At 60.4% G+C, this 115343-nt stretch carries 90 protein-coding genes, 3 tRNA genes and 4 pseudogenes (2 of these 97 only partly in view); 46 read left to right on the top strand and 51 right to left on the bottom strand.

Going from position 1 to position 115343, the window contains the following annotated elements; genetic code table 11:
• The 6 genes from cydB to ACP2YP_RS25005 form a co-directional block, all read right to left on the bottom strand.
• A protein-coding gene (gene cydB, locus ACP2YP_RS25030) for a cytochrome d ubiquinol oxidase subunit II (protein ID WP_426418948.1) crosses the window boundary here: on the bottom strand, positions 1 to 315 show its start. 672 nt of this gene lie to the left of the window's left edge; the window shows 315 of its 987 coding nt (coding positions 1–315); its start codon is at positions 313 to 315; the stop codon falls past the left edge of the window.
• A gap of 2 nt (positions 316 to 317) precedes the next feature.
• Complete coding sequence (locus ACP2YP_RS25025) at positions 318 to 1730, bottom strand: cytochrome ubiquinol oxidase subunit I (protein ID WP_426418947.1); 1413 nt, start codon at positions 1728 to 1730, stop codon at positions 318 to 320.
• Positions 1731 to 1744: 14 nt separating this feature from the next.
• A complete protein-coding gene (gene poxB, locus ACP2YP_RS25020) occupies positions 1745 to 3478 on the bottom strand; it encodes a ubiquinone-dependent pyruvate dehydrogenase (protein WP_426418946.1) in 1734 nt (577 codons plus the stop codon).
• A 371-nt stretch (positions 3479 to 3849) separates the two neighbouring features.
• Positions 3850 to 4476 carry a response regulator transcription factor gene (locus tag ACP2YP_RS25015; RefSeq protein WP_426426265.1) on the bottom strand — a complete coding sequence of 209 codons (627 nt, stop codon included), beginning with the start codon at positions 4474 to 4476 and terminating at the stop codon, positions 3850 to 3852.
• A 710-nt stretch (positions 4477 to 5186) separates the two neighbouring features.
• On the bottom strand, positions 5187 to 5582 hold the full coding sequence (locus tag ACP2YP_RS25010) for a hypothetical protein (protein ID WP_426418945.1): 396 nt from the start codon (positions 5580 to 5582) through the stop codon (positions 5187 to 5189).
• Between the two features lie 5 nt (positions 5583 to 5587).
• The gene (locus tag ACP2YP_RS25005) at positions 5588 to 5809 is read right to left on the bottom strand and encodes a hypothetical protein (RefSeq protein WP_426418944.1); all 222 of its coding nucleotides are present in this window, start codon (positions 5807 to 5809) and stop codon (positions 5588 to 5590) included.
• A gap of 494 nt (positions 5810 to 6303) precedes the next feature.
• Between ACP2YP_RS25005 and ACP2YP_RS25000 the strand changes: the two genes are divergently transcribed.
• Complete coding sequence (locus ACP2YP_RS25000; RefSeq protein ID WP_426418943.1) at positions 6304 to 6459, top strand: hypothetical protein; 156 nt, start codon at positions 6304 to 6306, stop codon at positions 6457 to 6459.
• A 408-nt stretch (positions 6460 to 6867) separates the two neighbouring features.
• Entirely contained in the window at positions 6868 to 7128 is a 261-nt protein-coding gene (locus tag ACP2YP_RS24995) for a hypothetical protein (RefSeq protein WP_426418942.1), read from the top strand.
• A 26-nt stretch (positions 7129 to 7154) separates the two neighbouring features.
• On the opposite strand, the gene ACP2YP_RS24990 is transcribed toward ACP2YP_RS24995, so the two are convergent.
• The 5 genes from ACP2YP_RS24990 to ACP2YP_RS24970 form a co-directional block, all read right to left on the bottom strand.
• The gene (locus ACP2YP_RS24990) at positions 7155 to 12668 is read right to left on the bottom strand and encodes a trifunctional serine/threonine-protein kinase/ATP-binding protein/sensor histidine kinase (RefSeq protein ID WP_426426264.1); all 5514 of its coding nucleotides are present in this window, start codon (positions 12666 to 12668) and stop codon (positions 7155 to 7157) included.
• A gap of 257 nt (positions 12669 to 12925) precedes the next feature.
• On the bottom strand, positions 12926 to 18418 hold the full coding sequence (locus ACP2YP_RS24985; RefSeq protein ID WP_426426263.1) for a trifunctional serine/threonine-protein kinase/ATP-binding protein/sensor histidine kinase: 5493 nt from the start codon (positions 18416 to 18418) through the stop codon (positions 12926 to 12928).
• Positions 18419 to 18966: 548 nt separating this feature from the next.
• Complete coding sequence (locus ACP2YP_RS24980) at positions 18967 to 19674, bottom strand: PepSY domain-containing protein (protein ID WP_426418941.1); 708 nt, start codon at positions 19672 to 19674, stop codon at positions 18967 to 18969.
• Between the two features lie 23 nt (positions 19675 to 19697).
• Entirely contained in the window at positions 19698 to 22820 is a 3123-nt protein-coding gene (locus tag ACP2YP_RS24975) for an efflux RND transporter permease subunit (protein ID WP_426418940.1), read from the bottom strand.
• Between the two features lie 5 nt (positions 22821 to 22825).
• Positions 22826 to 24088: an efflux RND transporter periplasmic adaptor subunit gene (locus ACP2YP_RS24970; RefSeq protein ID WP_426418939.1), complete on the bottom strand. Its 1263-nt coding sequence runs from the start codon at positions 24086 to 24088 to the stop codon at positions 22826 to 22828.
• Positions 24089 to 24792: 704 nt separating this feature from the next.
• On the opposite strand from ACP2YP_RS24970, the gene ACP2YP_RS24965 reads away from it, so the two are divergent.
• Genes ACP2YP_RS24965 through ACP2YP_RS24955 form a run of 3 tightly spaced genes read left to right on the top strand, consistent with a single transcriptional unit; the run spans position 24793 to position 28013 of the window.
• Positions 24793 to 26868, top strand: coding sequence for an FUSC family protein (locus tag ACP2YP_RS24965; RefSeq protein ID WP_426418938.1), 2076 nt, complete (start codon positions 24793 to 24795; stop codon positions 26866 to 26868).
• A gap of 1 nt (position 26869) precedes the next feature.
• A complete protein-coding gene (locus ACP2YP_RS24960) occupies positions 26870 to 27073 on the top strand; it encodes a DUF1656 domain-containing protein (RefSeq protein WP_426418937.1) in 204 nt (67 codons plus the stop codon).
• 13 nt (positions 27074 to 27086) lie between these two features.
• Positions 27087 to 28013, top strand: coding sequence for an efflux RND transporter periplasmic adaptor subunit (locus ACP2YP_RS24955; RefSeq protein ID WP_426418936.1), 927 nt, complete (start codon positions 27087 to 27089; stop codon positions 28011 to 28013).
• Between the two features lie 1032 nt (positions 28014 to 29045).
• Here ACP2YP_RS24955 and ACP2YP_RS24950 read toward each other — a convergent pair.
• Complete coding sequence (locus ACP2YP_RS24950) at positions 29046 to 29852, bottom strand: hypothetical protein (RefSeq protein ID WP_426418935.1); 807 nt, start codon at positions 29850 to 29852, stop codon at positions 29046 to 29048.
• Positions 29853 to 30929: 1077 nt separating this feature from the next.
• Positions 30930 to 31343: a hypothetical protein gene (locus tag ACP2YP_RS24945; protein ID WP_426418934.1), complete on the bottom strand. Its 414-nt coding sequence runs from the start codon at positions 31341 to 31343 to the stop codon at positions 30930 to 30932.
• A 576-nt stretch (positions 31344 to 31919) separates the two neighbouring features.
• Between ACP2YP_RS24945 and ACP2YP_RS24940 the strand changes: the two genes are divergently transcribed.
• A complete protein-coding gene (locus ACP2YP_RS24940) occupies positions 31920 to 32150 on the top strand; it encodes a hypothetical protein (protein ID WP_426418933.1) in 231 nt (76 codons plus the stop codon).
• A 277-nt stretch (positions 32151 to 32427) separates the two neighbouring features.
• Entirely contained in the window at positions 32428 to 32694 is a 267-nt protein-coding gene (locus tag ACP2YP_RS24935) for a hypothetical protein (RefSeq protein WP_426418932.1), read from the top strand.
• A 95-nt stretch (positions 32695 to 32789) separates the two neighbouring features.
• Here the strand turns inward: ACP2YP_RS24935 and ACP2YP_RS24930 are convergent, their stop codons facing one another.
• The 8 genes from ACP2YP_RS24930 to ACP2YP_RS24895 form a co-directional block, all read right to left on the bottom strand.
• Entirely contained in the window at positions 32790 to 32951 is a 162-nt protein-coding gene (locus ACP2YP_RS24930; RefSeq protein ID WP_426418931.1) for a BA14K family protein, read from the bottom strand.
• Between the two features lie 464 nt (positions 32952 to 33415).
• Entirely contained in the window at positions 33416 to 34372 is a 957-nt protein-coding gene (mbfA, locus tag ACP2YP_RS24925) for an iron exporter MbfA (RefSeq protein WP_426418930.1), read from the bottom strand.
• A gap of 82 nt (positions 34373 to 34454) precedes the next feature.
• Positions 34455 to 35198 carry an MIP/aquaporin family protein gene (locus ACP2YP_RS24920; RefSeq protein ID WP_426418929.1) on the bottom strand — a complete coding sequence of 248 codons (744 nt, stop codon included), beginning with the start codon at positions 35196 to 35198 and terminating at the stop codon, positions 34455 to 34457.
• Between the two features lie 107 nt (positions 35199 to 35305).
• The gene (locus ACP2YP_RS24915) at positions 35306 to 36769 is read right to left on the bottom strand and encodes a catalase (protein ID WP_426418928.1); all 1464 of its coding nucleotides are present in this window, start codon (positions 36767 to 36769) and stop codon (positions 35306 to 35308) included.
• Positions 36770 to 37004: 235 nt separating this feature from the next.
• Positions 37005 to 38234, bottom strand: a complete 1230-nt coding sequence (gene hemA / locus ACP2YP_RS24910) for a 5-aminolevulinate synthase (RefSeq protein ID WP_426418927.1) — start codon at positions 38232 to 38234, stop codon at positions 37005 to 37007.
• 68 nt (positions 38235 to 38302) lie between these two features.
• Positions 38303 to 39271, bottom strand: coding sequence for an RNA polymerase sigma factor RpoH (gene rpoH, locus ACP2YP_RS24905; RefSeq protein ID WP_426418926.1), 969 nt, complete (start codon positions 39269 to 39271; stop codon positions 38303 to 38305).
• A 161-nt stretch (positions 39272 to 39432) separates the two neighbouring features.
• Positions 39433 to 42537: an efflux RND transporter permease subunit gene (locus ACP2YP_RS24900; protein ID WP_426418925.1), complete on the bottom strand. Its 3105-nt coding sequence runs from the start codon at positions 42535 to 42537 to the stop codon at positions 39433 to 39435.
• Positions 42534 to 43715 (bottom strand): efflux RND transporter periplasmic adaptor subunit, encoded by a 1182-nt coding sequence (locus tag ACP2YP_RS24895; protein ID WP_426418924.1) that lies wholly within the window; start codon positions 43713 to 43715, stop codon positions 42534 to 42536. The genes ACP2YP_RS24900 and ACP2YP_RS24895 overlap by 4 nt, the downstream gene beginning before the upstream one ends.
• 48 nt (positions 43716 to 43763) lie before the next feature.
• Here ACP2YP_RS24895 and ACP2YP_RS24890 point away from each other — a divergent pair, with 48 nt between their 5' ends.
• Entirely contained in the window at positions 43764 to 44126 is a 363-nt protein-coding gene (locus ACP2YP_RS24890; protein WP_426418923.1) for a hypothetical protein, read from the top strand.
• Positions 44127 to 44860: 734 nt separating this feature from the next.
• Positions 44861 to 47158, top strand: a complete 2298-nt coding sequence (locus tag ACP2YP_RS24885; protein WP_426418922.1) for an FdhF/YdeP family oxidoreductase — start codon at positions 44861 to 44863, stop codon at positions 47156 to 47158.
• Between the two features lie 125 nt (positions 47159 to 47283).
• On the opposite strand, the gene ACP2YP_RS24880 is transcribed toward ACP2YP_RS24885, so the two are convergent.
• Complete coding sequence (locus ACP2YP_RS24880; RefSeq protein ID WP_426418921.1) at positions 47284 to 47751, bottom strand: hypothetical protein; 468 nt, start codon at positions 47749 to 47751, stop codon at positions 47284 to 47286.
• Between the two features lie 315 nt (positions 47752 to 48066).
• On the opposite strand from ACP2YP_RS24880, the gene fdhD reads away from it, so the two are divergent.
• Together fdhD and ACP2YP_RS24870 are read left to right on the top strand one after the other, a co-directional pair.
• The gene (fdhD, locus tag ACP2YP_RS24875) at positions 48067 to 48897 is read left to right on the top strand and encodes a formate dehydrogenase accessory sulfurtransferase FdhD (protein WP_426426262.1); all 831 of its coding nucleotides are present in this window, start codon (positions 48067 to 48069) and stop codon (positions 48895 to 48897) included.
• Positions 48898 to 50046: 1149 nt separating this feature from the next.
• Positions 50047 to 50307, top strand: a complete 261-nt coding sequence (locus tag ACP2YP_RS24870; protein WP_426418920.1) for a hypothetical protein — start codon at positions 50047 to 50049, stop codon at positions 50305 to 50307.
• Here the strand turns inward: ACP2YP_RS24870 and ACP2YP_RS24865 are convergent.
• The 8 genes from ACP2YP_RS24865 to ACP2YP_RS24830 all read right to left on the bottom strand — a co-directional run bounded on the left by ACP2YP_RS24865 (position 50252) and on the right by ACP2YP_RS24830 (position 59964).
• Positions 50252 to 51202, bottom strand: a complete 951-nt coding sequence (locus ACP2YP_RS24865; RefSeq protein WP_426418919.1) for an IS630 family transposase — start codon at positions 51200 to 51202, stop codon at positions 50252 to 50254. The genes ACP2YP_RS24870 and ACP2YP_RS24865 overlap by 56 nt on opposite strands.
• 666 nt (positions 51203 to 51868) lie before the next feature.
• A complete protein-coding gene (locus ACP2YP_RS24860) occupies positions 51869 to 53227 on the bottom strand; it encodes a PQQ-dependent sugar dehydrogenase (RefSeq protein ID WP_426418918.1) in 1359 nt (452 codons plus the stop codon).
• Entirely contained in the window at positions 53227 to 53700 is a 474-nt protein-coding gene (locus ACP2YP_RS24855) for a DUF2231 domain-containing protein (RefSeq protein WP_426418917.1), read from the bottom strand. The genes ACP2YP_RS24860 and ACP2YP_RS24855 overlap by 1 nt, the downstream gene beginning before the upstream one ends.
• Positions 53701 to 54005: 305 nt before the next feature.
• Positions 54006 to 54884: an NAD(P)-dependent oxidoreductase gene (locus tag ACP2YP_RS24850; protein WP_426418916.1), complete on the bottom strand. Its 879-nt coding sequence runs from the start codon at positions 54882 to 54884 to the stop codon at positions 54006 to 54008.
• Positions 54885 to 54905: 21 nt separating this feature from the next.
• On the bottom strand, positions 54906 to 55463 hold the full coding sequence (locus tag ACP2YP_RS24845; protein WP_426418915.1) for an NADPH-dependent FMN reductase: 558 nt from the start codon (positions 55461 to 55463) through the stop codon (positions 54906 to 54908).
• A 684-nt stretch (positions 55464 to 56147) separates the two neighbouring features.
• Positions 56148 to 57194 (bottom strand): aldo/keto reductase, encoded by a 1047-nt coding sequence (locus ACP2YP_RS24840; RefSeq protein WP_426418914.1) that lies wholly within the window; start codon positions 57192 to 57194, stop codon positions 56148 to 56150.
• Between the two features lie 62 nt (positions 57195 to 57256).
• Positions 57257 to 59512: a molybdopterin cofactor-binding domain-containing protein gene (locus ACP2YP_RS24835; RefSeq protein WP_426426260.1), complete on the bottom strand. Its 2256-nt coding sequence runs from the start codon at positions 59510 to 59512 to the stop codon at positions 57257 to 57259.
• Complete coding sequence (locus ACP2YP_RS24830; protein ID WP_426426259.1) at positions 59512 to 59964, bottom strand: (2Fe-2S)-binding protein; 453 nt, start codon at positions 59962 to 59964, stop codon at positions 59512 to 59514. Before ACP2YP_RS24830 ends, ACP2YP_RS24835 begins: the two co-directional genes overlap by 1 nt.
• A 256-nt stretch (positions 59965 to 60220) precedes the next feature.
• Here ACP2YP_RS24830 and ACP2YP_RS24825 point away from each other — a divergent pair, with 256 nt between their 5' ends.
• Positions 60221 to 61678, top strand: coding sequence for a cytochrome-c peroxidase (locus ACP2YP_RS24825; protein ID WP_426418913.1), 1458 nt, complete (start codon positions 60221 to 60223; stop codon positions 61676 to 61678).
• Positions 61679 to 61734: 56 nt separating this feature from the next.
• Here ACP2YP_RS24825 and ACP2YP_RS24820 read toward each other — a convergent pair whose 3' ends face one another.
• Both ACP2YP_RS24820 and ACP2YP_RS24815 read right to left on the bottom strand, forming a co-directional pair.
• On the bottom strand, positions 61735 to 62226 hold the full coding sequence (locus ACP2YP_RS24820; protein ID WP_426418912.1) for a GlcG/HbpS family heme-binding protein: 492 nt from the start codon (positions 62224 to 62226) through the stop codon (positions 61735 to 61737).
• A 6-nt stretch (positions 62227 to 62232) separates the two neighbouring features.
• Entirely contained in the window at positions 62233 to 62610 is a 378-nt protein-coding gene (locus ACP2YP_RS24815; protein ID WP_426418911.1) for a c-type cytochrome, read from the bottom strand.
• Positions 62611 to 62952: 342 nt separating this feature from the next.
• On the opposite strand from ACP2YP_RS24815, the gene ACP2YP_RS24810 reads away from it, so the two are divergent.
• On the top strand, positions 62953 to 63414 hold the full coding sequence (locus tag ACP2YP_RS24810; RefSeq protein ID WP_426426258.1) for a (2Fe-2S)-binding protein: 462 nt from the start codon (positions 62953 to 62955) through the stop codon (positions 63412 to 63414).
• A 9-nt stretch (positions 63415 to 63423) separates the two neighbouring features.
• A complete protein-coding gene (locus ACP2YP_RS24805) occupies positions 63424 to 65625 on the top strand; it encodes a molybdopterin cofactor-binding domain-containing protein (protein ID WP_426418910.1) in 2202 nt (733 codons plus the stop codon).
• A 477-nt stretch (positions 65626 to 66102) separates the two neighbouring features.
• On the opposite strand, the gene ACP2YP_RS24800 is transcribed toward ACP2YP_RS24805, so the two are convergent.
• Positions 66103 to 66312: a hypothetical protein gene (locus tag ACP2YP_RS24800; protein WP_426418909.1), complete on the bottom strand. Its 210-nt coding sequence runs from the start codon at positions 66310 to 66312 to the stop codon at positions 66103 to 66105.
• Complete coding sequence (locus tag ACP2YP_RS24795; RefSeq protein WP_426418908.1) at positions 66309 to 66509, bottom strand: hypothetical protein; 201 nt, start codon at positions 66507 to 66509, stop codon at positions 66309 to 66311. The genes ACP2YP_RS24800 and ACP2YP_RS24795 overlap by 4 nt, the downstream gene beginning before the upstream one ends.
• Positions 66510 to 67252: 743 nt before the next feature.
• Here ACP2YP_RS24795 and ACP2YP_RS24790 point away from each other — a divergent pair.
• The gene (locus ACP2YP_RS24790) at positions 67253 to 68311 is read left to right on the top strand and encodes a helix-turn-helix transcriptional regulator (protein ID WP_426418907.1); all 1059 of its coding nucleotides are present in this window, start codon (positions 67253 to 67255) and stop codon (positions 68309 to 68311) included.
• A 47-nt stretch (positions 68312 to 68358) separates the two neighbouring features.
• Here the strand turns inward: ACP2YP_RS24790 and ACP2YP_RS24785 are convergent, their stop codons facing one another.
• Positions 68359 to 70506 carry a PAS domain S-box protein gene (locus tag ACP2YP_RS24785; protein WP_426418906.1) on the bottom strand — a complete coding sequence of 716 codons (2148 nt, stop codon included), beginning with the start codon at positions 70504 to 70506 and terminating at the stop codon, positions 68359 to 68361.
• Positions 70507 to 70764: 258 nt separating this feature from the next.
• Between ACP2YP_RS24785 and ACP2YP_RS24780 the strand changes: the two genes are divergently transcribed.
• Entirely contained in the window at positions 70765 to 71430 is a 666-nt protein-coding gene (locus ACP2YP_RS24780) for a response regulator transcription factor (protein ID WP_426426256.1), read from the top strand.
• A 117-nt stretch (positions 71431 to 71547) separates the two neighbouring features.
• On the top strand, positions 71548 to 71940 hold the full coding sequence (locus ACP2YP_RS24775) for a response regulator transcription factor (RefSeq protein WP_426418905.1): 393 nt from the start codon (positions 71548 to 71550) through the stop codon (positions 71938 to 71940).
• Positions 71941 to 72153: 213 nt separating this feature from the next.
• On the opposite strand, the gene ACP2YP_RS24770 is transcribed toward ACP2YP_RS24775, so the two are convergent.
• A complete protein-coding gene (locus ACP2YP_RS24770; RefSeq protein WP_426418904.1) occupies positions 72154 to 72357 on the bottom strand; it encodes a hypothetical protein in 204 nt (67 codons plus the stop codon).
• 552 nt (positions 72358 to 72909) lie between these two features.
• Between ACP2YP_RS24770 and ACP2YP_RS24765 the strand changes: the two genes are divergently transcribed.
• Together ACP2YP_RS24765 and ACP2YP_RS24760 are read left to right on the top strand one after the other, a co-directional pair.
• Entirely contained in the window at positions 72910 to 74025 is a 1116-nt protein-coding gene (locus tag ACP2YP_RS24765; RefSeq protein WP_426418903.1) for a class I SAM-dependent methyltransferase, read from the top strand.
• Between the two features lie 1669 nt (positions 74026 to 75694).
• Positions 75695 to 78097 (top strand): membrane-bound PQQ-dependent dehydrogenase, glucose/quinate/shikimate family, encoded by a 2403-nt coding sequence (locus ACP2YP_RS24760; protein WP_426418902.1) that lies wholly within the window; start codon positions 75695 to 75697, stop codon positions 78095 to 78097.
• Positions 78098 to 78463: 366 nt separating this feature from the next.
• Here the strand turns inward: ACP2YP_RS24760 and ACP2YP_RS24755 are convergent.
• Positions 78464 to 78574, bottom strand: a pseudogene (locus ACP2YP_RS24755) (IS21-like element helper ATPase IstB); the annotation flags it as partial.
• A 371-nt stretch (positions 78575 to 78945) separates the two neighbouring features.
• Between ACP2YP_RS24755 and ACP2YP_RS24750 the strand changes: the two are divergent.
• Positions 78946 to 79125: pseudogene (locus tag ACP2YP_RS24750) on the top strand (hypothetical protein); the annotation flags it as partial.
• Between the two features lie 679 nt (positions 79126 to 79804).
• Here ACP2YP_RS24750 and ACP2YP_RS24745 read toward each other — a convergent pair.
• A complete protein-coding gene (locus ACP2YP_RS24745) occupies positions 79805 to 80782 on the bottom strand; it encodes an aldo/keto reductase (protein WP_426426254.1) in 978 nt (325 codons plus the stop codon).
• On the opposite strand from ACP2YP_RS24745, the gene ACP2YP_RS24740 reads away from it, so the two are divergent.
• Positions 80782 to 80955 carry a hypothetical protein gene (locus ACP2YP_RS24740; protein ID WP_426426474.1) on the top strand — a complete coding sequence of 58 codons (174 nt, stop codon included), beginning with the start codon at positions 80782 to 80784 and terminating at the stop codon, positions 80953 to 80955. The two genes, ACP2YP_RS24745 and ACP2YP_RS24740, sit on opposite strands and share 1 nt — an antisense overlap.
• Positions 80956 to 81025: 70 nt before the next feature.
• Here the strand turns inward: ACP2YP_RS24740 and ACP2YP_RS24735 are convergent, their stop codons facing one another.
• The 3 genes from ACP2YP_RS24735 to ACP2YP_RS24725 form a co-directional block, all read right to left on the bottom strand.
• Positions 81026 to 81472 (bottom strand): hypothetical protein, encoded by a 447-nt coding sequence (locus tag ACP2YP_RS24735; RefSeq protein ID WP_426418901.1) that lies wholly within the window; start codon positions 81470 to 81472, stop codon positions 81026 to 81028.
• Positions 81473 to 82320: 848 nt separating this feature from the next.
• Positions 82321 to 82395: transfer RNA gene (locus ACP2YP_RS24730), tRNA-Thr, on the bottom strand.
• A 167-nt stretch (positions 82396 to 82562) separates the two neighbouring features.
• Entirely contained in the window at positions 82563 to 83003 is a 441-nt protein-coding gene (locus tag ACP2YP_RS24725) for a hypothetical protein (RefSeq protein WP_426418900.1), read from the bottom strand.
• Positions 83004 to 83310: 307 nt separating this feature from the next.
• Here ACP2YP_RS24725 and ACP2YP_RS24720 point away from each other — a divergent pair, with 307 nt between their 5' ends.
• Both ACP2YP_RS24720 and ACP2YP_RS24715 read left to right on the top strand, forming a co-directional pair.
• Entirely contained in the window at positions 83311 to 83796 is a 486-nt protein-coding gene (locus ACP2YP_RS24720; protein WP_426418899.1) for a hypothetical protein, read from the top strand.
• A 44-nt stretch (positions 83797 to 83840) separates the two neighbouring features.
• Positions 83841 to 84359: a hypothetical protein gene (locus tag ACP2YP_RS24715; RefSeq protein WP_426418898.1), complete on the top strand. Its 519-nt coding sequence runs from the start codon at positions 83841 to 83843 to the stop codon at positions 84357 to 84359.
• 155 nt (positions 84360 to 84514) lie between these two features.
• Here ACP2YP_RS24715 and rlmB read toward each other — a convergent pair whose 3' ends face one another.
• Positions 84515 to 85345 (bottom strand): 23S rRNA (guanosine(2251)-2'-O)-methyltransferase RlmB, encoded by an 831-nt coding sequence (gene rlmB, locus ACP2YP_RS24710; protein ID WP_426418897.1) that lies wholly within the window; start codon positions 85343 to 85345, stop codon positions 84515 to 84517.
• A gap of 207 nt (positions 85346 to 85552) precedes the next feature.
• On the opposite strand from rlmB, the gene ACP2YP_RS24705 reads away from it, so the two are divergent.
• Positions 85553 to 85638: transfer RNA gene (locus ACP2YP_RS24705), tRNA-Tyr, on the top strand.
• 111 nt (positions 85639 to 85749) lie between these two features.
• Here ACP2YP_RS24705 and ACP2YP_RS24700 read toward each other — a convergent pair.
• Positions 85750 to 86781: an LLM class flavin-dependent oxidoreductase gene (locus tag ACP2YP_RS24700; RefSeq protein ID WP_426418896.1), complete on the bottom strand. Its 1032-nt coding sequence runs from the start codon at positions 86779 to 86781 to the stop codon at positions 85750 to 85752.
• 96 nt (positions 86782 to 86877) lie between these two features.
• Positions 86878 to 88935, bottom strand: a complete 2058-nt coding sequence (locus ACP2YP_RS24695) for an ATP-dependent helicase (RefSeq protein ID WP_426418895.1) — start codon at positions 88933 to 88935, stop codon at positions 86878 to 86880.
• A gap of 127 nt (positions 88936 to 89062) precedes the next feature.
• Between ACP2YP_RS24695 and ACP2YP_RS24690 the strand changes: the two genes are divergently transcribed.
• Complete coding sequence (locus ACP2YP_RS24690; protein WP_426418894.1) at positions 89063 to 89653, top strand: TMEM175 family protein; 591 nt, start codon at positions 89063 to 89065, stop codon at positions 89651 to 89653.
• Between the two features lie 15 nt (positions 89654 to 89668).
• Here the strand turns inward: ACP2YP_RS24690 and ACP2YP_RS24685 are convergent, their stop codons facing one another.
• Entirely contained in the window at positions 89669 to 90055 is a 387-nt protein-coding gene (locus tag ACP2YP_RS24685) for a YciI family protein (protein WP_354083779.1), read from the bottom strand.
• Between the two features lie 511 nt (positions 90056 to 90566).
• Between ACP2YP_RS24685 and ACP2YP_RS24680 the strand changes: the two genes are divergently transcribed.
• Positions 90567 to 90640: transfer RNA gene (locus ACP2YP_RS24680), tRNA-Gly, on the top strand.
• Positions 90641 to 90776: 136 nt separating this feature from the next.
• Here the strand turns inward: ACP2YP_RS24680 and ACP2YP_RS24675 are convergent.
• The 3 genes from ACP2YP_RS24675 to ACP2YP_RS24665 form a co-directional block, all read right to left on the bottom strand.
• Positions 90777 to 91163: a hypothetical protein gene (locus tag ACP2YP_RS24675; protein ID WP_426418893.1), complete on the bottom strand. Its 387-nt coding sequence runs from the start codon at positions 91161 to 91163 to the stop codon at positions 90777 to 90779.
• 571 nt (positions 91164 to 91734) lie between these two features.
• Positions 91735 to 92226, bottom strand: coding sequence for an SRPBCC family protein (locus ACP2YP_RS24670; RefSeq protein ID WP_426418892.1), 492 nt, complete (start codon positions 92224 to 92226; stop codon positions 91735 to 91737).
• On the bottom strand, positions 92219 to 92560 hold the full coding sequence (locus ACP2YP_RS24665; RefSeq protein WP_426418891.1) for an ArsR/SmtB family transcription factor: 342 nt from the start codon (positions 92558 to 92560) through the stop codon (positions 92219 to 92221). Before ACP2YP_RS24665 ends, ACP2YP_RS24670 begins: the two co-directional genes overlap by 8 nt.
• Before the next feature lie 109 nt (positions 92561 to 92669).
• Between ACP2YP_RS24665 and ACP2YP_RS24660 the strand changes: the two genes are divergently transcribed.
• Positions 92670 to 93311, top strand: a complete 642-nt coding sequence (locus ACP2YP_RS24660) for a dihydrofolate reductase family protein (protein ID WP_426418890.1) — start codon at positions 92670 to 92672, stop codon at positions 93309 to 93311.
• Between the two features lie 444 nt (positions 93312 to 93755).
• Here the strand turns inward: ACP2YP_RS24660 and ACP2YP_RS24655 are convergent, their stop codons facing one another.
• Complete coding sequence (locus ACP2YP_RS24655; protein ID WP_426418889.1) at positions 93756 to 94397, bottom strand: CGNR zinc finger domain-containing protein; 642 nt, start codon at positions 94395 to 94397, stop codon at positions 93756 to 93758.
• 25 nt (positions 94398 to 94422) lie between these two features.
• Here ACP2YP_RS24655 and ACP2YP_RS24650 point away from each other — a divergent pair, with 25 nt between their 5' ends.
• The 3 genes and pseudogenes from ACP2YP_RS24650 to ACP2YP_RS24640 form a co-directional block, all read left to right on the top strand.
• Positions 94423 to 95148, top strand: coding sequence for an AzlC family ABC transporter permease (locus ACP2YP_RS24650; protein ID WP_426418888.1), 726 nt, complete (start codon positions 94423 to 94425; stop codon positions 95146 to 95148).
• Complete coding sequence (locus ACP2YP_RS24645; RefSeq protein WP_426418887.1) at positions 95141 to 95446, top strand: AzlD domain-containing protein; 306 nt, start codon at positions 95141 to 95143, stop codon at positions 95444 to 95446. Before ACP2YP_RS24650 ends, ACP2YP_RS24645 begins: the two co-directional genes overlap by 8 nt.
• Before the next feature lie 136 nt (positions 95447 to 95582).
• Positions 95583 to 95771: pseudogene (locus tag ACP2YP_RS24640) on the top strand (hypothetical protein); the annotation flags it as partial.
• 577 nt (positions 95772 to 96348) lie between these two features.
• Here the strand turns inward: ACP2YP_RS24640 and ACP2YP_RS24635 are convergent.
• Positions 96349 to 99153 carry a hypothetical protein gene (locus ACP2YP_RS24635; RefSeq protein ID WP_426418886.1) on the bottom strand — a complete coding sequence of 935 codons (2805 nt, stop codon included), beginning with the start codon at positions 99151 to 99153 and terminating at the stop codon, positions 96349 to 96351.
• A gap of 443 nt (positions 99154 to 99596) precedes the next feature.
• Between ACP2YP_RS24635 and ACP2YP_RS24630 the strand changes: the two are divergent.
• A pseudogene (locus ACP2YP_RS24630) lies at positions 99597 to 99953 on the top strand (adenylate/guanylate cyclase domain-containing protein); the annotation flags it as partial.
• A gap of 72 nt (positions 99954 to 100025) precedes the next feature.
• Positions 100026 to 101414 carry a hypothetical protein gene (locus ACP2YP_RS24625; protein ID WP_426426473.1) on the top strand — a complete coding sequence of 463 codons (1389 nt, stop codon included), beginning with the start codon at positions 100026 to 100028 and terminating at the stop codon, positions 101412 to 101414.
• Positions 101415 to 101506: 92 nt separating this feature from the next.
• On the opposite strand, the gene ACP2YP_RS24620 is transcribed toward ACP2YP_RS24625, so the two are convergent.
• Entirely contained in the window at positions 101507 to 101971 is a 465-nt protein-coding gene (locus ACP2YP_RS24620; RefSeq protein ID WP_426418885.1) for a YHS domain-containing (seleno)protein, read from the bottom strand.
• A 348-nt stretch (positions 101972 to 102319) separates the two neighbouring features.
• Here ACP2YP_RS24620 and xylB point away from each other — a divergent pair, with 348 nt between their 5' ends.
• The 14 genes from xylB to ACP2YP_RS24550 form a co-directional block, all read left to right on the top strand.
• The gene (gene xylB / locus ACP2YP_RS24615; protein WP_426418884.1) at positions 102320 to 103765 is read left to right on the top strand and encodes a xylulokinase; all 1446 of its coding nucleotides are present in this window, start codon (positions 102320 to 102322) and stop codon (positions 103763 to 103765) included.
• Positions 103766 to 103890: 125 nt separating this feature from the next.
• Positions 103891 to 105414 (top strand): sugar ABC transporter ATP-binding protein, encoded by a 1524-nt coding sequence (locus ACP2YP_RS24610; protein ID WP_426418883.1) that lies wholly within the window; start codon positions 103891 to 103893, stop codon positions 105412 to 105414.
• Entirely contained in the window at positions 105407 to 106447 is a 1041-nt protein-coding gene (locus ACP2YP_RS24605) for an ABC transporter permease subunit (protein WP_426418882.1), read from the top strand. Before ACP2YP_RS24610 ends, ACP2YP_RS24605 begins: the two co-directional genes overlap by 8 nt.
• A gap of 120 nt (positions 106448 to 106567) precedes the next feature.
• Positions 106568 to 107515: an ABC transporter substrate-binding protein gene (locus ACP2YP_RS24600; protein ID WP_426418881.1), complete on the top strand. Its 948-nt coding sequence runs from the start codon at positions 106568 to 106570 to the stop codon at positions 107513 to 107515.
• 176 nt (positions 107516 to 107691) lie between these two features.
• On the top strand, positions 107692 to 108762 hold the full coding sequence (gene gmd, locus ACP2YP_RS24595) for a GDP-mannose 4,6-dehydratase (RefSeq protein ID WP_426426253.1): 1071 nt from the start codon (positions 107692 to 107694) through the stop codon (positions 108760 to 108762).
• Positions 108743 to 109699, top strand: a complete 957-nt coding sequence (gene fcl, locus ACP2YP_RS24590; protein WP_426418880.1) for a GDP-L-fucose synthase — start codon at positions 108743 to 108745, stop codon at positions 109697 to 109699. Before gmd ends, fcl begins: the two co-directional genes overlap by 20 nt.
• A gap of 126 nt (positions 109700 to 109825) precedes the next feature.
• Positions 109826 to 110218, top strand: coding sequence for a DUF2231 domain-containing protein (locus ACP2YP_RS24585; RefSeq protein WP_426426252.1), 393 nt, complete (start codon positions 109826 to 109828; stop codon positions 110216 to 110218).
• Positions 110215 to 111549, top strand: a complete 1335-nt coding sequence (locus ACP2YP_RS24580) for a PQQ-dependent sugar dehydrogenase (RefSeq protein WP_426418879.1) — start codon at positions 110215 to 110217, stop codon at positions 111547 to 111549. The genes ACP2YP_RS24585 and ACP2YP_RS24580 overlap by 4 nt, the downstream gene beginning before the upstream one ends.
• A 10-nt stretch (positions 111550 to 111559) precedes the next feature.
• On the top strand, positions 111560 to 111763 hold the full coding sequence (locus tag ACP2YP_RS24575) for a hypothetical protein (RefSeq protein ID WP_426418878.1): 204 nt from the start codon (positions 111560 to 111562) through the stop codon (positions 111761 to 111763).
• 349 nt (positions 111764 to 112112) lie between these two features.
• Positions 112113 to 112808, top strand: a complete 696-nt coding sequence (locus tag ACP2YP_RS24570; protein ID WP_426426250.1) for a glutathione S-transferase family protein — start codon at positions 112113 to 112115, stop codon at positions 112806 to 112808.
• 30 nt (positions 112809 to 112838) lie between these two features.
• Positions 112839 to 113507 carry a peroxiredoxin-like family protein gene (locus tag ACP2YP_RS24565; RefSeq protein ID WP_426418877.1) on the top strand — a complete coding sequence of 223 codons (669 nt, stop codon included), beginning with the start codon at positions 112839 to 112841 and terminating at the stop codon, positions 113505 to 113507.
• Positions 113508 to 113569: 62 nt separating this feature from the next.
• Entirely contained in the window at positions 113570 to 114454 is an 885-nt protein-coding gene (locus ACP2YP_RS24560) for a haloalkane dehalogenase (RefSeq protein ID WP_426418876.1), read from the top strand.
• 17 nt (positions 114455 to 114471) lie between these two features.
• The gene (locus ACP2YP_RS24555) at positions 114472 to 115062 is read left to right on the top strand and encodes a TetR/AcrR family transcriptional regulator (RefSeq protein WP_426418875.1); all 591 of its coding nucleotides are present in this window, start codon (positions 114472 to 114474) and stop codon (positions 115060 to 115062) included.
• Positions 115063 to 115247: 185 nt separating this feature from the next.
• Positions 115248 to 115343: the beginning of an MFS transporter gene (locus tag ACP2YP_RS24550; protein ID WP_426418874.1), read on the top strand. Its footprint extends 1110 nt past the window's final position; only the first 96 of its 1206 coding nucleotides appear in the window; its start codon is at positions 115248 to 115250; the stop codon falls past the right edge of the window.

Below are 115343 nucleotides of genomic sequence, written 5' to 3'. Positions count from 1 at the left end.
CCGCTCGGCTTTGGTGCGAACCTCGAACGCCACGCCGCGCAGAATCAAGCCGGACACCATCAATAGGACCGGGAGATAGAACGCCGACATCAGAACAGAATAGACAGCCGGAAAAGCTCCCCAGAGGATGACGGCCGTTACGATCAGCCAGGTCTCGTTGCCGTCCCAAACCGGCGCTACCGTGCTCATCATGGCGTATCGTCGCGGCTCATTCGCTGCAACGCCGAAAAGCATGCCGACCCCCAGGTCGAAACCGTCCAGTAACACGTAGAGAAGAATGCTAACGGCAAGCAACGTCACCCAGAACATGATCATGGCTATTCTCCAGCCGGAAGGTGAAGGACGCCAGCCGTGTCCAGCTCATCGTCGACAGACAAGGGCGGGCTAGGGATCGTCCCAGAGGGCGGCAGAGTGCCGAATCCGACCGGACCTGCCCGCAGCAGCCGATAGATGTAGTAAATGCCAAAGGCGAAGATGAAGGTATAGAGCGCGCAAAAGATGATGAGGGAGGTCAACGCCACGGGGGTCGTCAAGAAGGGCGTTATTGCGTCTGCGGTTCTCACCACGCCGTAGACTACCCACGGCTGGCGCCCCACCTCGGCCGTGAACCAGCCGGTCAGAGTAGCGATGAAGGGCAGCGGAAAGCTGAGAAACGTAGCCCACAGCAGCGTCCGGTTTCGCGCCAGATGCTCTTTCCGGCTCAGATACGTTCCGATCCAGGCCACAGCCAACATGAGCAGCCCGCAGCCGACCATGATCCGAAAGGTGAAGAAAGGAATAAGCACCGGCGGGCGATCCTGGGCCTGAAAGCTGGTCAGTCCGACCTCCTTGGAATCGAAGCTCATGCTGCCGATCAAGCTGCCGAGAATCGGAATGGAGATTGCATATTTGTTGCTCTCAGTTGCTTCGTCGGGCAGCGCAATCAGCACCTCGCTTGCCGGCTGCTCGTCATGCCAGCGACCTTCGAGGGCTGCAAACTTCGCGGGCTGGTGTTGGTGGACGTAGTCACCGTTAAGGTGACCAAAGAAGAGCTGGACCGGCACGAGCACCGCTGCCAGATACAGGCCCATGCGAAGCATGACCTTCGCCTCGGCGAAAAACGTACCACGCAACAAATACCAGGCACCGGTCGCAGCAACGCAGAACGCCCCGGTCAGGTAAGCTGCAAGCAGCATGTGCGGAAAACGCGACCACACTACCGAATTGAAGATGATCTTGGTCCAATCGTTCGGGACGAACATGCCGTTCTCGACGACATAACCGACCGGCACCTGCATCCAACTGTTGTTGATCATGATCCAGAACGCCGACAACGTGGTGCCGAGGGCGACCATCGCAGTCGAAAACAGGTAAAACCAAGGGGCGACTTTTGGTCGGCCGAGCAACAGCACGCCGAGGAAGCCCGCCTCCAGGCAAAAAGCCGTGAATGTCTCGTACGAGAGAAGCACCCCCTGAATCGGTCCCGTCATCCGTGAAAAGTCACTCCAGTTGGTGCCTATCTCGAAGCCCAGTACGATTCCCGAGACAACGCCGAAACCGAACGCCACAGCGAAAATCTTGACCCAGAACTCGAAGAGCGTGCGGTACACCGGGCGCCCCGTCGCGAGATGCAGGGCTTCGAGCACGGTGAGCCAGGCCGCGAGGCCGATCGTGAAAGATGGAAAGATGATATGAAAAGAAACGGTGAACGCGAATTGTAGCCGCGAGAGAAGGAGTGCGGTGATGTCCATGATGCGATCCGCCGTTAGCGCCAGAGGTTGGTCTTTGCCAGGTCGACGACTTCGTCGGTCCGCCCATTCATGATCGCCTTCAGCATGTAAAGGGAGAAACCCTTCGCCATCTCGACGTTGACGGAGGGCGGCATGGCGAGCTCCGTGCGGCTGACAACCGCGTCTATAAGAACAGGGCCGTCATGGGCAAAGGCAGCGGTGATGCCTTCTTCCACCTTGGCTGGGTCCTCAATCCGGATGCCGCGAATACCAACCGCCTCAGCCATTGCTGCGAAATTCGGATTGTTGAGCTCCGTCCCGAAATTGAGGATGCCTGTTGACTTCTGCTCAAGCTCGATAAAGCCGAGTGCGCCGTTGTTGAAGACGACCACCTTCGCTGGGAGACGGTGCTGCACTAGGGTGAGCAAATCCCCCATTAGCATTGTGAAGCCACCATCACCGGAGAGAGAGACCACTTGCCGGCCGGGAAACGCAGCTTGTGCGCCAATCGCCTGTGGCATCGCATTGGCCATGGAGCCGTGCCAGAACGAGCCGATCAGCCGCCGTCTACCGTTCATCGCCAGGTAGCGGGCCGCCCAGACGGTTGGAAGACCGACATCACAGGTGAAGACCGCATCATCGGCGGCGAGATCGCTGATCGCCTTAGCGATCTGCTGCGGATGAATCAGGGCTTTGCCACCTGCATGCGCGAGGTCGTCGAGACCTTTTCGCGCCTTGCGATAATGGGCACGTGCCAGGTCGAGACGAGTACCATCTCGCTTCTCCTCCAGGCTCGGCAGAAGGGCATCGAGAGTCGCGCGCACGTCACCAATTACCGCGAGATCAATCGGTGCGCGGCGCCCGATGGATTCCGCCCTCAGATCAACTTGGGCGATACGCACGCCCGGACCGCGGGGATAGAACTGCCGATAGGGAAAATCGGTCCCGAGCATGAGCAGTACGTCGCAATCGAGCATTGCGTAATAGCCTGATGAAAACCCGATGAGGCCGGTCATGCCGACGTCGAATGGATTTTCCCACTCGACATGTTCCTTGCCCCTAAGTGTGTGAACGATTGGCGCCTTAAGGCGCTCGGAGAGCGCCACGATTTGATCGTGCGCGCCTTGGCAACCGGAGCCACACAGCATGGTGACGCGGCTCTCGCCGTTCAGCAGTGCGGCCAATCCATCCAAGGCCTCTTTCGCTGCCGGAACCGCGGGGAGAGCGGGGAGGAGGTTCGCCGGCCGTGCGTCAGATGCTGCTTCGGCTGGCTGCAACGCCACGTCCCCCGGCATGACGACAACGGAAACACCACGGTTCGTAACGGCTTGACGGATTGCGAGCTCGAGAGTGCGCTGAATCTGATTAGCGCCTGAAATAAACTCGCAATAGTGACTGCATTCCTTGAACAGCTGCTCCGGATGAGTCTCTTGAAAATATCCGGAGCCGATCTCGCTGGAAGGGATCTGCGCGGCTATCGCGAGTACCGGGACGCGGGAGCGATGACAGTCGAACAAGCCATTGATGAGATGCAGATTGCCAGGCCCACAGCTCCCGGCACAGACGGCAAGGTCACCCGTGACGTGGGCGTCTGCGCCGGCCGCAAAGGCTGCGACCTCCTCATGCCTGACATGGATCCATTCGATCTTCCCCTGGCGGCGAACGGCGTCTGTCAACCCGTTCAGGCTATCCCCGACGATGCCGTAGATTCGTTTCACTCCGGCCGCGACGAGGATCTCTGCGAATTGTTGCGCCACTGTTCTGGTCATGCGTTCCTCACAAAGAAGCCATAGCTGTTGACACCACGGATTGATCAGGCAGGAGCTTCTGTCGTCGGTGTTGGCGGACATAGCGTGCCACGACCCAAAACATCGGCGTTTTGGTCGGCTTGCTCCATTGCCCGTGTGGATTGTCAGGGCATCTTAACGGACTAGAGGGACTTAGATTCCTAAGGGGCACGCTTCGGAAGCGAGTCCAAGGTGCCGCACGACGCGCTGCATGCGCCGATCGGTAAAGTGCAGGTTTCAAACTGCCGCTTCGATCGACAAGACCAGGCAGCCTCTACCTTCGGGGTGGATAGCAAAATGGTTCGTATCGCCTTATGCGGGTCGAATTCACCGGCGCCCGAGCGGGCAGTCACTTATGTCTTCGCTGATAAGAGGTCCAGTTTGTCTGCGATCCGGCCAAGTTCTGGGAGAGAGCGCACATTCATCTTGCGCATCAGATTACTGCGATGGAAGTTCACAGCCGGTTCAGAAATGCCAATAGCGTGCGCAATCCGCTTGCTGAGGAGGCCCTGTGCGACGAGGACCATAATCTCTCGCTCCCGTCCGCTGAGCGATTCGAAGCGGGTCCTTAGCATTCTCAAGGCCCTTTCATTCTCGCGCCGAGCACGATCGCGGGTGAGCCCGAGGTGGATCGCGTCGAGCAGGTCTTGGCCATGGTAGGGCTTGGTCAGGAACTCAATAGCACCGCACTTCATCGCCTGCACGGCCATCGGGACGTCGCCATGCGAAGTTATGAAGATGGTAGGAATGTGGACATCCGCGGCCCTGAGCTCTCGTTGAAGATCCAGACCGCTTTGCCCCGGCAATCTCACATCGAGGACCATGCAGGATGGACCGTTCGGCCGTTCCGATCCGAGGAATTCGGGACCGGACGCAAATAGCCAAACGTCCAAGCCGACAGATCGCACGAGCCGTTCAACGGAGCCTCTAACGGCCGGGTCGTCCTCGACGACCAAAACAGTTGGATTTGATTCCGACATAGACTGAGGTCGCGCAAGGATCCCTGCAGCAGCGTCTATGACCGAGGTCATCGGGACTATATCCATGCGGCTTAACCCTATTCAGGGCAAACGAGGTTGGCGCGAGTTTCCCGAATGATAGGGGCGAAAAGGACGATGAGAACTATACTCTCGTATCGAACGGCAGCGTTCGTGGGGTTAGTCGCGCGAGGCCCTGCCAAAGGGCCGTGGCCTAAAGGGATCCGTACGTTACCCCCGTGAGTTGAGCTCGAGGCGTTTGACACCGGAATTCGGCGAAGCGGCAAGCTTGCCAATACAGCGTTTGATTTCGGCAAGGCAATCTGAATGCGGCGCACTGAGACACTATTGTTGCCACTCAGTCACTTCGCGAATCGGTCCGCCGATCTCCGACTAATCTCGCCGCACGCCGCTCCTTTGCGGCGGTCAAGACTGCGACCAACGACCGCGCTGGCGCGCTATCCGTCGCTCACGACGCCTCCTCCATCTTCTTGCGCTTTGACTGGTATCGCCAATAAGCAACAAGACAACTCAATAAGAGGAGTTTGCAGAGAAAATTCAATGCAGAACCTCCTTCGTCCTCAGTCCTATGACGCCTCTCCATCACTCTGGACTTGCAGGTCTCCAAAGCGGAACGCCAGCGCGATGTCCGGCCCGCGCTAAAGGTGGCTGATCCGAAGTGATGTTCTCCATCTTGAAGAGGATTCATAGGTTCATCGCGATCGGAACGCCTGAGATCGATTTGCCACCGCGAGCGCGCGGCGCTCGTCGGTTTCGAGGGCGATTTTCTGAGATAGCATGACGTCTCCCGCGACCAGAGATCCTTCTGGTACGAAGCACCATCTGTAGACAGGCCGATCGGTATGATCGAGTTCCACGATATTCATCAGCTTGCCCTGGTAAATCCGGTAGACAGTCCCGCTATCGCTACCGACAACGTCGAAATGGCTATGACGCTTGAAAGACTTGAGCTGTTCCGGGGAAAGCCAATCGCTCAACAGCTTTAAGCCTCTCGCATTGTTTCCGGAATGAGATGCCGCTTCCACTCGCGCCATGATGACGAGGCCCACGAAAGCCAGAGTAATCAGCAGCAGGCTTTGCAGGTCCACATCCATCATCCGCCGACGAGACGCGGAATAAACAATGTTTCCTCCGCGGAGGGATCGAAACAACGAATAAGGCGTTGCTGGCCGGGGGCGGTGCGCACCGCCGCTATGAACCCCACACCTGTTAACTCCATAAAACGTCTCTCGGCCTCATCGACGGCAGCGTGATCATGAGCGTCGAATGTATGCCGGGTGTCGCCGGTTTGATTCATAACGATCTGGACTGCCATCCGAAATCTCCATCATTTTTATCAAGTTGAGCTAAGCTGCGAGAGACGAGCGTTCTGGCTGAGCCATCATCCGGAAATCAGCCAGCCACTGCGAAAACTTACGCGCTTGGGTCACCCCGCTCTATTGTACGTGCGCATCGTCGCTACATCTTAACGGATCGGTGCAGCTTAGTTCCCATAGTGCGGCGGCCTGGCGGCTTCCAGCTGGCGGCGGCCTTGCCGTACCATGTTTGGGAGGTGAGCCGCGGCGAGTTCTCGTTCCCGTGCGAGTGCCGAACTCGCCGACAACGGGGAGACGATCGGATGAAAGAACTAGAACTCAACCTTTGTATAGTTCTTCCGATGATTTCGATATCGGCTTTCTACCCGCGTACAATTGAGCCATTGATCGCAATCCTTAGTCTCCCTTCCAAAGCCGCACTTCATGCCCGACCAGAGTGCGACCGGAGATATCCGATCGGGACAGGTCGGAGTGGCGGCGACGGAGAACTAAAATGGCAAACCACGCGGAGGCTGCCCCAGTTCAACTTGCGGTACAACGGATGGATGATTTACGGCGCAAGCTTTTGGCGGAAGGTTGGCTTGAGACGGCAGCCGGTGTTTTAGAACGTCGCGACATTCTTGGTGTGAAGAAAAAGAAAGATGAGTGAGGAAGTAGCCCAGCATTCTGAGCTGTCTCCTTGCCTGTTTAGCGGAACGCGGTCCTTGGCTTAAAAAGCGGGACGCATTAGGAGGCACCACATGCAATTTATTTTGGTAAATGGCAGGTCTCCCCGAGCGCAGCCTGTCTGTACGTTATGCAGCAAGCCGATCGGGGAGGACTACCTGCGAGAAATCGCGACTCGCCTCTCCTATTGTAGTCATGAGTGTTATGTCGATCACTGCACAAACGCCGTACTTGCGCTGGAGAAGCGGGCGAGGGCGTCGTGAGCAGCCGCACTGTGCACTCTTTAAGGGAAAGTGACAACAAACGGACTGATCGGACTTAGCCGGTCGTTCAAAGTCCGGCCCGACGGATACGTAACACCGCAACTTCAACTGCAATCGAGAGACACGTCATGCGCGCTAAGAGAATATCAGCCCTCCTCAAGCCGGCCGAGCTTGTCGGACTCGCCAGCCATGCAACCATGGGCGTTGCTCTGGGTATTCTGTTCGCGTTGATCTTGATCATCACTCCAGTGTTCGGCGTGAGCGCACTGATAGCCCTTGGCTCAAACCCACACGACAGCATGCTTACATTCGTCAGCACTTGTGCGCTGATGTTTGGCATAGGTGCGGCACTGACCGCCATTGCGTTCAAGATGACGGAAGGCAGCTGACCACAACGGAGCACGCTCCGTGCCCCTCAGTAGGCGTTTGGCTTTGGGCCCTCGTTGATGACCGACGGAACTGTAAACTGAAATACGGCGCCTTTAGGTTCGTTCGCACTCGCCCATAAGCGTCCGCCATGCGCTTCGATGATCGATCGGCAGATCGACAGCCCAAGCCCCATCCCGCTCGGTTTGGTCGTGTAGAAGGATTCGAAGACCCGCTCGAGAGCCTCCGGCGCCAATCCCGGACCCGAATCTCGCACCATCGCGAGCACTCCTGACTCAACCGTTTCGGTGCGGATCAGCAATTCTCGCGGCCCATCATCGACGCTGCTCATGGCCTGGATCGCGTTGATGATCAAATTCAAGATGACCTGTTGCAGTTGGACGCGATCTCCTTGAACGATCGGCAAGCCATCCGCCAGCTCCGTCTGCACAGAGATGCCGTTGTTCGACGCTTCGCCCCAGGTTAGCTCATTCACTTCCTGGATCAGGCTGTTAAGCTCCAAGCGGTCCCGCCGGGGCGGCGCTCTCTTGCTGAGGTCGCGGATGCGGCCAATCACTTCGCCCGCTCGCTGTCCATCTCTCACGATGTCGTCGAGGATCTGCCTGACTTCGTTCAGATCGACCGCCTCAGGGCCAAGAAACCGCGAGCCAGCTTGTGCGTTGGTCACGGTCGCGGCGATGGGCTGGTTCACCTCGTGGGCGATCGAGGCCGAGATATGCCCCATGGTTGCCATGCGGTTGGCGTGCTCGAGCTCCATCTGCATCTCGCGATGTCGCCGTTCACTCTCGCGTGCTCCTGCTTCGGCCTGCTTGCGCTCGGTTAGATCGAGCACAAAGGCGACACCCTGGTTCTCCGATCCCTCGAACAGCGCCGGGCCAACCAGCACCGGGACACGGCTGCCGTCCTTCCGGAAGAACTCCTTCTCGTAAGGTTGCAGCCGCCCTGTCATCTTAAGCTCTGGCACCCATTGTTGGGCGTCGCGGTCGAGCCATTCCGGTGGCGTCAGTTCCGTCCAACGCAAGCGGCCTGATCCGAGATCTTCACGGTCGCGTTCCACCATCCGAAGAAATGCGTCGTTGGCCTCAAGAATGCGACCTTCCAAATCAAAGATGGCGATCCCGATAATGTTAGCATCAACCAGACGCCGGATCTTAGCCTCGCGTTGTTCGAGATCGCGGTACAAACGGGTGTTCTCGAGCGAGATCGCCGCCTGCGCGGCGACAAGCTTCAGCACCGCGATCCGGGCCGGAGCAAAGGCCCGCGGCGTGAGGTTGTTCTCGAGATAGAGGGCGCCGATCAGCTTGGCCTGATTGATCAAGGGCAGGCAGAAAATGGAACGCGCCTGGCGCTGACGGATGTAAGGGTCCGCAGCAAACGAAGGCTGGGTCGCGGCATCGTCGAGAATGACACTGTCCCGGGTGCGTAGAACGTAATGAAGGATTGACTCCGGCACAACCGCCCCGGTCACGGGTGCATCGCGAACTTCCACGATGAGCGTTTCGCCGGAAGTTCTGGCTTCCGCTGCGATCCGCGGCTCGGCCGCTCGCGACAGGATCAACAAGCCGCGTTCGGCGCCCGCCTGCGTGATCGCGGTACGCATGAGCGTGTCGAGCATTTTCTCCAGCACGATCTCGCCCGAGACCGCTTCCGACACCCTGATTACGGTCACGAGGTCGAGGCTTTCGACCGGCGTCGCAATCGTGGTCGTCGGACCTGGCACTACCAATTCCTGCCTGAGCTGCGGATACATCTCCTCGAGTTGCCGCACCTTGCCATCGGCTCCCCAACGCAAGTAGCATGCGCGAGCGCTGCGCAAGTAGGTGTCCGCGATGACTCCGAATTCGTGAGCCGCGTAGAACCGCGCGGCCAGCTCGTTGGCAAGTGCCTCGTTGTGCACAAATCCGTTTTCGCGTGCCGAACGGACAGCCTGTTCATAAAGGCGCATCGCATCGAAATTGCGGCCTTCGATCCGAGCAATTTCTGCGCCCACCAGCGCAGCACGGTTCTCGAAATTCTCGGGGCAGTGCTCCGCCCAGAGCTGGAGCTGGTTTAGATGCATAACCACAGCATCCATGTGCTGCGGCCGCTCGCCGGACGGCGCGCTATCGTACCAGGCAGCTCGGGCCAGCGCGCCATAAAAATGATATTCAGCTTCCTCAAAGTGCGAAGTTGCGTTCCAAAGGAGCTGTCGTGCTTTCGCTGCGACATCGACCGCCGTTGCGTAGTCGCCGCCGAAAAAGCGGGCCTGTAGCTTTCGGATCCAATACCAGCATTCGACCAGCACCAGCCCCGGATTGCTCGAAAGATGCCGTTCCATACCAGGCTCATTGAGCGGCCCATTGTCAAGGCAACCGAATGTTGGAGTCAAGCCACGCAGCATTCGAGTCAGGGCGAGTTGCGCTGTAACGCCATCAATAACGAGACCGAAGCGCGCCTTCTCGACGAAGGCGAGGCCCTGTTCGGCTTCGCATTGGACCTCAGAGAGTGACTCCCCGGCGAAGAGAAGGTCCGAGTTTCGATTCAGGCACGTGTAGGCAGCCCAGGTGAGGTCTCCGATCTTGTTGGCCGCTTCGAAGGCGTGGCGCATTAGATCATGGCAAGCCCGCACGTGTTTCGTCCAGCGCACGATGAAAATTGCGAAACATTCATAGGTGCTTGCCTCGAACCGCTTTAACCCGCGTCGTTCGACGAGTTCGTAGCCGAGTTTGCCGAATCGGAATCCGGCCTGATAGTCGCCAAAACGGGGTCCCGCGATCCTGGCCAGCAGGACGTAGGCTAGACACGAGGCATGGCCGTTGCCACTCTCGAGGCTGAGAGTGACGGCCTTGCAGATAGCAAGGGAAATCAAGTTGTCGTCAGTAAACGAGGCCGGCGACATCAGCTTGTTCAGAACCTCGACAGTTCCTAGGGACGTCGCGTCCTTCATCAGCGGCAGCTCGATGACGTCCTCGATTGACCTCCTTCCAAGCAGCGACCAGATGCGCTCATATTCGCGGCGCACTTCCTCGTCCTTCGGATGAGCGGACCACTCTATTCCTGTGTGCCGCAAGTACTCGAGACAAACGGCGACCGCGCGGCCAATCTCCCCGAGCGTCGTACAGACATCCACGTGCAGACAGGCAGCCATTGCTTGTTCGACCGTCGTTGTGGCACGCTTTGACAGCGCAGCCACTCGCTCATCAGCGTCCGATACCTTGCCGGTCAAGAATTCGCATTCCGCCCGGTTCAGCTCCAGCGCAAAGACCAGGTCATGCCGGCTCTCCCAGCACTCCCTACTCAACAGCGATGCACCAGCATTGAGATAAGTCAGTGCCGAGGCGTAGGCTGTGGACGCCTTGGCGCGCTTGCCTGCGAGCAGGTTGAGTTGAGCAAGTTGATCGCGTTCCTCCTGCTCCGTGATCAACGCCGCGCCGCGGTTGAGCTGATTGACGATTTCGAAGACAGACTCCTCCAGTTGAACGGCGGATGTCTGTGCCAGGAGCAGTCTGCCTATCCGAAGATGGACCTCAGCGCGAAGCGTTTCCTGTATCAGCGAATAAGCGGCCTCTTGCACCCGGTCGTGAATAAATTTGTAAGCGTCTTCCAGCCGCTCTACCAGTTCCATTCGGACCGCGGTCCGCAAAGCCTCGTCAACTTGCGCCCTCGGCTTGCCGAGAACAACCGAAAGCATGGTGATAGCAGCAACGTTGCCAAGGCAGGCGAGCTGCTGCAATGCCTGCTGGGTTTCATCCGGCAGCCGGATCACTTTTCCAACCATTAGGTCCACCACATTGTCGGTGTAACCCTTGGCATGGATGCGATCGAGATCCCAAGACCAGCACGCCGCGTCGTGATCGAAGCGAAGCAAGTCCTCGTCGGTGAGCGCGTAGAGAAACTGAGTCATGAAGAACGGATTGCCGGCTGTCTTCTCATTCACCAGCTGCGCCAGCGGAGCCGCGTAGGCCGGATCGCAACGAAGCGCATCGGAGATCAGCTGCACGAGATCGTCTCGGGCGAGTGGCGCGAGGTGGATCTCCTGCACCCGCGCTCCGAGTTGGCGGATCGCGTCGAGCTTGCGTGCCAACGGATGAACGGCATCGACCTCGTTGTCGCGGTAAGCACCAATCAGCATGAGATGCTTCATTTCCGACCGGGTCAGCAGATCCTCCAGCAGATCGAACGTAGCCGCGTCAAGCCACTGCAAATCGTCCAGGAAGAGGGCCAGCGGATGTTCTGGTCGGGCAAATACGCTGATGAATCGGCTGAACACGAGCTGGAAACGACTTTGCGCCTGATGCGGCTCGAGCTCCGGGACTGGAGGCGGGTCACCAATGATGAGCTTCAGTTCGGGAATAAGGTCGGTCATCAGCCGTGCATTTGGCTCGAGCGCCTCCAGAAACGCGGCGCGCCAAGTCGCGAGCTCGGTGTCGCTCTTGGCAAGAAGCGGCCGCACCAGGCTCTGAAAAGCCTGCACAAGGGTCGAATAGGGGATGTCGCGTTTATACTGGTCGAACTTGCCGGAGGCGAATAGCCCGCGCGGCGGCACCAGCACCTTGTGCAGTTCGTTGACGACCGAGGATTTGCCGATGCCGGAATAGCCGGAGACAAGCACCAGTTCCGGCGCGCCACCTTCGACAATACGGTCGAAAACAGTAAGCAGGGTCTCGACCTCGCGCGCTCTCCCGTAGAGCTTCTCCGGGATCAGCAGCCGGTCGGGAACATCGTGTCGGCCGAGCGTGAAGTCATCGATGCGGTGCGGAGCCTCCCATGCGGCAAGGCAGCGACGGAGATCGCTCTCAACTCCCGTCGCGGTCTGGTAGCGCTCCTCGGCCGTTTTGGCGAGCAGCTTCATGATGATCGCCGAGACCGGGGCCGGGATATTGTCGAGGCGCTCGCTGGGGGGCAGCGGCTGCCGCGCTATATGGCAGTGGATCCATTCCATCGGATCGGAGGCCATAAAGGGCAGCGAGCCCGTGAGCATCTGGTAGAACGTGATTCCGAGCGAGTAGAGATCGCTGCGGGAGTCCATCGAGCGATTCATCCGCCCAGTCTGTTCAGGTGCCATATAGGCCAGCGTGCCTGCGATGGTTTCGGGCGACTCGAGCGCTTGGCGCTCACGTAGCAGTCGCGAGGCGATGCCAAACCCCGTAAGCCGCACCTGTCCGTCCGTGCAGTTGACCAATATATGGTCGGGCTTCAGGTCCTTGTGGACGAGGCCGCGGCGGTGGGCCTTCCCCAAAGCCCCGGCAATACCGATAGCGAGGCGCAAGAAGCCCCCCACATCCATCGGTGCTCCGAGTAGCCGAACCAGCGGCTCGCCGCCGGTGTCCTCGAGCAGCAGCATAGTCTGACCGCGTTCGCGCACCAGCTCCAATGGCCGCACCGCCCAGGCATCATCCAACTCATCCTTCAAGTCATGATAATGAGTGAACCGACTGAGGATGGCGGGTGACGGATGCTCCCCAGCCGGCAGCACAGCCAGCACGGACCTGCCGTCGCCATTGCCATCCGGGCGCCATCCTCGGCAGAACACGCGTTCGCCGTCCTGCCACAAGACTTGCAGGCTCTCATCCTTGAGGCTGAACCGCGAGGCGGGGATCATCTGCGGCACTCCGCCACCGACAGAGACATTCGGTCCCGATCGCCGCTACAGCGGTGATGTGCACCGCTGTGATTGTGCCGTTTAATGTTAGCCATCGCAAGGACCGACGAGCCTATAAGTTATTAGGCTCGGTTGCGCCCTCCCATTGTCATCTTCGAAAGCCGGTTGACAAACGTGGCAGCCGGTTCCCACCAAACGGAGCTGGGTCGCCCGAAGAGTCATGAATTGCCTTCTTTCGGCAAGGTGAACTGAAACACGGCGCCTTTAGGTTCGTTCGCACTCGCCCATAAGCGTCCGCCATGCGCTTCGATGATCGATCGGCAGATCGACAGCCCAAGTCCCATTCCGCTGGGCTTGGTCGTGTAGAAGGATTCGAAGACCTGCTCGAGAGCCTCCGGCGCCAATCCCGGACCCGAATCTCGCACCATCGCGAGCACTCCTGACTCAACCGTTTCGGTGCGGATCAGCAATTCTCGCGGCCCATCATCGACGCTGCTCATGGCCTGGATCGCGTTGATGATCAAATTCAAGATGACCTGTTGCAGTTGGACGCGATCTCCTTGAACGATCGGCAAGCCATCCGCCAGCTCCGTCTGCACAGAGATGCCGTTGTTCGACGCTTCGCCCCAGGTTAGCTCATTCACTTCCTGGATGAGGCTGTTAAGCTCCAAGCGGTCCCGCCGGGGCGGCGCTCTCTTGCTGAGGTCGCGGATGCGGCCAATCACTTCGCCCGCTCGCTGTCCATCTCTCACGATGTCGTCGAGGATCTGCCTGACTTCGTTCAGATCGACCGCCTCAGGGCCAAGAAACCGCAAGCCGGCTTGTGCGTTGGTCACGGTCGCGGCGATGGGCTGGTTCACCTCGTGGGCGATCGAGGCCGAGATATGCCCCATGGTTGCCACGCGATTGGCGTGCTCGAGCTCCATCTGCATCTCGCGATGTCGCCGTTCACTCTCGCGTGCTTCTGCTTCGGCCTGCTTGCGCTCGGTTAGATCGAGCACGAAGGCGACACCCTGGTTCTCCGATCCCTCGAACAGCGCCGGGCCAACCAGCACCGGGACACGGCTGCCGTCCTTCCGGAACAACTCCTTCTCGTAAGGTTGCAGCCGCCCTGTCATCTTAATCTCCGGCACCAATTGTTGGGCGTCGCGGTCGAGCCATTCCGGTGGCGTCAGTTCCGTCCAACGCAAGCGGCCTGATCCGAGATCTTCACGGTCGCGTTCCACCATCCGAAGAAATGCGTCGTTGGCCTCAAGAATGCGACCTTCCAAATCAAAGATGGCGATCCCGATAATGTTAGCATCAACCAGACGCCGGATCTTAGCCTCGCGTTGTTCGAGATCGCGGTACAAACGGGTGTTCTCGAGCGAGATCGCCGCCTGCGCGGCGAGCAGCTTCAGCACAGGGATCCGCGCCGGCGCAAAGGCGCGCGGGGTGAGTTTGTTCTCAAGGTAGAGCGCTCCGATGAGCTTGCCTTGGTTGATCAACGCCAGGCAGAGAATGGAACGCGCTTGGCGTCGACCGATGTAAGGGTCCGCTGCATACGACGGTTCGTTAGACGCATCGTCAAGGATGACGCTCTCCTGGGTACGTAGAACATAGCGCAGGACCGCCTCTGGCAGCTCGGAAGCGGCCGCAGGCGCATCTCGAAGCTTCACAAGGACCGTATCACCCAAGCTCGTGGCTTCCGCCGCGATCCGTGGCTCGGCCGTGTGCGTCACGATCAACAGACCGTGGTCGGCACCCGCCTGCGCGATGGCGGTGCGCATAAGCGTGTCCAGCATTTTCTCCTGGACGATTTCACCAGAGACAGCCTGAGACACCTTGATTACGGTCGCCAGGTCGAGATGTTCAACGGGGGCCGCGATCGTGCCGATGGGAGCGGCTGCTCGCCGTTCCTCCCTGAGCTGGGGATACATCTCCTCGAGTTGCCGCACCTTGCCATCGGCTCCCCAACGCAAGTAGCAGGAGCGAGCGTTGCGCAAATAGGTATCCGCGATGGTTCCAAATTCGTGAGCCGCGTAGAACCGCGCGGCGAGCTCGTTGGCAAGTGCCTCGTTGTGCACAAAGCCGCTTTCGCGCGCCGAACGGACAGCCTGTTCATAAAAGCGCACCGCATCAAAGTTGCGGCCTTCGATCCGAGCAATTTCTGCGCCCACCAGCGCGACGCGGTTCTCGAAATTCTCCGGGCAATTCTCCGCCCAGACCTGCAGTTGCCTGTGATGTGCAGCCAGAGCGTCCAGGTGCTGCTGTCGTTCGGTCGCGGGTATGGTGTCGCAAGAAGCGGCCTGGGCCAGCGCACTGTAGAAATGATATTCGGCTTCCTCCAATTGTGACGATGTTGTCCAAAGCACCCGTTGCGCGTTCGTAGCGGCGTCGAGGGCTACTGCATAGTCGCCCGCAATATAGCGAGCCTGCAATTTCCGAATCCAGAACCAACACTCAGCAATTGCCAAGACCGGGTTGCTGGATAAATGGGACTCGAAGCGATGCTCATTGAAGTGCGTTTCGTCAAAGCAACCGAACGTTGGCGTCAAGCCGCGCAGCATGCGAATCAGCGCGAGTTTGGTGGTGATGCAATCAACAATAAGGCCGAACCGCGCCTTCTCGGCGAACGCCAGAGCATGTTCGGCTTCGCGTTGTCCGTCGCTCAACAACTCGCCGGCAAAGAGCAGGATTGAGTTCTGAACGTTGCACGCATAGGCAGCAAACGTGAGATCACCGATCCGAGTGGCCACGGCGAATGCCCGGCCAGTCAGATCACGGCAACGCCGGACGTGTTGCATCCAGGGAACGACAAAAACCGCGAAGCAGTGATAGGTGCTTGCCTCGAATCGTTTTAGCCCGCGTCGTTCGACGAGTTCGTATCCGAGTTTGCCGAATCGAAATCCGGCCTGATAGTCGCCAAAACGGTGTCCCGCGACCCTGCCGAGCAGAACGTAGGAGACACATGACGCATCGCAGTTGCCGAACTCGAGGCTCAGACTGACGCCCCTGCAGATCGTCAGGGCAGCTAAGTTCGTATCCGTAAACACGGCCGGCGCCAAAACCTTACTCAGAACCTCGACGGTCGCGAGGGATTCCTTATCCTGCATCAGTGGTAAATCGATGAGATGCTCGATTGTTCTACTCCTAAGGAGCGACCAGATGCGCTCGTATTCGCCTCGCACGTCCTCTTGCGTCGGATGGGGTGACCACTCAATTCCGGCGTGCCGGAGGTACTCAAGACACACAGCAACTGCGCGGCCGCTCTCATCGAGGGTCGTGCAGACATCCATGTGCAAGCACGCGATGTTAGCTTGTTCGATCGTCGTCGTGGCGCGACTTGACAGCGCCGCCAATCGCTCGTCTGCGGCCGATAGCTGGCCGGTCAAGAATTCGCATTCCGCCCGGTTCAGCTCCAGCGCAAAGACCAGGTCATGCCGGCTCTCCCAGCACTCCCTACTCAACAGCGATGCACCAGCATTGAGATAAGTCAGTGCCGAGGCGTAGGCTGTGGACGCCTTGGCGCGCTTGCCTGCGAGCAGGTTGAGTTGAGCAAGTTGATCGCGTTCCTCCTGCTCCGTGATCAACGCCGCGCCGCGGTTGAGCTGATTGACGATTTCGAAGACAGACTCCTCCAGTTGAACGGCGGATGTCTGTACCAGGAGCAGTCTGCCTATCCGAAGATGGACCTCAGCGCGAAGCGTTTCCTGTATCAGCGAATAAGCGGCCTCTTGCACCCGGTCGTGAATAAATTTGTAAGCGTCTTCCAGCCGCTCTACCAGTTCCATTCGGACCGCGGTCCGCAAAGCCTCGTCAACTTGCGCCCTCGGCTTGCCGAGAACAACCGAAAGCATGGTGATAGCAGCAACGTTGCCAAGGCAGGCGAGCTGCTGCAATGCCTGCTGGGTTTCATCCGGCAGCCGGATCACTTTTCCAACCATTAGGTCCACCACATTGTCGGTGTAACCCTTGGCATGGATGCGATCGAGATCCCAAGACCAGCACGCCGCGTCGTGATCGAAGCGAAGCAAGTCCTCGTCGGTGAGCGCATAGAGAAACTGAGTCATGAAGAACGGATTGCCGGCTGTCTTCTCATTCACCAGCTGCGCCAGCGGAGCCGCGTAGGCCGGATCGCAACGAAGCGCATCGGAGATCAGCTGCACGAGATCGTCTCGGGCGAGTGGCGCGAGGTGGATCTCCTGCACCCGCGCTCCGAGTTGGCGGATCGCGTCGAGCTTGCGTGCCAACGGATGAACGGCATCGACCTCGTTGTCGCGGTAAGCACCAATCAGCATGAGATGCTTCATTTCCGACCGGGTCAGCAGATCCTCCAGCAGATCGAACGTAGCCGCGTCAAGCCACTGCAAATCGTCCAGGAAGAGGGCCAGCGGATGTTCTGGTCGGGCAAATACGCTGATGAATCGGCTGAACACGAGCTGGAAACGACTTTGCGCCTGATGCGGCTCGAGCTCCGGGACTGGAGGCGGGTCACCAATGATGAGCTTCAGTTCGGGAATAAGGTCGGTCATCAGCCGTGCATTTGGCTCGAGCGCCTCCAGAAACGCGGCGCGCCAAGTCGCGAGCTCGGTGTCGCTCTTGGCAAGAAGCGGCCGCACCAGGCTCTGAAAAGCCTGCACAAGGGTCGAATAGGGGATGTCGCGTTTATACTGGTCGAACTTGCCGGAGGCGAATAGCCCGCGCGGCGGCACCAGCACCTTGTGCAGTTCGTTGACGACCGAGGATTTGCCGATGCCGGAATAGCCGGAGACAAGCACCAGTTCCGGCGCGCCACCTTCGACAATACGGTCGAAAACAGTAAGCAGGGTCTCGACCTCGCGTGCTCTCCCGTAGAGCTTCTCCGGGATCAGCAGCCGGTCGGGGACATCATGTCGGCCGAGCGGGAAGTCATCAATGCGGTGCGGAGCCTCCCATGCGGCAAGGCAGCGGTGGAGATCGCTCTCAACGCCCGTCGCCGTCTGGTAGCGCTCCTCGGCCGTCTTGGCGAGCAGCTTCATGACGATCGCCGAGACCGGAGCCGGGATATTGTCGAGGCGCTGGCTGGGAGCCAGCGGCTGCCGCGCTATATGGCAGTGAACCCATTCCATCGGATCGGAGGCCGTAAAGGGCAGCGAGCCCGTGAGCATCTGGTAGAACGTGACTCCAAGCGAGTAGAGATCGCTGCGCGAATCGATCGAGCGGTTCATCCGCCCGGTCTGTTCAGGTGCCATATAGGCCAGCGTGCCTGCGATGGTTTCGGGCGGCTCGAGCGCTTGGCGCTCACGTGGCAGTCGCGAGGCGATGCCAAACCCCGTAAGCCGCACCTGTCCGTCCGTGCAGTTGACCAATATATGGGTGGGCTTCAGGTCCTTGTGGACGAGGTCGCGGCGATGAGCCTTCCCCAAAGCCCCGGCGATATCGATAGCGAGGCGCAAGAAGCCCCCCACCTCCATCGGCGCGCCGAGCAGCCGCTCCAGCGGCTCGCCGCCGGGGTCCTCGAGTACCAACATGGTCTGACCGCGTTCGCGCACCAGCTCCAATGGCCGCACCGCCCAGGCACCATCCAACTCATCCTTCAAGTCATGATAACGAGTGAACCGATTGAGGATGGCGGGTGACGGATGCTCCCCAGCCGGCAGCATAGCCAGCACGGACCTGCCGTCGCCATTGCCGTCCGGGCGCCATCCTCGGCAGAACACGCGTTCGCCGTCCTGCCACAGGACCTGCAGGCTCTCATCCTTGAGGCTGGTCCGCGAGGAGGGGAGCATCTTGGGGGACTCCGACGTCGGCAGAGACGCTCGACCCGCCTGCTGCGGGGCGGCTGCTGCTGCGACTGTGGCGGTAAATAAAGGCGCTCGCAAGGGAACTCAACGCTGGTTGACCGAGGCTCAGCCGCATCCACAAAGCCCCTCGCATCTTACCCTCGAGCGCTAGACCCGGTCAGGTGAGGCGGGGACAGGGACAAGCTGTTCGCTCCGGGAGCGGGAAAGCGCTTAACGCACGCTGCACGAGCATGCTCACGATGCCCTCGCGTAATCTTCGATCGCCTGCAGGGCGTCTTCGCAGTGTTCAGCGTAACATTCATCATCACAGTAGGTGAGACCCGTCTCGATTTCTCGCAGATAGCTCGCCGCGATCGTCCTACAGCAAAACGCACAGAAAGATTGCGGAGAGGGCGTCCTGCTGTTCACCAATACGAATCTCATGGGGCGCTCCCTATTACCGTTCGCGAATAGTTTGAAAGCGGCAAAAGAACTCGTCATGTTGCGTAGAGCCACTATGAGTGACTGCTGTCCGGTTGATAAGAATGATGCGCGGCGGAACCCATAGGATGCTTCGCGACGATGTGCGGGTCGATCTCACCTGAATGAAAGTTTCTTTTGCCGGCGGGAGCGCTTCGCGGCCGATTTCGTTTTCGGCCAGGATCCACCGATATCTGTTTCAATGTGCCATCTGCGACAAGGACCACCAGGAAGATCAGTCTTCCGTTTTCGTGCTCAAGTCCCGCGCTTACTGCTTTGCCCTCGCCGCAATTTTCGGCAATTGCCACGGCGTCGGAAAGATTAATTCCTGCAGCTCTGAAGTCGACAAGCTCAACTTTGTCCTTGGCATCTAGCGCAGAGATCGGCCTTTCGATTTCCTCTCTGATTTCTCCCGTCGATGCATCGACCGTGCCCTGCCATATTTGGCCATGCCGATAGGCCTTCACTTTGTAAGCCAATCGCTCGGGCCCGCCGTCAAAGCTGGCGGCAACTGCCTTGGCGCCAATGGCACGTTTTTCCACTATCTCGATCGCGTTCTGAACGGAAATGTGAGCATCCGCAAATACCTCGATTTCTTGAAAATTCACGGCCCATTCCGCGTCTCTAGACTGCTCGGTCGAGGTGGGGCTGGTATCGGAGCTCGACGCTCGGGCCAACGTGAATGTTGAGACAGTTGATACAACAAGCAACAGAACCAGTTCTGCAGCCTTTTTGACAAACATAGTCTTCTCCTGACGAGAACTAATCATTGCTTCGTTTTCGGCTTTCGCTGCGTCCGCTCCCGTATCGTCTGGAATACGACGTAGAGCATTGGAATCAGGAAAATTCCGACGGTGCTCGCCGCCAGCATGCCGGCAAATACCGGCGTGCTGACGCTCCGGCGAGCGATTTCCGACGCACCGGCGGCCCATACCAAGGGCGCTAGGCCGAGGATGAATGCAATTGAAGTCATCATCACCGCGCGGAAGCGCTGTTGCGCGCCTAGCACTGCCGCGTCTCGGATACTCAGGCCGTGCTCGCGTTCATCCTTGGCGAACTCGATGATGAGGATGGCATTCTTGGCGGCCATCGCGATCAGCACGATGAGACCGATTTGAGCGTAGAGGTCGAGTGTCAGCTTGGCCACCAGGATTCCCGCGTACGCTCCAAGCACGCCGGTGGCAACCGACAACAGGACGGGAACGGGAATCATCCAGCTCTCGTAGAGGGCGACAAGGAATAGGAAGGCGAATAACAATGCCATTCCCAGAACAATTCCCGTCTGGCCGCTGGCCCTCTGCTCCTGAAAAGCCGTGCCGGTCCATTCGAAGCCATAACCCGGCGGCAGCGTCTTTGCCGAGACTTCAGTCATGGCGGCGAGCGCTGTGCCAGAGGCAATGCCCGTTGCCGGACTGCCGTCGATAGTCACCGAGCGATAGTTATTGTACCGCGTGATGACCTGCGGGCCGGTGACGATACGAAGAGAAGCGATGGATTGCAAAGGCACCATGGTGCCGTTGGCGTTTCGGATGTAGATGCTCCACAAATCCGACACGTCGCGCCGATTCGCCGCCTCCGCTTCTAGATTGACCTGCCATGTCCGGCCGAACAAGTTGAAGTTGTTGATGAAGTAACTGCCTAACGTAGTCTGCAGGGTAGTGAAGACGTCATTGATCGTGACGCCCAGTGCCTGGGCCTTTGCGCGGTCGATGTCGAGATAAAGCGAAGGTGCGCTTGCGCCGTACGTCGAAAACACGCGGGCGAGGCGAGGATCCTGATTGGCCGCAGCGACGAGCCCCTGCGTAACGTTTGCCATGGAGCTCGGGTCGGCGCCCTCGAAGCTTTCGAGCTGATATTCGAAGCCGCCGCCGGTCCCGAGGCCGATGACGGGCGGCAGGTTGAATGGCAGGACGGTCGCGGCGTGAACCTGCTGCACGGCGCCGAACACCTTGGCGATCAGGGCCTGGGCTGAATCGGCGGTTTTTGCGCGGTCCGCGAACGGTTGCAGCGTCGCGACCATGAACGCGCTGTTGCTGGCCGAGAAAGTATCGAGGAACGAGTAACCGATCACTGAGATCGTATCACGGACCTGCGGCATGGATTTCAAGATGGCCTCAACCTGTTCAACGGCCTCGCTGGTGCGGTTGACGGAAGCACCATCCGGCAGCTGAACGGCGATGAAGAAGGCGCCCTGATCCTCTTCGGGCAGGAAGCCAGTTGGTGTCATCCGCGCCAGCCCGGCTACACCGAGCCCGAATGCAGCAATCAGCACGATCGAGACCACCGAAAGTCGCACAATCTTGCGTATCGCGATGGCGTAGCCATCGCGCACGCCATCGATGCCTCGACTGACGAGGCCCATGACGCCGCGGCGTTGACCGGATGGCCGAAGGAACAGCGCGCAGAGCGAAGGCGACAATGTCAGCGCATTGAAGGCTGAGATCAGCATGGTCGCGATGATCGTTACCGCGAATTGTTGGAACAGCACTCCCGAGATGCCGGCTATGAAGCAGACGGGGACGAAGACCGACAGCAGAACGAGCGTGATAGCAATGATGGGCGCCGTCACCTGTGTCATGGCCTTCTTGGCAGCGTCCCCAGGAGAGAGCTCCGGCTCCTCTTCCATCACACGCTCGACATTCTCGACCACAACAATGGCGTCATCAACCACGATACCGATGGCGAGCACCATCGCCAGAAGTGAGACGGTGTTGGCCGAATAGCCGAGCGCCACCAGGATCGCGAATGCTCCGATGAGGCTCACGGGAACCGCAATGACGGGAATGAGGGTCGCACGTAGCTGCCCCAGGAAGAGGAACACCACAATGGCTACCAGAACGAAGGCCTCGAATAGGGTCTTGAGCACCTCATGGATGGTGTCGTTGACGAAGATCGTGGAATCGTAGGTAGCGCGCGCCTGCAATCCCTCTGGAAAGCGAGCGCGTACTTTATCCAGCGTAGCGTTCACAGCGGCGGCGGTCCGGATGGCGTTTGCACCGGGCGAGAGATAGATTCCAATCGCAACGGCAGGCTGGCCGTTGAGGCGGCTGTAGTTGTCGTCATTCTGTGCGCCCATTTCGACCCGTGCAACATCGCGCACGCGCAACGTGGAGCCATCGGGGTTGGCGCGCAGCACGATGGCGCCGAACTGCTCAGGACTTGCGAGCCGCCCCTGCGTCTGCACATTAAGTTGGAACTGCTGATTGTCGGGGACCGGACGCGCGCCGATGCGACCGACTGCCGCCTGAACATTCTGAGCCTGGACGGCCTTGATAATGTCGGATGGTGAAAGGCCGAGATTGTTCAACCGCTCTGTATCGAACCAGATCCTCATCGAGTAATCCAGGTTACCCAGCAGCGACGCTTGACCGACACCGGGCGTGCGTGACAGTTCGTCAATGACGTTGATCGCGGCGTAATTCGTGATGAAAAGCGGGTCGTATTTCCCAGCTTCGCTATACAGCATGACGAACTGCAATATCGAAGACGATCTCTTCTTGACGGTCAGGCCCTCGAGTTGGACCTCCTGCGGCAGTTGCGCCAAGGCGGTCTGAACACGATTGTTGACGTTGACCGTGTTGATGTCGGGATTGGTGCCGAGCTCAAAGCTTACATTGAGCGTGTACGAGCCGTCATTGCCGCTCGTGCTCTTCATGTAGATCATCTTGTCGACGCCGACGATCTGCGCTTCGAGGGGTTGGGCCACCGTCGATTCCAGGACCTCGGCGGAGGCGCCCGGATAAACCGCCGTGACCTCAACCTGGGGCGGCACGATATCAGGCAGCTGCGCGACTGGAATTCGGCTCAGGGCTAACAACCCCGCCAGAGTGATGACAATGGCGATGACGATCGCGAGCCGAGGGCGGTCGATGAAAACGGAGGAGATCATGCCTGTCAGCTCTTGCTGGCGCCCGGCGAGGCCGGCTCGACCGGCGAATTTGGTCGTACGCGCTGAATGCCCTCAACAATGATGCGCTCGCCCACCGTCAGGCCGTCGACAACGGCAGCCATCTCCGGCGTAGACTGTCCGAGGTGGACCCGACGCTGCCGGGCCACATTGTGCTCATCTGCAACATAGAGGTAGGTGCCTTGCTGATCCGCCATGATCGCAGATCGGGGCACGGCGATGACCTGCCGTGGCTGGACCGATTCGAGCAGCACGGTGACGAACTCGTCAGCCACGAGTTCGCGAAGCCTGACGCCGCCCGCGGTCTCGGACCCCAGCACGGGATTTGGAATGATGCCGCGCAATAGCAACGTGTCCGTATTTGGCGCGATCGTGTTGTCGACGAATTCCAGCTTGCCAATCTGACCATAGATCCTGCCGTCCGGCAGCCGAACGCGAATTTTCACCGCATCGAAACCGCCCTTGTCCGCATACTGCTCACGCAACTCCAATACGCGGCGCGTCGGGACGGGAAAGACGACATACATCGGGTCCTGGCTAACCACCGTCACCAAGGTGCCGGTCGTCGGATTGACCACATTGCCGATGGTCACTGACGTTCGTCCGATCCGGCCGTCGATCGGAGAACGGAGTTCGGTGTAATCAAGGTTGATGTGAGCCGTCTCAAGCTGAGCCTGCCCCGATTTCAATTGGGCAGCTGCGGTGCGTTGCATTGCATTCGCGTTGTCTACCGTCGCCTGAGTACCTGCATTTGTCTCCACCAGCCGTTTCGCACGCCAGAGCGCGATGTTGTCGTTATCGAGCTGAGCCTGGGCTTGCGCGACCACCGCCTCCTGGAGTTCGACGGCCGATTGAAAGGGTGGCCGTTCGAGGGTGTAGAGCAAATCACCTTTCTTGACCTCCGAACCTTCCACGAAGAGCTTCTTCTCCAGGAAGGCGGTGACGCGCGCTACGATGTTAACGCTATTAATCGCCTGGATTCGGCCGTTGAAGTCGTCGCTCTCGGTCATCGCTCGGCGCTCGACGGCAATCACGCCGACAACAGGCGGGGCGGGAGGCCCGGACTGTGCCATTGCGCACGGCAGGACCGGAATGATGAAAAGCAAATGAAACCCTACAAGCCGCACTAGCGCGAGGAAATTAGATGAGTGCGTGGTGAACCGGCGCCAGAATCTCGGACGCACGCGCGCAAGCGGAAGCCTTGCGATCCCCAGAATTTCCTCGAGCTGATCCGCAAACCGTCTGGCCATGGTCTTCTCCGCGCTGCAGGCCACCTAGCTCCGCTCCGCCAGACGTGACCACACGAAGTCGCAAGCTACTGCCTGCAAGTTGGCACGCCCTATTGCACATGCGGATCATCGCTGCGTCTCAAAGGATGAGTGTGACTTAGATTCCTAAGCGGCTCTATGCTCTCGTAGCGTGGAAGTCGATCGTTCGATCGTGCATCTTGCTCCGATAAGCGCGGAAGGAGCTGCCCCGCGCGAGAAGCTGCCGGCAATTCTGCCTTGCCGGCATGGTCGCAGGGCAGCTTTGAGCAGAGAACCGCCTGCACGACCGATGTCTTCAGGCTCTGCAGTTCGAATTGAAGAGGATACATCTATTAGCGGCACGCCTTAACAATGGTCGGCTGCCATGAAGGAACACGATGACTACGATGCTCATCGCAATGCGCGCCACAATCATCTTGTGGGTCACGGTCTCTCTGGGTCCCGCTCGAAATCATCTACGATGCGATCGAGCAAGAACTACAGCGCGATAGCTGCCAGTCTCGGCAATAAGCAGAGCCAATCTTTCAAAAGTTGCCCTGTCACGGCGACAAAACTCAAGTGCAGCGACACGGGCATCTGCAATCTTTGACGTTGCATTGCAAGGCTACGGACGGCGCGCTTCGTAACGCTATGGACAACCTGCGGGCGGCCGGCTCGCGAAGTGGATAATACTGGTAACGTTGGAAATGAGCGAACGCCATCTGAATGAGCCCGTTGACGGCCGGTTCGAGCGCGTCAGTCAGGCTGCTGGCTGCCACTCTCAACGCCTCAAGATAGTTGATTCGAGCCTTAGCGCCAGTTTGAGCGGCTTACTAAAGCGCTTGAGCAAAGGTGTGGCCGCTCTTCGGAGTCCGTCGTTCGCTGCCGCCATGTTTTCAATCAAGACGTTTGGGGCGGCCCTTGTCGCTCTCTACCTTGCATTGTGGCTCGGACTTGATCAACCCAAATGGGCTTTGATGACGGTGTTCATCGTCTCTCAACCCGAGAGCGGTCTGGTTCTCGCCAAGAGCGTTTTCCGCATGCTCGGGACCATCGCAGGAACGCTGGTCTCGGTGATGTTGGTTTTCGTGCTTTCTCAGTACGGAGACCTGTTCTTGACCGCGCTCGCGCTTTGGGTAGGTCTTTGTAGTTTCGCTGCACGGGCAGTGCGCAATTTTGCCTCCTATGGATTCTTGCTGGCCGGGTATACCGCAGCAATTGTCGGCTTACCCGCCGCGCTCAATCCCGCTGGGGCCTATCCGCTCCTCCTGGCGCGATTCACTGAGATTCTGCTTGGTATCGTCTGCGCTGGCCTGGTGAGCCGGCTAATTCTGCCGAGAGAACTATTGCCCGTCATCATAGCGCGGACTCGCGAATTGACTCGTCACATCGAGCGATTTGCCGAACTTGCCGTCGATTCCAATCCACGACGCAATGATCTTGGGACCGAGCGGGTCGAACTCGTCAAGGGGCTCGCGGCTATTGATGCGATGCGAGTCGCGGCGGTGTTCGAGAGCCCAGACGCTCTCCTCCTGGGCGGAGCTTTGCGGCACTGGGTTGAGGCGGCCGTGCATTTCGTTGCCGCGTCGAAAGCGGCCATGACGGTTTTCGGATCGCGCGGACCGCCGCCCCCAACGCGTGCTTGGACCCTTGGAGCACTAGTTGCCGCAACCGAAGACACCCCCTGTGGAAATGGCGCGGTGTTATCAGCCCTCGCACAAGCGGAGCGACGGCGGGTCGTTCATGATGCGCTTTTGCGCCTTCAATGCTTGAAGGTCTCGTACGATGTAGAATCCATCACGACGGCCCTAAGAGCCCCTCGCCAGCGTTGGTCGGATCCCACCCAGGCACTAGCGACCGGCCTGCGCTCGGCGCTCGCCATAATAGTCACCTCGGGGTTCTGGTTCGTTACGGCTTGGCCAAGCGGACCGATAGCAGTCATCACTGCCGGGACCGTATGCACCTTGTTCGGCGGAACGGCCCGGCAGATGCTAATTCCAGTTGCGGCCACCATAACGCTCCTAATCGCGGCCGTACCGGTCTTCGTGACCGATTTCTATTTACTGCCCGCGGCAACGGACTTTGTCGGCTTGAGCGTGGCTTTGGCACCTCTGTTGTTGGTCTGCGGCTTCCTGATGGCTACGCAGCCGATCGCTCTCCTTCCAATTGTTTACTTCGCGATCAGTTCGAACCTGAACAACAGCATGAGCTACGACGCAGTTAGCTATCTGAACACCTTGGTCGCCATTTTTTTCGGCTTTGGCGTAAGCTTCATGCTGTTTGCCGTGATTTTCCCCGAAAGCTCGCTGCGGCGGATCGGCGGCTTCCGCCGTCAGCTTCTTATCCAGCTCTGCCAATTTAGCGCCGATACACGTTTAAAACTGGAAGAATACGAACTGACACTATTTGACGAGGTAGCAGTTGCGCTCGAGCAAGATCCAAGTGCCGCCGGTGAGTACCTCAGGAGCGCGGCCGCAGTCGTGCCAACCGCTCGCGCTATCGTCAGATTAAGGGACGCTCTCGGTACAGAACAGCTTGCCCCAGACATCGGCGTCGAGGTGTCAAAGCTATTAGAGCGGATTTCGCAAACCGATATTCGTCATAGCACGACAGGTTTCGGAACTCGAGCCTGGGAAGCCCGCTTGTTGGGACGCCGCGCGCTGGCCCGAGCACGAAACACAATCGACGTCACCGAGAGCGAGGCCTTAGGGAAGGTTATCGTCGGTTGCGAGGCCCTCCGTTCGAGCCTGCTCGGGGCGCGCCTGCTTATGTCGGACAGTTGAGATGCTTGCCGAAACAGACCTCCTTGGCGCGTTCGTGCCGGTAGTCGCGATCTGGTTCGTAGGGTCATTGGTCCTCTTTGTCCCGATCGACTTGCTGCTTACGAAGTCCGGATTCTATCGATTGTTTTGGCACGCGCCCCTCGTTCGCTCTGCACTTTTCGCCATCATCTTTTCCGGCGGCGGGCTGGCACTGAGCATGAGATAACAGGAGACCAACAATGCAGACAGCCGTCCGCGTGTTACTGAGTCTGATCGTGGTAATATCGGCGTGTTTTCTCGCCTTCGATATGGCCGAATATTACCTCTACTCTCCGTGGACAAGGGACGCGCGCGTCCGGGCTGAGATCATTACGGTCGCTCCCGACGTGTCCGGCTATGTCGCAGACGTGCGCGTGCGAAACGATCAATTCGTGAAACGCGGCGACCTTCTCTTTGTCATCGACCCCGAGCGCTATCGCCTCGCGCTGGCGGATGCGGAAGCCACCGTTGCGGCGCGCTCTGCTCAACATCAAATGTTGCTTCATCAGTACGAAAGGCGATCGAAGCTGACGCCCATGCTCACGATTACGACCGAGGATCTGGAAAATTCGAAGCGGTCGGCTGAGCAGGCCGTTGCAAGCTATCAGCAATCGGTCGCCTCCCGTGATCTTGCAGCCCTCAATCTGAAGCGGACAGAGGTCCGGGCTGCGGTGAATGGATTCGTGACAAATCTGAACCTCCAGGCAGGCGACTATGCCACGCAGGGGAAAGCGGCATTGGCGCTAGTCGACAGCGACTCCTATCGGGTGGATGCCTACTTTGAGGAGACGAAGATTCCACAGATAACGGCTGGTTCGATAGCCAATATTCACCTTATGGGCGGCTCATCGATGCTGCGGGGAAGGGTCGAAAGTGTTGCGCGAGGCATCACTGACCAAGATAATAGAGATGGCCCGGAACTGTTAGCTACCGTCAATCCAACCTTCACTTGGGTTCGGTTGGCGCAACGCATCCCTGTTCGGATCCGCCTGACGGATGTTTCCCCAAACGTGCTAATCAGCGCTGGAATGACTTGCACTGTGACGCTTGAGAAGGCCGAAAAGCCCGATATTGGGAAGAGCGCTAGGAGGTTGTTGTCATCACTTCTTCCGCTCGCAAGCAACTAGCCTCCATTTGCACCCAGATTTCACCTAGGCCTGCTTAATGCGAGAGATCGATTGAGGTGCTGCGCTGACGCTTAGCGCGTTTTCAAGGTCCGGAACGCTTTCATGGGGCGGACTCGGTAGTCACCAATCGAGACGCCCCCGACGCAGAGTGGCCCTGGACGACCGCAACATTACCCCGTGCGGCGCAGCAGATCGTCGACAGGGCCAACATCCAGGTGCAGGGCACCGCGACCGGTCTTTCGATCGTGACGGCGCCAACAGGCCCGGCTTTGACCCTCTGACAACCACTGCCGCGAACCAGCAGGCCGCGCGGGGTTTGGTGGTAGCGCTTGTCTCGTCGAGCTGGCCGGGATAGCGGAGGAGAGACGAGCGCGGGTGGCGTGAACGTCGTCTCGGCTTTTGGATCGCCGGCTGTCGTTGCCGGTTTCCACAAAATGTCGCAGTGATGGGTCAATCGGTCGGGCCGCGCGATGGTCCGGCCCTACGACGGCGGCACGCGCGCGGCCATCTTGGCGCAAGCCCAAACCGATGCTGATAATGCGGAGGTCATGTCGACTCCAAGGCGGAACGATGCCCTCCATCAAATCGTGCTGTCTGACAACGCGCATCGCACGAGCCTATCCGCGTACAGCGCGTCGAACGCGCTGCCAACCGTCGCCCAGGTTACATTCGACGCGGCCCTTGCGGTCTATCGCTCTGGCGTCGGTTCCATTGCCGATTTGACGATCGCTCAGACCATCTTTTGCAGGGCCCAAATGCTTCCACGGACGCTTACAGCACCGGATTGTCGGCGGCCGCCACGCTCGCCCGTTCGACCGGCGTTCTTGGTACAGCTCCCTGATACGTCACAGATGCACTCGTGGAGGAGGAATCGACCTATTTCATGGAGGCGGCGGCGGCATCGACCGGTGCTAGGGAAGATTACGTGTCGCGACCTTGACCCATGAGAGATATTGGAGCGCAATTGTTTGCCGACTGCACAAGTCGGCAAAGTACGCCTATGTGTCTAAGAAGCTACGATGTTAGCCGTGACTATTCTTTCCCAGACTGGGCCGCCGTCGCCGTCACGGCGTGCGTCGGTCCCACGGTTTCAGCCGTCTTGGCTGATTTGGCTGCTCCTGGATTTGTTTCGGTCGCAAGCGCACTGCTTAAGAAGCGACTCTGCGCCGTTTCGGGCGTCAGCTCGACCGCCGCTGCCTGAGAGCCGCTCGGCTGAGCAATCATATCCTTGGTGACGACATTGGTCAGTCGCAATTCTTCCCGGGACAGTTCGTGCAGATCTTCCCACGGAGGCACGTTCAGCGACAGTGACAAGAGATCACCTGCGCCGCCCATGTCGAATGTGTATTTTGCGAGACGGCCGATATCGCGTTCCACGATCGTCAGATCATTTGCGCTGTAGGTTGCCGACTGTGCATCGTCAGCGCGGTCTCCCATCCAGATCTGATGCACGCGGACATGCGCCTGTTCCGGCACGTAGCGCAGAAAAACGCACATGGACTCGCAATAGGCCTCGGGCGACACGCTGGCACGCTCGCCGCGTGCGCTATGAGCAAGAACGCTCACCCCGACGGTGGTCAGCATCCCGAGCTCGCGGAAACGCCGCCCGAGCGCGATCGAGCCGTTGACGGACCCGCCGCTCGAGTCGAGTACGATGGTCGCGCCGCCGAGCTGCCGGTCGCGAGCGAACTCATCGAAATCCCTTAAACTATCCTCCATAACGATACCGACTGCGCTGACCCAGCCCAGACAACCAGGCTGGCATTCAACCCAGCTGAACTTCATTGGCAGTTTACGTTCTTCAAGGGCGCCACCGGCATGCGCCGAACCGGCCAGCATAATCGCTAAGCCGGGCAATGCGATGCAAAGGGCAGCGGTGCGGAGCAGTATCGCCCCCCTGGTTGCTGCCCAACGAGCGCGAGCAGAGACCAAATCGGATGCACGGGCCCACTCCGAGGATTCCGTCCTCAAGGCGGCAAACTGGAACAACCTTACAACGAGCACGATTCCGTAACCTTGCCCGGCTATCGGGTGGTGTTAGCCGCGTCGCGACGGCGTACATGGACCCTCGACAGCTGGTGCCGCGCTGCCGGCAGCATGGTCTGAAGGTCGAACGCTGGCCAAGGCTGATGCTTAGCACGCCGTTTCGGGCCGGGGCCACGCAGGCAGTGCACCTCGGGCCGGTAGCTGTCGCGCAGGTCCATGACTAGGTTGTGAATGACGCTACCAAAATCGCGGGCTGACTCAGCCGTACTGCGGGCAAAGCGTGCCATTTCATCTAGAATCCTCATCGGTGCACTCCCTCCCGCTATCCTATCGCTCGACCCATTGGCGGTTACTCCCCAAGCGTAGCTACGGAGAGATGGGCCAACCATTGCACCGAGGTTCATCCGTGCTGCGAATTGTGATTAGGATGCCATACCTAGGTTTGGGATCCGGCGCAGGGGCCTTGCCTTACGACCGATGGAAACTGGAACGTTGCTAGTTCGACGACATCGGTCGATCAGCCCAATAATGCTGTTCTTCTTGGCTGCTGAACTCCGAAGCATCCTCTGCAGTGCGCCGTCGCTAGTCTGAGTATGACTAGCCGTCTCAACGCTGCTTCGCCTAGGCGAAGAACCACAGAAACGCAACCAGCTCTATCGACACCAGGAGGGAGACGACCACGATGACTGCGAGGAGGTGTTCGTTGAGAACTTTCACGTGCCCGAAATAGGGATGCCCATGGGCTTTTTCGGTTCACTTATTCGTGCTGCAGGGAGTCTCCATACGGGCGCTCAACGTAGGCGAACGTAACCATCTAAGTTCGAGAGGTTGGTGACGAGCACGCAAAGGGCCGGTCGTATCGCAATCCAACCCGACACTGGGTGTCGCAATTCCAGGCAGCGGGACCGATGCTGCTGGGTTCTTCGCGATTTATACCCCACCGTTTTGCACGAAACAGTAGACATATCCGCCGGTGCTCAGAAACACGACGCTATGGCCGGTCGGATTCCCGTCTTTCCAGGTTAGCTTGTGACCCGGTATTTCGATCTCGGTGCCGATCGGGACCGGCGTGCGCTTCAACTTGACGTTGTCACGATCGTCGGTGATGGTGCAGAAGGTCTTGCCATCCTTGACGTGGATGTCATCGCACCAGTAGGCATCAGCTTCGCCACAGCATGATGCAGTCGGAACATCCGGCATCATCAGGCTCTGATACCATCCGCGGACCTGGGGATCGCTGTTCTCCCACTGTCCGAGATCTCGAGCGCGGGTGCCGGTGGTCAAGAACAGCGCCCATAGCGCCATGATCGCCAGCCATAGGACCGGCTTGGACGTGGATGGCATCTAAACAAGAACTCCGATTTGTGGCTGATATAGAGTGTAGCAGCCGCCGCGTTATCCGCTGCGCGGCCATTGCTCTTTTTGACCGGAAATTGCTTGAACAGCAGGATCGTTGCACGGGACCATCGTGCACGCGATCTAAATGAGAATTGGAGCGAAGCGCGTCGTGTCGATCGCTTGGTCATAGGCCGATGTTGCATCGCCTTTGAGAGTTGACAGAATCTCATTCTGGTCCAATCGGCCCCGTCCGCTCAACAAATCGGTTAGCTCCCTCACAATCAACTGATAAGGGCTTCTGCTTTGCGCGCTGCGCCAACACGTCCTTGAGGCGCGCGATTGCGACGCGGCGCCAATTACCAGCGCCCTAGGCCACCAAACGTTGAAATGGAGTTTAACGTGTTGCCGTTTCCAAACCGGATCCAGATCACAATCGCAATGGCTCTCGGGCTCGTACTTACTGGGCCGCTGTCGGTTGCGGCCTTCGCCGACTCCGCCCGGTCAAGTACGACGTCGCAAAACCAGGCTGTTGCGACGCTGCGCAGTGGCGATCTTGTTCGAGTGCGTTCGGGAGGGCCATTGATGACAGTTACCAGCGTTCAAGGCGATCAGGTCAACTGTTCCTGGACTGACTGGATAACGGGCGAGCTCAAATCTGAAACCTTCCCAGCTGCAGTGCTCAGCGTGCCGGTGACCATCCCTCCCTCGGATCCGAACCTTGATCAGGACGAACGCGATACGGATGCTTACTACAAGAAGCACTGCCCATCCGGATCGGTATCGATTGAGGGGCAGTTCACCTGCGGCTACTGACGGTCAGGAGTGCCCCTGCGGCAGAGGGCTTACCCCTGACTACGTTGCCCAACGTGCGGACGCGTAAGTCGGAGCATCGGCTCGAGCGCCGGCGGGAGCGGCCCTTGGAAGGACTTAGAGCCGCCAGCGTCGCAATCGCAGTGTGATCCTCGCGACGATACGCGCGGCACTCACCGTCGCCGAGATGATTTGAACGAAACGTGAGCTCTCGGCAGCTTGCGATCGATCTTTCTCGCACCATTCTAGGCGTGAGGGAGGATCACTTGGAGAGCCAATCATGCGTGAGTTGATTGCCACAGTAGCGTTGGTCGCGGTCATCGGTAGCCAGATGGCGATAGCGCGGTCGCGTGTTTTGCCAAATCCGTCCGTGCCATCGTCAATGAACCTGGACCGGCGATCCATCCCGGAGGCGCCGCTGGGACATCGCCAGCCGCATGCCGACCAGGTGCCGTCGGAGAAGAACCTGATGGATCCAAACGATCCGGTAAATCAGGAGAACGCCGCGCTCGACCGCATGATCAATGGCATTTGTCGCGGTTGCTAGACCATGTCGTGCTTATCACGAGTAACGTTGTCAGAGCTTGAATGCGCCGCCGAGTGGCGGTCGCATTCTCGATCGATGTTATCGGGCTGTACGCATCACTCGCAGGCACGGCGCCGACCATCGCGGCCGAGGAAGGTGCCAGACGCGGGGTCGTAGGAGCGATAGCGCCGAGCGCAGGAAGAGGAAGGCGCGCCAGCCGTGCTCGCATAAGCACTGCGCGCCCAATGGCCGGGAGCAGCGCCGTCAGGCAGCTCCATGCCCATTTCTCCCGCAGGCGTTGGCGCGCCTCCATTCAGGACGTCACGGTTCGGGTACTCTGCCTGGAACGTGTCAGGATTCTGGCTGGCCCAAATGGGCAGCTGCGCGCTTGCAGATGTTATGGTGATCGTCGACAACAGAGTTGCCGCGACCAAAGCTTTCAATCCAATCCTAGTCGTTCTACGTGTTTGTTTTATGTGCGGACAATTGGGGCCGCGATAACCGCTGCTCTGGTTGGTCTGTTTCCTGCTGACGTTTCTACGCAACGACGATGTGGCAAGTGCGTCCGACAAAGCCAAGCGCGCGGACATCACTCGTGCGCGAACAGCGCGTCATCGCAGATGCCGTGATCGAATGAGGGAAGCAGCCTTTAGGCGGATGTTGCTGAAAGATGCGAAACAGATCGCAGATCGGCGCAAGGAGTGCTGCCTGACTTGACGGTTTCGGGAAGGGCAGCGTTGGATCAGCCGTTTCCAATGAGAACGCCGGTCGCGAGAACAAGTCCGCCTCCGAGCATGACCTTGGCGGCGGCGGAGATCGGCGCTGTGTCCATGTACTTCCATTGAATAAAGGCGATCGCGAGCAGCTCGGCGACAACAACGCCCGCGGCCGTCGCGGTCGCATTGAAAAAATCTGGTATCAAGTATGGAAGCGTATGCCCTATGCCACCTGCGACTGTCATGAGACCACAAACGAGCCCTCGCAAATATGGCGTACCGCGGCCTGACAGCTTTCCGTCATCGGCGAGAGCTTCTGCAAATCCCATGGAAATTCCTGCGCCGAGCGACGCTGCCATGCCGACTTGAAAGGCATTCCACGAGTTGTGCGTGGCAAACGCCGCTGCAAACACCGGTGCCAACGTCGAAACCGATCCATCCATCAGTCCGACGAGGCCTGGCTGAATGATCTGGAGGATGAAACTGCGCCGGGCGTTTTCGTCCTCCAGGCCCCTGGCCTCCTGCGGCAGACGTTTGGCTGTAATTGCTTCCGCCGTCCGTTCATGTTGCAATTCGGCTTTTGCTAGGTCGCCGAGCAATATGCGAATAGAAGCATCGGTCGTACGGGAGGCGGCCAGGTCATAGAAGCGCCGGGCATCTTGCTCCATCTGGCTTGCTTGCTGCCTTACGGCTTCGATGCCCCGGAGGCGGACCCGCCAAAGCTTCTTTCGTTGCACGAAACCGCGGACGTCCTGTCGTCTCACGAGCGGAATGTGATTTTCAAATCTTGAACAATAGAGTTCGATCAATGCGCGCCGATGCTCGTTTTCTTCTACAGACATATCGGAGAAGACCTGCGCTGTGTCGGGATGTTCCTCTCTCAGACCTTCTGCGAAATCGGCATAGATCCGTCCATCCTCTTCCTCGCTGCTGATGGCGAGCGCGAGGATTTCCTGCTCGGTAAGCTGATCGAATGATTTCATATTGAGCTGTCGAGCTCCGCCTCGTTGTGGCCGACCAGCCTTGGCGGGGTCAGCCGTGAACGATGAGTCCTGAGAGACGGGGTCATTCGGCGGGTGCCCGTCCGGCCCTGCCCGGCGCGGAGGCTGCCTCCTCATGGGCGAGCCACCCGAGGATGGCATGAGAAATAGCAGCGACGATGGCACCCACGATAGGGGCGGCCAGGTACAGCCAGACATCGCCGTAGTTGCCGGTGGCGACCATCGGGCCGAGCGCCCGCGCTGGGTTGAACGGGGCGCCAGTGAGCGGCCCACCCATCAGGATGTTGAGGGTCAGCGTCATTCCGATCGCAAGCGGCGCGAGGCTGCCTGCGCGACCCGCAACCGCCGCGCTGAGTACCACTGTAACCAGGAAGAAGGCGAGCACGGCCTCGATCAGGAAGCCGACGGTGGGCGTGATCGTGAGGGTCGTAGCGCCGAGGGCGAGGTTGTGAGCGAGCATCGGCATGCCGAGGCCCGTGGCCGAACCACCTAGAGCGGTCCGCAGCAACAGTGCGCCAGCGATACCTCCAATGAGCTGGCTGATAATATAGCCAACCGCCTCGCCGACATGCATCGCGCCGGCGGCGAGCACGCCGACGGTGACGGCGGGGTTCATGTGGCCGCCCGACAGGGAGCCATACGCGAAGGCGAAAGCCATGATCGTCAAGCCGTGCGCAAAGGCAAGTGCAACGACGCCGGGCAGGCCGACACCGGTGCCGACTATCGCCGCGGCGCCTGCGCCGATGAATACAAACGAGAAGGTGCCGATGAGCTCCGCAAGGAGCTTGGATGCAAGTCTGCTGGACATTGCTGACTCCGTAGATGGAATGACCGCTTGGCGCGATCGCTTGGCGCTGCGGAACGTCATGGGTTGACCGGCGTAACAGAAGAGCCGCCGGCCGACAAAGCGCAGGCCTACTCCGCGGCGACCATCCCAGGCTTGAAATCGACGCTGAGGGCGTTGGCGACGCCGGCACCATATGCGGGATCGGCGCGATAGAAGTGAACGAGCTGACGGTAGACGATTTTTGGCGGCACGCCGTCCATCGCGTCCTTGATGTTGTTGAACAGCTGCTGCTTCTGATCGGCCGTCATCAGCCGGAACAGTTCTCCCGGTTGCCGATAGTCGTCGTTGCCGTCGCGATGATCGTAGCGGGTCGCGTCTCCCGTGATCCTGAGCGGCGGCTCGTGGAAGCTGTGGTCCTCAAGCGGTCCATCAAACGAGTTCGGCTCGTAATAGGCGTCAGGATAAGGCTTGCTCTCGAGCCGCATCGCGCCGTCGATGTGATAGTCGTTCACCTCTGCCTGCGGTCGGTTTACCGGGAGTTGGTGCGCATTGACGCCGACCCTGTAACGATGCGCGTCCGCATAGGAAAAGACACGGGCCTGCAGCACCTTGTCCGGCGAGTGGCCGATGCCGGGCACGATGTTTGATGGCGCGAGCGCCGCCTGCTCGACCTCGGCAAAATAGTTGGTCGGATTGCGGTTGAGCTCGAGGATACCGACCTCGATCAGTGGATAGTCCGCGTGCGGCCACACCTTGGTCAGGTCGAACGGGTTGTACCGGTGCTTGTCGACGTCGCTCTCCGGCATGATCTGCACGGAAAACTTCCATTTCGGGAAGTCGCCCGTCTCGATCGAGTCGAACAGATCGCGCTGATGGGTCTCGCGGTCGTAGGCGACCTTCTGGGCGGCTTCGGCGTTGGTCCAGTTCTTGATGCCTTGCATGGTCTTGAAGTGAAACTTGACCCAATGGCGTACATTCCTGTCATTGATGAATGAATAGGTATGCGAGCCGAAGCCGTCGACATTCCGATAGCTCTGGGGCAGGCCGCGGTCGGACATCAGGATAGTCACCTGGTGCAGGCTTTCCGGCGACAGCGACCAGAAGTCCCACATCGCGGTCGGCGACCGCATGTTGGTCCGCGGGTGGCGCTTCTGGGTGTGGATGAAGTCGGGGAATTTCAGCGGATCGCGAATGAAGAACACGGGCGTATTGTTGCCCACGATGTCCCAGTTGCCTTCCTCAGTATAGAAGCGCAGCGCGAAGCCCCGCACATCGCGCTCGGCGTCGGCTGCGCCGCGCTCGCCCGCCACCGTTGAGAAGCGAAGAAAGGCATCGGTCTTCTTGCCCTTCTGTAGCGCTTTGGCCTTCGTGTACTGCGTGATGTCATGGGTGATGGTCAACGTACCGTAGGCAGCCGATCCCTTGGCGTGCACGGTGCGCTCGGGAATACGTTCGCGATTCTGGTGCGCCATCCTCTCCAGGAGATGGAAGTCCTGCATCAGAACCGGGCCGCGCGGGCCGGCGGTGATGCTGTTCTGGTTGTCGGCAACCGGCATGCCGCTGGTGGTGGTGAGGGTAGGGCGTTTGGCCACGAAATGCTCCTGTGTGCTTGCCGGCAACGGCGCCGCTGTGCGGCTGCCCGTTTCTGTTGGCAACCTCGTTTTTTGCGACAACTGCGTTTGCGAAAGACCGGCTGGAGCAGAATGTAGCCCTTCTGTTTGGGATGGCTGTGGCTCTATTGCCGTGGCTGCGCTGGAGTTGCTGCTATCTGCGAGAGGTGGCCGTTGACCGATCGGCCACTAGTTGTTGGACGCAACGACGAACCGTCTATTCGGCTGCTGCCGACCAGCTCTTGGGCGCAAGCTCTAGTCTTGCCCATACATCAACCAGTGCGTGGGCGAGAGCATCCACGAATACATCATCGTGATAGGGAGTTGGTGTGATCCGCAGCCGTTCTGATCCCCGCGGTACGGTGGGATAATTGATTGGTTGGATGTAAATGCCATGCTTTGTGAGCAATAGGTCGCTGGCGGCCTTGCACCTCTCGGGATCTCCGACAAGCACTGGTACGATATGGGTGTCGCTCGGCATGACCGGCAGCGCGGCCGCTGTGAGCGCAGCTTTGACTCGTGCAGTTCGTTCCTGGTGTCTTTCGCGCTCCCAATTGGACGCTTTGAGGTGCCGGATCGCGGCGGTGGCAGCAGCGCAAATCGGCGGCGGTAGCGCCGTCGTAAAAATGAAGCCCGGCGCATACGAGCGCACCGCGTCGATCAGCACGCTGTTCCCCGCTATGTATCCGCCCATGCAGCCGAACGCTTTGGCGAGTGTGCCTTCCAGAACGTCGATCCTGTCCATCACGCCATCGCGTTCAGCCGCGCCGGCACCTCGCGCGCCATACATGCCAACAGCGTGCACCTCGTCCGCATAGGTCATGGCGCCATAGTGTTCGGCGAGATCGCAGATGCGATGCATCGGTGCCACGTCGCCATTCATAGAATAGATGGTTTCGAAGACAATCAGCTTCGGCCGATCCCGTCCGGCCGCTTGCAACATTCGTTCAAGATGATCAACGTCGTTGTGTCGCCAGATCTGCCTTTCGCAACTGGATTGACGCACGCCTTCGATCATCGAATTGTGGTTGAGCTCATCGGAAAGAATCAGGCAGTTCGGGATGAGCTTTCCGATAGTCGCGATTCCGGTCTGGTTCGACACGTAACCCGATGTAAAGACGAGTGCCGCCTCCTTGCGGTGCAAATCTGCGAGCTCATGCTCCAACTCGATCAGGGGATGATTGGTGCCGGATATGTTTCGTGTTCCACCGGCGCCGGCGCCTAGACGAGTCGCGGCCGCCGTCATTGCTCCGATCACTTTCGGGTGCTGGCCCATCCCGAGATAGTCGTTCGAGCACCAGATGACCACCTCGCGCGGGCCGCCGGGAGAGTGCCAGATGGCGTGCGGGAAGCGACCAGCGATACGTTCAAGATCAGCGAAGACACGGTAGCGCTGCTCGTGCTTCAACCGGCTCAAGGCGCTGGCGAAGAATGCGTCGTACGTCATATAGTCTCCCTGAGTGGACCGCGCTGAGAGTCGTTGAACAGACCTGTAGCGCCGGGCTGAAGATAACGTTATCTGATTTGCGGGACTTCGGTCCGCTTTGCTGCAGCCAATGGCTGAGGGCGACCCGCCGCTTGCCGGTGTTGTTCGGATCGTCTGGCAGAGATCTGTACCCTTTGGTAAGCTCGCACCTCGATCTGGCGAATGCGCTCGCGCGAAAGGTTGAATTCGATCGCAAGATCGTCCAACGTCCTTGGTTCATCGAGAAGATGGCGGGCCTCAAAGATGCGCCGCTCTCGGTCATCGAGCACGGCCATAGCGCGGACAAGCGTCTTCTGCCGGTGATCCATTTCGTCATGGTTGAGGACAATGGTTTCCGGCGATGGGCTGTCATCGACGAGATGGTCCTGCCACTCGCTCGCCTCATCGCCGGAACGCACTGATGCGTTGAGAGACGTGTCTCCGGCCAGGCGCACGTTCATGTCGGCGACATCGTGGGCTGTGACCCCCAGGGCTGTTGCAATCGCCGTCACCTGTTCGGGGCGCAAATTGCCGTTGTCGAGTGCGGCTATCCTGGCCTTCGCCGAACGAAGCTTGAAGAACAGCTTCTTTTGGTTCCCAGTCGTTCCGATCTTGACCAGCGACCAGGATCGCAGAATGTAGTCCTGAATCGAGGCCTTTATCCACCATATCGCGTAGGTCGAGAACCGAAAGCCCATGTCGGGCTCGAAGCGATGGACAGCCTTCATGAGGCCGACATTGCCTTCCGATACTAACTCCGAGATCGGCAGACCATAGCCACGGTAATTCATCGCAATTTTCGCAGCAAGCCGCAGATGGCTCGTGACGATTTTGTCCGCGGCGTCGCGATCGCCGTGTTCTCGCCAGCGTTTGGCGAGCTGATATTCCTGTTCTCGCTCGAGCAATGCGAAGCGCCGAATGCCGGCGAAGTAACCTGATCCCGGGCTGTCCGCAAAAGGTGCCGTTAAGCTACGACTGGCCAGTCCGGAACCATTCGTAGAAATCTCGTGCTCGCTCATCTAAGCTCTCCGATTGTCAACATGCCGATGCCTGAAACAAGGGTCGCTAGATGGTGCGCAACAGGCGGGATTGAGGAAATAGCGGTGGGCCGCGAGCAACGTGCGTGATCAGCCATATCGAGCCTCGGATCGCTTCATAGACCAGAGAGCCATCATCACTATCATTCCGCAGGGGCTGGATCGCTCGCGGTCGCTCGCTTTCTCCGCGCAAAGAGCCAGGTCTGCAGCCGATCGAGATAGATGTAGACGACGGGCGTCGTATAAAGGGTGAGTAGCTGCGACAGAGCGAGGCCGCCGACAATGGCATAGCCGAGCGGCTGACGAAGCTCCGATCCGTTCCCACTGCCGAGCATCATCGGAACGCCACCAAGGAGCGCTGCCATCGTGGTCATCAGGATCGGCCTGAAACGCATGATGCAGGCTTGATAAATGGACTCCTCGGCGGTCAACCCACGTTCATGTTCGACGTGCTGGGCAAAATCGACCAACATGATGCCGTTCTTCTTGACGATGCCGATGAGCAGAATGATGCCCACGATCGCGATCACGCTCAGATCGAAGTGAACCGCCATCAGCAACAGCAGCGCGCCGAGGCCGGCCGACGGCAGGGTCGAGATGATGGTGATCGGATGAATCACGCTCTCATAGAGCACACCGAGAATGATGTAGATGACGAAGAGCGCGGCGACGATGAGGATCGGCGTGCTCGACAGCGCGGCGCCAAATGCCTGGGCGTTGCCTTGGAAGCTGGTCTGAAGCGAGAGTGGCTTATCCAGGTCCTTCTCAACCTGTTGGATCGCGCTGACGAGCTGGCCGATCGCAGTGCCCAGCGTAAGATTGAACGAGATCGTTACCGACGGAAATTGGCCTTGATGGTTTACCACGAGCGGAGCGACCGTCACGACACTATCGACCAGAGTAGACAAGGGCACCTGCTGTCCGCTCGATGAGTTGACATAGATGCCGGTTAGGGCCTCGGGCTCATACTGGAATTTTGGATCAACCTCCATGACAACGTGATATTGGTTGAGGGTCGTAAACATGGTCGAGACAATGCGCTGACCGAAGGCATCGGCGAGCGTGTTGTCGATCGCATACGGCAGGATGCCGTAGCTCGACGCGACGTCACGCTTGATCGAGATATCAAGCATAGGTCCCGCATTGAGCTGATCGGTGGTGACGTCGGTGGCACCCTGAATGGCCTTTATTTTGTCGAGGAAGAGCGCGGCCCAATGGTTTAGCTCGCCCGGGTCGGCATCTGCCAAGGTGTACTGATATTGGGTCTTCGATATCCGCCCGCCGATGGTGATATCCTGCGCGGCCTGCATGTAGAGCGTGATCCCCTGGATCTTAGCGAGGTTGGTCCGCAGCCGCGCGATTACCTGATTCATGCTGGCGCGCTGATTCTGGGGCTTGAGCGCAATGTAAACACGGCCGTTATTGACTGTCGTGTTGCCGCCGCCGGCGCCGACCCCTGACCCGACAGAGGCGACCGCGGGATCCTGCACCACGGCGTTGAGCAAAGCCTGCTGGCGCTCGGCCATGGCCTGGAACGAGATATCCTGTGCCGCCTCGGACAGTCCAATGATCAATCCAGTGTCCTGCTGGGGAAAGAAGCCCTTGGGGATCACCACATAGAGATATCCGGTCAGCGCGATGGTGCCGAGCATCGTCATCAGGGTAATGAATCGGTGACGCAGCACGATCTTGAGGCCGGCCTCATAGAGGTTGAGCAAGCCGTCGAAGCCGCGCTCGGAAACTCGGTAGAGCCATCCGTGCTCCTTGCTCTCGGGCTTGAGTAGACATGCGCACATCATCGGCGTAAGCGTCAGCGAGATCAGCAGCGACAGCACCAGAGCCACGCTAACCGTGATCGCGAACTCTCGGAACAACAGGCCGACATATCCGCCCATCAAGAACAGCGGAATGAAGACGGCAATGAGCGACAACGTGATCGATACGATGGTGAAGCCGATCTCGCCGGCACCCTTGAGCGACGCTTCGAACGGCGAAGCGCCTTCCTCCATATGCCGCACGATGTTCTCGATCACGACGACGGCATCGTCGACCACGAAGCCCACGGCGATCGACAACGCCATCAGCGAGAGGTTATCCAGGCTGTAGCCAAGCTCATAGAGCACGGCGAAGGTTCCGACCAGTGAGAGCGGAACTGTCACCGCCGGAATAATCGTCGCCCAGAAATTGCGCAGGAACATGAAGATTACCATCACCACCAGCGCGATGGTCAGCAACAACGTGAACTGCACGTCGCTCACCGACGCACGGATGGTTTCGGTCCGATCGGTAATTATACTGACCTTGATGGCTGGCGGGATCGAGGCTTGGAGCGTCGGCAGCATCTTCTTTATATTGTCGACGGTCTCGATAACGTTGGCGCCCGGCTGGCGCTGTATCGGCAGGATGATCGCCCGGTCCTGGTTGTACCAGCCTGCAATAAGGTCGTTCTCCGGCGCGCTGATCGCGCGGCCGATATCACGGACGCGAACCGGCGACCCATTGCGATAGGCAATGATCAGATTGGCGTAATCGTCCGCCTTCAGCAGCTGATCGTTGGTATTGAGCGTGTAGGTTTGGCGCGGACTGTTGAGCGTGCCTTTGGGCAAGTCGACGTTGGCTTGTCCCAGTACCGTGCGCACGTCCTCAAGGCTGATGCCGCGAGTAGCGAGCGCCTGAGGATCGAGTTGCACGCGGATGGCGGGCTTCTGCTGACCTGCGATGCCAACAAGACCAACGCCGGATATCTGCGAGATCTTTTGCAGCAGGATGTTCTCTGCGTATGCGTCGACGGTCGTCAGCGGCAGGCTGTCAGAGGTCAAGGCGAGCACCAGGATCGGCGTGTCGGCCGGATTAACCTTACGGATCGTGGGCGGATACGGCATGTTCAAGGGGAGCTGCGCTTGCGCAGCGTTGATCGCCGAGAGCGTGTCGCTCACCGCTCCATCGATGGCGCGGCTCAAATCGAACTGCAGCGTGACCTGAACAAAGCCAAGCGCACTTGCCGACGTCATTTGTGTGAGGCCTGGGATCTGGCCGAACTGCAATTCGAGTGGCGTCGCCACCGAAGAAGCCATCGTCTGCGGATCAGCGCCCGGCAACCGCGCTGTCACCTGCAGGGTCGGAAAGTTGACGTTGGGCAGCGAGGCAACCGGCAACAGTGGGTAGCTGACTAGGCCTCCGACCAGTAATCCGAACATCAGAAGAGCGGTAGCGATTGGCCGATGGATGAACGGCGCTGATATGTTCATGGAATCGGCGCCTGCTGGGCGCTTTGTGCAATAGCTTCGTCTGCGGCTGTTCCGTGCAGCAATGTAACACGCGCGCCAGGCTGCAGTTTGTATTGTCCATCGACCACGACCTGCTCATTGGCTGTAAGACCCGAATCGATAAGCGCCTGGCCGCCGCTGATCTGCGCGACCCTGACCGGCCGGGTCTGGACCACGCGGTCAGAATTGATGACGTACACATAGGACCCGTTTGGACCCTGCTGAACAGCCGAGGCGGCGACGGTCAGGCCATCATGTCTTGTATCGACAAGCAGCCGTGCATTGACGAGTTCACCGGGCCAGAGCCGGTGCGATTGGTTGGGAAAAGTTGCCTTGAGCTGGATCGAGCCCGTTGTCTGAAGAATCTCATTGTTGACAAGGCCGAGTTCGCCTTGATCAAGCTGGATTCTATCGTCCTGGCTGTAGGCTAGGACAGGCAATCGGGTCTTGCTTCTTTGCTGTTGCTGCTGGATCTGCGGCAGCACCGTCTCCGGCAACGTGAAGATCAGTGAAATCGGGTTGATCTGCGTGACGATGACTAGTCCATTCGTACTGGACGGGCTAATGATGTTGCCGACGTCAATCTGACGAATTCCGACGACGCCATCGATCGGCGAGGTGAGGCGGGTGTAGCCGAGTTGCACGTTCGCCGCATCAACCAGCGCCTGATCGGTCTTGATGGCCGCCTGCAGCTGCCCGACTTGCGCCTTTTGGGTTTCGAGCAATTGTGGAGTGGCCCAGCCGTTCTTGCCCAATGTGGTGTAACGGGTGAGGTCGGCCTGGGCGTTCGTGAGTTGTGCCCGGTCGCGTTCCAGATTTCCCGTGTACTGCTCGATCATCGCCTGGTAGGGGCGTGGGTCAATCTGCGCGAGCAGATTGCCGGCGTGAATAGTCTGGCCTTCAGTGAAGTTGATGCTGATGATTTGTCCCTGGATCTGGGCACGCACGACGACGGTATTGTACGCGATCACCGTGCCGACGCCGCTCAGATAGATCGGAACGTCATGCTGGGCGACTACGCCGCCGACCACCGGCACCGCGGGTGGAGCGGCGGGCGTGGCGGTCGCCTCGACTGGATCAGCGCGCGTGAAGTACAGAAGACTGCCGGCTGCGACTGCGACGATCAGCAGACCAGCGGAAATGATGAGTTTTACTTTCATGCCCTGCTCTCGTTTTGCAGAAGAGAGGCCGTTCACCGGCCTGGAGTGATGGGAGTTCCGGCGGGGACCGCGGGGACCACTGTTGTCATCACGCCGCCTGTTGGGGGCGACACGCTCATGGTCGGCACCGGTGCAGCGGAACTGACTCCGAGATTGCCGATCTCGGTGGAGCCCAACGGAATACTGGCTCCAGCGATGCCGCCCGGCGTTGTGGGCGAAGTTGACGTGGGAGTCGATGAGGCAGCGACGCTGCCCGAGCCGGAGCCGCACATTCCCGACATCCCCGAGGTATCCAGCGTTCCCGTCGCCATCGAACCGCCCGAGCTCGCCGACATACCCGACGTCGGCATTCCAGGCGCTGGGGCCGTGGCCGGCGTTGCACCGCCGCCGGACATTCCACCGCCGTCATAAGTGGAGGTCGATCCGTACATCGTCGATGGCGAAGTCCCGACAGTCGAACATGAGGTGGTGCTACCTGGCATCGCAATTGTGCCCGTCACGCCGGTCGGAGCCGGACTGATTCCGGGCGACGCGAGTTCGGTAGCGCCGAGGGGAATGCCGGTGGGGGAAGCCGCGGGAGTCGTTCCCAGGCCAAGCGGCGATGTCGGACCCACGCTGGGCGTTGGCGCCGGTATTCCCTGCGCCATGGCGACGTTGCAGGCGAGGAGCGTCGGAAGCACAACGGCAATCAGAGAGGATCTCATTTGCATTCTCCGTTTTTCAACTGAAGCTATCGGAGATCGCTCACTCCTCGGTATTACACCTGGGGCTCGTGCTGTCGCAATTTGGTATCAGCGAATGTACTTCGGTATCGAAAGTAGCCGCGTGAGCGTTGGAAAAGCCGCAGGAGCGGCTGACGCTCAACTTCTAATCCAGCAAGCGGACGGGGTGCGAGGGGTCTTGATCAAGTCGGTCGCTTGCAGCTGACTCCAAGCCGACCCGCAGGTCCGGTCCGACGGCCTCAACCCGAATGACGGGTGTTTCTGCCCACGCCTTGTTCGGCTCTGATCTTCTCACTTGAAACCATCACGTTCGACGCCGATCTCAGCGGAGCACCTCCGACTGAGGACGTCTGTCTAACTAGAGGTCCTCTGGTGGAATGTTGCCACGATTATGGAAATGTTGCCGCGACTATGGAGAGCGCAATGAGCGAAGAAGAGGTTGCCGGCGTTGGTGATTATGAGGGAGCTGCAGCAGGATGGGGCGCACTGAAGGCTGTTGCAGATGCTGTTCGTGGTCAGAAGGACATCGTCAAGGAGACCCGAGGTCTTCTCAGCATGAACCAGCCGCACGGATTCGATTGCCCAGGCTGCGCTTGGCCCGATCCGAAACATACATCCTCGTTCGAATTTTGCGAGAACGGTGCCAAAGCAGTCACCTGGGAGGCGACGTTCAAGCGGACGACGCCGGAATTCTTTGCCGCGCATTCGGTCAGCGAACTCTGGAATTGGTCGGATTTCGACCTCGAGAATGAGGGCCGTCTCACACATCCGATGGCCTACGACCACGCAACTGATCGCTACCTGCCGATTTCGTGGGACGAAGCACTTGCGAAGATCGGAGCCGCACTCCGTGCGCTGCCTGATCCCGACAGAGCGGAGTTTTATACGTCCGGTCGGGCATCCAATGAGGCGGCCTTTCTCTACCAGCTGTTTGTGCGGGAATACGGGACCAATAACTTTCCGGATTGCTCGAACATGTGTCACGAGGCGACGAGCGTCGGACTGCCGGAGTCAATCGGTGTCGGCAAAGGAACGGTGACGCTGGAGGATTTCGACCATTGCGATGCGTGCTTCTTGATAGGCCACAATCCCGGTACCAATCATCCGCGCATGTTAACAACGTTGCGCGCGCTCGCGAAGCGTGGAGTGCCGATGATTGTCTTCAACCCGCTACGAGAGCGCGGGCTGGAGCGGTTCACATCACCGCAGCACCTGCTAGAGATGCTGACGCTGAGCTCGACGCCGATCGCGTCGACCTACTACATGGTGAAGGTCGGTGGCGATATCGCGGTTCTGAAAGGAATCATGAAGACCGTCGTAGCGCTCGACGCAAAAAACCTTGCCGAAGGCGGACCCGGTGTTCTCGATCGAGACTTCATCACGCTTCATACGGCCGGAATCGACGAACTGATGGCAGACCTCGATTCGACGTCCTGGGACGCAATTGAGGAAGCCTCCGGTTTGTCGCGAGCTGATATTGAGTTCGCTGGCGACATCTACGCCAAGGCGCAGCGGGTCATTGTCAATTACGGCATGGGGATCACCCAGCATCGCCACGGCACAGGCAATGTGCAGCAGATCGCAAACCTGCTGCTGCTCCGTGGCAATATCGGGCGCAAGGGGGCTGGTATCTCGCCGCTGCGGGGTCACTCGAATGTGCAGGGAGACCGCACGGTCGGTGTTACCGAGAGTCCGAACGATGAGCTTCTGGATGGAATTGCCGGCGTATTCGGGTTCGAGCCGCCACGCAAGAAGGGCCACAACGCTGTCGAGGCTATCGAGGCGATCAGGGACGGACGCTCCAAAGCTCTGGTCTGTCTTGGGGGAAATCTTGCCGTTGCGATGTCCGACCCCGACGTCACGTTCAAGGCCATGAGGAACCTCGATCTTGCGGTGCATATTGCGACCAAGCTCAATCGTTCTCATTTGCTGCTTGCGAAGCAATCGTTCATTCTTCCCTGTCTGGGGCGCACGGAAATCGACATTCAGGCGACGGGCCCCCAGTCCGTTACCGTAGAAGACTCCATGTCGATGGTCCACGCTTCACGCGGTGGACTGAAGCCGGCATCCGAGCATCTCAGATCGGAACCGCAAATCATCGCAGGCATCGCGCTTGCCACATTGCCGAACACGCGGGTCGGCTGGGGCGACCTGGTTGCCGACTACGCAAGGATTCGGGATGCCATCGAGGCGGTCTTTCCGGCGTTCAGAGACTTCAACGCCCGGATCACAAAGCCGGGAGGATTTCGACTGCATGTAGCTGCGTCGGAGCGCGAGTGGCTGACACCGACCAAGAAGGCCAACTTTATGGTGTATCCCGGTTTAGGTGAAGATCCGCGTGTGGCGGAGCGGGAAGCTCTCACGCTCACGACGATCAGAAGCCATGATCAATACAACACGACGATCTACGGGCTGAATGATCGCTATCGCGGGATCACGGGGCGCCGTGATGTCGTGTTCGTGAATGAAGGTGATCTTTCGAGCCGCGGCCTGAAGCACGGCGACCTCGTGGATATCACGGTCGTGCCCGATGCGGGATCAGATCCAGGCACGCGGGTTATGCGCAGGCTCACGGCGGTCGCCTACAACATCGCGCCCGGCTCTGTCGCGACTTATTATCCGGAGGCGAATGTCCTGGTTGCGCTCGATCACTACGACTCAAAATCGGGAACGCCTTCCTACAAATCGACACCGGTGCTGATCGGCGCGTCTCCAGGCTAGTGGTGGACTACGTGTGTGTTCGTGTCGTAGCGCCGGGTGCAGCTTCTTCGGCAGGAGAACAGGGCAGGCAGGCCGCGATGGCTATGGCTGTCGCGGTCCGCTGCATATCGAGTTGGTCGACCCGATCAGTAGTAGTCGTAGTTGCAGTTGTACCGCGAGGTATAGGACCGGGAGTTGGGGTAATATGGGCAATCGAGGCCGTAGTCGTAAAAGCCGCGAGCGTAGTGGCGTCTTGCAAAGTGGTCGTGGCCGGCATGCGCGAAGTGTCCGCCGCCAAAGCCACCGACCTGGCTTCCAATGTGATCTCCACCAAACCCACCCGCATGGGGCCCGCCCAACCCACCAATGTGGGCTCCGCCAAGGCCATTGATGTGGGTGCCGCCAAAGCTACCAACGTGAGCCCCACCGAAGCCACCGCCCACATGGCCCCCACCAAAGCCACCCCCCACGTGGCCTCCGCCGAAGCCGCCGCCCATATGGCCTCCGCCTCCGCCAAATCCGCCACCATCACCGTGTCCGCCACCACCGCCGCGGGCTTGCGCACCGGTGGCGACAAGGCTGCCGGCGAGCAGCGCAGTGGCCAAAGTCATCATCACTCGTCCTCTCATAACATTCTCCTTTCAAGTTGGCGGATTACCCGTCACGGGCATTGTCAGACGCGGGCGTGGGCCGACCAAGGCCCAACGTCGCGACAGAGAAGAGATGGGCATGCTTATGGGCCACCTCTACTATACTCGTGTTCACAAGACCGAGCGGCAGACGTGCGCAAAAGGCCCTGTAGGATCAGCAGCTGGACATTAACTGCGTGTCAGAAGCTAAAATCGCTTTTGGTCGAAGCGCGTCAAGTCGCGAGGTGTGGTTCGTGATGCCGTCGCGTTGCGGTTCAGAGTGCACTGGAGCAAGTGGTGATGAGATCGGTCCAAGTCGTTAATCGCAATACCTGGCGTGAAGGCCGTCTCAGCCCAGGCGATCGTTCGGTTCCTGAAGAGACTGCTGTTGCGCTCACATATAACGGCGGAACCTATGCGGTGATGATGACAACACCGCAGGATCTGGAAGACTTTGCGCTCGGCTTCAGCCTGACTGAGGGCATTATCAACTCTGCGGCCGATATTGAATCGCTGGACATCGTGCCTCTCGATGACGGTGTCGAACTACGGGTATGGCTCCGTAAGAGAGAAGCCGATCGCCTGCAGCAACGACGGCGACACATTGCGGGACCGACTGGATGCGGCCTGTGCGGCATCGAATCAATCGCAGGGGCTATGCGTCCGGCGGCAGTTATCCGGCACGGCCGGAAATTCTCGCCGGAGTCGATAATGGTCGCCATGAAGAACGCGCCACTGCTTCAAAAAATCAACATCGAAACGCGTGCGGTTCACGCCGCGGCGTTTTGGAATTCGAACAACGGCATCGTCGCCTTGCGCGAGGATGTTGGTCGTCACAATGCGCTCGACAAGCTTTCGGGTGCATTGGTACGTGCCTCGATCGTGGCGAGCGATGGGATGATACTTCTCACCAGCAGGGTTTCTGTGGAGATGGTACAGAAGAGCGCTACGCTCGGAGCGCCCGTGATTGTGGCTGTGTCAGCGCCGACAGCGCTGGCGGTTCGCATGGCAGACGCGGCCGGCATCACGCTTGTTGCCATTGCACGTTCGGACGGATTCGAGGTGTTCACACATCCTCACCGAATTCTACATGGGCCTGCCGACAACCCCTCGACACCGGCAGGTCCGTGACGCAGGTCTCATGAAGAACACAATGACCCGGCGTATGCCGGGTCTTGTCGAAACGATTGAGGTCGATCTGCGGCCGACTGGCTTCTGCCAGGACGTGGACTGGTCCAGCCCCGGTTGTTTCTAGGCCCATGGACTCGGTCGAAAATGACCCCTTGCGGAAGCGGTCGGCTTAGGGTGAGCGACATATACAACCGTATCGTTCCGTCACCTTTTAGATATTCGACGATCACCCACGTATGATTGAGCCGGTGATCAGGATCATCTTAGTCTGTATGCGTTGGAAAAGCGTACGGACCCATGATGTGAGCTATCGAAAAGGGGTGATCGCCGAACGGTGACCATAATATCGAAAGGAGACAACAATGCCCAACTGCACTGAGACTGCTAGATCCGGCAGAGCCGCGCGATGCGCGGTTTGTGATGGCAAGTTTGGTCTCGTCCGGCACTACTCGTGGCGAACCCCACTTTGTTCCAAGAAGTGCCTCGATCGCTTCAAGGCTTGCAGGGATGGTGATCGCGATTGGGCGCGTCGGCCCCGAACGGCCTTCGACCAGGTGCACGAAAACCCTGCGAGAGGCTCATGACGTTTCAGAGCTCTCAGCGAGGCAAGGAATTTCTGGAGACTGCACGAACGTTGCTCCGCGCTGCACAAACCATGACCGACCACGCGATTGCGGGTCAGCTTAAGGCCCTTGCCGACGACTACCAGAGGCGAGCCGAGAAGGCGTCGCATGTAGATGCGGCCAAAGCATTGACGCGCTTCGCTGGTGGCGCTGAACGTGAGCGAGGCACACGAACCTGATCGGCAGCCTGCAGCTGCCGTTGAGCGCCCGGCCAAATCATAAACTTTCATCCCATTGTTGGTGCCTGCAGAGCTTCAAAGTTGGCATCGAGCTCCCAAAGCTAGGACGATGATCGTAATGGAACAGCGGACGCATTCTTCGATTAAGTGGGAGCGAGTATGGGTGAGATTATTCGATTTGTCCCAAGGTTTGAGCGCGAGCAAACGCGTCTAATTCGAGAAGCCCGTGCGCTATACGACCGCATCTTCGCGCCGGCTGGTCGCGTCAGCGAGCAAAGGGACCATGCATCGGTAGATCATACGGCCAGCGATGCTAGTGACCGCCGCGGCGACGAGGTTCTCCCGTCATGATCAAGATCATCGCCGTGCTCTGCAATCTCACCCCTCCGTCAAGTTGCTACGAGCAGACCGTTACCACATCGGAATTCGCTGATATCTCGATGCAGTCCTGCCTGATCGGCGCACCACAGCTCGCCGAGTGGATGAAGCAGCATCCGGCCGAACGCCTGGCAGCATGGCGCTGCGTGATTGGCAGACTAGAGCAGATTCTGATCAGGCGCGATCATAACCGGCTGCGGCGAAGAAGTTTAGACACTGTTGGGCGGTGAAGGCGGCAACGGCTGCGGCGATAGCGTGGAACAAGGTCTCGATTGATCTGGCCGCCGCCTTTCGAAGGGCTGCTTTGAGCTTGGCGAAGGCCATTTCGATCGGATTGAGGTCGGGGGAATAAGGCGGCAGATAGAGGAGCCGGGCACCAGCCGCCTCGATTGCGATGCCGACCTCGGCCCGCTTGTGTGATGCGAGATTGTCCATCACCACGATGTCGCCCGGCTTTAGCGTCGGTACGAGAACTTGGTTCAAGTAAGCCTCGAACGCCAAACCATTCATGGGACCGTCGAGGACCATTGGCGCAGTCATGCCGGTCGTCCTGAGCGCGCCGACGAAGGTCGTCGTCTTCCAATGGCCGTGTGGGATCGCTGCGACACAGCGCTGGCCGTAGGGTGAACGGCCATAAAGCCGCGCCATCTTGGTCGAGGCTCCCGTCTCGTCGATGAACACCAGCCGGTGGATGTCGATCTCAGGCTGAGATGCCTTCCATGCCGCGCGTTCAGCGGCCACTTCGGGCCGATCCTGCTCGCTGGCGTGCGATGTTTTTTTGAAGGTGATGTTGCGGCGATCGAAGAACCGCCAGACCACGCTCGGCACGAAACGCTCGCCGTGGACTTTGAAGAGATGGTCGGCGATCTCGGCCAGCGTCATGTCAGGCGAGGCCCCGACCAGGGAGAGGATCTCTGCAGCATGACGCTCGATCCGGGCCGAACGCCGGTCTCCGCCTTGTGCTCCCGCCTCACAGCTGCCGGTGCTTCGCCACTCGCTGACCAGTTCGATCGCTGTTGACGGCGCCACGCCGAACCGGCCGGCAGCGCCCCGACAGCTCATGCCCTCATCTTCCACGGCCCGAATAATGCGAAGGCGAAGGTCTGGCGAAAGGGGTTTAGCCATGGGGGCTGGCCTCCATCACCAGCCCTCAGGGAAGAATCACGATTTGCCCCAGAAGGGAATCCCTCCGATTCCGCCGGATCGAAAAATGCTCTAGATGGCAAGGGAGCTTAGGGTGGAGAGCTTCCATCGGGGCCTATACGGAAAAGCATACCGTCGAAGCTTGATCGTTAACGCCATTCAAGCGTGGAATGCGGCGGCGGATGGCCGTCTGTGGCCCATCGCGTAATTTCGCGTTCGTGCAGTAGTTGCGCTGCCTTGGGAGCACAAGGGACATCAATTTCGATCCGTCATGCCATCGGGTTCATGAGAACACGGCCTAAATGGGCGGCCAAGGCTGCCGGCGAGCAGCGCAGTTGCCAAAATTATCATCACTCGTCCTCTCATGAAATTCTCCGTTTCAAATGGGCCAGGTTATCCGCCACAGGCTTTGTCAGAGGCTGGCACGGCAGAGGACGGCCAAACACCAACGCCACGACAGACGAGAGATGAGCATGCTCAACCTGGCTCTCTATTATACCTGCGTTCATCGGACCGTATGAGACGCGCGCTCGAGCAGCACAGAAGCGTGATGCACGTATCGTGAGAGACGCAACGACAAAGACCCGGCGCATGCCGGGTCTTTCAAGCAATTTTCGGGGCCGGCTTTGCAGCGTGGACTGTCCGCTGCTAAGTGGCTGGCTTCGGGCCCGGGCGAACCGACGACACGCGCCAAACGGTGTTTCCAACGTCGTCAGCGATCAGCAATCTTCCGGCACGATCGACTGCTAGGCCAACCGGCCGTCCGCGGGCGTGATTGTTTTCATCAAGGAAGCCTGTGACGACATCCCGCGCCAGGCCGCTGGGTTTTCCGCTGCTAAACGGCACGAAAACAACCTTGTAACCGCTCAGCGGAGTTCGATCCCAGCTTCCGTGTTCGCCCACGAACGCTCCGCTTCGATAATCGGCGGGAAGATCGGCGCCCGCGTACATTGCTATGCCGAGTGGCGCGACGTGGGAGCTTAGGGCGTAGTCCGGCACAATCGCTGTGGCCACCAGATCTGGGCGCTGTGGCTGGACTCGCGGGTCCAGGTGCTGGCCGTAATAGCTGTAGGGCCAGCCGTAGAAGCCTCCGTCCTGCACCGCGGTGAGATAGTCCGGGACCAAGTCGGGTCCAATCTCGTCTCGCTCGTTGACGATGGCCCAGAGTTTGCCGGTTTCGGGCTCCCACTGCAGCCCCGTCGGATTGCGTGTTCCGCTGGCGAAAATGCGATGGGCGCCAGATGCACGGTCGACCTCCCAGATCGCGGCCCGTTCATATTCGGCTCCGATCCCGTTTTCGGTGATGTTGCTGTTGGAGCCAACGCCGACATAAAGCTTCGAGCCATTCGGACTTGCTAACAGCGACTTCGTCCAGTGATGATCGATCGGACCGCCGGGAAGGTCAGTCAGCTTGGTCGGCGCAGCCGTGATGCTGGTCTGTCCCTCCTGGTAGGGATAGCGGACGATCGCATCGGTATTGGCGACGTAAAGGTCGTTACCAACGAGCGCGACGCCAAAAGGGGAGTTCAGATGGTCCAGAAAGACGGTCCGCACCTCGGGAATGCCATCGCCATTGGTATCGCGCAGCAGGGTGATGCGGTTTGCGTCCTTTGCTGCGGCGCCGGCGAACCACTTTACCCAGCCAGTGATAACGTCCTTGGGACGGTAAATCGGCGCCTTCGGACCGTTGCTCTCAACCACCAGCACGTCACCGTTCGGGAGGACATAAAGCGAGCGCGGATGCGCCAAGCCGGTGGCCATTGCCTGGACCTGCAGATCCTGCGGCACGGTCGGCTTTTCATCGTTTCCCCACCCGACCGGCTCCGCAATCCGGATTGGCGGCACCAGATATTGCTGCAGGGCGGGCAGCATGGGATGCGCGCCGATCTGGCTTCGTGGGTCGTCGCCGCCGCCGTCGCAGCTTGCGAGCCCCAGGCCGGCAACGGCGACAAAGACAGCGGCAAGACGCGGCAGATTCGCCGCACGGGCAGTCTTGAGGATGGGCATCACGTGTCTGCTCCAACATGACGAGGGGAGGTCAGGATCCAACCGGTCGGCGCCATGGCCAACAGAATGATAACGACGAGCGCCGAGAGCGTCAGGCCCGTCGGCACAACCGCGGTATAAGCGTCGCGGCTGTGGACGAAGACATTGACCAGCGCGAGGAGGACTGCGAGTACATAGCCAGTCACGCGCGCCCAAGCTACCCTTTGTCTTCCGGTAGCAACTTCGATCACGGCGGCGATGAGCGCCAGGCCCGCCACGATCAGGCCGGCGGTTATCAGCCAGGCCGAAAAATCCTCCCACATCACGTGCGCAGTCCGCCAATAGGCGAGATCGGTTGCGAGTGCGCCCGTAAAATAGGCGACGGGAAACGGCGTTAGTATCCGGTGAATCGAATGACCGCCGGCCTCGACGGCCGAGACAGCTTCGGGCCTGAAACTCGCTTCCGTTATCGTAACATGCTGCATCTTTTTCATCCTCATGGCTCGCGGGTGGGTTCTCGAGGAACTCCGGCAACGGCCAGCGCCCCGCTGTGACGCCCGCGCCGTGCATTTTCACCGGTGTGGTTCGCGCGGCGCCGGTGTCGTTCGGCGAACGCCTTCTTGCTTCCGGATAATAGATGACGAGCACGGCGCGGCTTGGTGCAAATTGCTCGTGCTGCGTCATTCTTGCCGTTGATGCGGATGCGGGAATCGAGCGCAGCAATGCTCATCGCTACAAGGCGGCTTCGCGCAGTGCTGGTTCGTCCAGCCTCGGAATGGATTGTTGGTTCGCTAAGTGCTCAAGAGGTGCCCGAGTCTCGGCTCGCCAATGCTCCGACCGCAGACCAGTCGAGCTTGTCACCACCATGCGCCAGCAACGTCAAAAAGCGATCGCGAAGCAAACTTGCGACTGGCATCGGCACACGCAAATCGTCGGCAGCCGCCAGCACAAGCCGGATATCCTTGTAGCCGAGTGGCGCAGCGAAGCCGGCGGGCTCGAACTTTCCCTCGACAATCAGCTTGCCGTAGGTCTTGTAGACGGGCGCGTTGAAGAGGGTGGACGTCAGCATGTCAACATATGCTTGGCAGTCGACGCCGTCCTTGGCGACAAGCGCGACGGCCTCGCCCAATGACTCGATAACGGACGCAATGAGAAAGTTGCCGCTGAGCTTGACGAGATTGGCAGTCTTGGGCCTGTCGGAAATCACGAACGTCTTCTTCCCGATTGCATCGAAAACAGGTGCGGCAGCCTGAACCGCGTCCCTGTCGCCACCGACGATGACGGAGAGATCGCCGGCCGCTGCAACATCAGGACGCCCAAACACCGGAGCCGCGACGAACCGCTGGCCGGCCTTCGCGTGATCAGCAGCGAGGCGCTCCGATAGCGCCACGCTGATCGTGCTCGAGGAGACATGTACCCGGCCCTTAGGGAGGCTCGCGAGCAGCCCGTCGGCGCCATAAACGACGCTCTCAACCGCCGCATCATCGGCCAACATAGTCATGACCACATCGCCATTACACGCGTCAGATATGCGCGATGCCGCGGCAGCGCCCTTTTTCAGCAATTCGCCGGCCTTCGATGCCGTGCGGTTGTAGACCGTGACATCATGGCCGGCCCGCAGAAGCGACGAGGCCAGTCCACTGCCCATCTGACCAAGCCCTATGACGCCGATTTTCATCTTGCAATCTCCAACGCTCGGTCACGCTCGTTGTTGTGACATGGCGACCAACCGATCGATAGCTTCTAGAGCGAAAGCCAGGTAAGGGGGATCAACAATGCCGTCTTTGACCTTTGTTGCAATGCCGCCGAGGACGACCTGGGGCCCAGCCAGGATGCGCGCAGGGATCGCGAGAAGGGTCTCGTTGACCTGCGCATGGGCTCGCACGCCGCCAGTAAAGGCCGGCGAGACCGTTATGACCAGCACCGGCTTGTCGATCAGCACGGACTTTCCAAGTGGGCGCGAGGCCCAGTCCAGGGCATTTTTCAGAACGCCGGGAATACCGTGATTGTATTCCGGCGTTACGATGACAACGCCGTCACTGGCATCAATCGCATTTCGAAACAGTTGCACCGGTTCCGGTCCGTCGGCTCGATCCTCATCCTCGTTATAGAGCGGAAGCTGCAGATCGCAAGTTTCCAGGTCAACCGACCGCGGAAGATTGTCACGCAGGCCTGACAAGGTCGCACGTGAATAGGAAGCTTTACGCAAGCTGCCAGCCAGCCCAACAAGATGCGTTCGTACCGCAATTTCAAGCATTTCCGTTCTCTACGATAGCAGACTTCCGCACACTCGGAGCGCGTTCGGCAAAAGAAGAAAGCGGCCGTCCAGTTAGGGACGAATGGACGGCCGCACGAGCCTGGTTGGTGAGGAGGAGGGGATCACCAGGCGTCTCGAATTTAACCGTCCGTGGAGAGCGGGGCTTTGTCGTTTTTGCCGTATTGCGTTCGATCTTGCGCTGATCGAGGTCCGCTGAATCAATGTCGGGCTGGCGCTCACGCAAACTGCGAGCAAGGCCGAGAAGGAATTGCAGAGACAGCAAGGGGGACAAAGTCCTAATCTGGATCCGCCAGCTCTGAGCCTCGTCAATGCAAGCACGAGCACGAAAACTGGGCCGGCGATCAGATAGGTCAAAGTTGTCCGGTCGCCAGCGACCAGCTTTGCGGCAAGAACAACGAAACTGCTGCCTTCAATGCAGTGCTTATTGGTGGCTCGGTGCGATGCGCGAGAGCGCAGGTGAAGACAGTGAGCAAAACCGCCTGTCGCGAACCGCGTTTCGCGGATTATGTGCGGTGCGCCATACCTGATCCGGTCGAGCAGTGCTCGATGAAGATGTTACGACAGAACAGGAAGATGCAGGTTATCGGACCAGCCACTGTTTCGCTCATCCTGTCTCTTTTCTAAGAGGTTCATGTTTTGCCGCCGCGCTAGACTCTTGACAGGCTATTGCGCGGCAACGCTGCGCGCCGGCGGCGCCATGAACTCTGGGCCGATCGGATTCTCAATAGTTTGGTGCAAGATGCAATCGACGTCTGCCATGGCGGATGCGTCGAGCTGCCAACCGCTCACCTCGTCGACCGGAAGCAGTTGCCTTGGATTGCGCGCACCCCATAGCGCTGTCGTGATGCCCTGATCGAGCATCCAGCGGATCGCCAGATGGACTACTCGCTTGGCGAAGCGCCGCTGCGCCAACGCATCAAGCCGCTCGACCGCAGCGAGATACTGCGCAAAGCGCGGCTGCTGGAATTTCGGATCGGTTCGTCGGAGGTCATCTCCCTCAAATTCGCTGTCCAGACGCATCCGGCCAGACAGGAGACCTCGGCACAGCGCACCATAACCGAAGGTTGCAATATTGTTCCTGTGGCAATAGGGCAGGATGTCGGTCTCGATCCCGCGCTCAAACAAATTGAAGGGCGGCTGCAGCACGTGCAGTGGCGCGACGCGCCGGAATTGCTCCATCTGCAGAACCGAAAAATTGCTGACGCCGATCGCGCGAATGGTGCCCTGCTCGAATAGGTCTCGCATGGCCTCGGCGGTTTCCTCAATGGTTATCAGCGGATCGGGCCAGTGGACCTGGTAGATATCGATGTAGTCGGTCCGAAGCCGGCGTAGCGATTCGTCGACTTCCCGTAAAATTCGTGCGCGGCTGGCGTTGCGGAACACTCGTTCGCCTTGCCATTCCAGCCCCGTCTTTGTGGCGATAAGCACGCGCGAGCGAAGGCCGCTCTCGGCGAGTACCTTGCCGACGACTTCTTCGGAGCGACCGAACCCGTAGGCCGGCGCGGTGTCGATAACATTGATGCCGTGGTCGATCGCGCCCCGGATCGTTCTGACAGATTCGGCTTCATCGCTACCGCCCCACATCCAGCCCCCAATGGCCCATGTCCCGAGAGCGACGCGCGATACCTGGAGCGATGTTCCCGGAATCGGTGCCCGTTCCATCGCGACTTCGAGTGTCCCGTTTTCGAGTGTCTTGGCTTCATTAGCCATTGGCTTGCTCCTTCGTCTGATATCCGCGCTTCACTCTCTGACGCGAAGAGGCCGTTCTGCCGTCATGTAACCTTTAATTGCGCGGGGTCGATCGGCAGCGCACGGATGCGCTTCCCGGTCGCGGCGAAAATTGCATTGCAGATTGCCGGCGCGACCGGCGGCACGCCGGGCTCACCGACCCCGCCGGGTGGCGCGCTGCTCTCGACGATGTGGACGTGAGTTTCAGGCGCAATATCGGCGCGAGCAACCAGGTAGTCGCTGAAATTGCTCTGCTCGATGCGCCCCTGCTTGATGCTGATATTGCTGTAGAGCGCGTTGCTGATGGCCATGATCACGGCGCCTTCGAGCTGCGCGCGGACGCGGTCCGGATTGACGACGAGGCCGCAATCAAGGCCGATATCCACCCTGGGAATCGAGAGTTGGCCGTCGCTGCCGACCGCGACCTGCACGACCGCTGCTGCGTAGCTCAGGAAACTGCGGTGCACGGCGACGCCGCGTCCGTGCCGCGGCGGCAACCGACTGCCCCATTCACTGTTGCGCGCAACCAGGTCGAGGACACCCCGCAATCGGCCGGTGTCGACAGGATACGTGTCGAGCGACGCTCCGTAGTTGGGATAGTCGACATGCATGGCGGCGAAGTCGAGCTTGCGCGGCTCTCCCAACAACTCGCGCAGAAATTCGAGCGGGTCTTTGCCGGCCGCATGTGCAAGCTCATCGGCGAACGAGCACACGGCGAACGCATGGGGAATGTTGTAGACCGACCGATACCAGCCGATCCTGACGTGATTGGCCGCCGGTCCGTTTTCGCAACGGACGTTGGTGATCGCGTAGGGCATGTCGGTCACGCCCTGCTGAAGCTCACCGGCACTGCCGTATGTGACGTCTGGCTGGAAGGTCGCTTCGATGGCCGGAAAAACGGTTCGGTGCAGCCAGGCCGACGGGCGTCCTTCGGCGTCGAGCCCGGCTTCGAGATGTTGGGCACAGATCGCGTGATAGTAATCGTGCTGGATCTCGTCCTCGCGCGTCCACGTGAGCTTGACCGGTGCGTCAATGCGGCGTGACAGCAGTGCAGCCTCGGCCACGTAGTCGGATTTCGATTTTCGGCCGAATGCGCCTCCCAGCAGCGTCACATTGACTGTGACGTTTTCGACCGGCACGTCGAGGACCTCGGCGGCCGTCGTCCGCGCGGATTGCGGGAATTGGGTGGGTGCCCAGATCTCACACCCGCCATCGGCGAAGTGGGCGACGGCGTTCGGAACCTCCATCGGCGCATGCGCGTAATAAGGCACAAAATAGTCTGCCGAGATGCTGCGATGGGCGGCGCCGAGTGCGGCGTCGACATTGCCTTGGTTGCGTACGACTCGCCCCGGCTGTTTCGCCGTGGCCTCGAGCTCAGCCCGATAGGTCGTCGAATCGTGATTCGCGTTCGGGCCAAAATCCCAGGTGATCTTGAGCTTTTCGCGGCCCTGCTGCGCCGACCAGGTATTGCTGGCGATGACGGCAATGCCGCCGAGCGGATAGTAGCCGGACGGAATAGGGGTGGCCGGAATCTCCACCACCTGCTCGACACCTGGGACTTTAAGGGCGTCCGTGGCGTCGAAGTGCAAAGCTTTGCCGCCGTAGACCGGACAGCGCTCCACGGACGCGTACTTCATCCCGGGAAGGGTGACGTCGATGCCATAGGTCGCCGTGCCGCGCGTGATTGCGTCGAGATCGACTATGGGAACGGGTTTGCCGACGTAGTGCCGTTCGTTCACCGGCGTAAAACGCAATTCCATGTGATCGGGTGGCGCGATCTCCATTGTCGCCGCCATCTTGGCGGCATCGCCGAACGACAGCTGCCGACCCGTTGGAACGTGAAAAATCATGTGATTGCGCGCCTGGCAATCGTTTGCGTTGACGTTCCAGACACGGGCAGCCGCTGCCTCGAGCATCTGGCGGGCTGACGCGCCCGCCTCGCGCATCGGCTGATAGAATTGCCGCATGCTGCGGGAGCCGTCGGTGTTCTGATCGCCATATTTCGGATCACCCTGGGCCTGCACGATCCTGACGCGGCTCCAGTCGGCGCCAAGCTCATCGGCGAGCACCATCGGCAATCCCGTCTTGATTCCCGTGCCCATTTCCGACCGATGCGCGACAATTGTCACCAAACCGGTCTGATCGATCATCAGGTAGACGTTGGGTTCAAAAACCTCGCTCGCATGGGCACGAGCCGCGAGAGCCGGAAAGTTGCTGAATCCGATCGTGAAGCCGAGAACGAGGCCAGTGGCGCTGCCGGCGACGACTTCGCGCCGACTGAGGTTTACAACCCTCGTCATCAGATCGTCTCCGCGGCTGACTTGATCGCGGCGCGAATCCGCACGTAGGTGCCACACCGGCAAATGTTGCCTGACATGGCATCGGTGATCTGCTGATCCGTCGGCTTTGGTGTCTCCTTGAGGAGAGCCGCGGCCTGCATGATCTGGCCCGGCTGGCAGTAGCCACACTGGGGCACATTGTGGGCGCGCCACGCGCGCTGGACGGCATGCGTGCCATCGGAGCTTAGTCCTTCGATGGTGACGATCTCATGCCCGGCCGTGGCCGACAACGGCGTCACGCAGGAGCGCACCGCCTGTCCGTCCATGTGCACAGTGCATGCGCCGCAAGCACCGATGCCGCAGCCGAATTTGGTACCTTTCAACCCGAGAATGTCGCGGATCGCCCAAAGCAAAGGCATCTGCGGATCGGCATCGATGTCGTGCAAGGCACCGTTGATCTTGACTTGTTGCATATGAATAGCCGATGTTGACGACATACCCAAAGCTAGTCGCCGCGGCGAAAATTAGCTTGAGAGCCCTTGTCTTTTGTTGATTGCGATTGCTGCGATCGCTCGTTCTGAACTGAGACGGCTTGCTCGCGCGAACCGCGCCCGTCTGGGCTGTTTCAAGCAAGAACTCGCTGATTGAAACAATTGCCAACAAGCGTTCCGTCCCGGCGTCGCCGAGAACGGTATGGGAATGGACATTCTATTTGCGAGATCACGCCGGATGAACGTCTCGACTAGCGCGGCGATTGTGATGCTCACCACCGTCGGGGCTGCCGTCGTGTGGGCGCAGGAGACAGGCACAACGCTTTCGCCGGCCGCCTTGAAGGAAATTGCGCGGGTTGAGGCCGAGATCGACCGGATCGAAGCAGAAAGCCTCCAGCGGCTGGCGGCGTCACCTGATAATCAGGTGCAGCAGATCGAACTGCTCGGCAAGTTGATGCTCTATGACAAGGAGCTGTCGGTGAATCGCAATGAGGCGTGTGCGTTCTGTCACACACCCGAGACGGGCTTCACCGGCCCGGTGTCCGAGCTCAATCGCACGACCGGCTCCTATCCGGGTTCGGTGCGCACCCGCTTCAGCAACCGCAAGCCGCAATCGCACGCGTACGCGCCGCTCTCGCCCGTGCTGCATTACAATCCCGGCCAGGGCGATCTCGTCGGCGGCAATTTCTGGGACATGCGCGCAACGGGCCGCCGACTGGGCAATCCCGCGGCCGAACAGGCGGAGGGGCCACCGACCAATCCCGTCGAAATGGGCCTGCCCGATTTCGCTTGTGCGGTGCATCGCGCGGCCCAGCGGCCCTATCGCGGCTTGTTCGAAGCCGTCTGGGGTCAACAGGCATTTGCCATCCAGTGGCCCGCCGACGTGGAGCAGGTGTGCAGTCAGCCAGGGCCAGCGGCGGCGAACAATCCGATGCCGGTTCACCTGACGCCGATAGATCGCGGCCGCGCCGCGACAACATTCGACCAGATGGCGCAGTCGATCTCCAGCTATGAAGCATCGGCGGAGGTGACGGCGCTTACTTCCAAGTTCGATGCGGTGCTGGCGGGCAAGGCGCAGTTCACGCCGCAGGAACAGGCGGGTTACGCGCTGTTCCGCGGCAAAGGAAAATGCAACAATTGCCACCGCGATGGTGGCCCCGGCGAAGATCCGCTGTTCACCGATTTCACGGCGAGCAACATCGGCACTCCGGCAAATCCACGCATTCCGTACTACGCCGAACAGCAACCGGACGCACGCGGCTATCGCGCCAATCCCGCAGGCTCATCCTATGTGGATCCGGGTGTCGCCGGCTTTCTCACCGCCGATCATCTGCTTAGCCAACCTTCGTCCGTCGATGCGCTCTGGGCCCCGCTCGCGCCTGAGAATGTCGGCCGCTTTCAGGTGCCGACGCTGCGCAACGTCGACAAGAGGCCTTACCCGGACTTCGTCAAGGCTTACGGCCACAACGGCTATTTCACGAGTCTCAAGTCGATCGTGCATTTCTACAACACGCGTGACGTGCTGCCGCGCTGCGGTCGCAACGACCCGGGCGAGGGGACTGCGTGCTGGCCGGCACCGGAATCCACCCGCAACTTGAACACCAAGTTCGTCGGACGCCTCGGTCTTTCCGACGAGGAGGAGGATGCACTGGTCAGCTTCATGCAGACGCTCAGCGACGGGTACATGCGACGGTAGTCATCCCGTGGGTCGAATCCACCGTCACGTCGCTGTCGGCGCCAACGGCAACTCTCTCAATTGTGCTGAGGTGTGGCAGGCGAGGGGCTGAGAACCGCTGCAGCGGTGCTCGCGATCTCGGTGTCGGTCTCCTTGCTCAAGCCGGCAACACCGACTGCACCCACGACTTCGCCATTCACGCGTATCGGCATGCCGCCGCGTAGCGCCATGACGCCGGCGGTAACGAATGCCGTCCGGCCCCGGTTAATGCTGTCCTCGATCTCCCCCGTCGGCCTTTGCAGCCGTGCAGCCGTCCGCGCCTTCCCGATGGCGAGATCGACGCTTGCCGGGCGGACCCCGTCCATTCGCTGGAATGCAAGCAGATCGCCGGCGGGATCAACAACCGCGATGGCGGACGGCGCTTTCCGTTGTTGCGCCATCGTCTCCGCGGCTCGCAGGACTGTCTGGGCTCCGGTCTGATCGAGCAGCAGCATTTTGACGGTCTGTCCGTGGGCCGACATGCAGAAGAGCGCAGCGACTATTCCGATGCTGACTTCAGTCTTTGTCATTTGTGCTCACTTCAAGGTCTCCAGGTAGGAGATGACATTCTCGCGATCTGCCGCTTGCGGGAGGTTGACGAACATCTTGGTTCCATGGACGTCGGTCGCGGGATTAGCGAGGAACTGATCGAGAGTATGTTCATCCCATGTGATGTTCGCCGCCTTCAGCGCCGGCGAATAGTTGTAGCCTGGCTCGGATCCGCTCTTGCGGCCGAACACGCCTGCCAGCGAAGGGCCGATCTTGTTTTCGCCCGGTGTCGTCGAATGGCATCCGGAGCAGCGCGCAAATACCTGCTTTCCCGCGGCAGCGTCTCCGGCGGCCTGGGCCGGCAGGGCAACCAGGGTTGTGCCGACTACCGCAATGACGGAGAGTGCCGGGATGATTGCGACCATCGGTTTTCGCATTGTAAGTACCTCGCGTGTGGAATTGCAGCGCCAATCTAGTTGGCTCGTCACAAATTTACTTGGCGCGGCTTGCTGCAGTGTGCCGTTCTTGCCCTTGTGATTGGCAGCTGTGGGACGCGACTGATCGACGTCAGTGCATAGAACGAATTGCGCAATACCAAGCCGAATACGGCAAAAATCCTAAAGTCATCAGTTCAACGGATCGATAGGTCTTGGTCGGTCGGTTGTCTCCTCCCCCGTATCGCAACCGGCTTGGGCGCGGCTGGCCTCCCCCGAGTGCGGTGGCCGGCCGCATTCCCTTGACCCAATCGGGACACGCAAGAGGAAGAGATTGTGGCAACAACGGCCCTTAACGTGAACGGCAAAACCATCTCGGTAGCCGTCAATGACCCCGACACGCCGCTGCTCTACGTCCTGCGTAATGAGCTTGGCTTGCACGGTCCGCGTTTCGGCTGCGGTCTCGGCCAGTGCGGCGCCTGCACCGTGCATGTTGATGGAGCGCCGATCCGCTCGTGCGTCACCCCGTTGTCGGCGGTCAAAGGCAAGATCGTCACGCTTGAGGGCCTCGGCACCAGCGCAAAGCCGCATCCGCTTCAGGAGGCCTTCATCCAGGAGCAGGCTCTGCAGTGCGGTTACTGCATCAACGGCATGATCATGCAGTCCGCCGCCCTTTTGGCGCGCAATCCGAAGCCGAACGAAGGGGAGGTCAAAGCCGAATTGGCGAACAATCTTTGCCGTTGCGGCACACACTTGCGCATCGTGCGCGCGGTCCTGCGCGCCGCTGGCATCTGAGGCAGGCCCATGAATCAGATCGACAGACGCTCGTTGCTGCAGGCAGGCGGCGCGCTCGTTGTCAGCTTTTGCCTGCCGCTACCTTCGAGCACAGCCAAGCCTGTTTCTGGACCGAAATCCGTCTCGCCGGATCGGGTCGATGGCTTTCTGGCCATCACGCGGGACGGCCGCATCACGGTCTATTCCGGCAAGGTCGATCTCGGCACCGGGGTGCGGACGGCACTGACTCAGATCGTCGCCGAGGAGCTTGACGTTCCGATGAGCCACGTCTCGCTCGTCGAGGGCGACACCGCGTTGACCCCCGACCAGGGCGTGACGTCCGGAAGTTTCTCGATTCAGAATGGCGGGATGCAGTTGCGCCGGGCCGCGGCGACTGCGCGCCGGGCTCTCCTCCGTCGGGCGGCCGCCCGTCTGCGGCAGGATATTTCCACGCTCTCGATTCATGATGGTGTCATAACTTCCAGAGGTGGCAATCGGCTGCCGATCGGCGGGGTCGTGGACGGCACGACATTGGCACTCGCTGTCGCCAAAGACGTGCGGCAAAAGTCTCCCGATGCTTACACGATTGTCGGTAAGGCTGTGCCTCGGCTGGACATTCCTGACAAGGTAGATGGCCGCTTCACCTTCATGCAGGATTTCAAACTGCCGGACATGTTACACGGCCGGGTGGTACGCCCGTCAGGATTCGGTGCCACACTCCTGTCCTATGAGGAGTCGTCAGTCGCCGACATCCCTGGCCTTGTGAAGGTGGTCCGCATCAATAACTTTCTCGGCGTCGTTGCGAAAAGCGAGTGGAGCGCAATCAAGGCCGCGCAGCAATTGGCAGTGACCTGGTCCAAGTGGGAGGGGTTGCCGGACCAAAGCAGAATATGGCAGCACGTGCGCAGCACCGCGGTCGTGCGCGACGATGTCACCAGCCGCATTGGCGATTCTCATTCTGCGCTCGAAAGCACACCACACAAGCTTGCTGCAACCTACGAATTCGCCATCCATACCCATGGCTCCATTGGCCCCTCCTGCGCCGTGGCAACGTTCGCCGACGGTAAGCTGACGTGCTGGACAGCCTCGCAAGCAACGCACGACCTGCGCAAGCAACTCGCTGCCACGCTCGCGATACCCGATGCAGACGTGCGCTGCATCTATGTCGAAGGGGCGGGGTGCTACGGTCGCAATGGACATGAGGATGCTGCGGCCGACGCGGCTCTGCTGTCGCGCGCGGTCGGCAAGCCGGTGCGCGTGCAATGGATGCGCGCGGACGAGCACGGCTGGGATCCAAAGGGACCACCTACACTTCTCGATATGCGGGCCGGGATCGATAAGGTTGGAGGCGTGGCGGCCTGGGAATCCGAGCTCTACGTGCCGGATGGAACCGCCGGCTTCGTGAAACTGGTCGGCTCCGAGCTCGCCGGACTCGATAGTCTCGGCAAGCTCAGCCCAGGTGGGGTGTTGAACGACCTGGCAGTCCCGTACGTCTTTCCGAATGTCACGACGACCGCCCACCGGTTGGCATCGACACCGCTGCGGCCGGCCTGGATCCGCTCACCCGGACGGTTGCAGAACACGTTTGCGAACGAGTCCTTTCTAGACGAGATCGCCGCCGCAACGGATACCGATCCGCTCGACATTCGGCTGAGACATCTCACCGACGATCGCGGCAAGGAGCTTCTCGAGCGGCTCGCCAAATTAAGCAAATGGCGTGAGCGCCCGAGAAGCGATCGTGGTGCGGACATCGTGACGGGGCGCGGGCTTGCCTATGTCAAGTACGAACTGGTCCGGACCTATGTCGGCGCAGTCGCCGAGGTGGAGATCAACCGCAAGACTGGACAACTTGCGGTCAAGCGGTTCTATGTCGCGCATGATTGCGGACAAATCATCAACCCTGACGGACTACGGAATCAGATCGAAGGTTGCATCGTTCAGACGGTGAGCCGCACTTTAAAAGAGCAGGTAACATTCGATCGGTCGATGGTCACAAGCCTCGATTGGGCGAGCTATCCAATCCTGACCTTTCCGGAAATTCCGGAGGTCGTGATCGACCTGATCGATCGGACGGAAGAGGTCCCTTGGGGTGGCGGGGAGCCGGCCTGCGCGGTCGTCCCCTCGGCGATCGCCGGCGCCGTTTTCGAGGCAACGGGCGCGCGGCTGCGTTCTGTGCCGTTTACGCCCGCCAAGGTGCTGGCGGAATTAGGAACGAAATTGATAAACCGATAGGACGCCACCGAGACGCGCGGCGAAGGCTGTAGAGGAAGAGCTGCATAGCAGCGAGAGCCGGCTTCCGCTCATTATTGACGCAATTCCCGCGGCTGCTGGGGGCGCTGCCCGATGGTCCAGCGCTTTTGTCAATCAACGTTGGCTGGAATACGCGGGTATGCCCCCCGAGCAGCCAGCCGGCTGGGGTTCGCAAGGCCCGAGGTGCCCGAAGCGACCTCGGAAAGCCTGTTCAACGCGCTCTACACCACCAAGCAGGGTGGCATGGGCATGGGGCTGAGGCCGAATAGGCCGCGCGGCGCCATATTCCAGTTTCCAGATGCATGCACGCGAGTCTTGACCGACCGGACATGTAACGAACCGCCGATCCGGCGCCAAACTGAATCAAACACGCCGTGGTGAATGTCGAACGATCGGAGTCAGAAATCGCAGCCCTTGTGGCTTCGCGGTTCAAAGCTTCCGGGGCCGCTGCATTCCAACCTAAGCTCGCCTGCCGTCCTGTCTGCCAAGCACGCAACGCCACGCCGCCAGGCGCTCGGCCGGATGCTGCTTCATCCACTCGGCGAACTGCGGCGCGCCTATCAGGCAGGATTGCATCGAGACGTCAGCGAGGTCCGAGCTGGTGACGGTCTGCTCGTGGCAATCTGCCGGAGAAGAGAGACTGCAGAGCACGGCGATGATCCTGATCACGAGAGGGGCGCCCGCTCGCTCCGATGGGCTTTGGCTGCTTCAACGTGCGAAGCTTTCTCGGCTCGCCGCTCGTAGTCGTCGGCAAGGGCCTTAAGCTGACCCGCAATCGCTGAGTCGGTCATGGTTTGGGCCGCGCGAAGCAAAGTGCGTGCTATCTCCAAATATTCCTTGCCTCGTTGTGGAATATCGACTGTCATAAGGGCCTCGTGTTGTTCTCTGGCAGCCGGTCGAAAACGATTTGGAGCCAGCCCAGCCAATTGCGGTCACTTTCCCTGCGAGCTCTGAAGCGATCGACGCACTTTTTGGAACAAAGCGGCGTTCGCCACGAGTAGTGTCGGACGAGACCAAAGTGGCCGTCACAGACTGCGCATCGCGCGGCTCTGCCAGATCCAGGACTTGCGGAGCAGCTAGGCATTGTAGTCTCCTTTTGGTCCCATCGTCGCTCGCTGTACGTCGTGATCCTTTTCTCACCGCCGCACGTCATGTGCCTTGCGTTTCTTTCAACGCATCCAGCTAAGACGATTGCGTTCAGCGGCTCAATTGAACCTAGGTAATCGTCCAGCATCGAAAGGTGCCACGGAACGATACGAAGGTTTTAAGGCGCTCGCCTTTGCCTGACTAACGGGTTTTGAGGGGGCGCCCGTCAGACCTTTGCCAAAAAAGCCGCACGGGCGTGTCTAGGTCAACGACCGCCGTGTCCCTCAAGAGGCGGGTGCTCACCCTCATTCGCGCCAGGTCATTCTGTCCGCCTCGCTGAGACGAACTCTCCATGCTTGCATACTGAGGTATAAGGCAGGCAACCGAAGTATGGGAGCGACCACCACCGAGTATGTGTGGCCGAAACGAGTGATTTAGCCGCCTTGATCTCATTACGATTGAGCAGTCTCGGTTGGGTGACCTAAATGCTCTGGTGGAGACAGGGCATGAAAATGGAACGACGATGCTGACCTACTCGTTCGATGTCAATGCTGCAGGGATGGCCGAGTGCGCCGAATCCGCCGTCTTGCACGATCGCCAGCGGCAGGAAGAGACCGGGGTGCTGCGCATTGATGCACCTCACTTCGAGAACAATCGTCTGCCGCGCGACGGACGCGGCGTACAGCTATGTGATCGCGGGGCTCACAAAGCTGGTCGCCACGCCATCGAGATATTTCCTGTTCATGCTGTCAGTCGTCGGGCGTTTGCCTCGGATGGGATCAGCGTCGAGATAGTCCGGTGTATCGCACATGAGAGGGTCGAGTTCCGATTCTGTGCACCGTGCCATCTGCTGCTTGTTCACGAGGAGGGCATTCGTGACCACGGCGAGACGGTCGTTCGGACCCTGCCGCCTTCGAAGCTGCGAACGCTCAAACGCAAGCTCACCTTCGTGCCCGCCGGACATGAATACCAAGACTGGCAGCAGCCTCGTGTTCCCAGTCGTATGACCTGCTTCTATTTTGATCCGGCCAAGATGCCGATCCATGCCACCGATGCGTATTCACGGGCCTCTCAACTTGCGCCGCGCCTATTCTTCGAGGATCGCGGGCTGTGGGATGCCGCTACCAAGCTCACGGCAGCGATCGACCAAGGCTGCGCAGACGAGCGTTATTGTGAGGCGCTTGGTGTGATTGTCGCGCATGAATTGATGCACAGCCACGGCCATTCTCCACGCCGCGAATCATTGATCAGGGGTGGGCTGGCTGTCTGGCAACAGCGTGCTGTCACCAGCTATATCGAGGAACACTTGGCGGAACCTATCTCACTCGCTGCTCTGGCGGCGCTCGCTCGTCTGAGTTCGTACTATTTTTGCCGCGCATTCAAGCAGTCATTCGGCATGCCACCACACCGGTACCACATCAATCGTCGCATCGAACGTGCGAAGGCGTTGCTGGGCGATCGGGGACAGTCGGTGACCGACATCGGGCTCGCACTGGGGTTCAGCGAGACGAGCTCATTCTCGGCAGCGTTTCGGCAAATGACGGGAATCAGCCCGACGCAGTACCGCCGGAGCTTAGCATAAGTTGGACGAAGTCCCCGTGAGCTTATCCTGCGGGTCGACAAGCCACCTCAAGGCGCATCTAGCCCAGGCGCGGGCAGAACTATCTGAAGCGTGGCGCCTCGTGCCGCATTGGCGGTGGCCCAAATGCGCCCTCCATGTACTTCGATTATAGAACGGCAGATCGACAGCCCGATGCCCATTCCGCTGGCTTTGGTTGAGTAGAATGCCTCAAAGAACCGGTCCAGAGTCTCTGAGCCCAAGGTCGGACCCGAGTCGCGGACCATAAGCGAGACGCCGCCGTCCCGGTTTCTGCTGGATCTGATCACCAATTGTCGCGTCTCTTCGTCTACATCGCCCATTGCTTCGATAGCATTCATCACCAAGTTCATGACGACTTGCTGCAACTGAATGCGGTCTCCGCGAACTAACGGCACATCATCTGCAAGAGCGATCTCCAGAGAGGTCCTGCTTCTCATGATCTCGCCGCGCGTCAGAGCGAGTGTCTCGGTGATCACCTCGTTGATATCCACCTTCTCGATCTGCGCTGGCGTCTTTTTGACCAATGCTCGAATCCGGTCGATTACGTCGCCGACCCTGCGTCCGTCTTTAATAATGTCTTCGAGCGCCCTGGAGGACAGGTCCAGATCAGGGGGCGTCGCGCTGAGCAGGCGCAAGGCAGCATGAGCGTTCGTGACCAGCGCTCCAACGGGCTGATTGACCTCATGCGCCACAGAGGCGGTTAGTTGACCGACGGTCGCTACGCGATTTGCGTGCGCCAGATCGGCCTGGGCATCCCGCACGGCTTCGGAGGCCAGCATGTGATCTGTCAGGTCGCGAGCGAGTACAAGCGCGCCGTCCACCGCGTCAGTTTCAAGCTGGAGCGGTGAATAGGTCACGACCCAGTATCTCCGGCCGGCGGGGCCATCGAACCATTGACTGTAATTGAACTCTTCTCCAGCAAGGCACCGATCCAGATTCGGCTTGGCCAGTTGCTCGAAGGCGTCCGTTCCCATAGCTTCCGCAACGTGCATCCCGATGAGTTGGTCGGCGGGTATTCCCCAAACTCGCTGATGTGCCCGGTTGGATCGCCGATACCGGTAGTTCCTATCGATCACGGATACGACGTCTGGCAGCGTATCAAAGACATGTTGAGCCAGATATTCGGCGCGTTTGCGATCGGTGATATCCTCGCAGGCGACCAAAAGGACCGGCTGCTGCTTGAGTAACATACCTTTGGCGGTTTCGCGTACCCACAGGATGGTCCCGTCTTTGCGCCGCTTTCGCGCCTCCCAGCTTGTCGGCTCACCAAGGTGTTCCAGACAGCTGGCGGCTTTGCGCTGGACTGCCGGCCAATCGGATTCGTGAAACACCTCCCGGACGGAGCGGCCTGCCAGCTCCGTTGCCTCGTAGCCCAATTGGCCGGCGCCATAGGGATTGACCGACAGCACGGTCCCTGCAGCATCTAGCATGAAATACATGGTCGGATTGTGCTCGAACACCGCGCGCCACTGCTCTTCGCTATCGCGCAAAGCTTCGAGTGCGTGCCTGCGCTCCTGGATGTCGCCCGCGCTGGCGCACCATCTCAAGATCTTTCTTCGCTCGCTTAGGATCGGTACAACGCGGACAAGGAACCAACGATATTCGCCGCCAGCGCTTCGAATGCGTATTTCCTTCTCAAACGGCTTACCGGTTGCGAACGCGGCGCTCCACTCCTCAACGAGGTGATCCTGCGGATGTATTGCATTTAACCACCCCAGGTCCCGCAACTGCTGCGAGGACAAGCCGGTGTAGTCCCGGAACCGATTGTTGGAGAAGTCAGCGGCGACTTCCGGCGACATGTTCCAGATCAGTGCGGGCAGCCCGTCCAGGATCTGCACGAGCTCGTCTCGTGCTGACCGGATCTTTGCTATCAGGCCGGTTATAAGGAGCGAGGTGATAAGGAACGCGGCCAACGCGATCATGTCTTGCGGATAGTCGATCCGAAAGGCGAACAGAGGAGGTGTAAAGAAGAAGTTGAGGCATGCGACCGCCGCGAGGCACAGAGCGACGAGGGAAATAGGGCCGGCGGAGAGTGACAGAAGAGTAATCAGAATTAAATAGGCGAAGCCTGCGGAGACCAGGTGCACGTTCAGCCAAAAACACAGCTCGGTCAGTGCTGCCAGCGCGACGACGCCGACTAACAACCGCAGCACCTCCTGGACCGCATCCCGCATCATCAACCATGGCTACTGGAGATCTAAAGCCTCCTGATGGCTTTGGCTCCGAAGGCGGAAGTTCCGCAACCATACCGCTCGTTTAGGCCCGCGGGAAGGCCGGGATTAGCTGTCCTAGCGGGAGCGGCGAATGACAGGCCGCGGAGCGTGCGGGATTTGCCTGTCCCGCGGATTTCGTTACAATGGCACCTCGGCTTGACCGAGCCGATAGTGTTGAGATTTGCTTTGCTCGGGACCGGCTGCAGATGGTGAAGGACCATGATGAGGCAGCATAATTCGTCAACGAAGCCGGGGGTTCGCACGGACGAGCCGAACGTCTTCGTCATCGATGACGATGCGTCAATGCGAGAGGCGCTCGCCCGGCTGTTCTATTCAGTCCAGTTGAAGGTTGAAGTATTCGCGTCGACGCAGGAGTTCTTACGGGCTGAGCGGCCGGACGCTCCAGCCTGCTTGGTGCTCGACATCCGATTGCCTGGACTGAGCGGTCTTGATTTTCAGGCCGGGTTGATGGACGCCGACCTTCCTATTCCAGTCGTGTTCATTACGGGGCACGGCGATATTCCGATGTCAGTGCGGGCCATGAAGGCTGGGGCGATCGATTTTCTCACTAAACCGTTTCGTGACCAGGACCTCCTGGACGCCGTCTCGGCTGCGATCGAACGTGACAAGAAACGCCGCGATCATGAACACGCGATCGCGGACATGAGGGCGCACTTCGCATCCCTTACTGCTCGCGAGCGCGAAATCATGGCTTTGGTCGCCAGCGGGTTGATGAGCAAACAGATCGCGGCTCAGATCAATCTGAGCGAAATCACGGTGAAAGTGCATCGCAGCCACATCATGAAAAAGATGGAAGCGAGATCAGTGGCCGATCTGGTCAGGATGGCCGAAGCTCTTGGGGTAAAGCCCCCGGGTCTGCAGCACTAGCGGCCCTTTCGCAACCTAAGTATACTTCTCATCTCTATATTCAGTCCTATCATGCAGCTGTAGGCGGCCCGATAGTCGGGTGCGACTTCGGTCGCCCGCCCGCCAAAGGTAAGTCGCGTGGACAATGTTCCGATAATCTCGGTCGTCGACGATGATGCTTCAATGCGCACGGCGATCGCACGGTTGTTGAGGTCATTCGGATTTTCCGCGCGAGCTTTTGCTTCGGCGCAAGAATTCCTGTCCTCGCCCCAGTTGCGAGAAACGTCGTGCCTCATTACGGATGTGGAGATGCCGGGCATGAGCGGCGTTGAACTGCAGGAATATTTGATTGCTCACGGTCACAGGACGCCGATAATCTTCATCACGGCTTTTCCGGAGGACCGGATTCGAGAGCGGGCAATGAAAGCCGGGGCGATCGAGTTTTTGAGCAAGCCGTTTGATGAACCGCGGTTGCTTGAATGCCTGGAGCGGGCACTGGCCATGCGCCAAGATCGCCGGAATGACCCTTGATCAGATTGCGCGATTCAGCGAGGTCTGGCCTGAGCGAGTCAACGGGGACGGCCGGGCGATCCATAGCATAGTGCAGCAGCCTCGTCGGCCTCCAAAGCAACCTTTTGCGTGAGCATGACGTCGCCAGCTACCAGCGATCCCGTTGGCAAGAAACACCAGCCGACTACCGGACGATCTTGTTCGTCGATCTCAACTACTTTGCCGTCCGGGTCGTCAACCGCCGACAAGTCGCGGATAGAAAAGCATCTCTTGTGCGGTCGGATCGAACAAGCGTGCAATCCTGACCTCACCGGCTGCGCTACGAGCAGCGGGCGTAAATCCCCTACCGACAAGCCCTTTAAACCGTTCTTCTGCTTTGGCGAGAGCCTCGAGGTCGTTCCCGCCGAAGCTGTACCGGCTATCGCCAGAATGATCCATTACGATGTGCGTGTCGACAGCACGTCCTTGAAAGGTTCAGGCAGGCGACTGTTACTCCTTATGCGGGATTGTCCAAGGTATGGGAGCATTCATAGCTCCAGCGAGTCAGAAAGACTGTGGCGCTCACTCGCTGAAATAGAGCACGGAGCAACTCCATACACGCGCCGTCGGTTTTCTGCCGGACGATGAAGCGCTTGCCGCATGCTGAGGCGCGCAGATCCCGCCAAGTACATCCCCTGCTGCGAGCTGGCCGCTATGCCATATCGAGAGCGTCTGTCCGGGCATTAACTGAGAAACGATCAGCAGATCGAAGCAATCGGTGGCCAAAAGGGGCAATGGTTCCAAAGCGAATGCACATTATACTTGCCAGATCATCGGTACACGGCGCTTTGCTAACAACTCGGATCAACGGCCAATCAAGTGTTCTTACTCATCCGCACTCTCCGTGATGTCATCCGCAACGGCGGGCTAACAGTTGTCGGCCCCGACGGCCGACGCAGCTCAATCGGAAACGGGCCTTCTTCGCTGACGATTCGCATCGGAGAGCCTGCCGTGGCGCGCCGTATCCTTTTTAATCCAGACCTTGCCATCGGCGAAGCTTACGTGGACGGCACCCTCACAGTCGAAGGTGGCGACATCTATGATTTCCTGAACTTGTGCTTCACCAACCTCGGTTGGAGCAGCGGGACTGGGATCAAACGCATCCGCGCGTTGCTCGCTCGCTTGCTCCGACGCATCACCCAATACAATCCGATCAGCGTCGCACGTGCCAACGTTGCACATCACTACGACCTCTCGGACACTCTCTATGAACTGTTTCTTGAAGAAGGCCGGCAATATTCCTGTGCCTATTTCAGGGATCCAAGCGATACCCTCGAGCTCGCCCAGGAGCAAAAGAAGCGGCACTTGGCTGCCAAGCTCATGCTGCACCCAGGACAGCGGGTGCTCGACATCGGATGTGGGTGGGGCGGACTGGGACTTTACCTCGCGCAAGTTGCTGACGTCGACGTCACCGGTCTGACCTTGTCGGCAGAGCAGCATGCGTACGCGGAAAGACGAGCCAGCGAGGTCGCGCCGACCCATCGTGTCAGATTTTTGCTGAGGGACTATCGGCAGGAATACGGTCGCTACGACCGCATCGTGTCGGTCGGTATGTTTGAACACGTGGGCGTTGGACATTACGGCGAATATTTCGCAAAGGTGCGGGACCTGCTCGCTGAGGATGGTGTGGCGCTGATCCACACTATTGGTCGCGCAGACGGTCCAGGCGCCGCAAATGCCTGGATCAACAAATATATCTTCCCGGGCGGTTATGTGCCGGCGCTATCCGAGATTGTGCCCGCGATCGAACGCGCAGGCCTTTATGTCACGGACGTCGAGGTGCTACGGCTACACTACGCGGAGACGTTGCGGGAATGGCGCCGGCGCTTTACAGCGAACCGCTCACAAATCTGCGACCTGTATGATGACCGGTTCTGCCGCATGTGGGAATTTTATCTCGCCGGGTGCGAGGCCGCCTTCCGACATGGTGGTCTCTTGAACTTCCAAATACAGCTAAGCAAAAGAATCGACAGCGTTCCTTTGACAAGAGACTACATTACTGACTGGGAGCGCCAAAGCAGGCTCGCAATGAGGCGGCCTCGAACTTACCTGAACGCAGCGGAATAGCGCCGGCGACGCATAGCGCGGAAGGGGAGGCGGGTCCCGCAAAGACTTACCGGGAGCAAACTGTGCACCTACTGCCGCTCGTGCCATGACGAACGCAGTCGCCTTTGGCGGCATATCGGTAGCCGGCTATCGGGCATGTCCAGGAGGCCGAGATGAGGAGCCAGGCACTAGCCTGCACCATGCCGGCCCCTGTCTTCTTCCAACCGAAGTTTCTTTGTACTTTGCAAATTGAACGAGTCGATAAGCTATTAGCTTAGGCTCTTGCCAGGAAGTTAGAATAGCTCCGCACATAGAGCATGCCGCTCGATCAATGGTAGCCCCCTTCGTCGTATCCGCTTCGGCGACCTCGTAGATTGCCGAGCAGACCGGACATTCGATCTCATACAGTCTCATGACGGACCATCAGTCAGACAATGCTACGGGTATTCCAGCGGACGTAGTTCCGACGGCGCTTCAACGGGGAGTCGCCTGTCCGCCCCTGTCAGGCGTGGCTCGCAAACTGGCGAACTTCCACCGATATGCAGGGGGTTTGATGCCGGCAGTGAAAGCACTGCATGATTCGATCGCCGCGAAGTCCATTAGTCGCCCCGCGGGCCATAGTAGCTTTTTAACAAGCGATAACGTGAACCGCATCTTTCATAGACTTGATTCAGGCATCCTGATTGCGTGCAGAGATCGGTCCGTTCGCCACAATGAAGGCGTCCGAAGTGCAAGACAAGAAACCGCGAATTGTCGAAGTAGCCGGCGAAATAGCGTTGCGCCTTCAAGTCAGCTCCGCACATCCGCGCCAGTGAGCGTCGTATCTCCGTAGGCAACTGAGTGATGTTGTAAGGGTCCCAGACCTCATCCACGTGTGAACTGGCAAGGGCGAGAGCCTGTGGCGCGCGGTTGAGCAAGCTGAGCACAATTGCCAAATGCAAACGAGCGGACGAGCATGGCAATGAATTCCATGCGGCTTTCGCCGAACAACGGGTGTTTCGCGTCCTAAATGCTTTCATGATCAAATCCGACCATGACCCAGGCTATGATTCTACGCTTTGTCCAACTCAAGAACGCGATACGCTTCATCGAAGGTGGCCTTCCATCTTGGCAAAAGACCTTTCGTCAAAACTAATTGTTGCCGGGAAGGTGACTATGCTTGCATTGCGTTGTTTTGCACGTCGTTGCTGATTTCAGAGCCGGTGCGTCAACATTGGATAGGGAAACGGCGTGCTCTCCGAACAGGTGAACGCGATGTCCGTCTCTGGACTGCATTGGTCGGCGTTTAAGTGCGACCGAAGGCGAATCGGCAGTCTCTATCGAGATCTATTTCGTCCGCGAACTCGTGAAGGGACTTTGTCGACCGCGCCAGAGTTGTCTAGCGCAAGATCAAGCCTAACGCGGCAACAGTGACAAAGCCTCGCTTGCCACCGCTTGCTAGAGCGAGTGGGATTGGACATTGAACCCCTCTCGTTGTGGCCGCGCTGGATGGTCGCAGCAGGGGTCGACAAGGTCAATGGATGGTCTGCGGCTCTTCCGCGAACTGGAGAACTAGCATGCACAAGATTAAGATCCGAACGCGCTCATGCGGTCGAGGTCGGTAGACCAACCCTTCGTCAACACTGACGCCGCTTGCCCGTCACGCACTTGTGGACGCCTTTGGCATTGCTCAACATCGGGAGTTAGTAACATGTCAGGTGCCGACGGCGCACTGCGTTATTCGAACACTCGTCTTTGGCTGTTCCGAATATTTGGCTTCATACTTTCCCTTTTTGGCCTCGTACTTCTGATTGGTGGTATCTGGCTCGCGACACTCGGTGGCAGTTTATACTACGCCATCGTTGGAGCGCTCCTGGTAGCCTCGGGAGCGCTCACGCTAAGCGGTCGTGTAGAAGGGCTTCATGTTTACCTTTTTGCTTTCCTGATTACGCTTGTGTGGTCACTTTGGGAGGTCGGACTCGATGGGTGGGCCTTGGTTCCTCGCCTTGTGGGGCCGTTCATTCTGCTCGTCGTTGCCGTACTGCTTCTGCCGTCACGCTCACCGACAGGAAACCGGACAGGGCGAGGATATGCAGCAGCCCTGACGGCAATTGTTGCGATCGGTATCGCCATAGCGGTCCCAGTGGCGAAAGCTCCCCTTGTCCCGTTACCCATCCCGTTGGCACAAGGTGGCAGTGCCTACTTCGATCAGGCAATTGTTCCAGCAGCGACGGATTGGCCAACCTATGGCGGAGGCCACGGCGCGCAGCGGTACTCGGACCTCTCGCAGATCACCCCAGCGAATGTCAGAGGGCTCGAGCGGGTTTGGGTCTATCGGACCGGCGATATTCCGAAGAACTTTGGCGTTGAATTGACTCCTCTCAAGATCGGCGACTCCATCTATGGATGCACGGCGCGTCACAAGATCTTCGCACTGGATGCAAGGACAGGCCAGCAAAAGTGGATGTTCGATCCCAAGACGCCGCCGGAATATGCGCCTCCGAACTCCGCTTGCCGGGGGGTCGCTTACTTCAAGCAGCAGGACGCGCGGCCGGGCGAAAAATGCGCAGAGCGCATTATCGAAGGCACGCTTGATGCCAAGCTGACCGCGGTGGACGCCCTTACCGGCCTCATCTGCGAAGAGTTCGGCTCGAACGGCATCGTCGATCTGAATGAAGGCCTCGGACAAGTCATCCCTGGAATGGTATCGGTCACTGCTGCGCCAACCATCGTACGCGGTGTCGTTGTCACGGGCCAACAGGTGCAGGATGGACAGCGTCGATGGGCACCGTCAGGTGTCGTTCGTGGCTACGACGCAGTGACCGGCTCATTGCGCTTCGCATGGGATATGGGGCAGCCGGAAATTACAAAGCTTCCTCCGGCCGGGAAGACCTACACGCTGGGAACTCCCAACATGTGGTCGACTGCGGTTGCTGACGAGGCTTTGGGCCTGATCTATCTGCCCATGGCCAATTCGGCCGGCGACTATCTGAGCGCAACCCGGACTGCAGAAGAGCGGAAATACAATTCATCGGTGACTGCGCTCGACGTCGAGACAGGTAAGCCACGCTGGGTCTATCAGTTCATCAAGAACGACGTGTGGGACTACGATACACCCGCCCAGCCTAGCCTTGTTGATTTTCCCGCACCGAACGGCAACGTGCCGGCTCTGGTTCAAACAACAAAGCAAGGCGACATCTACGTTCTCGATCGCCGTACCGGACAGCCGCTTTCACAGGTGGCGGAAGTTAAGGCGCCTCAAGGGGGAGTGGAGCCCGCCGAGCGTTCTCGGACACAGATACGCTCGCTATACAATACGACGCAAAAGCCCGACATCACGGAGGCACAGATGTGGGGTATTTCGCCAATCGATCAAATGATTTGCCGCATTCAATACCGGTCGGCACATTATGATGGCATATTCACCCCCCCGAGTGTTGATAGGCCCTGGATTGAGTATCCCGGCAACAACGGTGGGTCTGACTGGGGCAGCCTTTCAGTTGATGTTCGACGTGGCGTGATTGTGCTCAATTACAATGATCTGCCGAGCCATTCGACACTCGTGCCTCGCGCCGTAGACGATAGGCTAGGCGTATTCTACTTGGGAGATCCACGTTACAAGGGCCCCGGACCTGGAGACAATCGCCCACAGGCAGATTTACCATATGGCATTTCGGTCAATACTGGATGGGTCATGCCCACCGGGGTCATATGCAAACAGCCGCCCTTCGGCGGAATTCGCGCCATCGATCTAGCAACTGGCAAGACCTTGTGGGATCGCCCCCTCGGGACGGCGCAGCGTAACGGGCCTTTTGGGATCCCCTCAATGCTGCCGTTCGAAATCGGACTACCTAACAACGGCGGTTCGGTCACGACCGCGAGCGGGTTGATCTTCGTTGCAGCCACGACCGATGATTTCTTCCGTGCCATTGATCTCAAGACCGGAAAAACTGTCTGGTCAGATCAGCTCCCGGCAGGAGGTCAGGCAACCCCGATGATCTATGAGGTTGGCGGAAGGCAATTCGTCGTTATCATGGCCGGCGGACACCATGGCATGGGCACTCCCGCCGGCGACTACCTCATTGCTTATGCGCTTCCTGAGGCCGCTCGCTGAGCTGACCTCATGCGGGCGGTGCGCTTCAAACTTTCGGCGAACTCACGGTCATCGAATTGGCCGAAGTCAGTGGCCCGGCCAGCGGCCAAGCTACGGCGCTGGTGCGGATCGGGGCGGCCTCGACTATGTGGCTTCATCAATGCTTGGAGGATCAGTGGCTGGGAGCGTCGCGGAGTGCCTATTGGACGCAGCGTCGCACCCAGTCCCGGGATCCCGACTTGTGCAGTCTGGCGGCCAGCTCCTGTCCGCCACACCCTCAGCCGAGCGCGGGATGGTCCATCTTCGCCGAACACGATGGACTATTTTCCGACGGCGAGACTAGTGGTGGCAATGGCACAGGCTGGCTCCCAGAGGCGCTGCTATCCAGAGTTCATCCAGGATGATGAATTCCATCCGGGTCAGAGGTTCGGCGAGCCGGCCCTGCCGTCCGTTGCGTGTCTCTATCTCGAGGCGATTGACGAGGTCGACCACATTGTAGAGCGGCTACGGGCGCGAGCGCAATTCTCGCTGTGAAAGACTGACCTTTGAGGGAGCTGAGCGGCCTTCGGGCCGCGACGGCTCTAGAATGTGTACTCGTAAATCAAGGCTCGCGAGCGCGGTTTGACCCATGTCCGCTATCCGGCGCTTTGCGGACTCAAACCGGAGATTCCCTAATTTCCGAAAAGGGCCACAAGATCAGTTCACCAAACTTAGCGAAGGGCACCTTTGCTGGTTGTCCTCTATGTGAACGACATTTTAATTGAAGCCTTGCGGTTGTCCCCCCATCTGAACGGAGAGAAAGGAAGCCAACCATGAAACTGATGACAATCGTTGCAACTGTATTCGCCCTCTTGAGCACGGCCGCCCTGGCGCAACCCAGAATGGGAATATCCCGATCTACTGTGGGGACAGCCACCGCTCCGTCAATAGGGGTGTACAACCGGCCGTTCGGTACGACGAATGTAGTCCCCACCTGGCGCAACACTAATCCTCCAGCGGCTGGAGCGCCCACTTTCGGTAGCGCACCCTCCAGCTCTGGGGTGCGATGAACTGTTTGTGAAGTTCATCGAGCCGCGCCCTTAGGCCGACACGGACTCTGCTGCAAGCAAGGTCTTAAAGATCGCCAACGCGGCGGAGGCGGTCCATGATGGTCGGCTTTTAAATTGAGCGGATCGATGTATGTCTACGCCAGGTATTTAGGAGTGCTGCCGTTCTCGGTAGCGATCGGGGCGGTTCGGTCAGCAAGACCGCGCTGGGGTTCGGGGCGCCGGCCGCATGATGACGCCAGCCATCTTCAGCACCGCTTTCAGCGGTACGCGTTTCGGGCCTCGCTGGGATTCTACGACCTAGCGATCGCGGCGCGCTCGATAAGGCGGCGCTGGAGGCCTCGAGCGCGGGCAGCGATGTAAGAAAAAGGATCGTGAGAGCTATCGGTCATCTGGTTCTCCGCGTTTAATTCCGGCGAAATCGGCAGCCGGCCCACTACGTAGGGGCGGCCTATTGGAAACAACTAGAAGCCGGAATCCAGCTGCCGGTCAGCCAGCGCGCCTGGTGCTGGTCCGGGAGTCCACGACGCTCTGCGCGCCGTATGGCTTTCTCGATCGAGGCGAGTAGCACGTAGGAAGGGGCGGGCGCGGGCCGGCCCATCGCCGTCATTTTACAAAGAGCAACCGGCTGCGCGACACGAGTGCCAAGCGTGCGCTCGATCTCGGTTTCGGATATGCGCTCTTACGTCGGAAGCGTCGCATCGGCCTCGATCAGGCCCCGCTGCTTGAGCTCGGCCCAGAATTGCGGAGGGATCTTGGTCCGCAGCGAGTTCCAGTCCTCCATGATCTGTCGGTCGCTGCGCGCTCCGACGACCAGCGCGACGGCGACGTCCGGAGCTGCCGAAAACTGGAGCGCAGCGGTCCGCAGGTCGACGCCGAAACGATCGGCGACCGCCCGAAGCTTATCGCGCTTTTCGATCGCGGCGGACGGGATCCTGAAGTTCTCCTTGCCGTAATTGTAGCGAGGGCTCCCGGAAATAAAGCCCGCGTTCAAGGAGGAGCCGATGACCAGCGAGATGTTCTTTCTTCGGGCAACCGGAAAGAGCTCGTTGACTGCACTGGCATGATCGATCAGCGAATACTGTCGTGCGCACAGACAGACGTCCGGATCGGCGTCTTCCATGACCTTGAGGATGGGCAGCGGCGTATTCACCCCGATCCCCCAGGCTCGTATGATGCCCTCGTCGCGCATCTTGGACAGGGCCGGGAAGGCGCCTTTGCGCGCTATCTCGTATTGCTCCTCCCAACCGTTCGGGAAAAAGGCGAAGTCGGGAGAGATGTCGTGCACGAACGCGATGTCCAGACTGTCGACGCCGAGCCGCTGGAGACTGTCCTCGATCGAGCGGCGCACGCCGTCGGCCGTATAGTCGAACACGACGTCGTTCGGTGAATCGGAGAGCGGATAGATCTCTGCGTGACCGTTGTTCTTCGAGGCTTTGAACAGCTTTCCTACCTTCGAGGAGAGGAGATAGTCCGCGCGGTTCTTGCCGTGCAGAAGGCGGCCGAAGCGCCGCTCCGCTAAGCCGAACCCATACCAGAGCGCGACGTCGAAATACCGCACCCCTATCTGCCATGCCGCCTCGAGCGTTGCGTCGGCTTCCCTGTCCGTATGTTTGTTGAACTCGTTACCGAGCGAAACTCCCCCAGTCCGAAACGGAATTGAGGCTGGAAGATCTGCTGCGCGCGATTGGGCATGACGTCGGTCCTGTAGTTCAGAAGGGCGATGTCGTGCTCCTGGGCGGCGACATCCGTCCGTTCGACAACGTGTTCGTCGGCGCGAAGGTCCTAGTTGCAGAGAAACGCGCAGTCTGCCGGACGGCCTTAATTGCCTAGGTTCGCGGGAGACCACGAAGACGGCGGCAAGCTCCCAAGGGACGATTTTCGCCCCTGTTGAGCTCTGGTTTCACTCGACCTCTGTGGCGGCTTGTACAGATCGGGAGATCATGAGCTTCATGATTAATCGATCGCACGCGGGCGTCAGCCCGAAGCCAACTCCGGCATCGACGACGAACTCTTCGGTTCTGTAGTCTACGACGCCAAAAAGCTGTTGCGACTGCTGATCGAACGGCAGAAGGCCTTCGATCGCGCCGTAGTCCGAATACATTTCCGCCGCGACCGCCCACGTTTGTCGAGGTTGGGCGAGTCGGAAGGCGGGAACGAAGTCGAGGTTCTTGAATCCCGTCCAGGAGTTGTCGAGAATCGGATTGACGATGAAGTCGAACTCGCCCAGGTGCCACCCCAGGATCGGTCTTATCTTCGAGGTGAAGCGGTAGGAATCCCAGTGCTGGGAGTTGTAGCTGAACTCGAAGTTGATGCCGTAGAAGAAGGTTCGGTCGGCCGCATGAGGCACGACGAAGAGTTCGCGGACCTTGAATCCATCGAGGACGGGTCCGTCGCCATTCGCTACGCTGAGAGTGGCAGGTAAAGGCCCTGCTCGAACCAATAGTCACGCCGTAGGCCCATTCCGGCACGCCGTTCAGGGTCTGATTGGGCACCAGACCACCCGGGAAGCGGGGCGTCTTCAGGCCCGATGGCGTGAAGTTGTTGCTCACCATCAGGTTGAACGTTCCGGGCGTGGCGATCTGCGCGTCGTAGACTTCGATCTCATCGGTCTGCGGCCAAGCGCTTGCAGCGACCAGAAGACGAAACCAGACAGGCTGCAACCGCCCGTCCGACAACTTCCTTCGATAGCCTCATCGCCCCGCCACCTCCATTAGAACCATTCTAAAGAGGTGGGAACGGCCCGGCAAGGCCAGGGGCGAGCTGGTCGTCGCTCTGCAATCCTGGCGGACCCTTCTCTAGGAAAGCCGTGGCTCCCATTTCGCGCCGCGGTCGAAAAGGGTGCGCATGCACTGCCGATGCATTGCCGGTACCGCCGCTGCGAGGCGTCGGTAATCCGAAAGTCCATGGTGTTGTTTGTTGCGGCGAGAGCGGCCGGCGCCGCACTTAGCCCGGTTACATGCGGCTCATTACGTAATCGCGATAGCAGAGCAGATGGCCGTCGATGAAAACATGTTGGTCTGCGCGCGATTATTCGGCGCAATTTGATAGCGCCGGACGATCGATTGCTTCCAAGGCTTGCGTATCGAAACAAACCGCATTGATTCTATTGTAGCCCCGTGTACCCCCAAAGCCCTATTAGTCCTAAGCTGGGAGAAGGGGCCGGGCTACATTTAACGACTAAGCCATTGTAAACACTGGTGCCGGCTGAGGGGATTGAACCCCCGACCTTCGGTTTACAAAACCGCTGCTCTACCGCTGAGCTAAGCCGGCCACTTTGCTAGGAGCCCACGCGGGTTCCGGCTGGCGCCGGCGCATCCGCTTGTGCGCGGTCGCAATACCAGACTTGTCCGGGAAGTGCCAGAACCTGGCGGCGGCGTTGCGGGCATGAAACAGGCGGCCCTTTGGGGCCGCCTGAACCATTTTGCCTGACTTTGGGCCTACTGGCAGAGGTGTTGCCGGCCGTCTCCCCCCTTGAACCAAGTGCCGGGCCTGCACACGATGCCGTTGCGGGCTGCATAGGCGTCCCAATTGCCGTACCAGCCGGGCCCGCCGCGGTCGTAGCTCGCATAGGAATTGCCCCAGCCCTGGAACGGTGCGGTGGCGACCGCTGCCGCGGTGCCGACGGCGGCGCCGGCGACCGCGCCTGCTGTGTCGAGCGGCCAGAAGCCCGACTGGTCATTCACCTGCCGATGCGCCATGTGCCGACGCCGATAGGCGCGATCGGTGGTCGGATTGCCGGCGCCAAGATTCTGGCAATTGGGATCCTGGAAGAGTCCCGTGCAGCGGGCCGAATTGTCGGCCGTGGCTTGCGCGAAGGCCGGTGTTGCCAGCGTGGTCGCGACGATCGCGGCCAGGCCCAGAAGTTTCAGGCTCGTCATGGCGTTTTTCTCCATGTTGTTGAGACCTGTGCTAAGTGCGACATTCGGCAGTCGTTCCGCGGTTTCCTGGATGCCGGGTCACATCGACGTGAGCCCGCACAGGATGTGCAGTTTATCCCGCGCAACCCGGCGCGCCCGCCTTGGTGCGAGGGGGGTGCGTGCCGTTAACGTTTCGCTAGTGCGCCCGGCGGCATTTGAGCCGCTATCGGCCCTTGTGCGTTAGGCTTACCGGCATTTGGTGAGGGAGCCTTAACTCTCTGTCCGTCGTGATCGGATAGGTTGCCGGCTGTACAACCGGGATCCTTCCATGCGCGCATCCGCGCTCGCAGCCTTTCTGATCGGACTGCCTGCAACGGCCTTTGCCGGCGGCGGCTTCGATATCGTCGTGCCCGGGCGTCCCGGTGTACCCATCATCATCAACAATATCGATGCGTCCTATGGCGTCGTCGAAGGCGTCTGGGGCCTTGGCAAGAACGTCCAGGTGCAGCCCACGATCTATGGCGGGCGCTACGTGGCCGAGCGGCAGCCTTCTGACGTCGGCCATTATTATCCGAGCATGGGCTTGCAGCCCGGCTATGGCCGCCTCGAGATCGAGCCCCCGGCGAACCGCAAATTGCCGAAGCCGGCCGAGAGCTATCACCAGAGCTGGGGCGCGTCATCCGCGCCGCTGCCGCCGCAAATGGATGTGCCGGTCAATCCGCCGGCGGTGATCCTGGCGCCTGACATCAACGACCATCCGCGGCGCCCTCGGCCACGGCCGCATGCAGCAATGCCCGGCAAGCCGCCGGGTTAAGAAACGTCAAAATCCAACAAAACGGAAATCAACAGGAGAGAGTAATGCGTCAGATGATTTCGGGACTGGTTGCGGCAGCTGCCGTGATGTTTGTGGGCGCTGCGCCCGCCATGGCCTGCGGCTCCACTGCGTGCCAGACGACACAGGTCTATTCGGGTTGCAACACAGGCTGCCAGACACAGGTCTATTCGGGCTGCAACACCGGCTGTGGCGGCTGGGACTATGAGCGCCTCGCCCAACCGAGCACGCAATATTACTACGTCAACCAGGGCCCGACCTATAGCGGTTCGGGCGCGTTCGCGCCGTATCCGACCTATCAAGAGGACGCGGTCGTTGCGCCCGCCAATTACGGCTACGGCCATGGCTACAGCCAAGGATATGGCTACAGCCATGGTTATCGGGCCGCCTATCGCCGCCCGTACTACCGTCCGTATCGCTACGGCTACGGTCCGCGCTACGGCTACCTGCCGCGTACGCATTACGGCTATGGCCCGCGCTATGGCTACGCCCATCGCTATGCGCCGTATTACGGCGGCCATCGCGTGCTGCGCCGCTATTACTGATCTCTGATCGGCTGAGTTCACGAAACGCCCGTCCGCGTGATGCGGACGGGCGTTTTGTATTGCCCAGCCCGCTCCGATGAAAATCGGAACGGGCTCTGGATTCCTGTTTGACGCGTTTTCTTTACGCGAACCGGGATCCACTTCGCTCGAAAACGCTATCTCTTCATCAAGCCAAGCCGGCTCGCGCCAACATAGAGCGAGAGCACGGCGGCGTTCGAGACGTTGAGGCTCTTGATCTCGCCTGGCATGTCGAGCCGCGCCACGACGCTACAGGTCTCGCGGGTCAACTGACGCAGGCCCTTGCCTTCGGCGCCCAGCACCAGCGCGAGCGGCTCGCGCAGTGCGACGTCCGAGAGGTCCTCGCTGCCTTCGCTGTCGAGGCCGACGGTCTGGAAGCCGTTTTCGTTCAGCTCGGTCAGGGCGCGGGCGAGGTTCTGCACCGTGATCATCGGCACCAGCTCGAGCGCGCCGGAGGCGGCTTTTGCGAGCACGCCGGTCGCTTCCGGACTGTGGCGCGCGGTGGTGACGATCGCCTTCACCGCGAACGCCGCGGCGGAGCGCAGGATGGCGCCGACATTGTGCGGATCGGTGATCTGGTCGAGCACCAGCACCATGCCTTCCTGCTTCAGCGTCTCGATGTCGGGCGAGGGCAGGGGATCGGCTTCGGCGAGCAGGCCCTGATGCACCGCGTCGGGCGAGAGCAGGCGGTCGATCTCCTGCGGCCGGACGATCTCGGGCGCGATCCGGGTCTCGATGTTTTCGTCTGCCAGGCGCCGTGCGGCGTTCTCGGTCAGCGTCAGCTTGCGGATCCTGCGCTGCGGGTTGGCGAGCGCCATGGTGACGGTGTGCCAGCCATAGAGGATGACGGGCCCGTCGGCGTGCGAATCGCGTTCGCGCCAGGCCGGCCGGCCGGCCGATTTCCCGGGCCTGTTGAAGGGCTTAGACCCGCTCCGGGGGCCCTTGGGGATGAATTTTCGATCCTTCATGGGCTCGCTTGTGTCACGGGTCCCGGAATATGGCAATTTGGGTGGCTTCGAGGGCGATTTTAGCTGTACGCCTCGGTTGACTTTGCCCCATCGGATCGCCCATAACCCCGCCCGGTCGCGCCCCCATCCGGGCTGTCGCGGCCTTCACGTTCCATGGCCGTCTTCGGTCCGCCGGCAAGGTCCGGCCCGATTGTGCTGCCGTCGAGCGGGGGAGTGTCCCGAGTGGCAAAGGGAGCTGACTGTAAATCAGCCGCCTCATGGCTTCGCAGGTTCGAGTCCTGCCTCCCCCACCATGCTTCGCCCTGACGGGCTACGCATGGCGCAGCCACGTGATGCCTGAAGGGCGAAGCGTGGTGTCCGGCGAAGCCCATAGGGCGAAGACGGACTGAGGTCCGATCAGCCCGCTACCCCAGCATCTCCCGCACCATCGGCACCACCTTCCGCCCGTAGAGCTCGATGCTCGTCATCAGCTTCTCGTGCGGCAACGGCCCCGCCGAGTATTTTAGCTGAAACCGCGCAATGCCAAGCGCCTTGGCGGTCTTGGCGATCTTGCGCGCCACTGTTTCCGGCGAGCCGACATAGAGCGAGCCGTGCTCGGCCTCGCTGACGAACTCGTCGCGGCCCATCGGGGGCCAGCCGCGCTCACGGCCAATACGGTCACGCATGGCCTTGTAGTCGGGCCACAGCTCTTCGCGGGCCTGTTCGTCGGTCGCGGCGACGTAGCCGGGCGAGTGCACGCCGATCGGCTGCGCGGGGCGGCCGAACTCCCTGAACGCGCGGTGATAGAGATCGACGTAGGGCGCGAACCGTTCGGGATCGCCGCCGATGATGGCGAGCATCAGGGGCAGGTCGTAATGCGCGGCCCGCACCACGGATTGCGGGCTGCCGCCGACCCCGATCCAGGTTTTGAGTTGACCGTTCTCGACCGGCGGATAGACCAGCTGATCCCTCAGCGGCGGACGCAGCTTGCCTTCCCAGCTCACCGGCTTCTGCGACAGCAATGCGGCGAACAGATCGAGCTTCTCCTCGAACAGCTCTTCGTATTTGCGCAGGTCGAAGCCGAACAGCGGAAAGGATTCCGTGAACGAGCCGCGGCCGAGGATCACCTCCGCGCGCCCATTGGAGAGCGCGTCCAGCGTCGCGAAGCGCTGGAACACGCGGATCGGATCGTCCGAGCTCAGCACCGTCACGGCCGAGCCGAGATGAATGCGCTTGGTGCGCGAGGCAATGGCGGCGAGCACGGTTTCGGGCGAGGAGATCGCGAAATCGGCACGGTGATGCTCGCCGAGCCCGATGAAGTCGAGGCCGAGCTCGTCGGCCAGCACCGCCTCGTCGACGACGTTACGGATCACCTGGGCATGCGGGAGCATGCGGCCAGCGGCGTCCCTGGTGACGTCGCCAAAGGTATCCAGTCCGAATTCGAGCGGTGCGGTCATCGATCAGGTCTCTGTGGGGAGGATCGACCAGATTTAAGGGACCGCAGCCAAGTCACAAGGCGACTTTCGGAAATGCTCGGTTTCCGATTGGTCGATCTACCGCCACATCCCCCGCATCCGTGCGCCGATGTCGATCTTCGGGCCCTGCGATGCGGAGCGCGCGGCACCTGCGGCGGCCTTCGGCCAGGCGGTGCGTTCGAACAGATAGACCAGCTGCTCCGGGATGAAGCGGGTGCGCGAGGCGTAGACGTGGCGGTCGCCCTTGGCGGCCTGGCCGTGGACGAAGAAGCGTTGCGGCACCACGAGGTGCAGGTCGTCCTTGGCGCGCGTCATCGCGACGTAAAGCAGGCGGCGCTCCTCCTCGAGCTCGGCGCTGGTGCCGGCGCCGAGGTCGGAAGGCATGCAGCCGTCGACCACATTGAGCACGAACACCGACTTCCATTCCTGGCCCTTGGCGGAATGGACGGTGGAGAGGATCAGATAGTCCTCGTCGCGCAAGGGCGGCCCTGATTTGTCGCTGGTCGCATCCGGCGGATCGAGCGTGAGCTCGGTCAAAAATTTTTCGCGCGAGGAATAGCCGCTTGCGATCTGCTCGAGCTGCATCAGATCGGCCCGGCGCGTCTCGGAATCTTCATGGATGCGATCGAGATGCGGCTCGTACCACAACCGCACGCGTTCGAGATCTACAGGCCATTCCGAGTAGCGCAAATTCTCGACGGTGCGGACGAAGTCAGTCCAGTCCGCGCCGGTGCGCGCCGGCACCGGAAGCTGGCCGAGCGCGTGCAGCGGGTCCATGCTCTCGGCCATCTGGTCCAGCACGCGCTGCGCGGTGGCGGGACCGATGCCCGGCAGCAGATGCAGGATGCGAAAACCTGCGACGCGGTCGCGCGGGTTCTCGGCAAAGCGCAGCAGCGCCAGCACGTCCTTGACATGCGCGGCATCGAGGAATTTCAGCCCGCCGAATTTCACGAAGGGGATGTTGCGGCGGGTCAGCTCGATTTCCAGCGGGCCGGAATGCGAGGACGTCCGGAACAGCACCGCCTGGTGCTTGAGCAGCGCGCCTTGCTCGCGGTTCGCCAAAACCTGCTCGACGATGTAGCGGGCCTGGTCGGCCTCATTGTGCACGGTGACGAGCTGTGGCTTCTGCGAAGAGGTGCGATCGGTCCAGAGGTTTTTTGTGAAGCGCTCGCGCGCAAGCCCAATGACGCCGTTGGCCGCCGCCAGCACCGTTTGCGTCGAGCGATAGTTGCGGTCGAGCGTGATCATTTCCGCGCGTGGCGAAAAACTCTGCGGAAAATCCAGGATGTTGCGCACGGTGGCGGCGCGGAACGAATAGATCGACTGCGCATCGTCGCCGACGACGGTGAGTCCGCGTCCATCAGGCTTCAGTGCCAGCAGGATCGAGGATTGCAGGCGGTTGGTGTCCTGATATTCGTCGACCAGCACGTGATCGAAGCGGCTGCCGATCTCGTCGGCGATCAGCGCGTCGCTCATCATCTGCGACCAGTAGAGCAGCAAATCGTCGTAATCGAGCACGTGTTGGGCCTGCTTGGCCTCGACGTAAGCGGCGAACAGCCCCTTCAGTTCGGCGGCCCAGCCTGCGCACCAGGGATAGTGCTGTCCCAGCACCTTCTCGATCTCCATCTCGGCATTGACGCAGCGCGAGTAGATCGACAGGCAGGTGCCCTTGGCCGGAAAGCGGCTCTCCGTCTTCGACAACCCGCGCTCGTGCCGGACCAGATTCATCAGGTCGGCGGAATCCTCGCGGTCGTGGATAGTGAAGGCGGGATCGATGCCGATGCGCTCGGCATATTCGCGCAACAGCCGCGCGCCGATGCCGTGGAAGGTGCCGGCCCAGGTGAGCGCGTCGCGCATGATCGCGGCGTTGTTCTCGCCCAGCACTTTGCGGGCGATGCGCTCGACGCGGCCGGCCATCTCGGCGGCGGCTCGGCGGGAAAACGTCATCAGCAGGATGCGGCGCGGATCGGCACCGGCGACGATCAGATGCGCGACGCGGTGGGCCAGCGTATTGGTCTTGCCGGAGCCGGCGCCGGCAATGACGAGCAGGGGGGCGCCCACGGTCGCGCCATCGGCCACGCCATGCTCTACGGCGCGGCGCTGCTCCGCATTGAGCGTGTCCAGATAGGTTGTCACGAATCGCCCCGGTGAAGCCTGCAGAATCAACGATCCCCGGGCGAATCGCAATGGCGGCTGGACGCAAGAGGCCTGAGGATTTAGGGGAGAGGGCAGCTTAAGTTCCAGCCCGGACGGTTTTGCAGAGATGGCCGATCCCACGCCCGACCTTTTTGAGATGCGCCGGCTGGAATCGCTGAGCAACACCATTTTTGGTGTCGCGATGACACTGCTCGCCAACGATCTGCCCAAGGCGGGCGAGTTCAAGGCCATGCCGACCTGGAGCGATCTTGGTCAACTCTATTCAGGGCGCCTGACCGGACTGATCCTGAGCTTCATCATCGCGGGCGTGTTCTGGATCAGTCATCATCGCCGGCTCGCCCGCCAGCCGGAAGCGGGCCGCCACGTCGTGCTGCTCAATCTTATGTTCCTGCTGTCGATCGTGCTCCTGCCGGTGACCAACGGCCTCTATGGCAATTACGGTATGAGCAGCGCCGTGGCTGTGCTGTTCGGCCTGCATCTCACCGTTATCGCCGGCCTGAACGCCACGCTGTGGTGGCTCGTGATGCGCGGCTTCCGCCACCAGCTGATCGCGGCCCTGTTTCCGCTGGCTGTGTTTCTACCAGGGACTCTGGTGGCGGCGGTGGCCCCGCAATATGCGACCTATTTCTGGTTCCTGGCCTTTGGCGGACTTCTGATCCGCCGCCGCATGGATGTTGCGGCGGCCGGCAAGACCTGACGGCACCGCGGCCCGTCACCCCTTGGTCGCTGTCGCGCCGAACCCGTCGGCGGGCACGTAAAGCTTGACCGGGCGGATTTCGTAGACGGCACTCGGATTGACCTGGCGCAGCAACCGCGCCGCCGCGATCGCCTCGTCATCCGTGTCGTATTCGACGAGGTGGAAGCCCAGCAGCTGCTCCTTGGTTTCTGCGAACGGGCCGTCGAGCACGATCCCGGGGCCGGGGCCACGCAAGGTGCGGGCCTTTTGGGTGTCATCCAGACGGGCCGCCGGCCCAAGGTGTCCGCTTGCCCTCAAGGGCGCCTGAACCTCGATGACTTTGGCGACGACCGCGGCGTCCTCCGCCGGCGACCACGACAAAATCTCGTCTTCCACGTGATACGCCAGGATCGCGTAAAGCATCTTCACCTCGCTTGTTTTTGGGCGCGCAGCCCGAAGAACGTATATCCGGCGCCGATATACACAACGGCCGGCTCCAAAACATTGCGATCTGCATGACCAGGCCAGCCATCACCTTACGGCAGCTCCGTCGAGAGTGGCGGCAAGCGCCCGTCCGTGCTGGCGATCTTCGGCTTCTGATGTCGGAGAAAAAACTTCAAAAGAAAAGGCGCGGCGGGGAGACCCCGTCGCGCCCGATCTCTTGCTCGCTGGTCCAGGGCTGAGAGCGCCCCGATGCCAAGCCCTTATCGAGAGCTTAGCGGGCGATCCCAGCGAGGTGACAGCGCTTGGTAAAAGACACTGGATCACCTCCTTTCGTTGATTGCGGGAGACCTCAATATAGGCCGGAAGGCCTCCGCTGTTAAGGGCAGGCGGGCCGGGCGGAACAAGGCCTGTGCGCAAGGGCGGAAAGCCGGCGAAAGCCGTCCTGGGGGCAGTTGAGACCGTCGCCCGGCCGTGTTAGGGAGCCGGTGTCGCGGGTGTAGCTCAATGGTAGAGCAGCAGCCTTCCAAGCTGAATACGAGGGTTCGATTCCCTTCACCCGCTCCATCCTTTTCAAAGACTTAGCGAGAGGGACGGCTCTTTTTTTGATGATCTCATTCTGACAAAGGCCGCTTTACATTTTCTGTTGCTCGCTTTTCGACCGACTGTTTTTTGTATCTCGCATATTCCCACACCGCTGTTTTCAGACAGGTGCGAGTTCATCAAAACCGAAAATTTTGGTTAGGGGAAGATGTGTTGGACGCGCGTGCGGAGATCGGCGGCGATGGCGTAAAAATAGGATAGACGGAATATGAGGCGCGCGAAGTTTACGCAAAAGAATCTTTGCAATACCATTATGCGACGAAAGCCTGATGTGCTCGTACTCTGACATATCTCGAGCTCCGATCAAATATTTCAGCAGCGGGCAGGCACTGCCCGTTCGCGGAAAAGCTTCATCTCCGGGTAACGTCTGTATCAATCGGTAGTCGTTCCAGGAGGCCTTAGAGTCTGGTGAGCTCTTTACTTCGAACAGGTAGAAGTCGCTGACGGCCCGTCCATCGGCGCGCAGCTGCACGTTGCTGGAGTACATGTCGTTGATTGGGGTGCCTATCATCTCCGAAGCTACGAGTAGTCCGTCACCTTCGAGCACGCTTGCGAGGAGCGTGCCGTAGAAGCCCTGCTAACGGGAAGTCTGCATCGACACGCGAAACCCCTCCGATGCCTGCACGACAGTTTTGGCTCTCGGGATGATGATTACGCTCTGAACCAGCGAGCACGAGTTCGAAGTCGGTATCGGTGCCCAACGCGATTGGCTCTTCGCAATCGTCTCCACCACCAGCATCCCAACCTCGGCTTCCATGACTTGATGGAAGCCACTGTGGACCCTTGTCCCGGGGTCCCGATTGGATGCCGATCACCCCGAATACGGGGTCCTTATTCCATGCCGAAACACAGCGTCCCTTCTGTCCTCAGCACGCCGAACGACGGATAACCACCTTGCAATGCCGTTGCACAGATCAAGATTGCAGTCGCTTGAACCCGATATCATGCATGGCCGCCCTGTTCTGTGAAGCGGTGATCCGCGCGATCAAGCGCAGCTCAATCTGCACGCCGCCTCGGCCATCGCCAACGGGTACGCGCGACGCCGAGCGGCTTAGGGCTCAGCCGTCCAGCCATGCGGCGAGACCGGCCAGCGTCTGCAATCCATACTCCACGGCGCCGAAGCCGATGACCACCTGACGCCGCTCGCGGCTGGGGTGGAGCTGGCGCATGGTCAGTACCGTCTTGCCGTCGCTCTGCTCGTCAAAGGTCACCGTCATATAGAAACGGTCGGGATCATTGGGATCGGGCGTGCCGTAGTCCATCACGATCCGCTCGTTCGGCACGATTTGCAGGAAGCGCATGAGGTTCGGAAAGCGTTGCTCCTTGCCCTCAAACACACCCACCATATCGAACCGCCAGACCCCACCCTCGCGGATATCGGCTTCGTGGGTCTCGATGCTGAGGCCCGCGGGCCCATACCATTCGGTCAGCGCCTCGGGGTCTGTCCAAGCGGCAAAGACCCTGTCGCGCGGATGATTGAGCAGTTTCACCAGCACGATCTCGCGATCGGGCGACCATGTCTCGAACAGCTTTGCGAGGTCCCTATTCATTCTCTCTCTCTTTCGCCTTGTCCAAATAGGCTTCCAGCCGATCGAGCCGCTGGACCGCGTGTCGGCGCTCCGCTTCCATCCAGTCGGCCGCCTCGTCGAAGCGCGACCGCACTAGCCGGCACCAGCGACGGCGTCCGCGCTTCTCGCTGGCGATCAGCCCGCACTCTTCCAGCACCTTGATGTGCTGGGCAAAGGAGGGCAGCGCCATATCAAATGGCTCGGCCAGGGCACTGACCGGCAACTCGCCCTCGACCAGCCTCGACACCACCGCCCGGCGGGTCGGGTCGCTGAGAGCGTAAAAGGAGAGGTCCAGCGGACTCGAATGGTAAGGCATGTGCCTTGGTAAAGGGTATTGTGATGCCAGTCAAGGATAAAAAGGTACTTGCCTTAGTGTCCAGCATCCCATACAAAGGCATGTGCCTAAGTGTTAAGGAGGACGCCAAATGGCAGTACGTGTCGATCTCATGATCTCGCTCGATGGCTTCGCGACAACGACGGACCAGACGCCCGAAAACCCGTTCGGCGAGGACTGGTCGCGTCTCGTCGGCGCCTACGTCGCGACCCGAACGTTCCGCGAGCGCGTGTTCAAGGATACGACGGGAGCAGGGACCACAGGTCTCGACGACGAATACGCCAAGGAATATTTCGCTGGTGTTGGTGCCGAAATCATGGGCGCTGGAATGTTCGGATTGCACAACTTCCCCGACGATCCCAACTGGCGTGGCTGGTGGGGCGACGAGCCACCCTTCCGGGTTCCGGTCTTCGTCCTCACTCACAAACCACGGTCCTCTCTGGAGATGTCGGGTGGGACTACGTTCCATTTCCTCGACATCACTATCGAGGATGCCCTTCAACGGGCCGTAAATGCGGCGGAGGGAAAAGATGTGCGGGTTGGCGGTGGTCCTACCGTCGTTCGCCAATTCCTCACGGCAGGTCTTGTTGACCGCCTCCACGTTGCCATCACACCGATCCTGCTTGGGCGCGGCATCCGCCTATGGGACGATCTGCGTGGTCTCGAAGCTGGCTATACAGTCAAGGCGGAAACAGCAGAGAGTGGCATCATCCACCTGACCTTCCGACGCTAGCTGTTCGCCTCTGGCCTGGTGCGACCATGGACGGTGCATAGACGGTCCATGCCGCCGCTTTCTCGCGCTGCGAGTGCAGTACTGACTGACAGTCTGCGACGGCCTAGCTTCTGCTCGCCCGGGGGCCAACGGGATCGTGGTCGAGTAGCTAAGCCATTCGGCTTCTCCCTCACAGATCCGGGCGGGCAGATTTCCGGTACCCGGTTCCTCCCGAGGGTAACCCGCATCACAACCGTGCCTGTGCCCAAGACTGAGTGATACGAGGCAACGGTCTGCCGTAATAGCCATTGAGCCGCCACGCTTCTCGCCTCATACGGCGCTTAGCTGCTTAGCACGATCCTCCCGGCGCACGCTCTGCTTTCTATAAACCGGTGTGCGCCGATGGATCGAACAACTTGTCGAGCATAGTCTGGCCGACAAGCCACTGAAGTTGAGGGGGCGTAGTTATCGTCGGCGACGAACGTTGGTCGCTGCCAAGGGATTTGCTTTCCGACGCTTCGCATAGGCGCGCCGTGCTCGCTCACGATTTCCACATACCTCGCTTGAGCACCACAGGCGGGTCCGGTTAGGACTCTCGTCCACATAGAACCAGCCGCAACCTTCGGCTTGGCAGCAACCTATCCGACCTGCATCCACTGAGGTTAGAACTGCGGTCAGTGACCACAATATCGGCCAAAGCGGCTCGCGCAGGTTCTGTCCGGCAAGACGATACAAATACAGGTCCTCGCGCTGAATGAGACCGGGCTGGGGCGGCGCCTCTACGAGCAGCCAGTTCACTGTGGCCAAGTCCGTTTGCTCATGTCGGAGCAAGGCCCCACAAATGGTCCAGATCTCTGAACGCAATGCGACGGCCTCGGCTAACGCCGACGTCGCAGCGGCCGGGTCTATCCTGGCCCTCAACGCCAGCGCTTCGATCACCGCTACTGGCATGGTTGCCCGACGTCCGCACCATGCGAGGAAGGCGACATAGTTGGGGATGAGTTCCTGTGGATCCGCCGATGTCCTCCAGTCGAGCGTGTTGGCGAAATCCAGGCACACCCGTCCACCGAAAAACTGTGTCGCTGCGCGTGAGGTATCCCTTGACATGGCTCTGCCTACCGTGGCCTATCTAATGGCCATGACCATTATAACAGAATCCGTAAAGGCGGCGAAGGCCCGATTCTCACGCCCTGGCTTCGTGCGCGGGTTCGTCAAGGCACTGCCTTTCCTTCTGAGTAATGGGGTGGCGGGCGTGGTCATGGGCGTGGCCTATCGTGGTGTTGGGCTGGGCTTCGTGCCAGCGGTGCTGTTCAGTGTCCTCGTCTACTCCGCGACAGCCCAGGCCGTCACCCTCGGGATGTGGGCAGCGATACCGCCCACCGTTCCAATGGTGGTTGCGTGTATCGCCACGAATGCGCGCTACCTCGTGATGGGCGCCCATCTTCATCAGCTCTTCGGCAAGCTACGCAAGCGGATCATACTCCCGATCTTGTTCCTCCTGGCCGATGCCTCCTGGTTGATGACAACCGCGGATGCTCAGAAAAACGAGGCCGATGCAGGTTATCTTCTTGGCGCAAGTACGCCGATGGCGATTGGGTGGATGGGCGGGACCGCTTTGGGCTACAGCCTGCCGCTGAAACCGGGCGGACCATTTGCAGTCGCGGCCGCACTATTGCCCGCGGCCTTCATCGTCACTCTGCTTCCCAGCCAATGGTGTGGCAGACGCTCCATTCTTCCCTGGCTGGCGTCCGCTGGGACCGCGCTTCTTGTTAGTCATTTCATGGCTCCGAACTGGGCCATGCTAATCGGCGGCGCTGTGGGAACCGGCCTCAGCCTGATGCGAGGAGATCATGCTTGATTGGCGAACCTTTGCCGCAATCGGCGTCCTCGGCCTTGTCAGCTACGCCTTGCGTTCCGCGGGCTTCCTTGCGGCCGGTCTCATGCGCGAGGACGGCGTGATCGCGAAGTTCTTCCGACTAGCGCCGGGCAACCTCTTCGTCGCCTTCGTGGCTGCGGCCTGCCTCGACGGTGGCTTACCAAGTTTGGTCGGCTGCGCGAGCGCATTCATCGTCATGATGCTTACGGAAAAGGATTGGGCCGCCTTGAGTGTGGGCTTTTCGGCTGCCGGCCTCCTTGCTGCCCTGCACCTTCAATAACCGTAGGTGGGCTAATGGTTTCTACGTTCCAGCAAGTCTTTTTGCGCCGAGATTTGCCGCTCTGCGAAACGCCGCTCATAGCGCTTGTAATTTGACGATTTCGAACGTGACTTCTTCTCTATGAAGGGAGAAGTCCGTGTCCGCTGCCAAGATTCTCTGGGGTCAAGTCATCACAGTCTTCGCGATCGTCCTGCTGACGATCTGGACGGCGACGGAATGGACAGCCTGGCGTCGCGGCTTCCAGCCGGAACTCGGCCGCCCCTGGTTCGAGTTGCTGGGCTTCCCGTTCTATCTGCCGCCGGCTTTCTTCTGGTGGTGGTTCGCCGTACGGTCGCTCGATAGCGTCCACATAGGGACGCCGGCGGGGCGCGAATCGCTCCTGGTCCAAGATCGACAGATCGACACCTTTACCGATCGGGCAGAGTGCCTGAGTCGGTGAATCATGGGTTAATTCTCCGCTTTGGGAGCGCGTCCTGTCCCTGCTCGTTGTGGGTGCCAGCGTATTGGGCGGAAGCGCTGTGTTGCTGATACAGGCGCTACCGCCAATACTTCACGGCTTTCCATAGAGGCGGCTTCTAATCGCGACAATAAGGCTGGCAACCGCCATTCTGACAAAGGAAAATTCTGTAACGATCTCAATGGGCCAAAAGCACCGGAAATGTCAGAATGGCCGTTGATAACGTTACAGTATTTCGAGACTTCCAAGCTGAATACAAGGGTTCGATTCCCTTCACCCGCTCCATCGGTTTTAGAGCCGTTGCTTCCCGAAGTGCTTCCCAATGGGGTACGAAAATCGAACATACAAAGAATTGTAGTCGGTCAGTAGACCGCTTACGGTGCAACGCTTGACGGCCCAAGCCTGTTAGACGGCCCAAGTCTGTTAGACGGCTCGGCGGATTCTGTTAGACGACCAAAGTATGGGCCGAGGACAAGAATGCTGCGAGCGCCGCGCCGGTGAGGTGCGGGTCGGTGATATAAGTGCCGCCGTGGAAATCGGTGGCGGTGTGGAAGTCCGCTTCCGTGTACTGACCGAGCAACGCAATGGATGCGCTGTGCGTCCCATCGCTCACCGAGATCGTGCCGCCCGAATTGTCCGTGTTCGGCGCGTACGCGAGCGTCGTCTGCGGTCCGAAACTGATCGTGTGCAGATCAATGCCGGGGGTCAGGACGAAGCCGTCGTGATGTGCCCTAGGTGAATCGGTGTAGCCGACAAGCTGGCCGGCGTTGTTAACACCCGTGATAATCGTGTCGTATACTCCACCACTGGTATCCGTAAATGTCGTCAGGTCGATGGTGGAGAAGGTGCCGCCGATGTCGACGAAGCCTTTGATATAACCGCTCGCCGGATCGGTGTAGTACCCGACGATTTCGCCCGAATTGTTCACGCCGGTTGCGATCGTTGTGTCCGCTTTTGCATCTGGATCGACCACCGTCGTGAATGTTCCGTGGTCATCGAGGAAGCTGTGAAGGACGTTGTTGGCGTCCTGATAGTTCCCGACGATGAGGTCATTGTCGCTGATGCCCCTCACGTTAACATTGTGGCCTCCCGGAACAATCAGCTCATTGTACTGTCCGTCGATATAGGTGAAACCGCGGTGGTCGGAGGAAGAGCCAAGATACCACCCGACCATATCGCCGTGATTATTGACGTCCACGGCGTAGGCTGCTGAAACCGGTGCTTGCAGGGCCTGCCGAGCGCCAGTCGGTCCATCCGGGTAGATGTAAGCCCCGGCGGTGATGAATCCGGAATCGTTAATTGCGCTCGGATCAACGAGAAGACCGTTTTGCAGAGGGGTAAAGCTGCCCGAGTCGTAGTAGAACGCATAGTCATTATTGTTAGCATCCGAAAAGGTCCCAACGATGTGCCCGAGATCGTTGATGCCTGTCGCGAAGGTGCCGCGGGCTGTGGCCAGTGGATCGCTGATTGTTTCAAGCGCGTAATTTGAGACCGCAGGATGGACCTCAAGCGCATAGAAGTCGACGCCATTGAGGCCATAGAAGTTCGCAGCATGTCCGTTCTGGTCGATAACCGTGGCGCCGTTCAGGCCCAGGCTGTCTGGCACGATGGCGAGCGCGCTGACATCGTGGTCGGTGGACCCCACCGTGTAATCGAAAACGAGCTTGGCCGGATTGTTCAGCGCCGCGCTGGCAGCCGCGTCGTAAACCGCGGTGCCGCCGTCATTCAGTGCAAAGGTCGGCACGCCGCCGGAGACTGTGACAGGCATGGTGAGGGTGACTGTTATATGGATGGTTTGGCCCACATGGTCCAACACGCCGTAGTTTTGCGAACTCACGACAGTGTCGACGAGCGCCGGCGTCGCGGAGTAGGTGGGCGTGGAGGACAGGAATGCGGTCAGCGCCGCGCCGGTGAGAGCAGGGTCGGTGACGTAAGTGCCGCCGCTGAAATCATTGGCGAGGTGGAAATCCGAAGCCGTGAACTGGCCGGCCACGGAAAAGCTCGCGCTTTGCGTGCCGTTGTAAACCAGGACCGTGCCGCCGGAATGGTCCGCATTGGGTGTGTAGGCCAATTTTGTTTGCGATCCGAAACCGATTGTCGACAGGTCGATGCCGGTGGTGGCGACGAAGCTGTAGGAACTGCCGCCAGTTGTCGCATCATAGGTACGCCCGACAATCTGGCCGGCGTCGTTGACTCCTGAAATGTGGGTGCTGAGCCCCGGCTGTGCATCGATCGTGGTGAAGACGCCGCCGATGTCGACGAAACCCTTGTCCGGGCCGCCCGCGCCGTCGTTATAATAACCAACGATCTCTCCGGAGGCATTGATCCCGGTGGCGACCGTCGTGCCGCCAACGGCATCTGGATCGACCACCGTCGAATAGGTTCCGTGGTCAAAGACGAAACTGTGGAGATTGTTGCTCGCGTCCCGGTAGGTCCCCACGACGACGTCATTTTGGTTAACCGCGGACGGAGAAACGTCATGCGCGCCCGCGGGCTGCAGGGTCTGGAATTGTCCGTAGATCTCTAGGAATGCGTGATCGACACCCTGAGCGTCGGTGTACGTGCCGACATAGCTCAATTTATCGTTGACGCCAGTCACGTTGACCGATGTGGACCCGGAGGGGCCTGGAAAGGGCTGGGGTCCCTTCAAGTTCGGATAATAGGTATCTCCTGCGACGATAACGCTATTATCATTGATCCCGGTCGGGACATTGCCCGAGAAGGGTGTATAGACGCCGTTGCTGTAGAGAAAGGATAGAGACTCGCCTGTACTATTGGTGATTCTGTCGCCGACCACCTGCCCATAATCGTTGATAGCGTTAAAATAAATAGTTTGCGCGGGGTCAGCGTTGGTATGGGCGAAGTTGTAGATTGGGGCGGTGTCGACCGCCAAGCCCGAAAAGCTGGTCGCGTAACCGTCGAAGTTCGCGTCGTTGCCGTTCTGGTCGATCGCAGTGGCGCCTTCCAGGCTGCCGGTCGTGATGGCGAGATCGCTGACATTGTGGTCGCCGGGTCCGACAGTGTAATCGAAGACAAACTTGGTCGGATCGTTCAGCGCCGCGCTGGCAGCCGCGTCGTAGGTCGCGACTCCGCCATCGTTCAATAAAAGTTTCGGCACGCCGCCAGCGATCGTGACGGGCATGTCGAACGTCATTGTAATCTGGATGTTCTGGCCGAGATGTAACACACTGTTCGGCTGCGAACTAACGATCGAGACGAGGTGCGCGGGCGTTGTAATCGATTGCGTCATCGGAAAGCCCTCAACGATATGAAAGACCAATACTGATTGTTGGGCGGTTGAAATCCGCTGCGGCTACAGCGTACCGTAATTAACAATACATCTGTGTGAAGCTAACATAATCTATGTGACATCCCTGACCGCCGCTTATCGTTGGGAGGCGGCCCCGAGGCTCCACAACTAATTGGAAAGAGCCGGCTCCGGAAATCTGAACAGGGCGATAAGTGGAGTTTCTGCCTGACGGCGGGCAAGATTGGCCCGCGAATCAGGAGAGACGGCGCGAAGGTCGCGTTGGTCTCCAGCTGTTCCACCCGTGCAGATATTCTCGGGATAGGATAACCTCATCGCAACAGATCAGAATATCAAAGAAGGTCTTCCCTTTGGGAACGCACGAGCACGTTGAGCGCAAACTGGCCGCGATTTTGGCGGCAGATGTCGTCGGCTATAGCCGGCTGATGGGGATCGATGAAATCGGGACCCTGCGTGCGCTCAAGGCCGTCCGCAAAGACCTGGTCGATGCCGCCATCGCTGCCCACGGCGGACGCATCGTTAAGACCATGGGCGACGGCTTGCTGGTGGATTTTCCCAGCGTGGTCGACGCGGTGGCCTGCGCCGTCACCATTCAGCGTGGAATGATCCAGCGCAACCGCGACGTCGGGGAGCACAAGCGAATTGTCTTCCGCATCGGCATCAATATCGGCGATATCATCATCGACGGTAAGGACATTTTCGGTGACGGCGTGAATATCGCAGCCCGGCTTGAATCTATCTGCGAACCGGGCGGTCTGTGCATCTCGGACCTTGCCTGCGATCAGGTCCGCGACAAGCTGCCCCTGAGGTTTGCGGATGGCGGCGAGCAGCAGGTCAAGAATATTCCTCGCCCCGTGCACGTCTTCGTCCTGTCGCCGGAGGCGATCGCCGAGGCACCCGAGCTATCGCCCGGCCGCATCGCACCACCCAAGTCGCGCACCAAGTCGCGCAATCGCGCGCTGATGGCAGGCGCCCTCGGGCTCCTGCTGATTGTTGCCGGCACGGCCGCCTGGTGGACGATGCACGCGCCGTCATCCCCCCGGATGGCCAGCACGCTGATGTCATCGGGTTCGCGCCCATCGATCGCTGTGCTGCCGCTGGCGACGCTGGCGGACGCAAGCAAGGAGGATTATTTCGCCGATGGCCTGACCGAAGACGTTATCTCCGCACTCGGACGATTTCCTGAATTCGTCGTCCGTTCGCGCAACGCCGTCTTCACTTACAAGGGCAAGACGCCGCGCCCCGATGAGGTCGGCCGCGATCTCGACGTGCGCTACATCGTGGAAGGCAGCATCCGCCGCAGCCCGGAACGGATGCGCATTTCGATTCGCCTGACCAACGCCAGGGGCGGAGCCTTGCTGTGGTCGGAAAATTACGACGTGGCGCCAAGCGAGATCTTCTCGGTGCAGGACGACATCACCCGGCGCATCGCGGGAACGTTGGCCAGCCGCTTGACCAATTTGGAGCTGGCCAAGGCTGCGACCAAGCCGCCGAGCAATGTGGAAGCCTACGATACGGTCTTGCGCGGCCGCGATCTTCTCAACCGCGTCAACCGGACGGCCAACTCGCAGGCCCGCGCGCTGTTCAAGCAGGCAATCGAGCTCGATCCCGGTTATGGTCCGGCCTATGTCGGCCTCGGCCGGGTCGAGCTGAACGCCGTCATGCAGGGATGGACCGGCGCCCCCGATGCTGCCTTGCAACGCGCCGCGAGCCTCGCCCAGAAGGCGACCGCCATCGATGCCACCAGCGCCGGCGCCCACGCACTGCTTGGCAGCATCTACATCCGGTATGCCGATTATGACCGGGCCCTGGACGAGATGCGGCGCGCGGTCGAGCTGAACAGCAGCGACCCGGCTAGCTATGCCGGGTTGGCGACGGCACTGCTCTGGTCGGGCGACCTCGATGGAGCGGTGAGAAACTTCGAGATCTCGGGCAGACTGGGACTCACCGCCTCGGCCAACGAGACGTTCATTCTCGGCATCGCGTATCTGCTCTCCGACCGCAATGACGACGCCATCCGCGCCCTCGAAAATTCGATCGAGCGTAACAGGACCGACCCCTACACGAACGCAATTCTGGCGGCTGCCTATGCCGAGGTCGGACGGCAGACCGATGCCGCCCGGCAAGCCGAGACGGTGCGGCGGCTCGATGCACGCTTCGACACCGCGGAGTTCGGCACATTGCTGCGCAAGCCGGAATTGCAGCAGAAACTCGTCGCCGCACTCAAAAAAGCGGGACTCTAGAGCGTTTTCGAGCGAAGTGGATACCAGTTCGCGTTAAGAACGCGTCAAAACAGGAATCTAGAGTCCCGTTCCGATTCCATCGGAACGGGACTCTAGCGAAGCTGCTTCAGATTTTCGCCGGCCGTTTGGGCAATATCAACCGGACGCTCATTGAACGCCACCACCCCGTGTTTTCCGGAAAACACGTAAAGTTTGCCATTGTTGATGGTCCAGGCCTCCGGATCGGCCTCCACCTTGCGGCCGCGTGAGAGCTGCACCGCGCAGAAACCGTCGAACTGCGGCGCGTAATGCTCAGGGTCGGCGGCAAATTTGGCCCGGTGTTCGGCACTCTTGAACCAATAGGTGGTATCGTCGAAGGCGAACGTGAATTCGGCCGAGCCTTGTTCTGGCTTGCTGTCCGTGAAATAGGAAACCGGGTCGTAGCCCTTGAGCGCGACGCGCGTGGCGGCGCTTGGCGTCATGTTTTGTGGCGTCATGTTTTGCCCCGCCGCGGCGCCGCTGAAAAACACCGCCGCCACTGCCGCAGCGACGAAAGACCGGCGTGCCAATTCGCCCATGATTGCTCCCCCAAACCATCAGTCAGCTTGAAAGATAGCACGGGGCCAGCACGCCTGTGAACACGGGTCATTGAACGGCTTTAACCGGTCCGCCTTGGGGTTATTCGCGTCGATCTGGCCGCCTCTCGGCTACGTCCGGTTTACCTCCAGCCGCTGACGTGCTGAAAACTGGTTGGTCATCGTGACGCCGCTTCAGGGTTCAATCCTTCAAGGCGTAGGCGATGACGTAGTCACCGCGCTGAAAGTTGCGACGCAAAGGCGTGCAAGCGCAAAGTTCTTCAAAATGCGCGCGACATGTTCAACAACAGGCGGGACAGTCGCCGCTAAATCTCGGGAACCATATCTGTCATGTATCTCGGCATCGATCTCGGCACTTCGGCGGTCAAGACCGTCCTCGTCGACGGCGCGCAGCGCGTGATTGCGAGCGAGAGCCGGGCCTTGACCATTGCCTCGCCGCAGCCGGGCTATTTCGAGCAAGATCCCGCGCAGTGGCTCGAGGCGACCTTCGCCACGCTCGACGCCTTGAAGGCATCGCACGGAAAAGAGCTGGCAGCGGTCGAAGGTATCGGGCTGTCCGGCCAGATGCATGGCGCCACGCTGCTTGATGCGAGCGAAAAGCCATTGCGGCCTTGCATTCTCTGGAACGACGGACGCTCCGCCGCGGAGTGCCGCATCCTGGAGCAGCGCTGGCCCGCCCTGCGCGCGACCACAGGCAATAAGGCGATGCCCGGATTCACCGCGCCCAAACTGCTCTGGATCGCTGCGCACGAGCCCGAGATTTTTGCGGCGACGACGCGCGTCCTGATGCCGAAGGCCTATCTGCGGCTGGCGCTATCAGGCGAGGCGATCGAGGACGTCTCGGACGCGTCGGGATCGCTGTGGCTCGACGCGGCACGGCGGGACTGGTCGGACGCGGCGCTGGCCGCGACCGGTCTGTCGCGCGCGCACATGCCGCGTCTGGTCGAGGGGTGTGCGCCCGCGGCCACATTGCGCAGCGGGCTCGCGCAGCGCTGGGGCATGGCGAGGTGCCCGATGATCGCGGGCGGCGCCGGCGACAATCCGGCGGGTGCCGTCGGCATCGGCGCGATCAGGCCCGGAACCGCGTTCATCTCGCTAGGAACCTCAGGCGCCTTGCTGGCGCCGACCAGCCGCATTGCCGCCAATCCGGACCGCGTGGTCCACACGTTCTGCCATGCAATCCCTGGAATGTGGATTCAGGCCGGCGCGATCCTCTCGGCGGCCTCGTGTCTGGCCTGGGCCGCGCGACTGTTCGGCGCCACTGAAACCGAGCTGCTGGCGCCACTGGGGGTGCGCCCGCAGGCCCCGTCTCCTGTGAGCTTTCTGCCTTATCTCGCCGGCGAGCGGACACCGCATGACGACCCCGTCGTGCGCGGCATGCTCGATGGCTTGAGCCACGGCACCGACCGTTCGGCGATCGTGCAGGCCGTGCTCGAGGGCGTCGCCTTCGCGCTCGCGGATTGCCGGGATGCGCTTGCCGACGCCGGCATTATGGTTACAGAAGCCGATGTCATTGGCGGCGGATCGCGGTCCCGATTCTGGCTGTCGGTGCTGGCCAACGTTCTGAATGCCCCGATTCATCGCTTTGCCGAGGGTGAAACTGGGGCGGCGTTCGGTGCGGCGAGATTGGGGCGGCTTGCTGTCACGGGCGAGGCGATCGCCGCCGTCTGCACACCGCCGCAACGCGTCGAGACCTTCGAACCCGATCGCGCGCTGGTCGAATCCTATGCCGAACGGCTTCCCGCCTGGCGCCAACTGTATCGGCCGCGCCACTAGCATCGCTTTGGTTGCGCATTTCTGCCTGTTCGCTGTTGCCCTGTGCGACGGCCTTTTGTTTAATGGGTGAACCGCGCTTAAAAAAGAGATGCGGACTGGAAACGCATTGTGCGCCGGGAGACACGATGAACGATCCGATCCTCGAGATGCGGGGAGTTTCAAAATCCTTCTTCGGTATCAAGGCGCTGCGTGCGGTTGACCTGACCGTCTATGCCGGCGAGATTCATGCCCTGATGGGCGAGAATGGCGCGGGCAAATCGACCCTGATGAAAATCCTGTCGGGGGCCTACCGGCCCGATGCCGGCGGCGAGATTCGCATCGAGGGCAAGCCAGCACGAATAGAGGGCCCGCTTGGCGGCCGGGCCGCGGGCATCTCGATCATCTATCAGGAACTGTCCTTGGCCCCCAATCTGAGCGTTGCAGAGAATATTTATCTCGGCCGCGAGATCTCGCGTTCAGGTTTGCTGGCACGCGGCGCCATGCGCGAGGGCGTCGGCCCGATTCTGGAGCGGCTGGGGGCAGACTTCCTGCCGTCGACATTGGTCGCGCATCTCTCCATGGGTCAGCGCCAGCTCGTCGAGATCGCGCGTGCGCTACACGCGCGCTCGAAAATCCTGATCATGGACGAGCCGACCACCGCGCTGTCAGCGGGCGAAAGCGAGCGGCTGTTTGCGCTGATCCGTCAGCTCCGTGCCGAGGGGCTTGCCATCATTTACATCTCGCACCGCATGGACGAGGTCTATGCGCTCGGTGACCGTGTCACCGTGCTGCGCGACGGCCGTTTGGTCGGCTCGCTCGACAAGCAGGACATCCGCGCCGACGCCATCGTTCGCATGATGGTCGGGCGCGATGTCTCCTCCTTCTACAAGAAAGATCATGATCCCGAGGCCGGGAAGGGGCACCCCGTGCTCAGCGCGATCGACATGGCCGACGGGCTGCGTGTCAAGGGCTGCTCGCTCACCGTGCATGCGGGCGAGGTGGTGGGGCTTGCCGGCCTGATCGGCGCCGGCCGCACCGAGCTTGCGCATCTCATCATCGGCGCGGCGCCGAGAATTTCGGGCCGTCTCGAACTTGAAGGCCAGCCAATCGACATCCGCACGCCCGGCGAAGCGCTCGAGGCCGGTATCGCCTATCTGACCGAGGACCGGAAGGCGCTTGGCCTGTTTCTGGACATGTCGTGTCTGGACAACATCAATCTCGCCGTGCTCGGGCGCGATGCCAAGCTCGGCTGTTTCCTGGATCGTGACAAGGCGCGCGAGCGTGCCGACAGGGCCTTCACAGGGCTCAGTATCCGCGCTGCCAATGTCGGCGTGCCCGCCGGCGGCCTCTCCGGCGGCAACCAGCAGAAGGTGTTGTTGTCGCGGCTTCTCGCCATTGCGCCAAAGGTGCTGATCCTCGACGAGCCGACGCGCGGCGTCGACGTCGGCGCCAAGTCCGAGATTTATTCGATCATCGACAATCTTGCCAAGGCCGGTACCGCAATCCTCGTCATTTCGTCCGATCTCCCCGAAATCATCGGCATTTGCGACCGGGTCATCGTGATGCGGTCGGGACATATCGCAGGCGAGGTCAGGCGAACCGAGACGTCGCCATTGACCCAGGAAGACATCATGGCCCTCGCCACGGGGACGGAGCATCTCGATGCCTGACAACGGATCGACGCAGGCAAAGGTCGCCACGGCAAACGGACTTGCCGCCGCCCAGGAAACCAAGCGCCAGCGCATCAGGCTCCTGATCCGCGCGGCGGGCATGCTGCCGGTGTTGCTGCTGCTATGCGCCGGCTTTCATTATCTGTCGGACGGCCGTTTCTTCACCGGACAGAATCTCGGCATCGTCCTGCAGCAGGCTGCCGTCAACACCGTGCTCGCCGCTGGCATGACTTTCGTCATCCTCACCGGGGGCATCGATCTCTCGGTCGGCTCGATCCTGGCGGCGTCGGCAATGGCTGGCCTGACGATGTCGAAACTGCCCGAGCTCAGCGCGCTGTGGCTGCCGGTCGCCGTTCTCACCGGTCTCGGCTTCGGCGTCGTCAACGGAGCGCTCATCGCGCTGTTGCGGCTGCCGCCCTTCATCGTCACGCTGGGCTCGCTCACTGCCGTGCGCGGTCTCGCGCGGCTGCTCGGCGCCGACACCACGGTGTTCAATCCGTCCATTCCCTACGCCTTCATCGGCAACGGATCGCTGACGCTCGTGCCCGGCGTGGCGTCGATCCCATGGCTCTCGGTGATCGCTCTGCTCGTCATCCTGGTCTCGTGGCTCGTGCTGCGCCGGACCGTGCTCGGCGTGCATATCTATGCGGTGGGCGGCAATGAGAGCGCGGCGCGGCTCGCCGGCATCAAGGTCTGGGCCGTCCTGATCTTCGTCTATGGCGCGTCGGGATTGTTGGCCGGGTTGGGCGGCGCTATGCAGGCGGCGCGGCTCTACGCGGCCAACGGTCTGCAGCTTGGGCAAAGCTACGAGCTCGACGCCATCACCGCAGTCATTCTCGGCGGCACGTCCTTCGTCGGTGGCATCGGCTCGATCTGGGGGACGCTGGTCGGCGCGCTGATCATCGCGGTGCTCTCGAACGGCCTGATCCTCACAGGCGTCTCCGACATCTGGCAGTATGTGATCAAGGGTCTGGTGATCATCGGCGCCGTGGCGCTGGATCGCTATCGGCTGCAAGGCTCTGCCAGAACCTGAAAAGGCTCTGCCAGAACCTGAAGGTTTCGCGCGCACTGAATGCGCGCTGCGTGATGCGAAATTCCGTTGCGGCAACTGGTCTGCCGTGCCGGGTTTGATGACAGACCAGGGAGGAAGCCAATGTTGAAGAAGACCACGCTTGCCGGCGCCGCGATGGCGCTCGCCCTGACCACCGCGCCAACCTTCGCCAAGGAGCTCAAGTCGATCGGCGTCTCGCTGGGGTCGATGGGCAATCCGTTCTTCGTCGCGCTGTCGAAGGGCGCCGAGTTCGAGGCCAAGAAGACCAATCCCAATGTGAAGATCACTGCCGTCGGCTTCGAATACGACCTCGGCAAGCAGGTCACCCAGATCGACAATTTCATCGCCGCCGGCGTCGACCTGATCCTGTTGAATCCCGGCGATCCCAAGGCGATCGGGCCGGCGATCAAGAAGGCGCAGGCGGCGGGTATCGTCGTCGTCGCGGTCGACACCGCGGCCGAAGGCGCCGATGCCACGGTGACCACCAACAACGTCCAGGCCGGCGAGATCTCCTGCCAGTACATCGTCGACAAGCTGGGCGGCAAGGGCGATATCATCATCGAGAACGGGCCGCAGGTCTCCGCCGTCATCGACCGCGTCACCGGCTGCAAGAACGTCTTCGCGAAGAATGCAGGGATCAAGGTGCTGTCCAGCGACCAGGACGGCAAGGGTTCGCGTGAGGGCGGCCTCACCGTCGCGCAGGGCTATCTGACGCGCTTCCCCAAGATCGACGCCATCTTCGCCATCAATGATCCACAGGCGATCGGCACCGATCTTGCGGCGCGCCAGCAGAACCGCAGCGGCATCATCATCACCGCCGTCGACGGCGCCCCGGATATCGAGGCCTCGCTGAAGGATCCGGCGTCGCCGCAGATCCAGGCGTCAGCGTCGCAGGATCCGTTCTTCATGGCGCGGCGCGCCGTGCAGGTCGGCGTCGGCATTCTCAACGGGCAGAAGCCGGCCTCGACCGTCGAGCTGCTGCCGTCGAAGCTCGTGACCCGGGATAATATCAAGGATTACAAGGGCTGGACCTCGGACCGTTCGCAGTAAAGCCCCGCAGTTTTTGCTGGCTGCGGCCTAATTCGAGAGGAACGCCCGGGAATCCCGCCCGGGCGCACCTGTAAGGTTGACCCCGGCGACCGATATGTCAAAGAAGGGAGAGTTTTCGACGGTGGCGTCAATCGCGCCTGTCGGGGTGTCATCGGGAGCAAGTATACATTATGATTATGAGCCAGCGGGTCGCTCTCATCACCGGCGTGACCGGCCAGGACGGCGCCTATCTTGCCGAACATCTGCTGTCGCTCGGCTATGTCGTGCATGGCATCAAGCGGCGCTCGTCCTCGTTCAACACCGCACGCGTCGACCATCTCTACCAGGATCCTCATGTCGGCAACGTGCCGTTCCTGATGCATTACGGCGACATGACGGATTCGACCAATCTGATCCGCCTGGTGCAGCAGATCCGGCCGACCGAGATCTACAATCTCGCCGCCCAAAGCCACGTCGCCGTCAGCTTCGAAAGCCCCGAATACACCGCCAACGCCGACGCCATCGGCGTGCTGCGCCTCCTGGAAGCGATCCGCATCCTCGGGATGGAGAAGGAGACGCGGTTCTACCAGGCCTCGACCTCCGAGCTCTACGGCCTGGTGCAGGAGATCCCGCAGAAGGAGACCACGCCGTTCTATCCGCGCTCACCCTACGGCGTCGCAAAGCTCTATGGCTACTGGATTACGGTGAACTACCGCGAAGCCTACGGCATGTTTGCCTCGAACGGCATCCTGTTCAATCATGAGAGCCCGATCCGCGGCGAGACCTTCGTGACCCGCAAGATCACGCGCGGCGTGGCGCGCATCGAAGTCGGGCTCGAGAAGACGCTCTATCTCGGCAATCTCGAGGCCAAGCGCGACTGGGGCCACGCCAGGGATTACATCGAGGGCATGCACATGATCCTGCAGGCCGACAAGCCTGACGATTTCGTGCTTGCCACCGGCGAGACGCGCTCGGTCCGGGAGATGGTCGAGCTGTCCTTCGCGCAGGTCGGCCGTCGGCTCGAGTGGCGCGGCGCAGGCGTCGACGAGACCGGAGTCGATGCCAAAAGCGGCAAGACGGTGGTGAAGATCGATCCGATCTATTTCCGCCCGACCGAGGTCGATCTTCTCATCGGCGACGCCAGCAAGGCGCGCGAGGTGCTCGGCTGGAAGCCGAAGCGGACCTTTGCGCAGCTCGTCGAAGAGATGATGGCGAGCGATCTGGCCGAGGCCAAACGGGACATCGCAAATGGCAAGCGCACCGTTTGAGCTGAAGGGCAAGAGCGTCTACGTCGCCGGCCATCGCGGCATGGTCGGTGCGGCGCTGGTGCGCCGGCTGGCGCGCGAGGACGTGAAGCTTGTCACGGTCGACCGGCGCGAGGTCGATCTCTGCAACCAGGCCGCCGTGTTCGACTGGTTCGCGCGAGTGCGGCCGCAGGTGATCTTCCTCGCTGCGGCAAAGGTCGGCGGCATCGTCGCCAACAACACGCTGCGCGCCGAGTTCATCTACGACAACATCGCGATCGCGGCGAACGTGATCCACGCGGCGCACGTGAACCGCGCCGAGAAGCTGATGTTCCTCGGCTCGTCCTGCATCTATCCAAAGCTCGCACCGCAGCCTCTGCGCGAGGACACCGTGCTGACCGGCCCGCTGGAGCCGACCAATGAGCCTTACGCCATTGCCAAGATCGCCGGCATCAAGATGGCGGAGGCCTATCGCAGCCAGTATGGCTCTGACTTCATCAGCGTGATGCCGACCAATCTCTACGGCCCCGGCGACAATTATCACCCCGAGCTGAGCCACGTCGTTGCGGCGCTGATCCGCCGCTTTCACGAGGCGAAATTGTCGGGCGCGAAGAGCGTTGCGGTCTGGGGCACCGGCACGCCGCGGCGCGAGTTCCTCTATGTCGACGACATGGCGGATGCCTGCGTGCACCTGATGAAGACCTATTCCGGCGCGGACCTGATCAACATCGGCACCGGCGAGGATATCGCCATCGCCGAGTTCGCGCGCGTGGTTGCCGAGATCGTCGGCTATCGCGGCGAGATCAGTTTCGACACCTCGCGCCCCGACGGCACGCCGCGCAAGCTGCTCGATATCGGCCGGCTCGAGCAGCTCGGCTGGCGCGCGACGACATCGCTTCACGATGGCTTGAAGCGGGCTTACGAAGCGTACCTCGCCGGCTTGGTTGTCCCCGCACAATAGTAGGAACCATCACTTCCAAAACGAGTTGGCCGATCGGGTGGGCAAAACGTCACACGAGGCCAAACCGTGCAAGACATCTTGCCCGTGCGCTCGACAGCGCAAATCGCGGGCCATCCCATTCATCCGATGCTGGTGCCGATCCCCATCGCGTGCTTCGTCGGGGCGTTGCTGACTGACATCGCCTATCTCGTCTCGGCCGAGATCATGTGGGCGGATTTCTCTGCCTGGCTTCTGCTGGTCGGCGTCATCTTCGGCGTGCTGGCCGCAATCGCCGGCCTGACCGATTTCCTCGGCAATCGCCTGGTGCGCGCGCAGGCGCCGGCCTGGCCGCACCTGATCGGCAACGCCGTGGCGATGATCCTGGCGATCTTCAATGCGCTCATCCACACGCGTGATGCCTGGACCTCGGTGTGGCCGCTCGGTCTCATTCTGTCGGTGCTCACCGTGCTGATCTTGCCGGTGACCGGCTGGCTCGGCTGGGCCATGGTGTACCGCCACGGTGTGGGAGTTGCGCGATGATCTCTCTGTTCGCCCGCGCCTTGCTGTGCGCTTCGCTCCTCAGCCTCGCCGGCTGCAACGACGGCAGCGGCGATCCCAAGGCGCAGATCGGCGCCAATCCGAAGTTGCCCGATATCCAGCAATATCTGCTGCCGCCGATGCACATCGCTCGCATTGTCGGCTGGAAGAAGGACGAGACGCCGACGGTCGCGCAGGGCCTGCAGGCCAAGGCGTTCGCCACCGGATTGCAGCATCCGCGCTCGCTCTATGTTCTGCCCAATGGCGACGTGCTGGTGGTGGAATCCAAGGCGCCGAAGGCGGCCGCGATCAAGCGGCCCAAAGAGATCGTGATGGGCTACATCGAGTCCTGGGCGACCTCCGGCGGCGACACCGGCGAGAGCAACCGCATCACGCTGTTGCGCGATACCAACGGCGACGGCGTGCCGGATACGCAAAGCGTCTTCCTCGATCACCTCAACTCGCCATTCGGCGTCGCACTGGTCGGCAACGATCTCTATGTCGCCAACACCGACGCGATCATGAAATATCCTTACACCGAAGGCGACACCAAGATCACCGCGCAGGGCACCGTGCTGACGCCGCTGCCGGGCGGCCCGATCGACCACCACTGGACCAAGAGCCTGGTTGCAAGCCCCGATGGTTCAAGGCTCTATGTGGGTGTCGGCTCCAACAGCAACATCACCGAGAACGGCATGGAGGCCGAGCACAATCGCGCCGACATCCTCGAAGTCGACCGCGCCAGCGGCCGCTGGCGCATCTTTGCCAGTGGTCTGCGCAATCCCAACGGCCTCAGCTTCGAGCCGCAGAGCGGCGCGCTGTGGACGGTGGTGAACGAGCGCGACGAGCTCGGGCCCGATCTCGTGCCCGATTACATGACCTCGGTGAAGGACGGAGCCTTCTATGGCTGGCCCTACAGCTATTACGGCCAGCACGTCGATCCCCGCGTCAAGCCGCAGCGGCCGGACCTCGTCGCCAAGGCGATCGTGCCCGATTATGCGCTGAGCTCGCATGTCGCGCCGCTCGGGCTCGCCTTCTCGACCGGCAGCAGCCTGCCGGGCGCCTATCGCAGCGGCGCCTTCGTTGGCGAGCACGGCAGCTGGAACCGGCAGGTGCTGAACGGCTACCAGGTCGTGTACGTGCCGTTCACGGATGGCAAGCCGAGCGGGCCGGCGCAGGACGTCGTCACCGGCTTCCTCAACAGCGACAATCAGGCGCGCGGCCGTCCCGTCGGCGTTGCCATTGACAAGACCGGCGCGCTGCTGGTCGCCGACGACAGTGGCAACACGGTGTGGCGGGTGACGGCGGCGCATCCGCAGGTCACGCAACGATAGGAGAGGGATGATGGGCCTTGCCCAATACGCGATCGTGCCGGTCGAGGACGAATGGGGCGTGCTGCATGACGGTGACGTCAACGGCAAATACGCCACGAAGGAATCGGCGTTCGAGTCAGCGGTGGCCGCTGCCTCGCTGGCACTCCGGCAGGGGCATGAGGTTCACGTCAGCGTGCCCGGCCGCAAGGATGGCGAGACTGCGCTCGGCAGCTAGGCCGGCCGCAGCCGGGCAGCCGTCATCCAATCAGACCAGCCTCGGGGCGCCAGCCGGGGGCTGATCGCGACGGGCGGTCAGAGTGACCGCCTTCGACGTCAGGGACTTGCGTGCGCGCTTTGAGGAAATCACACGAAATCTTGAACGCGAAGCCGCGCGTCGATTCCTGCGGAAGCCGAGCCGATTTTCGACATCGCTGCCGTGCACGCCATTGTCGGGTTGCACCCTCGGCGCTTGCAAAGTCCGGGGGCGTTTTATAACGTTCGATCTAAATCGACCGGCGGTGGAGCGAGGCCGGTCGTCACGGCTGTTGGCCCGCAAGGTCGAAAGCTCCAGAGGAGCCACTGGAATGATCCGCTTTTACTTCCATCATACGCCCAACCCGATGAAGGTGGCGCTTCTGCTCGAGGAGGCCGCGATCTCGTATGAAGTCGTGCCGGTCGACACGCTCAAGGGCGAGCAGCACACGCCCGAGTTCAGGGCGATCAATCCGAACGGCAAGACGCCTGCCATCATCGATACGGAAGGACTCGGCAAGGGGCCGGTGCGGGTTTTCGACAGCAACGCGATCCTGCTCTATCTCGCCGAGAAATCCGGCAAGCTGCTCGGCGACCCCGCCGACCGCGGCGAGTTGCTGTCGTGGCTTATGTTCGTGGCGACGGGGCTCGGACCGTACTCGGGCCAATCGGTTCATTTCCGGCGCGCTGCCCCGGAGCAGATCCCATATGCCCAGAACCGCTACCTGCGGGAGGCGGAGCGGCACTATCAGGTGCTGGATCAGCACCTTGAAAGTCGCAGCTTCATCGTGGGCGACGGTTTCACGATCGCGGATGTGGCGGCGTGGGGCTGGGTCGATCGGTCGAACTTCGTGCTCGGCGAGGGCCGTCTTGCGGAGTTCCCGAACGTCGCGCGCTGGTTTGCCAGTGTGGATGGCCGCCCCGCAGTGACGCGGGCGCGGGCAATCGGCAAAAACCTCACCTTCAAGCGCGAGATGGACGAAGAGGCGCGCCGAAACCTGTTCCCGCAAAATTACGTCGCAGCCTGACCGCTGCGGATCCGATTGGAGCAAATCGATATGAGCAATACACTGTCCGAACAGCTCGGGGAATTCCTGGCCGGCTGGATGCAGCGTGTCCCGGCGGAGCGCCGCGCGGTCATGGAGCGCCACATCGCACATCTGTCCGATGTCGGCCTCGGCAGGCTCGCCAAGCAGGTTGGGGAGCAGGCGCCTCAGATCACCCTCCCGGGAGTCGATGGCAAGCCGTTCGACGTATCGACCCTGTTGGCGAAAGGGCCGGTCGTCGTGACGTTCTACCGCGGCGGCTGGTGCCCTTACTGCAATCTCGAACTGCGCGCCTACCAGAATCTCCTGCCGAAGATTCGCGCTGCCGGCGCGAGCCTGGTCGCGATCAGCCCCGAGAAGCCCGACGACACCGTCACGACTGCGGAGAAGAACGCTCTGACCTTTCCGGTGTTGAGCGATGTCGGCCAGATCGTCGGGAAGGCTTTTGGCCTAGTCTACACGTTCACCGACGAGTTGAAGTGGGCCTATGACGCGTTCGGTCTCGATATCCCGGCGAAGAATGGCGCACCGGACGAGTGGTCGCTTCCGCTCTCGGCGACTTATGTCATCGGCATGAACGGTGTGATCCTGTTCGCCGATACTGGAGTGGACTATCGCCGCCGGGCCGAGCCGCTGGAGGTCCTGGCCGTGCTACAAAGGTCTGCGCAAGCGGCGGAATAGGCGGTTTGCCGACCGCGGCACATCGCGGCCGAGTTGATCCCGCCACGCGCAGGAGGAACACGATGACCATCTTGCGAACCCCAGACGAACGCTTCACCGATCTTCCGGGCTATCCGTTTCCGCCCAACTATCTCGAAGATCGGGGAGGCCTGCGCATGCACTATCTGGACGAAGGCGCGGCCGACGCTCCGGTCGCGCTGTGTCTGCATGGGCAGCCCACTTGGTCTTATCTCTATCGCAAGATGGTGCCGGCCTTTGTGGCCGCCGGCATGCGCGTGGTGGCGCCGGATTTCTTCGGCTTCGGCCGGTCCGACAAGCCGGCGGAGGAGTCGATCTATACTTTCGACTTCCACCGCGCCTCCGTCATCTCCTTGATCGAAGAGCTTGATCTCAAGCGGATCACGCTCGTCTGCCAGGATTGGGGCGGGCTGATCGGCCTCACCATTCCGATGGACATGCAGGCTCGGTTCGAACGGCTTCTGGTCATGAACACCACGCTCGGGACCGGCGACGTGCCGCTCGGCGAAGGCTTTCTGTCCTGGCGCGCATTCTCGAACAGCAAGCCCGACATGGACGTTGCGGCTCTGATGCATCGCGCCGTGCCGACGCTCGGCGACGCGGAGGCCGCGGCCTATGCGGCTCCATATCCGGACATCCAATACAAGGTCGGTGTGCGACGGTTTCCGAACCTTGTGCCGGACCGTGCCGACGCGGACGGAGCGGCGCTGTCACGCCGGGCCCGCGACTTCTGGTCGAAGCAGTGGGCCGGCAAGAGCTTCATGGCCATCGGCATGAAGGATCCCGTTCTTGGGCCGCCGGCGATGCTGGCCTTGCGGGCAACCATCCGGAACTGTCCGCCGCCGCTCGAATTGGCGGATGCGGGTCATTTCACCCAGGAGGCGGGCGCAGTGATCGTCGAGGCGGCAATGACGAGCTTCGCCGGCTAGGCACGGACGAGACTTCGATGGCGCGACCGAGAGAATTCGATGAGAAGGCAGTTCTCGACGCCGCTGTCCAACGTTTCTGGTCGCAGGGGTACGAGGCGACTTCGGTCCGTGATCTTGCCGAGAGCATGGGTATCACGGGCGCGAGTCTCTACAATGCGTTCGGGGACAAGCGATCGCTCTACAGGCGGTCGCTGGATCACTATGTCAGCATGAGCTTCGGCGACCGCGTGCGGCGCTTCGAGAACGAACTCCCGCCGTTCGATGCACTGAAGGCCTTCTTCGAGGAGATCGTCGAGCGGTCGCTTGTGGACAAGGAGCGCAAGGGGTGCATGCTGGTGAATTCGGCGCTCGAACTTGCGCCGCATGACAAGGAATTCGGGCAAGTGGTGGCCCGTGTGCTTGGCGACGTCGAGGCCTTCTTCCGGCGTTGTGTGGAGAGAGGGCAGTTGTCGGGGACGATCACGAGCGCCCAGTCGGGCGAAGATCTCGCGCGGCTGTTGCTGACTGTTCTCCTGGGTATCCGGGTGCTGGCGCGCTCGCGACCCAAGCGCGACTTGCTGGAAGGGGCGGTCCGCCCGGTGTTTGTGTTTCTGTCGACGAAAACGTGAGCCGCAATGTTCGGATCGCGGCCTGGACGTCGGGGGGCTCGGGTCGCATTGGGCCGGAAGGGGGCGGCTGCTCTGCGGCTGGCGCCGCCATGCCATTCGGAACCGATATGCCTGGGGGCTTGAGTCTCCGGCTAAGACATGCCTCACAGGCGTGATCCGCGCCTGCCGGGCAGGCGACGACTGGAATGCGGTTCTTGAAATCTGACAGCAGGCTCATCGGGGTCCTGCTGGTGCTGGCAATCACCCAACTCATTGGATGGGGTACGATCGGCCTTCCGGCC

This window comes from Bradyrhizobium genosp. A, from assembly GCF_049949275.1.
Taxonomy (GTDB): domain Bacteria; phylum Pseudomonadota; class Alphaproteobacteria; order Rhizobiales; family Xanthobacteraceae; genus Bradyrhizobium.
The sequence above is the reverse complement of the archived record's forward strand: the minus strand, read 5'-3'. Positions and strand labels throughout refer to the sequence as shown.

Bases quoted from the DNA above. Each gene is read 5' to 3' on its own strand.
- ACP2YP_RS25025 (WP_426418947.1), bottom strand. From the start codon at position 1,730: ATGGACATCACCGCACTCCTTCTCTCGCGGCTACAATTCGCGTTCACC.
- poxB (WP_426418946.1), bottom strand. From the start codon at position 3,478: ATGACCAGAACAGTGGCGCAACAATTCGCAGAGATCCTCGTCGCGGCC.
- ACP2YP_RS25015 (WP_426426265.1), bottom strand. From the start codon at position 4,476: ATGTCGGAATCAAATCCAACTGTTTTGGTCGTCGAGGACGACCCGGCC.
- ACP2YP_RS25005 (WP_426418944.1), bottom strand. From the start codon at position 5,809: ATGGCAGTCCAGATCGTTATGAATCAAACCGGCGACACCCGGCATACA.
- ACP2YP_RS25000 (WP_426418943.1), top strand. From the start codon at position 6,304: ATGGCAAACCACGCGGAGGCTGCCCCAGTTCAACTTGCGGTACAACGG.
- ACP2YP_RS24995 (WP_426418942.1), top strand. From the start codon at position 6,868: ATGCGCGCTAAGAGAATATCAGCCCTCCTCAAGCCGGCCGAGCTTGTC.
- ACP2YP_RS24980 (WP_426418941.1), bottom strand. From the start codon at position 19,674: ATGTTTGTCAAAAAGGCTGCAGAACTGGTTCTGTTGCTTGTTGTATCA.
- ACP2YP_RS24975 (WP_426418940.1), bottom strand. From the start codon at position 22,820: ATGATCTCCTCCGTTTTCATCGACCGCCCTCGGCTCGCGATCGTCATC.
- ACP2YP_RS24970 (WP_426418939.1), bottom strand. From the start codon at position 24,088: ATGGCCAGACGGTTTGCGGATCAGCTCGAGGAAATTCTGGGGATCGCA.
- ACP2YP_RS24965 (WP_426418938.1), top strand. From the start codon at position 24,793: ATGAGCGAACGCCATCTGAATGAGCCCGTTGACGGCCGGTTCGAGCGC.
- ACP2YP_RS24960 (WP_426418937.1), top strand. From the start codon at position 26,870: ATGCTTGCCGAAACAGACCTCCTTGGCGCGTTCGTGCCGGTAGTCGCG.
- ACP2YP_RS24955 (WP_426418936.1), top strand. From the start codon at position 27,087: ATGCAGACAGCCGTCCGCGTGTTACTGAGTCTGATCGTGGTAATATCG.
- ACP2YP_RS24950 (WP_426418935.1), bottom strand. From the start codon at position 29,852: ATGCTGGCCGGTTCGGCGCATGCCGGTGGCGCCCTTGAAGAACGTAAA.
- ACP2YP_RS24945 (WP_426418934.1), bottom strand. From the start codon at position 31,343: ATGCCATCCACGTCCAAGCCGGTCCTATGGCTGGCGATCATGGCGCTA.
- ACP2YP_RS24940 (WP_426418933.1), top strand. From the start codon at position 31,920: ATGACAGTTACCAGCGTTCAAGGCGATCAGGTCAACTGTTCCTGGACT.
- ACP2YP_RS24935 (WP_426418932.1), top strand. From the start codon at position 32,428: ATGCGTGAGTTGATTGCCACAGTAGCGTTGGTCGCGGTCATCGGTAGC.
- ACP2YP_RS24930 (WP_426418931.1), bottom strand. From the start codon at position 32,951: ATGGAGCTGCCTGACGGCGCTGCTCCCGGCCATTGGGCGCGCAGTGCT.
- mbfA (WP_426418930.1), bottom strand. From the start codon at position 34,372: ATGAAATCATTCGATCAGCTTACCGAGCAGGAAATCCTCGCGCTCGCC.
- ACP2YP_RS24920 (WP_426418929.1), bottom strand. From the start codon at position 35,198: ATGTCCAGCAGACTTGCATCCAAGCTCCTTGCGGAGCTCATCGGCACC.
- hemA (WP_426418927.1), bottom strand. From the start codon at position 38,234: ATGACGTACGACGCATTCTTCGCCAGCGCCTTGAGCCGGTTGAAGCAC.
- rpoH (WP_426418926.1), bottom strand. From the start codon at position 39,271: ATGAGCGAGCACGAGATTTCTACGAATGGTTCCGGACTGGCCAGTCGT.
- ACP2YP_RS24900 (WP_426418925.1), bottom strand. From the start codon at position 42,537: ATGAACATATCAGCGCCGTTCATCCATCGGCCAATCGCTACCGCTCTT.
- ACP2YP_RS24895 (WP_426418924.1), bottom strand. From the start codon at position 43,715: ATGAAAGTAAAACTCATCATTTCCGCTGGTCTGCTGATCGTCGCAGTC.
- ACP2YP_RS24890 (WP_426418923.1), top strand. From the start codon at position 43,764: ATGGGAGTTCCGGCGGGGACCGCGGGGACCACTGTTGTCATCACGCCG.
- ACP2YP_RS24885 (WP_426418922.1), top strand. From the start codon at position 44,861: ATGAGCGAAGAAGAGGTTGCCGGCGTTGGTGATTATGAGGGAGCTGCA.
- ACP2YP_RS24880 (WP_426418921.1), bottom strand. From the start codon at position 47,751: ATGATGACTTTGGCCACTGCGCTGCTCGCCGGCAGCCTTGTCGCCACC.
- fdhD (WP_426426262.1), top strand. From the start codon at position 48,067: ATGAGATCGGTCCAAGTCGTTAATCGCAATACCTGGCGTGAAGGCCGT.
- ACP2YP_RS24870 (WP_426418920.1), top strand. From the start codon at position 50,047: ATGATCAAGATCATCGCCGTGCTCTGCAATCTCACCCCTCCGTCAAGT.
- ACP2YP_RS24865 (WP_426418919.1), bottom strand. From the start codon at position 51,202: ATGGCTAAACCCCTTTCGCCAGACCTTCGCCTTCGCATTATTCGGGCC.
- ACP2YP_RS24860 (WP_426418918.1), bottom strand. From the start codon at position 53,227: ATGCCCATCCTCAAGACTGCCCGTGCGGCGAATCTGCCGCGTCTTGCC.
- ACP2YP_RS24855 (WP_426418917.1), bottom strand. From the start codon at position 53,700: ATGAAAAAGATGCAGCATGTTACGATAACGGAAGCGAGTTTCAGGCCC.
- ACP2YP_RS24850 (WP_426418916.1), bottom strand. From the start codon at position 54,884: ATGAAAATCGGCGTCATAGGGCTTGGTCAGATGGGCAGTGGACTGGCC.
- ACP2YP_RS24845 (WP_426418915.1), bottom strand. From the start codon at position 55,463: ATGCTTGAAATTGCGGTACGAACGCATCTTGTTGGGCTGGCTGGCAGC.
- ACP2YP_RS24840 (WP_426418914.1), bottom strand. From the start codon at position 57,194: ATGGCTAATGAAGCCAAGACACTCGAAAACGGGACACTCGAAGTCGCG.
- ACP2YP_RS24835 (WP_426426260.1), bottom strand. From the start codon at position 59,512: ATGACGAGGGTTGTAAACCTCAGTCGGCGCGAAGTCGTCGCCGGCAGC.
- ACP2YP_RS24830 (WP_426426259.1), bottom strand. From the start codon at position 59,964: ATGCAACAAGTCAAGATCAACGGTGCCTTGCACGACATCGATGCCGAT.
- ACP2YP_RS24825 (WP_426418913.1), top strand. From the start codon at position 60,221: ATGAACGTCTCGACTAGCGCGGCGATTGTGATGCTCACCACCGTCGGG.
- ACP2YP_RS24820 (WP_426418912.1), bottom strand. From the start codon at position 62,226: ATGACAAAGACTGAAGTCAGCATCGGAATAGTCGCTGCGCTCTTCTGC.
- ACP2YP_RS24815 (WP_426418911.1), bottom strand. From the start codon at position 62,610: ATGGTCGCAATCATCCCGGCACTCTCCGTCATTGCGGTAGTCGGCACA.
- ACP2YP_RS24805 (WP_426418910.1), top strand. From the start codon at position 63,424: ATGAATCAGATCGACAGACGCTCGTTGCTGCAGGCAGGCGGCGCGCTC.
- ACP2YP_RS24795 (WP_426418908.1), bottom strand. From the start codon at position 66,509: ATGACAGTCGATATTCCACAACGAGGCAAGGAATATTTGGAGATAGCA.
- ACP2YP_RS24790 (WP_426418907.1), top strand. From the start codon at position 67,253: ATGCTGACCTACTCGTTCGATGTCAATGCTGCAGGGATGGCCGAGTGC.
- ACP2YP_RS24785 (WP_426418906.1), bottom strand. From the start codon at position 70,506: ATGATGCGGGATGCGGTCCAGGAGGTGCTGCGGTTGTTAGTCGGCGTC.
- ACP2YP_RS24780 (WP_426426256.1), top strand. From the start codon at position 70,765: ATGAGGCAGCATAATTCGTCAACGAAGCCGGGGGTTCGCACGGACGAG.
- ACP2YP_RS24770 (WP_426418904.1), bottom strand. From the start codon at position 72,357: ATGGATCATTCTGGCGATAGCCGGTACAGCTTCGGCGGGAACGACCTC.
- ACP2YP_RS24760 (WP_426418902.1), top strand. From the start codon at position 75,695: ATGTCAGGTGCCGACGGCGCACTGCGTTATTCGAACACTCGTCTTTGG.
- ACP2YP_RS24725 (WP_426418900.1), bottom strand. From the start codon at position 83,003: ATGACGAGCCTGAAACTTCTGGGCCTGGCCGCGATCGTCGCGACCACG.
- ACP2YP_RS24720 (WP_426418899.1), top strand. From the start codon at position 83,311: ATGCGCGCATCCGCGCTCGCAGCCTTTCTGATCGGACTGCCTGCAACG.
- ACP2YP_RS24715 (WP_426418898.1), top strand. From the start codon at position 83,841: ATGCGTCAGATGATTTCGGGACTGGTTGCGGCAGCTGCCGTGATGTTT.
- rlmB (WP_426418897.1), bottom strand. From the start codon at position 85,345: ATGAAGGATCGAAAATTCATCCCCAAGGGCCCCCGGAGCGGGTCTAAG.
- ACP2YP_RS24700 (WP_426418896.1), bottom strand. From the start codon at position 86,781: ATGACCGCACCGCTCGAATTCGGACTGGATACCTTTGGCGACGTCACC.
- ACP2YP_RS24690 (WP_426418894.1), top strand. From the start codon at position 89,063: ATGGCCGATCCCACGCCCGACCTTTTTGAGATGCGCCGGCTGGAATCG.
- ACP2YP_RS24685 (WP_354083779.1), bottom strand. From the start codon at position 90,055: ATGCTTTACGCGATCCTGGCGTATCACGTGGAAGACGAGATTTTGTCG.
- ACP2YP_RS24675 (WP_426418893.1), bottom strand. From the start codon at position 91,163: ATGTACTCCAGCAACGTGCAGCTGCGCGCCGATGGACGGGCCGTCAGC.
- ACP2YP_RS24670 (WP_426418892.1), bottom strand. From the start codon at position 92,226: ATGAATAGGGACCTCGCAAAGCTGTTCGAGACATGGTCGCCCGATCGC.
- ACP2YP_RS24665 (WP_426418891.1), bottom strand. From the start codon at position 92,560: ATGCCTTACCATTCGAGTCCGCTGGACCTCTCCTTTTACGCTCTCAGC.
- ACP2YP_RS24660 (WP_426418890.1), top strand. From the start codon at position 92,670: ATGGCAGTACGTGTCGATCTCATGATCTCGCTCGATGGCTTCGCGACA.
- ACP2YP_RS24655 (WP_426418889.1), bottom strand. From the start codon at position 94,397: ATGTCAAGGGATACCTCACGCGCAGCGACACAGTTTTTCGGTGGACGG.
- ACP2YP_RS24650 (WP_426418888.1), top strand. From the start codon at position 94,423: ATGGCCATGACCATTATAACAGAATCCGTAAAGGCGGCGAAGGCCCGA.
- ACP2YP_RS24645 (WP_426418887.1), top strand. From the start codon at position 95,141: ATGCTTGATTGGCGAACCTTTGCCGCAATCGGCGTCCTCGGCCTTGTC.
- ACP2YP_RS24635 (WP_426418886.1), bottom strand. From the start codon at position 99,153: ATGACGCAATCGATTACAACGCCCGCGCACCTCGTCTCGATCGTTAGT.
- ACP2YP_RS24620 (WP_426418885.1), bottom strand. From the start codon at position 101,971: ATGGGCGAATTGGCACGCCGGTCTTTCGTCGCTGCGGCAGTGGCGGCG.
- xylB (WP_426418884.1), top strand. From the start codon at position 102,320: ATGTATCTCGGCATCGATCTCGGCACTTCGGCGGTCAAGACCGTCCTC.
- ACP2YP_RS24610 (WP_426418883.1), top strand. From the start codon at position 103,891: ATGAACGATCCGATCCTCGAGATGCGGGGAGTTTCAAAATCCTTCTTC.
- ACP2YP_RS24605 (WP_426418882.1), top strand. From the start codon at position 105,407: ATGCCTGACAACGGATCGACGCAGGCAAAGGTCGCCACGGCAAACGGA.
- ACP2YP_RS24600 (WP_426418881.1), top strand. From the start codon at position 106,568: ATGTTGAAGAAGACCACGCTTGCCGGCGCCGCGATGGCGCTCGCCCTG.
- gmd (WP_426426253.1), top strand. From the start codon at position 107,692: ATGAGCCAGCGGGTCGCTCTCATCACCGGCGTGACCGGCCAGGACGGC.
- fcl (WP_426418880.1), top strand. From the start codon at position 108,743: ATGGCAAGCGCACCGTTTGAGCTGAAGGGCAAGAGCGTCTACGTCGCC.
- ACP2YP_RS24585 (WP_426426252.1), top strand. From the start codon at position 109,826: ATGCTGGTGCCGATCCCCATCGCGTGCTTCGTCGGGGCGTTGCTGACT.
- ACP2YP_RS24580 (WP_426418879.1), top strand. From the start codon at position 110,215: ATGATCTCTCTGTTCGCCCGCGCCTTGCTGTGCGCTTCGCTCCTCAGC.
- ACP2YP_RS24575 (WP_426418878.1), top strand. From the start codon at position 111,560: ATGGGCCTTGCCCAATACGCGATCGTGCCGGTCGAGGACGAATGGGGC.
- ACP2YP_RS24570 (WP_426426250.1), top strand. From the start codon at position 112,113: ATGATCCGCTTTTACTTCCATCATACGCCCAACCCGATGAAGGTGGCG.
- ACP2YP_RS24565 (WP_426418877.1), top strand. From the start codon at position 112,839: ATGAGCAATACACTGTCCGAACAGCTCGGGGAATTCCTGGCCGGCTGG.
- ACP2YP_RS24560 (WP_426418876.1), top strand. From the start codon at position 113,570: ATGACCATCTTGCGAACCCCAGACGAACGCTTCACCGATCTTCCGGGC.
- ACP2YP_RS24555 (WP_426418875.1), top strand. From the start codon at position 114,472: ATGGCGCGACCGAGAGAATTCGATGAGAAGGCAGTTCTCGACGCCGCT.